Source organism: Bradyrhizobium sp. 26S5, assembly GCF_036923295.1.
Classification (GTDB): domain Bacteria; phylum Pseudomonadota; class Alphaproteobacteria; order Rhizobiales; family Xanthobacteraceae; genus Bradyrhizobium; species Bradyrhizobium septentrionale.
On record NZ_CP145948.1, the window covers coordinates 6,105,653 to 6,217,141 of the forward strand.

At 63.2% G+C, this 111,489-nt stretch carries 113 protein-coding genes, 3 tRNA genes, 3 pseudogenes and 2 riboswitches (2 of these 121 only partly in view); of the genes and pseudogenes, 56 read left to right on the forward strand and 63 right to left on the reverse strand.

The features are described from left to right. Positions 1-805: the 3' end of an ABC transporter substrate-binding protein gene (locus V5279_RS28705; RefSeq protein WP_338690335.1), read on the forward strand. The gene continues 806 nt to the left of window position 1, outside the view; the window shows 805 of its 1,611 coding nt (coding positions 807-1,611); its start codon lies beyond the left edge, outside the window; the stop codon is at positions 803-805. Between the two features lie 192 nt (positions 806-997). On the opposite strand, the gene V5279_RS28710 is transcribed toward V5279_RS28705, so the two are convergent. Beyond that, complete coding sequence (locus V5279_RS28710) at positions 998-3,007, reverse strand: SPFH domain-containing protein (protein WP_338690337.1); 2,010 nt, start codon at positions 3,005-3,007, stop codon at positions 998-1,000. A 487-nt stretch (positions 3,008-3,494) separates the two neighbouring features. Between V5279_RS28710 and V5279_RS28715 the strand changes: the two genes are divergently transcribed. Then, a complete protein-coding gene (locus tag V5279_RS28715) occupies positions 3,495-4,715 on the forward strand; it encodes an ABC transporter substrate-binding protein (protein WP_338690339.1) in 1,221 nt (406 codons plus the stop codon). Here V5279_RS28715 and V5279_RS28720 read toward each other — a convergent pair. From V5279_RS28720 to V5279_RS28750, 7 genes and pseudogenes are all read right to left on the reverse strand, one after another. After that, positions 4,712-4,849, reverse strand: a pseudogene (locus tag V5279_RS28720) (IS5/IS1182 family transposase); the annotation flags it as partial. The gene V5279_RS28715 and the pseudogene V5279_RS28720 sit on opposite strands and share 4 nt — an antisense overlap. Before the next feature lie 28 nt (positions 4,850-4,877). Further along, positions 4,878-5,609, reverse strand: coding sequence for a phosphotransferase enzyme family protein (locus tag V5279_RS28725; RefSeq protein WP_338701423.1), 732 nt, complete (start codon positions 5,607-5,609; stop codon positions 4,878-4,880). Between the two features lie 951 nt (positions 5,610-6,560). Beyond that, positions 6,561-7,016 (reverse strand): annotated as a pseudogene (locus V5279_RS28730) (amidohydrolase family protein); the annotation flags it as partial. After that, positions 7,010-7,858, reverse strand: coding sequence for an SDR family NAD(P)-dependent oxidoreductase (locus tag V5279_RS28735; protein WP_338690341.1), 849 nt, complete (start codon positions 7,856-7,858; stop codon positions 7,010-7,012). The gene V5279_RS28735 and the pseudogene V5279_RS28730, both read right to left, overlap by 7 nt. Positions 7,859-8,069: 211 nt before the next feature. Next, positions 8,070-9,209, reverse strand: coding sequence for an amidohydrolase/deacetylase family metallohydrolase (locus V5279_RS28740; RefSeq protein WP_338690343.1), 1,140 nt, complete (start codon positions 9,207-9,209; stop codon positions 8,070-8,072). Positions 9,210-9,268: 59 nt separating this feature from the next. After that, positions 9,269-11,152 carry a cyclic nucleotide-binding and patatin-like phospholipase domain-containing protein gene (locus V5279_RS28745; RefSeq protein ID WP_338690347.1) on the reverse strand — a complete coding sequence of 628 codons (1,884 nt, stop codon included), beginning with the start codon at positions 11,150-11,152 and terminating at the stop codon, positions 9,269-9,271. A gap of 168 nt (positions 11,153-11,320) precedes the next feature. Beyond that, a complete protein-coding gene (locus V5279_RS28750) occupies positions 11,321-12,472 on the reverse strand; it encodes a zinc-binding dehydrogenase (protein WP_338690349.1) in 1,152 nt (383 codons plus the stop codon). 139 nt (positions 12,473-12,611) lie between these two features. On the opposite strand from V5279_RS28750, the gene V5279_RS28755 reads away from it, so the two are divergent. After that, positions 12,612-13,094, forward strand: coding sequence for a hypothetical protein (locus tag V5279_RS28755; protein ID WP_338690351.1), 483 nt, complete (start codon positions 12,612-12,614; stop codon positions 13,092-13,094). Positions 13,095-13,184: 90 nt separating this feature from the next. Here V5279_RS28755 and V5279_RS28760 read toward each other — a convergent pair whose 3' ends face one another. Next, positions 13,185-14,285: a hypothetical protein gene (locus V5279_RS28760; protein WP_338690353.1), complete on the reverse strand. Its 1,101-nt coding sequence runs from the start codon at positions 14,283-14,285 to the stop codon at positions 13,185-13,187. Positions 14,286-14,362: 77 nt separating this feature from the next. Here V5279_RS28760 and V5279_RS28765 point away from each other — a divergent pair, with 77 nt between their 5' ends. The 5 genes from V5279_RS28765 (at position 14,363) to V5279_RS28785 (ending at position 19,781) form a co-directional block, all read left to right on the forward strand. Then, positions 14,363-15,049, forward strand: coding sequence for an SGNH/GDSL hydrolase family protein (locus V5279_RS28765; RefSeq protein WP_338690355.1), 687 nt, complete (start codon positions 14,363-14,365; stop codon positions 15,047-15,049). A 361-nt stretch (positions 15,050-15,410) separates the two neighbouring features. Then, positions 15,411-16,241, forward strand: a complete 831-nt coding sequence (locus V5279_RS28770) for an acyl-CoA desaturase (protein ID WP_414645959.1) — start codon at positions 15,411-15,413, stop codon at positions 16,239-16,241. A 278-nt stretch (positions 16,242-16,519) separates the two neighbouring features. Then, on the forward strand, positions 16,520-18,082 hold the full coding sequence (locus V5279_RS28775; RefSeq protein WP_338690360.1) for an FAD-dependent monooxygenase: 1,563 nt from the start codon (positions 16,520-16,522) through the stop codon (positions 18,080-18,082). A gap of 133 nt (positions 18,083-18,215) precedes the next feature. Next, the gene (locus V5279_RS28780; RefSeq protein WP_029081516.1) at positions 18,216-18,833 is read left to right on the forward strand and encodes a PilZ domain-containing protein; all 618 of its coding nucleotides are present in this window, start codon (positions 18,216-18,218) and stop codon (positions 18,831-18,833) included. Positions 18,834-19,166: 333 nt separating this feature from the next. Further along, on the forward strand, positions 19,167-19,781 hold the full coding sequence (locus tag V5279_RS28785) for a transglutaminase-like cysteine peptidase (RefSeq protein WP_166297714.1): 615 nt from the start codon (positions 19,167-19,169) through the stop codon (positions 19,779-19,781). Positions 19,782-19,954: 173 nt separating this feature from the next. Here V5279_RS28785 and V5279_RS28790 read toward each other — a convergent pair whose 3' ends face one another. Continuing rightward, positions 19,955-20,341 (reverse strand): hypothetical protein, encoded by a 387-nt coding sequence (locus V5279_RS28790; RefSeq protein ID WP_176422102.1) that lies wholly within the window; start codon positions 20,339-20,341, stop codon positions 19,955-19,957. Between the two features lie 164 nt (positions 20,342-20,505). Next, positions 20,506-20,631: a hypothetical protein gene (locus V5279_RS28795; RefSeq protein WP_283843185.1), complete on the reverse strand. Its 126-nt coding sequence runs from the start codon at positions 20,629-20,631 to the stop codon at positions 20,506-20,508. Between the two features lie 221 nt (positions 20,632-20,852). Between V5279_RS28795 and V5279_RS28800 the strand changes: the two genes are divergently transcribed. The 3 genes from V5279_RS28800 to V5279_RS28810 all read left to right on the forward strand — a co-directional run bounded on the left by V5279_RS28800 (position 20,853) and on the right by V5279_RS28810 (position 22,706). Continuing rightward, positions 20,853-21,494 carry a TetR/AcrR family transcriptional regulator gene (locus V5279_RS28800; protein WP_338690374.1) on the forward strand — a complete coding sequence of 214 codons (642 nt, stop codon included), beginning with the start codon at positions 20,853-20,855 and terminating at the stop codon, positions 21,492-21,494. 11 nt (positions 21,495-21,505) lie between these two features. Then, a complete protein-coding gene (fabA, locus tag V5279_RS28805) occupies positions 21,506-22,045 on the forward strand; it encodes a bifunctional 3-hydroxydecanoyl-ACP dehydratase/trans-2-decenoyl-ACP isomerase (RefSeq protein ID WP_414645628.1) in 540 nt (179 codons plus the stop codon). Positions 22,046-22,214: 169 nt separating this feature from the next. Further along, positions 22,215-22,706 carry a hypothetical protein gene (locus tag V5279_RS28810; RefSeq protein ID WP_338690376.1) on the forward strand — a complete coding sequence of 164 codons (492 nt, stop codon included), beginning with the start codon at positions 22,215-22,217 and terminating at the stop codon, positions 22,704-22,706. A gap of 371 nt (positions 22,707-23,077) precedes the next feature. Here V5279_RS28810 and V5279_RS28815 read toward each other — a convergent pair whose 3' ends face one another. Together V5279_RS28815 and V5279_RS28820 are read right to left on the reverse strand one after the other, a co-directional pair. Beyond that, the gene (locus tag V5279_RS28815) at positions 23,078-23,227 is read right to left on the reverse strand and encodes a hypothetical protein (RefSeq protein ID WP_166206607.1); all 150 of its coding nucleotides are present in this window, start codon (positions 23,225-23,227) and stop codon (positions 23,078-23,080) included. A 211-nt stretch (positions 23,228-23,438) separates the two neighbouring features. Next, entirely contained in the window at positions 23,439-23,954 is a 516-nt protein-coding gene (locus V5279_RS28820) for a hypothetical protein (RefSeq protein WP_338690378.1), read from the reverse strand. Between the two features lie 174 nt (positions 23,955-24,128). Between V5279_RS28820 and V5279_RS28825 the strand changes: the two genes are divergently transcribed. Both V5279_RS28825 and V5279_RS28830 read left to right on the forward strand, forming a co-directional pair. After that, positions 24,129-24,341, forward strand: a complete 213-nt coding sequence (locus V5279_RS28825; protein ID WP_338690380.1) for a hypothetical protein — start codon at positions 24,129-24,131, stop codon at positions 24,339-24,341. Between the two features lie 157 nt (positions 24,342-24,498). Further along, positions 24,499-24,753: a hypothetical protein gene (locus V5279_RS28830; RefSeq protein WP_338690382.1), complete on the forward strand. Its 255-nt coding sequence runs from the start codon at positions 24,499-24,501 to the stop codon at positions 24,751-24,753. Positions 24,754-24,881: 128 nt separating this feature from the next. Here V5279_RS28830 and V5279_RS28835 read toward each other — a convergent pair whose 3' ends face one another. Together V5279_RS28835 and V5279_RS28840 are read right to left on the reverse strand one after the other, a co-directional pair. Continuing rightward, positions 24,882-25,412, reverse strand: coding sequence for a gamma carbonic anhydrase family protein (locus tag V5279_RS28835; RefSeq protein WP_029081524.1), 531 nt, complete (start codon positions 25,410-25,412; stop codon positions 24,882-24,884). A gap of 190 nt (positions 25,413-25,602) precedes the next feature. Further along, a complete protein-coding gene (locus V5279_RS28840) occupies positions 25,603-25,932 on the reverse strand; it encodes a DUF6949 family protein (RefSeq protein WP_338690384.1) in 330 nt (109 codons plus the stop codon). 219 nt (positions 25,933-26,151) lie between these two features. On the opposite strand from V5279_RS28840, the gene V5279_RS28845 reads away from it, so the two are divergent. Continuing rightward, a complete protein-coding gene (locus V5279_RS28845; protein WP_338690386.1) occupies positions 26,152-26,862 on the forward strand; it encodes a hypothetical protein in 711 nt (236 codons plus the stop codon). A gap of 96 nt (positions 26,863-26,958) precedes the next feature. Here the strand turns inward: V5279_RS28845 and V5279_RS28850 are convergent, their stop codons facing one another. The 4 genes from V5279_RS28850 to V5279_RS28870 all read right to left on the reverse strand — a co-directional run bounded on the left by V5279_RS28850 (position 26,959) and on the right by V5279_RS28870 (position 31,720). After that, the gene (locus V5279_RS28850) at positions 26,959-27,171 is read right to left on the reverse strand and encodes a DUF3126 family protein (RefSeq protein WP_024582483.1); all 213 of its coding nucleotides are present in this window, start codon (positions 27,169-27,171) and stop codon (positions 26,959-26,961) included. Positions 27,172-27,357: 186 nt separating this feature from the next. Then, entirely contained in the window at positions 27,358-28,185 is an 828-nt protein-coding gene (cysE, locus tag V5279_RS28855) for a serine O-acetyltransferase (protein ID WP_029081529.1), read from the reverse strand. 1,591 nt (positions 28,186-29,776) lie between these two features. Then, on the reverse strand, positions 29,777-30,529 hold the full coding sequence (locus V5279_RS28865; protein ID WP_338690391.1) for an alpha/beta fold hydrolase: 753 nt from the start codon (positions 30,527-30,529) through the stop codon (positions 29,777-29,779). 57 nt (positions 30,530-30,586) lie between these two features. Next, on the reverse strand, positions 30,587-31,720 hold the full coding sequence (locus V5279_RS28870) for a hypothetical protein (RefSeq protein WP_338690393.1): 1,134 nt from the start codon (positions 31,718-31,720) through the stop codon (positions 30,587-30,589). A 249-nt stretch (positions 31,721-31,969) separates the two neighbouring features. Between V5279_RS28870 and V5279_RS28875 the strand changes: the two genes are divergently transcribed. Continuing rightward, a complete protein-coding gene (locus tag V5279_RS28875) occupies positions 31,970-32,215 on the forward strand; it encodes a zinc-finger domain-containing protein (protein WP_092115185.1) in 246 nt (81 codons plus the stop codon). Positions 32,216-32,222: 7 nt separating this feature from the next. Continuing rightward, positions 32,223-33,425: an FAD-dependent monooxygenase gene (locus tag V5279_RS28880; protein WP_338690395.1), complete on the forward strand. Its 1,203-nt coding sequence runs from the start codon at positions 32,223-32,225 to the stop codon at positions 33,423-33,425. Positions 33,426-33,479: 54 nt separating this feature from the next. Here the strand turns inward: V5279_RS28880 and V5279_RS28885 are convergent, their stop codons facing one another. Then, on the reverse strand, positions 33,480-33,902 hold the full coding sequence (locus V5279_RS28885; protein WP_338690397.1) for a twin-arginine translocation pathway signal: 423 nt from the start codon (positions 33,900-33,902) through the stop codon (positions 33,480-33,482). Positions 33,903-34,126: 224 nt separating this feature from the next. On the opposite strand from V5279_RS28885, the gene V5279_RS28890 reads away from it, so the two are divergent. Then, positions 34,127-34,213: transfer RNA gene (locus V5279_RS28890), tRNA-Leu, on the forward strand. Positions 34,214-34,434: 221 nt separating this feature from the next. On the opposite strand, the gene V5279_RS28895 is transcribed toward V5279_RS28890, so the two are convergent. Further along, positions 34,435-34,950, reverse strand: coding sequence for a twin-arginine translocation signal domain-containing protein (locus V5279_RS28895; RefSeq protein WP_338690399.1), 516 nt, complete (start codon positions 34,948-34,950; stop codon positions 34,435-34,437). A 388-nt stretch (positions 34,951-35,338) separates the two neighbouring features. Between V5279_RS28895 and V5279_RS28900 the strand changes: the two genes are divergently transcribed. After that, complete coding sequence (locus V5279_RS28900) at positions 35,339-36,136, forward strand: type I restriction enzyme HsdR N-terminal domain-containing protein (protein WP_166206313.1); 798 nt, start codon at positions 35,339-35,341, stop codon at positions 36,134-36,136. A gap of 369 nt (positions 36,137-36,505) precedes the next feature. On the opposite strand, the gene V5279_RS28905 is transcribed toward V5279_RS28900, so the two are convergent. Continuing rightward, positions 36,506-37,165 (reverse strand): NYN domain-containing protein, encoded by a 660-nt coding sequence (locus V5279_RS28905; protein WP_338690403.1) that lies wholly within the window; start codon positions 37,163-37,165, stop codon positions 36,506-36,508. A gap of 846 nt (positions 37,166-38,011) precedes the next feature. On the opposite strand from V5279_RS28905, the gene V5279_RS28910 reads away from it, so the two are divergent. Together V5279_RS28910 and V5279_RS28915 are read left to right on the forward strand one after the other, a co-directional pair. Next, a complete protein-coding gene (locus V5279_RS28910) occupies positions 38,012-38,230 on the forward strand; it encodes a hypothetical protein (RefSeq protein WP_176540384.1) in 219 nt (72 codons plus the stop codon). Positions 38,231-38,496: 266 nt separating this feature from the next. After that, positions 38,497-38,763 (forward strand): DUF3892 domain-containing protein, encoded by a 267-nt coding sequence (locus tag V5279_RS28915; RefSeq protein WP_338690408.1) that lies wholly within the window; start codon positions 38,497-38,499, stop codon positions 38,761-38,763. 206 nt (positions 38,764-38,969) lie between these two features. Here the strand turns inward: V5279_RS28915 and V5279_RS28920 are convergent, their stop codons facing one another. Next, positions 38,970-39,206 carry a hypothetical protein gene (locus V5279_RS28920; protein ID WP_338690410.1) on the reverse strand — a complete coding sequence of 79 codons (237 nt, stop codon included), beginning with the start codon at positions 39,204-39,206 and terminating at the stop codon, positions 38,970-38,972. Between V5279_RS28920 and V5279_RS28925 the strand changes: the two genes are divergently transcribed. Continuing rightward, entirely contained in the window at positions 39,205-39,975 is a 771-nt protein-coding gene (locus V5279_RS28925; RefSeq protein ID WP_338690412.1) for a hypothetical protein, read from the forward strand. The genes V5279_RS28920 and V5279_RS28925 overlap by 2 nt on opposite strands. 94 nt (positions 39,976-40,069) lie before the next feature. On the opposite strand, the gene V5279_RS28930 is transcribed toward V5279_RS28925, so the two are convergent. The 13 genes from V5279_RS28930 to V5279_RS28990 form a co-directional block, all read right to left on the reverse strand. After that, positions 40,070-40,450, reverse strand: coding sequence for a hypothetical protein (locus tag V5279_RS28930; protein WP_338690414.1), 381 nt, complete (start codon positions 40,448-40,450; stop codon positions 40,070-40,072). 34 nt (positions 40,451-40,484) lie between these two features. Then, complete coding sequence (locus V5279_RS28935) at positions 40,485-40,775, reverse strand: hypothetical protein (protein WP_338690415.1); 291 nt, start codon at positions 40,773-40,775, stop codon at positions 40,485-40,487. A gap of 208 nt (positions 40,776-40,983) precedes the next feature. Next, on the reverse strand, positions 40,984-41,868 hold the full coding sequence (locus V5279_RS28940) for a head maturation protease, ClpP-related (protein ID WP_338690418.1): 885 nt from the start codon (positions 41,866-41,868) through the stop codon (positions 40,984-40,986). Next, positions 41,869-42,870 carry a hypothetical protein gene (locus V5279_RS28945; protein WP_166206334.1) on the reverse strand — a complete coding sequence of 334 codons (1,002 nt, stop codon included), beginning with the start codon at positions 42,868-42,870 and terminating at the stop codon, positions 41,869-41,871. Positions 42,871-42,926: 56 nt separating this feature from the next. Next, complete coding sequence (locus tag V5279_RS28950; protein ID WP_338690422.1) at positions 42,927-43,295, reverse strand: hypothetical protein; 369 nt, start codon at positions 43,293-43,295, stop codon at positions 42,927-42,929. After that, entirely contained in the window at positions 43,292-44,614 is a 1,323-nt protein-coding gene (locus V5279_RS28955) for a DUF3631 domain-containing protein (protein WP_338690424.1), read from the reverse strand. The genes V5279_RS28950 and V5279_RS28955 overlap by 4 nt, the downstream gene beginning before the upstream one ends. After that, entirely contained in the window at positions 44,614-44,820 is a 207-nt protein-coding gene (locus V5279_RS28960; protein WP_338690426.1) for a hypothetical protein, read from the reverse strand. Before V5279_RS28960 ends, V5279_RS28955 begins: the two co-directional genes overlap by 1 nt. Further along, entirely contained in the window at positions 44,817-45,035 is a 219-nt protein-coding gene (locus V5279_RS28965; protein WP_338690428.1) for a hypothetical protein, read from the reverse strand. Before V5279_RS28965 ends, V5279_RS28960 begins: the two co-directional genes overlap by 4 nt. Next, complete coding sequence (locus tag V5279_RS28970) at positions 45,032-45,220, reverse strand: hypothetical protein (RefSeq protein ID WP_338690430.1); 189 nt, start codon at positions 45,218-45,220, stop codon at positions 45,032-45,034. The genes V5279_RS28965 and V5279_RS28970 overlap by 4 nt, the downstream gene beginning before the upstream one ends. After that, complete coding sequence (locus V5279_RS28975) at positions 45,220-45,441, reverse strand: hypothetical protein (RefSeq protein WP_338690432.1); 222 nt, start codon at positions 45,439-45,441, stop codon at positions 45,220-45,222. Before V5279_RS28975 ends, V5279_RS28970 begins: the two co-directional genes overlap by 1 nt. 147 nt (positions 45,442-45,588) lie before the next feature. Continuing rightward, complete coding sequence (locus V5279_RS28980) at positions 45,589-46,362, reverse strand: hypothetical protein (protein ID WP_338690434.1); 774 nt, start codon at positions 46,360-46,362, stop codon at positions 45,589-45,591. A gap of 53 nt (positions 46,363-46,415) precedes the next feature. Continuing rightward, positions 46,416-47,567, reverse strand: a complete 1,152-nt coding sequence (locus V5279_RS28985) for a tyrosine-type recombinase/integrase (RefSeq protein ID WP_338690436.1) — start codon at positions 47,565-47,567, stop codon at positions 46,416-46,418. A 317-nt stretch (positions 47,568-47,884) separates the two neighbouring features. Continuing rightward, positions 47,885-48,172 carry a PilZ domain-containing protein gene (locus V5279_RS28990; protein WP_338690438.1) on the reverse strand — a complete coding sequence of 96 codons (288 nt, stop codon included), beginning with the start codon at positions 48,170-48,172 and terminating at the stop codon, positions 47,885-47,887. Between V5279_RS28990 and V5279_RS28995 the strand changes: the two genes are divergently transcribed. After that, positions 48,171-48,755, forward strand: coding sequence for a hypothetical protein (locus V5279_RS28995; protein ID WP_338690440.1), 585 nt, complete (start codon positions 48,171-48,173; stop codon positions 48,753-48,755). The two genes, V5279_RS28990 and V5279_RS28995, sit on opposite strands and share 2 nt — an antisense overlap. Before the next feature lie 167 nt (positions 48,756-48,922). Here V5279_RS28995 and V5279_RS29000 read toward each other — a convergent pair whose 3' ends face one another. Beyond that, the gene (locus V5279_RS29000; protein ID WP_338690442.1) at positions 48,923-50,542 is read right to left on the reverse strand and encodes an ABC transporter substrate-binding protein; all 1,620 of its coding nucleotides are present in this window, start codon (positions 50,540-50,542) and stop codon (positions 48,923-48,925) included. Between the two features lie 265 nt (positions 50,543-50,807). Here V5279_RS29000 and V5279_RS29005 point away from each other — a divergent pair, with 265 nt between their 5' ends. The 12 genes from V5279_RS29005 (at position 50,808) to V5279_RS29060 (ending at position 65,247) form a co-directional block, all read left to right on the forward strand. Continuing rightward, positions 50,808-51,938, forward strand: coding sequence for a M20/M25/M40 family metallo-hydrolase (locus V5279_RS29005; protein ID WP_338690444.1), 1,131 nt, complete (start codon positions 50,808-50,810; stop codon positions 51,936-51,938). A gap of 92 nt (positions 51,939-52,030) precedes the next feature. Then, a riboswitch (glycine riboswitch) is annotated at positions 52,031-52,137 on the forward strand. 3 nt (positions 52,138-52,140) lie between these two features. Beyond that, a riboswitch (glycine riboswitch) is annotated at positions 52,141-52,256 on the forward strand. Between the two features lie 65 nt (positions 52,257-52,321). Next, the gene (locus V5279_RS29010) at positions 52,322-53,629 is read left to right on the forward strand and encodes a D-amino acid dehydrogenase (protein ID WP_338690446.1); all 1,308 of its coding nucleotides are present in this window, start codon (positions 52,322-52,324) and stop codon (positions 53,627-53,629) included. Between the two features lie 126 nt (positions 53,630-53,755). After that, the gene (locus tag V5279_RS29015) at positions 53,756-53,953 is read left to right on the forward strand and encodes a hypothetical protein (RefSeq protein WP_338690448.1); all 198 of its coding nucleotides are present in this window, start codon (positions 53,756-53,758) and stop codon (positions 53,951-53,953) included. Further along, complete coding sequence (locus tag V5279_RS29020) at positions 53,950-55,248, forward strand: ArgE/DapE family deacylase (protein ID WP_338690450.1); 1,299 nt, start codon at positions 53,950-53,952, stop codon at positions 55,246-55,248. Before V5279_RS29015 ends, V5279_RS29020 begins: the two co-directional genes overlap by 4 nt. Before the next feature lie 263 nt (positions 55,249-55,511). Beyond that, positions 55,512-56,453, forward strand: coding sequence for an ABC transporter permease (locus tag V5279_RS29025; RefSeq protein WP_029081540.1), 942 nt, complete (start codon positions 55,512-55,514; stop codon positions 56,451-56,453). A 3-nt stretch (positions 56,454-56,456) separates the two neighbouring features. Beyond that, positions 56,457-57,344 carry an ABC transporter permease gene (locus V5279_RS29030; RefSeq protein ID WP_166306336.1) on the forward strand — a complete coding sequence of 296 codons (888 nt, stop codon included), beginning with the start codon at positions 56,457-56,459 and terminating at the stop codon, positions 57,342-57,344. A gap of 156 nt (positions 57,345-57,500) precedes the next feature. After that, positions 57,501-59,150 (forward strand): ABC transporter ATP-binding protein, encoded by a 1,650-nt coding sequence (locus V5279_RS29035; RefSeq protein WP_166306333.1) that lies wholly within the window; start codon positions 57,501-57,503, stop codon positions 59,148-59,150. A gap of 268 nt (positions 59,151-59,418) precedes the next feature. Next, on the forward strand, positions 59,419-60,939 hold the full coding sequence (locus tag V5279_RS29040; protein WP_338690459.1) for a M81 family metallopeptidase: 1,521 nt from the start codon (positions 59,419-59,421) through the stop codon (positions 60,937-60,939). A gap of 5 nt (positions 60,940-60,944) precedes the next feature. Further along, the gene (locus V5279_RS29045) at positions 60,945-62,117 is read left to right on the forward strand and encodes a M20 aminoacylase family protein (protein WP_166306327.1); all 1,173 of its coding nucleotides are present in this window, start codon (positions 60,945-60,947) and stop codon (positions 62,115-62,117) included. Beyond that, positions 62,110-63,528, forward strand: a complete 1,419-nt coding sequence (locus V5279_RS29050; protein ID WP_338690462.1) for an amidase — start codon at positions 62,110-62,112, stop codon at positions 63,526-63,528. The genes V5279_RS29045 and V5279_RS29050 overlap by 8 nt, the downstream gene beginning before the upstream one ends. 139 nt (positions 63,529-63,667) lie before the next feature. Continuing rightward, on the forward strand, positions 63,668-64,558 hold the full coding sequence (locus V5279_RS29055) for a crotonase/enoyl-CoA hydratase family protein (RefSeq protein WP_338690464.1): 891 nt from the start codon (positions 63,668-63,670) through the stop codon (positions 64,556-64,558). Beyond that, complete coding sequence (locus V5279_RS29060) at positions 64,555-65,247, forward strand: esterase/lipase family protein (protein WP_338690466.1); 693 nt, start codon at positions 64,555-64,557, stop codon at positions 65,245-65,247. The genes V5279_RS29055 and V5279_RS29060 overlap by 4 nt, the downstream gene beginning before the upstream one ends. Here the strand turns inward: V5279_RS29060 and V5279_RS29065 are convergent. From V5279_RS29065 to V5279_RS29080, 4 genes are all read right to left on the reverse strand, one after another. Continuing rightward, complete coding sequence (locus V5279_RS29065; RefSeq protein WP_338690468.1) at positions 65,234-67,279, reverse strand: methyl-accepting chemotaxis protein; 2,046 nt, start codon at positions 67,277-67,279, stop codon at positions 65,234-65,236. The genes V5279_RS29060 and V5279_RS29065 overlap by 14 nt on opposite strands. Positions 67,280-67,391: 112 nt before the next feature. Next, the gene (locus V5279_RS29070; protein ID WP_338690470.1) at positions 67,392-68,366 is read right to left on the reverse strand and encodes an NADPH:quinone oxidoreductase family protein; all 975 of its coding nucleotides are present in this window, start codon (positions 68,364-68,366) and stop codon (positions 67,392-67,394) included. Then, positions 68,366-68,977, reverse strand: a complete 612-nt coding sequence (locus V5279_RS29075) for a 2-hydroxychromene-2-carboxylate isomerase (RefSeq protein ID WP_338690472.1) — start codon at positions 68,975-68,977, stop codon at positions 68,366-68,368. The genes V5279_RS29070 and V5279_RS29075 overlap by 1 nt, the downstream gene beginning before the upstream one ends. Before the next feature lie 173 nt (positions 68,978-69,150). Further along, complete coding sequence (locus V5279_RS29080) at positions 69,151-69,855, reverse strand: glutathione binding-like protein (protein WP_338690474.1); 705 nt, start codon at positions 69,853-69,855, stop codon at positions 69,151-69,153. A 99-nt stretch (positions 69,856-69,954) separates the two neighbouring features. On the opposite strand from V5279_RS29080, the gene V5279_RS29085 reads away from it, so the two are divergent. Next, positions 69,955-70,977, forward strand: a complete 1,023-nt coding sequence (locus V5279_RS29085; protein WP_338690476.1) for a methionine synthase — start codon at positions 69,955-69,957, stop codon at positions 70,975-70,977. A 16-nt stretch (positions 70,978-70,993) separates the two neighbouring features. Here the strand turns inward: V5279_RS29085 and V5279_RS29090 are convergent, their stop codons facing one another. Genes V5279_RS29090 through V5279_RS29100 form a run of 3 tightly spaced genes read right to left on the reverse strand, consistent with a single transcriptional unit; the run spans position 70,994 to position 72,951 of the window. After that, the gene (locus V5279_RS29090; RefSeq protein WP_338690479.1) at positions 70,994-71,617 is read right to left on the reverse strand and encodes a hypothetical protein; all 624 of its coding nucleotides are present in this window, start codon (positions 71,615-71,617) and stop codon (positions 70,994-70,996) included. 44 nt (positions 71,618-71,661) lie between these two features. Continuing rightward, entirely contained in the window at positions 71,662-72,189 is a 528-nt protein-coding gene (gpt, locus tag V5279_RS29095) for a xanthine phosphoribosyltransferase (protein WP_338690481.1), read from the reverse strand. 6 nt (positions 72,190-72,195) lie between these two features. Then, positions 72,196-72,951, reverse strand: a complete 756-nt coding sequence (locus V5279_RS29100; protein ID WP_338690483.1) for a competence/damage-inducible protein A — start codon at positions 72,949-72,951, stop codon at positions 72,196-72,198. Between the two features lie 225 nt (positions 72,952-73,176). On the opposite strand from V5279_RS29100, the gene V5279_RS29105 reads away from it, so the two are divergent. From V5279_RS29105 to V5279_RS29130, 6 genes are all read left to right on the forward strand, one after another. Then, positions 73,177-74,595, forward strand: a complete 1,419-nt coding sequence (locus tag V5279_RS29105) for a circularly permuted type 2 ATP-grasp protein (protein WP_338690485.1) — start codon at positions 73,177-73,179, stop codon at positions 74,593-74,595. Between the two features lie 176 nt (positions 74,596-74,771). Beyond that, positions 74,772-75,719: an alpha-E domain-containing protein gene (locus V5279_RS29110; protein ID WP_338690487.1), complete on the forward strand. Its 948-nt coding sequence runs from the start codon at positions 74,772-74,774 to the stop codon at positions 75,717-75,719. 161 nt (positions 75,720-75,880) lie between these two features. After that, positions 75,881-76,723 (forward strand): transglutaminase family protein, encoded by an 843-nt coding sequence (locus V5279_RS29115; RefSeq protein WP_166306288.1) that lies wholly within the window; start codon positions 75,881-75,883, stop codon positions 76,721-76,723. A gap of 189 nt (positions 76,724-76,912) precedes the next feature. Further along, the gene (locus V5279_RS29120; RefSeq protein WP_338690490.1) at positions 76,913-77,323 is read left to right on the forward strand and encodes a carboxymuconolactone decarboxylase family protein; all 411 of its coding nucleotides are present in this window, start codon (positions 76,913-76,915) and stop codon (positions 77,321-77,323) included. 194 nt (positions 77,324-77,517) lie between these two features. Then, positions 77,518-77,736 carry a hypothetical protein gene (locus tag V5279_RS29125; protein ID WP_166306282.1) on the forward strand — a complete coding sequence of 73 codons (219 nt, stop codon included), beginning with the start codon at positions 77,518-77,520 and terminating at the stop codon, positions 77,734-77,736. Between the two features lie 377 nt (positions 77,737-78,113). Next, on the forward strand, positions 78,114-78,407 hold the full coding sequence (locus tag V5279_RS29130; protein WP_338690494.1) for a GYD domain-containing protein: 294 nt from the start codon (positions 78,114-78,116) through the stop codon (positions 78,405-78,407). 127 nt (positions 78,408-78,534) lie between these two features. Here the strand turns inward: V5279_RS29130 and V5279_RS29135 are convergent, their stop codons facing one another. Further along, positions 78,535-80,130, reverse strand: a complete 1,596-nt coding sequence (locus V5279_RS29135) for an ABC transporter substrate-binding protein (protein WP_338690496.1) — start codon at positions 80,128-80,130, stop codon at positions 78,535-78,537. 305 nt (positions 80,131-80,435) lie between these two features. Between V5279_RS29135 and V5279_RS29140 the strand changes: the two genes are divergently transcribed. The 5 genes and pseudogenes from V5279_RS29140 to V5279_RS29160 all read left to right on the forward strand — a co-directional run bounded on the left by V5279_RS29140 (position 80,436) and on the right by V5279_RS29160 (position 84,170). Then, positions 80,436-81,197: a proteasome-type protease gene (locus V5279_RS29140; RefSeq protein WP_166306279.1), complete on the forward strand. Its 762-nt coding sequence runs from the start codon at positions 80,436-80,438 to the stop codon at positions 81,195-81,197. 12 nt (positions 81,198-81,209) lie between these two features. Further along, entirely contained in the window at positions 81,210-81,971 is a 762-nt protein-coding gene (locus tag V5279_RS29145; RefSeq protein ID WP_166306276.1) for an SDR family oxidoreductase, read from the forward strand. 310 nt (positions 81,972-82,281) lie between these two features. Then, positions 82,282-82,410, forward strand: a pseudogene (locus tag V5279_RS29150) (3-oxoacyl-ACP reductase); the annotation flags it as partial. Positions 82,411-82,758: 348 nt separating this feature from the next. Continuing rightward, a complete protein-coding gene (locus V5279_RS29155; protein WP_338690500.1) occupies positions 82,759-83,340 on the forward strand; it encodes a hypothetical protein in 582 nt (193 codons plus the stop codon). Then, entirely contained in the window at positions 83,337-84,170 is an 834-nt protein-coding gene (locus V5279_RS29160) for a hypothetical protein (RefSeq protein WP_338690502.1), read from the forward strand. Before V5279_RS29155 ends, V5279_RS29160 begins: the two co-directional genes overlap by 4 nt. 474 nt (positions 84,171-84,644) lie before the next feature. Here V5279_RS29160 and V5279_RS29165 read toward each other — a convergent pair whose 3' ends face one another. Both V5279_RS29165 and V5279_RS29170 read right to left on the reverse strand, forming a co-directional pair. Beyond that, positions 84,645-85,868, reverse strand: a complete 1,224-nt coding sequence (locus V5279_RS29165; protein WP_338690504.1) for an MFS transporter — start codon at positions 85,866-85,868, stop codon at positions 84,645-84,647. 430 nt (positions 85,869-86,298) lie between these two features. Then, the gene (locus V5279_RS29170; protein ID WP_175619501.1) at positions 86,299-87,138 is read right to left on the reverse strand and encodes a peptidoglycan-binding domain-containing protein; all 840 of its coding nucleotides are present in this window, start codon (positions 87,136-87,138) and stop codon (positions 86,299-86,301) included. A gap of 83 nt (positions 87,139-87,221) precedes the next feature. Here V5279_RS29170 and V5279_RS29175 point away from each other — a divergent pair, with 83 nt between their 5' ends. Then, the gene (locus V5279_RS29175; protein ID WP_338690507.1) at positions 87,222-87,473 is read left to right on the forward strand and encodes a hypothetical protein; all 252 of its coding nucleotides are present in this window, start codon (positions 87,222-87,224) and stop codon (positions 87,471-87,473) included. Then, positions 87,473-88,729: a NupC/NupG family nucleoside CNT transporter gene (locus V5279_RS29180; protein WP_338701430.1), complete on the forward strand. Its 1,257-nt coding sequence runs from the start codon at positions 87,473-87,475 to the stop codon at positions 88,727-88,729. The genes V5279_RS29175 and V5279_RS29180 overlap by 1 nt, the downstream gene beginning before the upstream one ends. Before the next feature lie 245 nt (positions 88,730-88,974). Here the strand turns inward: V5279_RS29180 and V5279_RS29185 are convergent, their stop codons facing one another. After that, positions 88,975-89,550, reverse strand: coding sequence for a cupin domain-containing protein (locus V5279_RS29185; protein WP_338690509.1), 576 nt, complete (start codon positions 89,548-89,550; stop codon positions 88,975-88,977). Positions 89,551-89,662: 112 nt separating this feature from the next. Then, positions 89,663-89,953 (reverse strand): usg protein, encoded by a 291-nt coding sequence (locus V5279_RS29190; protein ID WP_166306264.1) that lies wholly within the window; start codon positions 89,951-89,953, stop codon positions 89,663-89,665. 381 nt (positions 89,954-90,334) lie between these two features. Between V5279_RS29190 and groES the strand changes: the two genes are divergently transcribed. Both groES and groL read left to right on the forward strand, forming a co-directional pair. After that, the gene (gene groES, locus V5279_RS29195) at positions 90,335-90,649 is read left to right on the forward strand and encodes a co-chaperone GroES (RefSeq protein ID WP_029081568.1); all 315 of its coding nucleotides are present in this window, start codon (positions 90,335-90,337) and stop codon (positions 90,647-90,649) included. Between the two features lie 58 nt (positions 90,650-90,707). Next, on the forward strand, positions 90,708-92,348 hold the full coding sequence (groL, locus tag V5279_RS29200) for a chaperonin GroEL (RefSeq protein ID WP_029081569.1): 1,641 nt from the start codon (positions 90,708-90,710) through the stop codon (positions 92,346-92,348). 81 nt (positions 92,349-92,429) lie between these two features. On the opposite strand, the gene V5279_RS29205 is transcribed toward groL, so the two are convergent. The 5 genes from V5279_RS29205 to V5279_RS29225 form a co-directional block, all read right to left on the reverse strand. Beyond that, complete coding sequence (locus V5279_RS29205; RefSeq protein WP_338690514.1) at positions 92,430-95,789, reverse strand: adenylate/guanylate cyclase domain-containing protein; 3,360 nt, start codon at positions 95,787-95,789, stop codon at positions 92,430-92,432. A gap of 247 nt (positions 95,790-96,036) precedes the next feature. Then, the gene (locus V5279_RS29210; RefSeq protein WP_338690516.1) at positions 96,037-97,188 is read right to left on the reverse strand and encodes a slipin family protein; all 1,152 of its coding nucleotides are present in this window, start codon (positions 97,186-97,188) and stop codon (positions 96,037-96,039) included. A 336-nt stretch (positions 97,189-97,524) separates the two neighbouring features. Then, positions 97,525-97,590: transfer RNA gene (locus V5279_RS29215), tRNA-Arg, on the reverse strand. Between the two features lie 2 nt (positions 97,591-97,592). Then, positions 97,593-97,663, reverse strand: a tRNA-Phe gene (locus V5279_RS29220). 315 nt (positions 97,664-97,978) lie between these two features. Further along, positions 97,979-98,818 carry a LysR family transcriptional regulator gene (locus tag V5279_RS29225; protein ID WP_338690518.1) on the reverse strand — a complete coding sequence of 280 codons (840 nt, stop codon included), beginning with the start codon at positions 98,816-98,818 and terminating at the stop codon, positions 97,979-97,981. Positions 98,819-98,946: 128 nt separating this feature from the next. On the opposite strand from V5279_RS29225, the gene V5279_RS29230 reads away from it, so the two are divergent. The 5 genes from V5279_RS29230 (at position 98,947) to V5279_RS29250 (ending at position 101,723) form a co-directional block, all read left to right on the forward strand. Further along, complete coding sequence (locus tag V5279_RS29230; RefSeq protein WP_338690520.1) at positions 98,947-99,540, forward strand: cysteine hydrolase family protein; 594 nt, start codon at positions 98,947-98,949, stop codon at positions 99,538-99,540. A 10-nt stretch (positions 99,541-99,550) separates the two neighbouring features. Next, positions 99,551-100,180, forward strand: coding sequence for a glutathione binding-like protein (locus V5279_RS29235; protein ID WP_338690522.1), 630 nt, complete (start codon positions 99,551-99,553; stop codon positions 100,178-100,180). Between the two features lie 441 nt (positions 100,181-100,621). Next, complete coding sequence (locus V5279_RS29240; RefSeq protein ID WP_338690524.1) at positions 100,622-101,053, forward strand: phasin family protein; 432 nt, start codon at positions 100,622-100,624, stop codon at positions 101,051-101,053. Positions 101,054-101,271: 218 nt separating this feature from the next. After that, positions 101,272-101,484 (forward strand): hypothetical protein, encoded by a 213-nt coding sequence (locus V5279_RS29245; RefSeq protein ID WP_029081577.1) that lies wholly within the window; start codon positions 101,272-101,274, stop codon positions 101,482-101,484. Positions 101,485-101,525: 41 nt separating this feature from the next. Beyond that, on the forward strand, positions 101,526-101,723 hold the full coding sequence (locus V5279_RS29250; protein ID WP_029081578.1) for a hypothetical protein: 198 nt from the start codon (positions 101,526-101,528) through the stop codon (positions 101,721-101,723). A gap of 16 nt (positions 101,724-101,739) precedes the next feature. Here the strand turns inward: V5279_RS29250 and V5279_RS29255 are convergent, their stop codons facing one another. The 9 genes from V5279_RS29255 to V5279_RS29295 all read right to left on the reverse strand — a co-directional run bounded on the left by V5279_RS29255 (position 101,740) and on the right by V5279_RS29295 (position 111,171). Next, a complete protein-coding gene (locus V5279_RS29255) occupies positions 101,740-102,519 on the reverse strand; it encodes a Crp/Fnr family transcriptional regulator (protein WP_338690529.1) in 780 nt (259 codons plus the stop codon). 318 nt (positions 102,520-102,837) lie between these two features. Beyond that, positions 102,838-104,334: an AMP nucleosidase gene (locus V5279_RS29260; protein ID WP_338690531.1), complete on the reverse strand. Its 1,497-nt coding sequence runs from the start codon at positions 104,332-104,334 to the stop codon at positions 102,838-102,840. 145 nt (positions 104,335-104,479) lie between these two features. Then, positions 104,480-105,220 carry a signal peptidase I gene (gene lepB, locus V5279_RS29265; RefSeq protein WP_338690533.1) on the reverse strand — a complete coding sequence of 247 codons (741 nt, stop codon included), beginning with the start codon at positions 105,218-105,220 and terminating at the stop codon, positions 104,480-104,482. A gap of 90 nt (positions 105,221-105,310) precedes the next feature. Then, positions 105,311-106,447 (reverse strand): tlde1 domain-containing protein, encoded by a 1,137-nt coding sequence (locus tag V5279_RS29270; protein WP_414645844.1) that lies wholly within the window; start codon positions 106,445-106,447, stop codon positions 105,311-105,313. 425 nt (positions 106,448-106,872) lie between these two features. After that, on the reverse strand, positions 106,873-107,568 hold the full coding sequence (locus V5279_RS29275) for a DUF899 family protein (protein WP_338690535.1): 696 nt from the start codon (positions 107,566-107,568) through the stop codon (positions 106,873-106,875). Positions 107,569-107,646: 78 nt separating this feature from the next. Further along, on the reverse strand, positions 107,647-109,149 hold the full coding sequence (locus tag V5279_RS29280; RefSeq protein ID WP_338690537.1) for a glycosyltransferase family 39 protein: 1,503 nt from the start codon (positions 109,147-109,149) through the stop codon (positions 107,647-107,649). 7 nt (positions 109,150-109,156) lie between these two features. Beyond that, entirely contained in the window at positions 109,157-110,290 is a 1,134-nt protein-coding gene (locus V5279_RS29285) for a glycosyltransferase (protein ID WP_166306231.1), read from the reverse strand. A 250-nt stretch (positions 110,291-110,540) separates the two neighbouring features. Then, positions 110,541-110,747 carry a hypothetical protein gene (locus tag V5279_RS29290; protein ID WP_338690539.1) on the reverse strand — a complete coding sequence of 69 codons (207 nt, stop codon included), beginning with the start codon at positions 110,745-110,747 and terminating at the stop codon, positions 110,541-110,543. A 67-nt stretch (positions 110,748-110,814) separates the two neighbouring features. Continuing rightward, positions 110,815-111,171, reverse strand: coding sequence for a hypothetical protein (locus V5279_RS29295; RefSeq protein WP_338690541.1), 357 nt, complete (start codon positions 111,169-111,171; stop codon positions 110,815-110,817). A gap of 140 nt (positions 111,172-111,311) precedes the next feature. Here V5279_RS29295 and V5279_RS29300 point away from each other — a divergent pair, with 140 nt between their 5' ends. Continuing rightward, on the forward strand, positions 111,312-111,489 hold the 5' portion of the coding sequence (locus V5279_RS29300) for a DUF72 domain-containing protein (RefSeq protein WP_166306222.1). Its footprint extends 650 nt past the window's final position; only the first 178 of its 828 coding nucleotides appear in the window; its start codon is at positions 111,312-111,314; the stop codon falls past the right edge of the window.

Consider the following 111,489-nt stretch of genomic DNA (forward strand, 5'->3'; position numbering starts at 1 on the left):
GGTGCCGGTGCTCGAGACCAATCCCGATCTGACCGTGGCCGTGCTGAACAAGTTCGGCTTCCAGATCGAAGGCCGGATGAATTTCCTGCACCCGCCGTTCGACAACCCCAAGATCCGCCGCGCCGCGTTCCTGGCGATGAACCAGAAGGACGTGCTCGACGCCACCGTCGGCAATTCCAAATATTACGAGATCTGCGGCGCCTTTTTCGCCTGCGACACGCCGCTCGCCAGCGACGCCGGCGCGGAGACGCTGATCAAGGGCAACGGCATGGCCGAGGCCAAAAAGGCGCTGGCCGCCTCGGGCTATGACGGCACGCCGGTCGTGATCATGATCCCCGGCGACGTGCAGACGTTGAAGGGACCGCCGACCGTCGCGGCGCAGCTGTTGCGCGCGGCCGGCTTCAATGTCGACGCGCAGGTGACGGACTGGCAGACCGTGGTCAGCCGGCGCGCCAGCCAGAAGCCGCCGAAGGAAGGCGGCTGGAACATGTTCTTCACCTTCACGGGCGCCACCGAAACGATGAACCCGATCGTCAACAACCAGATCGCCGCGAACGGCAAGCGTGCCTGGTTCGGCTGGCCGGAGAACGCCAAGATCGAGCAGATGCGCGACGCCTTTGCGCGCGCGACCGCCCCCGACGCGCAGAAGCAGCTCGCAGTCGACATCCAGACGGAGGCCTATGAGCAGGTGATCTATATCCCGCTCGGCCAGTTCCGGATGCCGAGCGCCTGGCGCAAATCGCTGAGCGGCGTGCTGGACGGCCCCGCGCCACCGGTGTTCTGGAACGTCGACAAGACCGAATAGGATCGGTCTGCCCGCAGACTCGCTTCGCCTCTCCCGCTCGCGGGGGAGGCCGGATCGCATCGCAGATGCGATCCGGGTGGGGGCTCTCTCCTCGATAGGACTCGTGGAGAGACCCCCACCCCGGCCCTCCCCCGCAAGCGGGAGAGGGAGCGCACTTCCTTCGCGGCTATCGTTCGCCGTACTGCCGCCGCCCTACTGGCCGTTGATCCGGCGCGCGGCCTTTGGCCCCTCGTCCTTCAGCTTCTCGAGCGCGCCGGGCATCATCTGCCCGAACATCGAGCTCAGCATCGCGGTCGGAATCAACCCCGCATTGCTGTTCTCCTGCGCGGCACCGCCTGACATCAGGAACTGCGGCACCAGGGGCTGGTTGATCCGGGTCAGCGCGTCCGCGAACTTCGCGAAGTTCTGCTCGGCCAACCGGTACTCCGGCCCGCCATAGGCATCGACCGACAGCTTGGTCGCCTGCGCGTTGGCGGTGCCGACCGCGAGCACCCGGTCAGCCTCGCCCTGGCCTTCGAGCCGCGACTGCTCGCCGACCGCGGCCGCCGTGACCTTCCTCGTTTCAGCATCCTTCTGCGCGCGGGCGAGCGCCGCCGCGCCCTCGTTCTCGTTGACCTTGACCTGGATCAGCGACTGCGTCAGCGCCGACTGCGCCGCCGCCGTCGCCTTGGCCTCGTTGAGCGCGCGCTCCTGCACCGCGGCCTTCTCCTGCTCCTGATAGGTCTCGATCTGCTCGCGCGCGATCTGGCGCGAGCGGAGCTGGATCAGGATATTCTCGATGGTGTGGTCGCCGGTCGCAGCCCGCGGCGTGCCGATCAGGACCTCCTGGAGGTCGAGCGAATAGCCCTCGAACTTCGCCTTCATCACCCGCGCCGATTCCTCCTGGATCGCGGCGCGGTTCTGCAAGAGTTCGATCAGCGTCATCTTCTGCGCGATGTTCTTGAAGAACGCGCTGACCATCGGGTCGAGCGTCTGCTCGACCAGCTTCTTCACGTCGCCGAAGCGCTGGATGATCATCGGCGCCTTCTTGTAGTCGATATGCATCACCACCGAGAGCGGCAGCGTCGGCTCGAACGCGTCCTTGGTGATCAGCGAGATCTCCGACAGGTTCTCGTCGAGCTTCATCGAGCCGACCTCACCGCGCACCCATTTCAGGATGAAGTTGACGGTCGGGATGATCTCGATCTTGCCGGCATAGGTGTTGAAGGCGTACTTGCCGGGCAGCAACGGGTCCTTCCAGACGCCGCGGCCGCCATTGAGCACCAGCTCGCCGTGGCGATACTGCTCGCCCGAGACGTCGTCGGTGCGTGGGCCGGTGTAGAAGATCACGACGCCGACATTGCCGACCGGGATCACCGTCTTCGGCACCGCCTCGACGGTCGCGAACAGGCGGTTGATGTACCAGGTGCCCTCGACGATGACCTGCAGCTGCCGGCCGCGATAGCCGCCGCCGCGCAGGAATTTCTCGGGCTCCTGGAAGTTGTTGTGGAACGTCTCACCGTCGCGCAGAACGGTGCCGACCTCGGGCGCGATGATCTCGCCCGGAGGCAGCGACGGGCCGTCATGCACGGTGACGATACCGACCAGATCGTGATCGGCCGCCAGCACGACAGGCGCAAAGCCCCAACGCTCGGTGATCGTGAGCTGCATACCCTCGAGCACGCCGCGTTCACGCTCGCTCAGCGCATGACCATAGACGCGCTCGTCGGTGATAACAGCGAACTGCGTGGTGTTGATCGCATAGGTGCCCTCGCGCAGCACCTTGCGCTGCGGGCCCTTCTGGCCGCCACCAAGCAGGAAGCGGCGCGCGTCCTGGAAGTCCGACTTCTCCTCGGTATCGTTGGCACCGAGCACCTGCGACGACTCCAGCGCCGCGCCGTCGCGCGCGAACACATAGGCGATCTTGCCCTGGCCGACGGTCACGAGATCCGAGCGGTGAATCCGGTACATGAAGGGAAACAGCACATGCAGGCCGCCGCGCAGCACTTCAGGCCCGTAGCCGGCCTCGCCGTTCAGTGCGATGAAGCCGTCATCGATCGAGCCCTTCAGCGACCACAACTTTTCGACGATGCCGACCTGATTGTTGGGAATGTAGCGAAACACGTTTGATACGCGCAGCAGGATCACACATGCGACCGCTGCAGCGATCCAAATGGCAGGCTGGGTTAAACCTGAACCATTAAGAAAACCGAGGAAGTCCATAGTCCATCTCCACAATTCGCAACTGGGCGGTTTGGGAGCCCAAACCTGCACCCAAGAATTGCGGTGCGGAGATGTGGTGCGCGGCTTTATCCGCGCAAGGCGGTGAATATTGTTCTCTCGGCCAATCTTTTTTTGATGACAGGATGAACCGCCGATCGAGTCGCGTGACATCGATTGGCGCGATCAACTTGCTGCGATTGCGCACCATTCGCAGCACCTGGTCAGCCGGGAATATTTCCGCGCCGCTTCGGGCAAAACGCCTGATCACATTGCGAGACCGCATGCGCGCGCCAATGCTATGGAGTCCGTTTGCTGAACCGGCGCGTCGCGAGAACCGGCATGGAAGCACGCAGATTCTACCACGAGGGAATGCTTGCGCGGCAGCAGGCAGCCGAGAGCCGGCGCCTGGTCAACGGTCGTCCACTCCTGCCACAAGCCGATGCGCGGGACGTCCCGTCGACAACATCGACGGCCGTGGAGCCGCGTGATGCGTAAGAGCTCGTACAAACCGGCAGCCGGAGCCGCAATCATCAGCCTCAGTCTGTTCGCTGCGGCCGACCTCTGCGCCGAAGGCCGCAAATGTGATCCCGGCGCCAGCGATGTCGAGATCAAGGTCGGACAGACGATGCCCTATAGCGGCCCGGTGTCGGCCTTGTCCGTCATCGGCAAGGTGCAGGCCGCCTACTTCCGGATGATCGACGACGGCGGCGGCATCAACGGCCGCCGGATCAACCTGATCTCCTATGACGATGCGGCAACGCCGGCCAAGACGGTCGAGCAGGTTCGCAAACTGGTCGAGCGCGACGAGGTCCTGTTCACGTTCCAGGGCGTCGGTAACGCCTCAAACATCGCGGTGCAGAAGTATCTCAACGACCGCCATGTCCCCCAGCTGTTCGCGGGTGGGCGCGCCACGCGGTTCGAGGATCCGGTCGGCTTTCCCTGGACCATGGGATTCGCGCCGAACCTGCGGACCGAGATCCGCGTCTATGCGCGGTTCATTCTCGACAATTATCCGAACGCCAGGATCGGCCTGCTCTACCAAAATGACGAGAGCGGCAAGGAATATCTCGCGGGGCTCAAGGACGCGCTCGGCGCGCGGGCGCCGGACATGCTTGCGTCCGAAGCCCCGTATGATGCGACGGACCCGACCATCGACTCGCAGGTGGTCCGGCTCAAGGCGGCAGCGGTCGACGTGCTGATCGACATGGCCGCGCCGAAATTCGCCGCCCAGGCCATCCGCAAAGCGGCCGAGCTCGGCTGGCAACCGCTGCATTTGCTCGGCGTCGGCTCGTCCTCGATCGACGCGGTGCTGGTGCCGGCGGGAACAGAGAATGCCAAAGGGCTGATCTCGGCGAGCTCGTTCAAGGAGGCCGCCGACCCGACCTGGGCTGACGATGCGGGCATGAAGAAATGGCGCGCGTTTATGGACTCCTATTATCCGGACGGCGACAGGAAGAGCCTGTTCACGGTCTACGGCTATAGCGCCGCCGAGCTATTGGTGCATGTGCTGCAGCAATGCGGCGACGATGTCTCGCGCGACAACATCATGCGCCAGGCCGCCAGTCTGAAGAATGTGAAGCTCGATCTGCTGCTGCCCGGTCTTGCCATCAACACCAGCCGCACCGACTATCGCGTGATCAAGGAGTTCCGGATGATGCGCTTCAGCGGCGAACGATGGGAGCCGTTCGGGCCGATCGTCGCCGACTAGGGCGCGGACTCATTAAGGCGCAGCCATAGCCTAATTGACGCGAGTTGAACGAAGGCTGGATGGTTGGCGGCAAGCCTATCGCAGCGCGTCGCCACCCGACGGCATTGTTTGATCCTGTTGAAGAACCACTCGACATAGCGGTCGTCGAGCCGCTGCCGCTGCTCAGACCGCTCGAACTTGGGCAAGCCGCTTGATTGAGTACGCGTCGTCCCAGCAGACGGCGGCTTCCCATGCGGCCGATGCTTGCGCCGCGATGTCATACGCGCCGCCCTCGAGACCGGCGGCGTTGTGGGGCAGCACCAGGTCGAGATCGGGGACGTCAACATGCGACTCGTCCCAGTCGATCAGCGCGACCCGATCTGCGGTCATGCGGATGTTGCGCGGGTTGGGGTCGCCGTGGACGACGCAGGTCTGACGTCCGACGAGCCGCGCCCACGCGGCTCGGCATCGAGCAACGCCATCAGGCGGCATTGCACCGAGGTCGATCTTCGTCCCGGTCTCGGTGTGCAGGAGGTCGGTCGACGATCGCCAGCCCGGACGCTGCGGCCACCCCGCCGTCACCCGATGCAGCCGGCGGAGCATGTCGGCCACGCGACGCCAGTCGGCCTCCGTCTCTGGCGGTCCGCCCTCCACGTATGTCATCACCACCAGACCGTCCGCGAACAGCCGGCCGTCTGTCGTCGGGATCGGCACCGGCACGGTCAGACCTTCACGGTCGAGGTGTCGGAGGAGCTCGGTCTCCCACCCGAGATCAGCGTCGCTCCTCGCACCGAGACGACCGACCGCGAGGTGCCCTCGGACGCGCACGCTCCACACGTCGTTGGCGACGCCGCCGGCGAGCGGCTCGATGCGAGCTGCGTCTTCACCCCACTGCCCGAGTGCCTCCCATCCCATTGGCGACATCAAGGGCACTCCTCGTCGAGTCGCCTTAAAGCGCGATGAGATTGGGTTGAATCGTCATCGCGCCTTAGCTCTTTGTTTAAGCATGATCTCCGCGCAAACGCGTTCCGCGTTTGTCGCGAGGGAAAGCCGCTTCGCGCTTTTCCGGATCATGCTTTAGCGCGAATGTCTTGGTCGCTTGAGTTCGGCGACTCGAAACTTTCCGGCGGCGTCCAGGCTGCTGCAAACCCAGTAGGCTCTATTTCGGTAGTCGCCCAAGAACACTTTGGTCTCGACGCAGTCTACGTAAGATTTGTAGGTGAGGTTGTCTCTGCACGTTGACGAGAAAGGCCCATGTGCTTGTCCGCCCGCCGACTCGCTACATCCAACCCAAGGGTCTTTGCCGTGTGGGAGGCTTGATTCACAACCACCGTTGCAATTGCTGGCGACTTTCTCCAGCCTGGCAATCCTCCCCAATATTGAATCTGGCGCAGGCGATGGCGTTCGAGCGGTTGACGATGTCCGGCGAGATGCGACTGTGTGTTCCGCCTGCTTCGGCCTATTTGGCCTTGCTGCCTCCTTCGGCGCATCGACCGTGATGCCGGGAAGCGGGTTGGCGGAGCCTGTTGGGGTTTGCGACGCTGCCGGGCCGCACAGCAAGACAGTTGAGAAGAAAGCGACGGCTGAGGGCGCGACAAACCTTGACGACAATCTCATGACCATGTCCTCTCGAGGACGGAGATCCCGTCCCAATTGCGTTACCACGCATACTCAACTAGCCGAAATATCCGAACTTGGCCACTGAGGGTCAAAGGGATTTCTACCGATGGCCGCCATTGACATGGTTGCCGAGGATCATGTGGACACCTCGCCCAGCCGTTGCCATGTCTGATTGTATCTCACAGGCGACCGGCTTCGATGTTGTTTTCTTGAGAGCAAACGGACGCGGGTCTTTGAACAGGCGTCCTACCTTGGATGCCACCAGCGTCCGCCGATCACCACGCCTTCGGATGCGATCTTGCGATCGCCCGTCAGGTGCTCGCCGACGACGTCGACATAGTCGAACTGCCCTTCCCTGATCGAGATCAGCGTGGCGTCGCCGACGCTGCCGGGCTTGAGGCTGCCGAGCTCCGGACGCCGCAATGCCATCGCGGCATTGACGGTGGACGCCGCGATCACGTCCGGCAACGACATTCCCATGCAGAGGAACTTTGACATCGTCGTCACCTGGTCGAACGCCGGGCCGTCGATGCAGAGCTGGTGGATGTCGGAGGAGATGGTGTCGGGGTAAAAGCCGTCGGCGAGCATCGCACGCGCGGTCTTGAAGGCGAACGAGCCCTTGCCGTGGCCGATGTCGAACAGCACGCCGCGCTCGCGCGCCTCCAGCACCACCTTCTTCACCGTGCCTTGCGTGCTCAACGTTTCGGGTTGCGCCCGCGGATGTGGTCAAAGCCTTGCTTGATTGCGGCGAAGCGCGCTTCGATCATCGGCTCAAATTCGAGGTCGGTGAAGATATATGGCCAGTCGTTTTCGACGCCTTCGCGGACGAGTTCACCGACGTACATGGGATCGATGCCCTGAGAGACGCGTTCCCGGATCAGATTGATCTGCTCGGCAAGTGGGCCCGAAGTCGGCAAGGCACGGACCGCCCCCTCGAAGCGCTTGGGGAGGTTGCGCCCTGAGTTCACGATTTGAGTGCGGATGAACCCGGGACACAGCACCGATACGCCAATCCCGCGGGGCGCGAGTTCACGCCGCAGGCCCTCGGACAGCGCGACTACGCCATACTTCGAAACGTTGTATGCAGTGCTCCCCCCTGAAATAAGGCCAGCGAGCGAGGCTGTGGAGACGATGTGTCCACCCTCGCCATGCTGCTCTATCAACGGCCCGAAAATCTCGATCCCCCAAATGGTCGCCATCAGGTTGACGCCCATGGTCCAATTCCACGACGCCTCGGTCCAGGTGCCATAGGGCCCACCGCCGCCGACGCCCGCGTTGTTGACGAGGATATGCACCTTGCCGTAGCGCGCAGTCGTGGCTTCGGCGGCCGCCACGAGTTCGGCTTTGAGCGAGACGTCCGCTTTCACTCCCTCGACATCGACGTTGGTGAGCCTCAGTTGCTTGAGCGCCGCGGACAGAGCCGCTTCCTCAATATCGCAAAGCATGACTTTCGCCCCCGCCTGGGCGAGAGCGGTCGCGATCCCCAATCCAATGCCCGACGCTGCACCGGTGACGAAGGCGGTCTTTCCAGCGAGTTCCTTCACGCGCATTCTCCCCCGTGCAAGCGGACACCCTTGCCCCAAAACGCCAAGTGTCAAACGTCCAAGTGTCACTGGACGCCATATGACCGCACTTTCAAGCGATTGGGAAGTGTGCAGGATGTCCGCTCTTGGCCCTTGGCCGACACTGATTGAGACCGGCTTCCATGTCGCCTTTATGAAGGTAAAGCGGACACGGGTTTTGTGAGTACGCGCCCTATCTCGGATGCCACCAGCGTCCGCCGATCACGACGCCTTCGGATACGATCTTCCGATCGCCCGTCAGGTGCTCGCCGACGACGTCGACATAGTCGAACTGCCCTTCCCTGATCGAGATCAGCGTGGCGTCGCCGACGCTGCCGGGCTTGAGGCTGCCGAGCTCCGGACGCCGCAATGCCATCGCAGCATTGACCGTGGACGCAGCGATCACGTCCGGCAGCGACATGCCCATGCAGAGGAACTTCGACATCGTCGTCACCTGGTCGAACGCCGGGCCGTCGATGCAGAGCTGATGGATGTCGGAGGAGATGGTGTCGGGGTAAAAGCCGTTGGCTAGCATCGCGCGCGCGGTCTTGAAGGCGAACGAGCCCTTGCCATGGCCGATGTCGAACAGCACGCCGCGCTCGCGCGCCTCCAGCACTACCTTCTTCACCGTGCCCTGCGCGGTCGCGGGCGTGTTGGGGAACGGACGGAACGCATGGGTCAGCACGTCACCGGGGCGCAGGCGCGCCAGCACCTCCTCATAGCTCGGCGGCGGATGGTCGATATGCGCCATCAGCGGGATGCCGACCTGTTCCGCAACCTCCAGCGCGATCTCGAGCGGCACCAGCCCCGAAGTGCCCGAGGCGAACAGACCGACCCGCACCTTGATGCCGACGATCAGGTCGCGGTTCTCATCGGCGACGCGGGCGGCGTCGACCGGGTTCATCAGCCGCAGCTCCTCGCTCTCGCCGACCATCACCCGGTCCGAGAAGCCGAAAATGCCGGCATGCGAGACATGCAGATAGGCGAGGATGCGGACCTCGCTCGGCTCGATCACATGCTTGCGGAAGCCGGCAAAGTTGCCAGGGCCGGCGCTGCCGGTATCGACCGAGGTGGTGACGCCGGAGTTGCGGCAGAATTCCTCGGCGTCGATGCCGAGCGAGGTGCCGCCCCAATAGACATGGGTGTGCAGGTCGATGATCCCTGGGCTCACGATCAAGCCGGAGACATCACGCACCTGGGTCGCAGGATCGGCGACAAGCCGCTGACCAACCGCAGCAACCTTGCCGCCCGAGAACGCCACGTCAGTCACGGCATCGAGCTTTTGCGACGGGTCGATCACACGTCCGCCGCGCAGAATCAAATCGAAAGGCATCGTCATCTCCGGATTTCAGTCCGGCACGATGGTCGAGATCGCCTAAGCCTGCAAGCGGCTCAGCCGGCGCGGGCCTCATGGGAAACCGGCGCGGTCACCGTCGCCTCATCCGCGCTGTTGTCGGCCCCCTCATCCGCCGCCTTGGCCGACGCGACGATGGCCGCAATAGCCGGGTTCTGCGCCGCCTCCGAGGCAGCAATGGTCTCGCGGGCCCAATGGTAGGAGGATTGGAAGATCTCCTGATGGCGGTCGAAATCGGTCACGTCGATGCCATCGGGCGTTGGCGGGCGCATCACCATGTCGAGCGGCGTGGTCGGCAACGTATCGTAGCGTTGATGGGCGACGAGGCTCCGCCACAACACGTTGACGGCGCTCGGCGCGGCCGGGAGCGATTTCCTCCGGAACGGCGTCAGCAGGGACGCAAGCAGTTCAAGCCGTCCCGGCAGCTTGGCATAGTCGACGTCGAACATTTCACTGGCCGGCTCGCCGAAATGGACCACCAGATTCGGGCCGCTCTTCAGCTGATGCATTTGCGCCAGCGGAACGTTGTCGACCAGACATCCATCGACCAGCATCAAGCCGTCCCTTGTGTAAAACGGCGGCAGCAGACCGGGGATGGCGCTCGATGCGCGCACCGCCTGCCAGAGCAGGCCGGTCCGGATCAATTCGAGGCTGTGCGTCGAAAGATTGGTCGCAACCGCCGCGAACGGCCGCCAGCAGTCCTCGATCCGGCAGTGATGGCCGTACTGATCGGCAAGCGCGGAATCGAAGGCCTTGTGGTCCAGCAGTGCGTAGCGCGGCCAGGTCGGGCGGCGGAAGCTGCGGCTGGAGACGAAGATCTCATGCGTGCCGCGCTCGAGATGCTCGGCGTCGTAGTTCTTGGCAAAGCCCGCCGCCATCGCCGAACCGACGCTGGTGCCGACAAAGATATCGAACATCACGCCGCGCTCACGAAACGCCTTGTAGATTCCGACATGCGCCGTGCCGAGGCTGCCGCCGCCACCGGCGACAAATCCGACGGCGCGCCCGCAGAGAAAGCGGACCAGGCTGTCGATATCGATCATGTCCTCGAGCGCGACATGGTGGTGCATGAAGCAGGGCAGCCGCATCAGCCAGGCCGCGGTGCCGCTGACCTCGTTGCGCCTGATATCATGAACCCGAACGAGGCGTCGCGTTGACGCCGGATGCACCCCGCAGGCGAACCTTTCGATCTCCGTCAGATCAGGCGCAGGCGCATGGCCACGGCAGGCGAATACGACGAGGTCAGCCTGGCGAATGGTTTTTCGCGCCCACTCCGATGCGTCAGCTCCACCGAAATAGGCCACCAGCGGCGCGTCATACTCGATCCTGTTGAGCCAATCGGCCACTTCGGATGCGTCCAGCGGGCGGCCGGGAAACATGGCCTGAACCCGCGCGAGGTCGACGATCTCGGCACCGGCGGCGGCAAGGCTCTGACGCAAGCGCTGTTCAAAGGCCGCAGGCACCGGCTCCCGTCCGCCGGAGATCAGCGCGACGGTGCGTGCCTTCGGCGACGCCCGGGCGGGCAACAGGCGCGCGGTCTGGATGGCAAACCGCTGGGCAAGAGCGGCAAGCAGCGCCTCGACGATCTCAGGCGTTTCCTGCACGAGCGTCGCATAGGCCGCACGCGTCAACACCAGCACGCTGCTATCGCGGATCGCGATCACATTGGCCGTACGCGGGATATTCGCAAAGAAGCCGATCTCGCCGACCAGTTCGCCGGCGCGGAGCTCCGCAATCGGTTCAGGATGATCGGTCCTGTACACGGCGAGCGCGCCGTGCAGCACCAGAAACAATGCGTCCGAGGGGCCGCCCTGCTCGACCAGCAGCTGGCCACGCACGAGATCTTGCCGGGTCATTGCGCCGACGGCGATCAGCCGCTGCTCCGCGCTGAGCGTTCTGAACAGCGGGAAGTCCTCGGACACGTTTCCCCACGCAGACGTTGCACTCGGCGGCACTCGGTTCGATTGCATGCGCCGATGTTAGCCCCGGGCCGCCGTCCCGGCGAGTGATATCAGGGCCATACCGGCCTCACCCTCGCCACTATTGTTGGGGGCACTGCAACAGGATTTGCAGCACCGCATTCGCCGGGCTCACTCCACCAATTCCGGCCACGGCACGATGGTCGACTTCACCGTCTTCATGGCCATCGCGTCCGCGACCGCCTGTCCGACGCCCTCCTCGGTGAACGGATAGATCGTCTGCATGTCGAGCCAGGGATATTTGTTGCGGGTGCGGTAGAGCATGTCGACGCCGAGCGGCAGGTCGTTGCCGGTGAAGCCCCAGGAGCCGAGCACGTTGAGATCCTTGGTGCAGATGCGGTGCCACGACGTATCGATCGAGCCGGCATCGGTGAACTGGCCCATCTCGACATAGGTGCCGCCGTCGCGCAGCATCTCGATGCCTTCGGGGCCGGCGGTCGGATGGCCCGAGCAATCCATCACGAGGTCGGCGCCGAAACCGCCGACGATGTCGCGCACCGCCTTGATCCTCTCCTCCGGCGTCTTGAGCTGCTCGATATCGACGGTCGCCTCGGCGCCGAACTTGCGCGCCAGCGCCAGCCGCGGCGTCTCCGGCGCACCGATGCAGATCACGCGCCCTGCCCCCATCTCCTGCGCGGCGGCGACCGCAAGGATGCCGATCGGGCCCGAGCCCTGGATCACCACCGTGTCGCCCCAGCTGAAACCGCCGGCGCGGGTAGCGCGGTTGAAGGCGCGGATGCAGGAGGTCAACGGCTCCGAGAGCGCCCCCAGCCGCAGCGACATGTCGTTGGGCAATTTGTAGATCTTGGTGCCGGGCAGCATGTCGAGATCGACATAGACATATTCGGCCCAGCCGCCCCACATGTGCGGCGGCTTGTCGAAGCCGAGGTAGCGGCCGTAATACACCGGCGTCAGGCACTTGTTGGCGCTTTGCGGGTAGTGAATGCAGTAATAGCAGCGGCCGCACGGCATCAAGGGCGGGATCATCACCTTCGATCCCACCTGCAGCGGCTTGCTCATGAAATCCTCTGAAAACTCCGGGCCGCATTCGACGATCACGCCGCCGAGCTCATGGCCGAGCGTGAACGGCCATGGCAGCGGCTTCGGCCAGTGCCCTTTCAGGATATGCAGGTCGGTGCCGCAGACGCCGCAGGCGCCGACCTTGATTAGAGCCGCCTTTTTGCTGACATCAGGCCATGGCACGGTGCGGATCACCGGCTTGGCGCCCGGCCCCTCATGCGTGCAGACGCGAATCTGCTCCATCGGTTCGTCCTCCCTGTCCTTGTCGTTGGGCCGGGTTCGGCCGTGCCGACTTTAGGTCAGGACGATCGGGATGTCATGAAGGCAGCTTAAAGCGGCAGCCCAAAGCGGATAGGCTTGTAGCATCGCGGGGAAAGGCACGATGAATCCAGGTATCGAAGGTATCGTTGGCATGTACGTCAAGTTGGGCGAACTGGACACGCTCGAACGGATGAAGGAGCATCGGCAGGGCTTGCTGGAGCAATGCGTCGATACCGAGCATTTCAGCTTCGATGTGACGCGATCGATCTACAGGAGCGACCTCGATGTGATCGAAGCCGGCATCGAGAGCCTCTCGGGCGAGATCACCGGCCATGTCGACGCCTTCAACGAAAACAGGATCGCCGGTTGGGCCCTTTACGACCAGCACCCCGACAAGCGGGTGAAGATCGATATCTACTTCAACGGCGACCACGTTGCCGAAGTCGTCGCCGATCAGTTCCGCAATGATCTTCTCAAGCTCAACAAGGGTGACGGGCACCATGCCTTTGTGTTCGTGCCGCCAAGCGGGTCGTTTCAGCTGCCCCTGCAGCTCGAGGTCCGCGCAGCGAACCGGAAAGTCCTGAAAGCGGTGACTGTTGAATAGGAAGTGAACGCCGCGATCAATCGGCGCCGAGATCAGATGACGGTGCGGTCCGACAACTGTCGAGCCGCTTTTTCGGACACACCCCAGTCATCATTCCCAAATAACCTGCGCGAGCTTGTTTGCGCTTTTGGGCGTCCAACGGGTCATGTGCCCATTTGCCGGGCGCCTCGACCTGTAAGTGAAGAGGTCATAGCCCCTCTCCACGATGATTTCCGACGCCTCGACGAAGCCCAGATCGTCTTCCGGCGTCTTGACGCTGTGAAAGGTCGTGTCGCTTTCAATTGGGGCGCCATCGGCAACCGTCAACGCAATCGCGCCCTCTCCGTCCCGGAGCGGCTTGCAGATCGGAACCAGTCGCGCCTCAAAATTCGTTGGATGGTAAGCCCGCAGCCGCAGGTTCTTGTAGAATTTCCTGTCGCCCTCGATTTCAAGAACGCCCTTGCACGCCGCGGAATTGAGCAGCATGCCACTTAGTGCACTGATGCTCCCGACCTTCAGCTCATAGGTCTTTCCCCGTTCAAGACGCACCCCTCTGAATTCGATCAGGGACGTCTTGTAATTTGCCGGGGGAGCCGCAAGCCGATCCTGCAGGTTGATCACGTCGAATCGGGCGATCGGGAACATCCTGTCCACCTCGATCATCGGCATCGCGCGAATTGCGCTGATCAGTTCCTTCAGGCTGTCGGCGATGAGTTCCGAAAGTTCCACGCCTGGATGGCTCGGATCCTTGTAGAGGCTTTCCGGACGTCTGGTTCCGTCTTCAAGAAGGTGGGTGATGCAATCGCGCACATCCAGATAGAACCATTCGTTTCGTTCAAACACCGAGATGCAGTTCGAGATCAAATGCTTGGATAGCTCCACGGTGCTGACCGGGATGCAGACGAAGATCGGCTCGCATCCATTCTTCTTGGCGCTGTGCCCGATCCATTCGATCCATTTCACCACGTCGTAAAGCCCGATCGCACCGGCCGACAGCAGCGAGTAATCGATCGCGCACATGTCAATGATGCAAAATTCCGCGTTCCGAAAGAACGAGCGGCCAGCAAAATAGGGGCCAAGCAGCGATGGGCTCGCGCCGACGCGTCCCATCGACACCACTTCAACCGGCTGATGACGATCTAAAAATTTGTTGAAGAAACCTTCCTTGAGAATGCTGTTGGATTGACCCAAAATCGCGATCCTAGTCGTCATTCCCACTCCCCAACGGCTGTCAGCATATGCTCAGACTTCGACTTCGAACCATCCCGCTTGCATTGTCAATCGTTGCAATGGCCACGATCTCATCAGCGCGTGCCGCGCCATTGAGCGGACCCGCATGCGATGAGGCGGACCAGCAGATCGCGTCGACGCCGACGATCCCCGACTCCGCAAATGCGCTTCGGCGCGATCTGAAGAACGTCAGCTCGCTGCCCGCCCAGGCCTCGATCGTGATGCTTGGCGACTCGCTGGTCGAAGCCTGGCCGGAAGACCTCGCTTCCTCGCTCGCTGCGGGACATCCCGTCCTGAATCTCGGGGTCGGTCGAGATCGCATCCAGAATACGCTGTGGCTACTGACCTCATTCGAACAACAGCTCAAGCGCATCCAACCTCAGTCCGTGATCCTGCTGCTTGGCACGAACAACATCTACCTGGACAAGCCGTGCGGCGTCCGGCTTGCCTTTGACCATCTGTTTGACCGCATCAGCCGGATCTGGCCAAAGGCCCATCTGGTCCAGATTCTCATTTTGCCGCGCGGCCCGAATATGACGGGCGCAAAGGAAAATATTTCAGCCGTCAACGCATCGCTCTCGTCGCGAGAGAAGTCGGTGCAGAAGTACCGCGTCCTCGATGCATCGGCGATCGCCTGCCAGAACAGCACGCCCTGCGCCAACTACCGCGAAGACCTGCTTCACCTGACAAGGACGGGATATGAGCAGTTGACGCAGATCGTCAGGACAAACCTCAGCAGCAACTGAGCCGCTTCACGGGGCCCCGGATTTCCAAGGCGAGGCGATCTCGAGCGGGAGTATCGACGCCGGACGGCTGCAAGGAGCGCAAACCAGAGTCTCAGTCGCATGATCGAACGTCTCCGCCCCGTGAGCTGACTAAATCACGACAGGCCAGGTGAAGCCGCCGGACATGCCAATACCGGCTGCGACATGACGGACGTGCGCGGCCAATTGACAGCGACGATCGCTTCACCGCAACCTGCGACACAACCTCAGGTGATGGAATGAAGCTGCAGCCCGGCTCCGAACGAATTCTTGCGGATAGCAGCGCCGACCGCTGGACGGACAGGTGCGATGGGCGCCAGCGAAATCGCTGTGGCTCGGCACCATGACCGCGGTCGCGATCATGTTTGGACCAATGACGTTCTCGTGGAGTGCATTCGCGCTGTTCATCGTGACCAGCGCGATCACCCTGTGCTTCGGGCATTCGGTCGGCATGCACCGCCGCCTGATCCATGCAAGCTTCGACTGCCCGCTGTGGCTCGAACGGCTCTGCGTCTATCTCGGCACGCTGGTCGGCATGGCCGGCCCCTACGGCATGGTACGGCTGCATGATTTCCGCGACTGGGCGCAACGCCAGGCCGCGTGTCACGACTACTCCTGCCACCGCGCCGGCTTCTGGCGCGATGCCTGGTGGCAATTGCATTGCACGCTGGTGTTGAAACACCCGCCGGTCTTCCAGCTCGAACCACGACTCGCCAATGACCGCTTCTACGCCTTGGTCGAGCGAACCTGGATGTGGCAGCAATTGCCCTGGGCGCTGCTGTTCGTTGCGATCGGCTCATGGAGCTGGCTGGTCTGGGGCGTCTGTGTCCGCGTCGCCGTCTGCGTCACCGGTCATTGGCTGATCGGTCATTACTCGCATCGCAAGGGCGGACAGACCTGGATCATCGAGGGAGTCGCGGCCCAGGGCTACAATATCGGCATCGCCGGGCTGATCAGCATGGGCGAAAGCTGGCACAACAACCACCATGCGTATCCGAGCTCCGCGAAGCTCGGGCTGCTGCGGGGTCAGACCGATCTCGGCTGGTGGCTGATCAAAACGTTCGAGGCCGCAGGACTCGCAAGCAACATCAAAACGCCGGACAATCTTGCGCCGCGCCCGGGCGCGCGCCGCGTCGACGACCTGGGCACAGCTGACGCGGTCGCCGGGACATAGCGGCCGTGTATTGGTCCGCACGCCAGTTGCAGATCGATCGCCATCCCTTTATACAGCCCGCGTCGGAAAAGGCAGACTTGGTTTGGTAAGCCCAAGTCCTCTCGAAGACGAAGTCCCTTCGAAAACGAAGTCCCTTCGAAAACGAAAGCTCTGGTCTTCTGCCTCGTGCATGAGATCCCCACGACGAACACCGGACGCCATCGAAGCGTCCAATGTTCGTCCGTGTGGTTCTCAACCCGACGAACCGCTCCGGTCGAACATCGACACAGGAGTAGTTCATGCACAACGGTCACCCCCTTCCCCATGATGTCGTGATCGCCGGCGCCGGCCCCGTCGGCCTGCTGCTTGCCTGTGAGCTGCGGCTCGCGGAGCTCTCGGTGCTGGTGCTGGAGCAGGCCGCGGAGGCGCGCTCGCCGTTGAAGCGGCTGCCGTTCGGCATGCGCGGCCTGTCGGCGCCCAGCATCGAGGCGTTCTACCGCCGCGGGATGCTGGACGACATCGCGCCGCCGCAGCGCGCGAAGGTTGACGCGGACAGCAACGCATCGAATGAAGCGCACCGGGTGCAACAGCCGCGCCGCCCGGCCGGCCATTTCGCGGGCATCCAGTTTTACCACCATGATATCGACACCTCGAAGTGGCGGTTTCGCCTGCCGGGTCCGGCCGGCACCAGCATGGCGATCGATATGGAGTCGCTCGAATCCGCGGTGGCTGCGCGCGCAACCGCGATGGGGGTAGAGATCAGGCGCGCGCTGGCCGTCGAGGATTTCGAACAGTCGGAAGACGGCGTGACCGTTCGCGCCAGTGGCGAGATCTTCGACGGACGCTGGCTGGTCGGTTGTGACGGCGGCCGCAGCGCGGTGCGCAAGGCCGGCGGCTTCGCATTCGCCGGCACCGATCCCGAATTCACCGGCTATTCGGTCGAAGTCGAGATCGCCGATCCGGAAAAACTCCGCCCGGGCCGCCACTACACGCCGACGGGCATGTACACTTACGCACGGCCCGGCACCATCGCGATGGTCGCGTTCGACGGCGGCGCCTTCCACCGCACCCAGGAGATCACGCTTGAGCATGTGGAGGCGGTGTTGCGTCATGTCTCCGGCACCGACGTCACCTTGACTGCGCTCCGGCTTGCCACCACCTGGACCGATCGCGCCTGTCAGGCGACGGCTTACCGAAGCGGGCGCGTGCTGCTCGCCGGCGACGCAGCGCACATCCATTCGCCGCTCGGCGGCCAAGGCCTCAACCTCGGGCTTGGCGATGCGATGAATCTCGGCTGGAAGCTCGCCGCCACGATCCGCGGCGACGCGCCGGCCGATCTGCTCGACAGCTATTTCAATGAGCGGCATCCGGTGGGCGCGCAGATTCTCGACTGGTCGCGCGCCCAGGTCGCGCTGATGCGGCCGAGCCGGAGTTCGCGCGCGCTCGAAGCCATCATCCGCGATCTGATCGAGACGCCCGACGGCACGACCTACTTTGCCGAGCGCGTGTGGGGTGTTTCGCTGCGCTACGATCTTGGCGACAGCCATCCGCTGGTCGGCCGCAGCGCGCCCGACTTCGAGCTCGCCTGCGGGAGCAGGCTCGGCGAGTGGCTCAGGAATGGGCGCGGACTGCTGCTCGACTTTGACGCGTGCGCTTCCCTGCAGGCCGTTGCAGTTCGCTGGAGCAAGCGGATCACCTATGTCGCAAGCGACGCCCGGGATCGACTGGGCTTGCGCGCGGTGCTGGTGCGCCCCGATGGCTTCGTCGCCTGGGCCACCAACGCTGCCGCTGACCTCGAGGACGCCGCTCAAGCCATGGCACGATGGTTCGGCGAAGCTGACGCGGCGCATGAACGCGCCTAAGTCCTCGGGCACGGCGCGCGTGAAACTCTCTCGCTCCGTGTCCGGGTTCCCTGCCACAACCGTAACGCCCCGTTAACCCTATCAGCCTTAGGGTCATCGGGGCTCCGAATGGACGGCGGCCGGGTTTGTTGTGATGTCGTTTGCACAGAAGAAAACTACCGTCGTCCCCGTAGCCGAGGAGCGGCGGCGCTTCCAGCGCGTCAAGGTGCACCTGCTCGGCCGCTACATGCTGCCCGACCGGCGCGAGTTTCCCTGCCAGATTATCAACATGTCCCCGGGTGGCCTCGCGCTGCTGGCGCCGGGCATCGGCAATGTCGGCGACCGCGTGATCGCCTATCTCGACCATATCGGCCGGGTCGAAGGCCGCATCACCCGTATCATCGACAACGGCTTTGCGATGACGATCGGCGCCACCGCGCGCAAGCGCGACAAGCTCGCCGCCCAGCTCACCTGGCTCGCCAACCGCGATATCCTCAATCTGCCCGAGGATCGCCGCCACGACCGTATCGTGCCGCGCAACCCGATCGCCCTGCTCACCCAGGAGGACGGCACGCGGATGACCTGCCGCATCATCGACCTTTCGTTGTCCGGTGCCGCGATTGCCGCGGAGAACCGTCCGCCGCTGAAGTCGCTCGTGATGCTCGGCAAGGTGCAGTCCCGCGTGGTGCGAAATCTCGAGGAAGGCTTCGCGCTCGAGTTCGTCCACGAGCAGTCCGCGGAAACGCTCGAAGAGAGCGTTACCGCGAGGTAAAGCGAAAAGCCGCTCAAGCCCCCCGTTTTCAGCCCGCGAAGGCGGCCTCCGGTGTACCGGTGGCCGCCTTCGCCGCGTTTGGGCTGGTGAAATCGGCGGTTAACGGCCGGCGCGTTTGGCGCAACAAACCGCACAGGCGCAGCGCGCGCCGAGTTAATGCATAAAATTTGAATCAATTGCAGTTGTTTCAAATTTTATGCGAATTCGATTCAAGTATAGATCGAATTAGCGGCGGATTTTACGAGTATTCGCGTCAAATCTACTTTGCGTACTTAGCGGCGGCGAAAAAGCTTTGTGCGAAACGTGGTCCCAACAAGAAGAACGGGGGCCACAATGTTTGGGTTCAGGGGACAGGGGAAAGGTTTGGCAGTTGCCGCCATCCTGTTTGCGACGTGCGTGTCGGCCAAGGCCGGCGACGTGGTCTACGCCAGCCTGGGTGACGTCGCGCGTTCGCCGATCGGCTGGGTCGAATTCTGCGCCGACAATCCGGGCGAATGCCGCGGCAGCGCGACGCAACCACGCGACATCGTGTTGTCGCAGACCGCCTGGCGCGACCTGGTGCGGGTCAACAAGTGGGTCAATGAGTCAATCAAGCCGATGACCGACATGGATCATTGGGGCGTGATCGAGAAATGGTCGTTGCCATCCGACGGTTACGGCGACTGCGAGGACTACGTGCTCCTGAAGCGCAAGATGCTGATGGATGCCGGCTGGCCGCGCGAGGCGCTGTTGATCACGGTTGTCCGCGACAAGAAGGGCGAAGGCCACGCGGTGCTGACGGTGAAGACCGACAAGGGCGAGTTCGTGCTCGATAACCAGAACGAGAGCATCGTCGCCTGGACGGAGACCGGCTACCGCTTCGTCAAGCGGCAATCGCAGAGCGATCCCAATGTGTGGGTCTCGCTCGGCGACAACCGCCCGGCAGTCTCAACGGCAAGCTCGCGCTGAGCAGAACAGGAATTTCGAGTTCGCGACCCGGTCACATCCCCACCCCTCCCCGTCCCAGACCGGTTCGCGCGCGCCCACCCTTCCCCCAAAGGGTGGGCGCAACCTTTTTGGGGGCTGGAAAGCCTTGACGGATGAAGGTGATCGAGGCTTGCAACGCAGGCAGGCGCGCGTCGCTACGCGAATTGCGTAACCAGCCAGGTCACATAGACGAAGTTCAGCGGTGGAAAGAACATCGCGGTGCTCTTCAAAAGCACTCCGCTGCAGGCAACAGCGCCGCCGCAATCGCCCCAACTGCTCGACAGGCAGTGACCGGCAGCGAAAAGCCCCAGCGCAAACGAGATGCTCTTCCTGCCATCCGTCGCCGTCACGGCATTATCGATGGCATCGAGCATCGGCCCGAAACCGTTCGCGACCGGCCACCAGATCGGCCAGATGAGGGTGCAAATGATCTGCTTGACGCCGATCGAGCGCTCGCGATCGCGGTAGAAGGCGCCGATCGTGAAGATGCAGCCCAATGCGTAGACAACGAAAATTGGCAACAGAACCTTGTCGGCGCCCATCGCTTCCCCCAGCGTGCTAACAGAACGTAGCAGAGCCCGCTTTGCAGAAGGCCTGCTTAAAAACCTGATCGAAAAAGGTATTAACTGGCCAATATTCTAACTCCGGGCGGGGCCTCCTGCAATCAGTAGGACCTCGGGTAACGCCCGGTTCCCGACCGCAGGCCTCAGAAGAAGCGATCGAGAAAGGACGCAGCCTCGTCCGTGATGCCGACGATCTTGTTGGTGGCCTGGCGATAGAATTTAAAGTTGAGCTCGCGGCCGACCTCATTCTCGCTGGCAAACAGGACCACGATGTCGTCTGTGGCGACGTGCCCGCCGCTTATGCATGGTTTTCTGGGCGGTGAAGCTGAACGCCTTCGCCCGTGGATCGGGGATCTCGGTCTTGATCGTAAACGCCATCGCAGGCCCTCCACCGGTTCACTGCGCCTTCAGGCATCGGAGGCCTGACATGCTGGCAGCAGCGATATTGAATTGAATTCAATTCAGCGGATGACCAAGCGATGAGCAACCAATGAGCACGACGAGTCCTGGGACACGGGAACGGCTGCTCGCGGCGGCGCAAGAGGAGCTCATCGAGGGCCATGGGCACCTGGAGATGCAGGCCGTCGCCAGGCGGGCGCAGGTGTCGGTGGGGCTCTCCTATCATCACTTCGGCTCCAAGGCCGGCCTGATCGCCGCCGTGGTCGAGGAGTTCTACGACCGGCTGGATCAGGCGGCATTCGCCGGTGCCAGGCTGTCAGCCGAGAGCTGGGCGGACCGGGAAAGGCAGCGGATCGGGGCCTACGTCGCCTTCCACTACGATCATCCGTTTGCGCCGCTGGTCATTGGACCGCTGAGCCGCGCGTCCGAGGTCCTCGATGTCGAGACCGCCTTCACCCGCCGCCAGCTCGCAGCCGGTGCCCGGATGCTTGAAGCCGCCCGGCGCGACGGGATCGTATCCGGCGACATCGACGCTCACCTCACCATCGCGCTGATGATCGGCGGCATCCGCCAGGCGCTGATTGGCGCACTCACCGGCGAACGGCGGCCCGATCCGGCTCAGCTGACCGACGACATCTGGGCCTTCATGGCGGCCGCGCTGCGGCTGCCTGCGGAGGCTCAATCCGGGCCGTCAAACACCATGCGGCGAAGCCGCCCTAACGTTCAACAATAACCGCAATTTCAATGGCCAGCTTGTTCAACCCGCACGATTTTCACACACCGCAATCGTCCTACACAAGGCCGGATCTGCTGCGATCGAGCGAGGGCGGCTATTTCGGCCCCGGCAACGCCCAGCTGCCGGCGCCACCGATGCTGATGATGGACCGCATCACCGAAATCAGCCTCGACGGCGGCGCCTTCGGCAAGGGCCATGTCGCCGCCGAGCTCGACATTGCACCCGGCCACTGGTTCTTCGCCTGTCACTTTGCCGGCGATCCCGTGATGCCGGGATGTCTCGGTCTCGATGCGATGTGGCAGATCATCGGCTTCTGGCTCGGATGGTCGGGCTCGCCGGGCAAAGGCCGGGCGCTTGGGGTCGGCGAGGTCAAGTTCAGGGGCCACATCACGCCGGACGTCCGGCTGGTCCGCTATGAGGTCGACATCCGCCAGGTCAGGCGCGGCCGGCTGGTGCTCGGCATCGCCGATGGCCGCGTGCTTGCCGACGGCGGCTGCGTCTATGTCGCGAAGGACATGCGGGTTGGCCTCGTCGCGCCCGCGACCTGACCTGCGGCGGCAGGCCCGTCGGCCGGTCGGAAGCCGTCCCGTTTTGGGGCAGCGCGTGCAGTTGTCGGCAAATTTCGCTGTCGCCGCATGGGTCTAGCGGACCCCGGGTTTTGCCCGCGCCGCGGTTGTGCTAATCAAAATCTTTCAATTGATGTCCGGTTCTGGTCGCATGGTCGAACTTGCCCCCCGGAATTCACCAGTCGGCAGCCTGATTGGCGTGCAGCCGATCGCGATCGGCGCCGTGGCGCTTGTGCTCGTGCTGTTCGGAATTGGCTCGATCGCGCTGTGGCGCAGCTTCACCGGCAACGTGCCCGAGACCGACCGCATGGTCGCCACCCGTCTGTTGCAGGCTAGGACCGCACAGGTCTCCGAGGCCCTGGTGGAGAAGACCAAGGGAATCGAGGAGACCCAGCAGGAAGCGATCGACCAATTGCAACTGGTCCAGGACGAGCTGCAGACCATGCGCAAGCAGTTCGCGGCGCAGCAGGCCGACGCCAAGAAGCTGTCCGATCAGGTCGCCCAATTGACCGAACAGGTCGAGGGCCTGCGCCAGTCACTGGCGAGCGCACAGGCCAACGAGCCGGCCGCCGAGCCCTCCCCGCGCAAGCGCTCGAAGGCCAGCCGCAGCGCCAGCCGGAAGCGCCACCGATCGCGCGGTTGATCCCTCGCGAGGTCTCCACGGCGCTCCCCAATCGGCCGGCCCGTAAAATTCCGCGAAACCGATCAAGTGCCCGTTAGCGGGAATTAATCCTGACTTTGTGAACTGGTTCACATATCGGACTTCGAATCCGAGTCATCTTCAAATAACCGGATGGCGTGAGCCGATTTCAATATCCGGGGCTGGCAAGGTCGTTGACGGTATACTACGTCGACGGCCTTGTTCTTTTGAGGGCCTTGGAATGCGGCCCACCCTTCCCGACTATCATTGGCGCGCTCGGGACAGCTGCACCCGCGCAGCGATGCGCAAAGAAGAGCGAAACCGCGGCGCGGCGGGCTCGAGCTGATCGAAACCCCGCGTGCAGCGTTGCGGACTTAACCGATGCGTTCGCGGCGGGCGCGATCAACTCGCAGCCTCAGCCGGGCAAGCTTCGGCTCGAGCTGATGGAGCATGTAGATCAACGCAACGGCGAGACTCGACACAACGACCATGAACAGCAATGTCAGATCAGGAATGGTCAGCATCTCTATTGTCCTCTGAGGCCCGGCTCAAATCGCAGCCGGGCCTTTTGTTTTCGCGACGCGTTCACGCATCAACTGCCGAAATGCGAAGCAAGCCGCATACCAGTGCACGACCGCCAACGTAGCCCTCGCATCGCAACATCGAGGCCGCGCCAACCATTCCAAAACCATCACCATGGCAATCGAATGGACTGGCCATGCGTCAGTGGATGGCTCAGTTGCAAACCTGCACGGGGCGGATCTGCCAGCCGTACGGCGTCAGCATGCGACGACGAACGACGTAGCAGCCGCCATCACTGTAGCCATAGCCATAGCCGTAGCCGTCGTCGTAGCCATAGCCCGCGTAATACGGATTGCCATAGTAGCCGTCATAGTAATCGTAAGCGCCGTACCCGAGTCCGAACCCAACCGCTGCAGCAGCGAACGGATAGCCCCAGCCGCGCCGGAATCCGCCACCGTGCCAGCCTCCGCCGTGCCAACCGCGGCCAGCCCAACCGCGGCCAGCCCAACCGCCGCCGCCGATTGCAGCCGAGCGGAAGCCGCCGCCTCCGCCCATCGCGCGGAAAGCGCCGCCATGGAAGCCGCCGAAACCGCCGCCGCCGCGGAAGCCGCCACCACCACCACCGTGGAAACCGCCGCCGCCAAAACCGCCGCGCGCCGACGCGGCGTCGGCCGTGAACAGGCCGACCGATGCCGCAGCCAACAAGGCAATCATCGTTTTACGCAACATCACCCGTTACTCCTTCTTTCCAAGGCTTTTCTTTTCAAGCCTCCTCCGCCGCGTCCTGCGCATGCTAACTCAATGTAGGACCGCAGCTTCCGCCGCGCGCCTTTGTCGCACTCACTTCTACGCGACCGTCGTTCATCGAAGACGCAGCCGTCGAAAAGCTAACAGCCGCGGCAGATGCCGTTCATCCGGCGATCGACCATCCTGTTCTCGTCGGCGATTGCCTTGTCGATGCTTTCGGTCGACGCCGATCCGGTGGTGACGCCTATACCGCTGTTCAGCCGGCCGGAGGATTGCGCCGTGCCGGCGCTGGTGGTGCCGGGCGGCGGCGACGTGACCTGCGGTGGCGTCGGGGTGGCCAACGAGGGGCTGCCGCTCCCGGTGCTTTGAGCGACGGTAACCGCTGGCGCCAGCAGAATGGCGATTGTCGCTAACGCGGCGGTGGCGGATAATTTGCGCACGGAATTCTCCCTTGCGGACATCAACGAGTCCGCGAAACCCCGGTTCCGGCAGGCGTTGGAGCAATACAGTTTGGGAGCAATGCAATTTGCGCAAGCTGATCGAGTTTGACGACGACACGTTCGACAAGCTGAAGCAGCTTGGCCGCGACCGGATGGCGACCCTGCAGGAGCTCGCGGACGAGGCCTTCGCCGACCTCTTCAAGAAGCACGGTATTCCGATCGACCTGAAGGATGCGCTGCGCAAGAGCGCAAGACTTCAGGGGGCAGCAAGACTGCAGGAGACAGCAAAGCCAGGCGGCGCAGCACCGAAGCGCGCACGCAGGCAGGGCCGGAAGCGCTGAGGGCTAAAGCGCGATGAGATTGGGTTGAATCATCATCGCGCTTCTGGTTCTTGCTTAAGCATGATCTCCACGCAAACGCTTCGCGTTTGTCGCAGGGAAAACCGCTTCGCACTTTTCCGGATCATGCCTTAGCCGATCTTCTTCAGCCCGGCTTTGTACTGCGGGCCCCTGATCGCGTAGGACTTCGCCGGCCGCGACAACGCCTCGATCTGGGCAGCGTCGAGCGTGCGCACCACGCGTGCGGGCGCACCGATGATCAGGGAGTATTCCGGAAATTCCTTGCCCTCGGTGATGACGGAGCCGGCGCCGACGACACTGCCGCGCCGGATGCGCGCGCCGTTCATCACGATCGATCCCATCCCGATCAGCACGCCGTCTTCCAGCGTGCAGCCGTGCACGATCGCGTTGTGGCCGATGGTGACGTGGTTGCCGATGGTCAGGGGGAAGCCGGGATCGACATGCAGGGTCGAATTGTCCTGGACGTTGGAGCCCTCGCCGATCTCGATCCACTCGTTGTCGCCGCGCAGCACGGCGCCGAACCAGACGCTCGCCGCGGACTTGAGGCGCACCTTGCCGATCACAACGGCATTGTCGGCGATGAAGTAGCTGCCGTCAGCGGGAAGATCGGGCCCCTGCCCGTCGAGTTCGTAGATCGCCATGAAGGTCTCCCTGGAGCGTTTTCGAGCGAAGTGGACACCGGTTCGCGTGAAGAAAACGCGTCAAAATGACAATCCGGCGCTTTCGGTTCCGATTAATCAGAACCGAAGCTCTGGTGGGGGCGACATTGGCACAGCGACTGATGTGGTTTCAAGCAACCGCAGTCATTGATCCGCGCGGATCGCGACCGGATCAGGCGAGCACGCCGGCGGCGCGCAGCGTCATCATGAAGAAGGTGCCCGACATCAGGCTCCAGAAGCCGGAGATCACGGTTGCCATCATCACGAATTCGAAACGGCGGCGCTCGATGCGGGCGCCGCGCAGCGTGTTGCGCATGATGATGAACGGTGCGGCGAAGACGAGGAACGGGACCGCGGCAAAGGTCCTCGGCGCCACGCCCTCCTGCAGCAGGCCGAAGCCGGCCGGGCGCTCGGCCATGGCCTGATAACCGCTGGCCAATGCGCCGGCGAGCGCGAAGCCAATGAAGAGCGAGAACAGGGAATTCAGGGTATCGGGCGACATCGGCACTTCCGCTACGCAACAGGCCACTCACCCTGCTTCGCAGAATTGGCGGACGGCCGCCACATCATCCTTAAGGAAAGGTTAACCGGACCACTCCGGCGCGGCGTTTGCGCATGGCCAATCAATTTGGGATTCCATTGGAATCGTACGGAAATTCCTCGCCTCGTGGCATATTCGGCAGGTGATTCGGCCACTCCCGGCCTGCTCTCAGCTTCGCCCATGACGCTTCTTTCGACGGCCCAGCATCTCGCCCGCGACACCCGCCGCAACCCGCGCGCGCATCTCGTTCCGGTCATCGCCTCGGCAGTGATCGCAGCCGGCGCGATCACGCTGGTCGCCTATCTGTTGTGGCCGACCTACACCACCGCCCCGCCGAGCGATCCGTCGCGGCTGCCGGTGAGCGTCGGCGGCACGCTGTTCAACGTGCCGCCCATGGCCGTGCGCATGAAGATCCAGCGCCATTCCGGGCCGCAGGAGCGTGTCGATCTGAGCATCCTCTATCCGTCGCTGGAGGCACCTGCCGCGCCGAAGCACTACAGTGCCGACACCGTCGAGGACAAGGTGCAGCCGATCGACCGGATCTTCGTGTCGATCGCGGCGCACCACGATTCACTCGCACCCGAGATGCGGCTACGCACGATCTATCCGCGCTATCTGGACGAGCGCGCGACGACCGATGACGGCTTGACGACGCGCGCATTCCGCGACGGCACGCCCTATGGCGGCGAGGACCTGTTCACCGCGAGCGAGCCGCAGCTGACCGCGCGCTGCACGCGCGATAGCTCGACGCCCGGCATGTGCCTGAGTGAGCAGCGCATCGAGGGCGCCGATCTGACCTTCCGCTTTCCGCGCGGCTGGCTCGCGCAATGGCGCGACATCGCCACCGCGATGAACCGCCTCTCCGCACAGATGCACAGCGCGAAGGGCTAGCCTCCTCGTCATTGCGGGCAGAGAGAAGCCTGATATCGGGCGCGCATTCGCGCGCCCCGTCGTGACAGCGCGACAGGCAGCGAGGCCGTTCGGCCTTTACTCGCTCAGATCTTCTTCCAGGATCGCCATCTGGAACTGGAACGAGCGATCATCGTCCTCGTCGTCGACGAACAGCACGCCGATGAACTCCTCGCCGATATAGACCTCGGCCGAGTCGTCCTTCTTGGGCCGCGGCACCACGCGGATCTTGGGATTGCTGAACACGCGTTTGAGATACGCGTCGAGCTTCCTGACTTCCTGAACGTCCACGGCCGTCTCCAATCGGGTCGATGATTTTCGGGGGAGTTTTAGGACGAGACGGCAAAGATCGCCAGAGCCTTTTCGGGCTTTGGCGACGTGATGTTGCGCACGCAATTCATGTTTTGACGCGTTTTCCTGACGCGAACCGGCGTCCACTTTGCTGAAAAACGCGCCGCGGTCAGAAAACGAGTGAAATCAAAGACCGATCGCGTTGAGCATCTGGTCCATGGTGCGTGACGGCTCCGCACATCCGGCTTCGCCGACGATTTTTGCCGGCACGCCCGCAACCGTGACGTTGTGCGGCACAGGCTTGACCACGACGGAGCCTGCCGCGATGCGCGCGCAATGACCGATCTCGATATTGCCGAGGATCTTGGCGCCGGCACCGATCAGCACGCCGTGGCGGATCTTCGGATGGCGGTCCTCGTTCTCCTTGCCGGTGCCGCCGAGCGTGACGCCATGCAGGATCGAGACATCGTCCTCGATGACGGCCGTCTCACCGCAGACGAAACCGGTGGCGTGATCGAGGAAGATGCCGCGGCCGATCCTGGCGGCCGGGTTGATGTCGGTCTGGAACACCGCCGACGAGCGGCTCTGCAGGTAGAACGCAAAATCCTTGCGGCCCTTCTGATGCAGCCAGTGCGCGAGACGATGGGTCTGCAGCGCGTGAAAGCCCTTGAAGTAGAGCAAGGGATCGATGAAGCGCGAGGTCGCGGGATCGCGATCATAAACGGCGACGAGGTCGGCGCGGAAGGCGTTGCCGATATCGGGCGCATCGCGCAACGCCTCGTCATAGGTCTGGCGGATCAGGTCGCCCGACAGCGCCGCGTGATCGAGCCGCTCGGCGATGCGATGGACCACCGAATCTTCCAGGCGCTCATGATGCAGCACGGTCGCATAGATGAAGGATGCGAGTTCCGGCTCGCGCCGCAGGATGTCTTCCGCCTCGCCGCGGATTCGATCCCAGATCGGATCGAGCGCCGCCAGCTTTCCCCCCTGCGGATTGACCTGATGAACTGCCATGGCTGCTCTCGCAATTCGGTTGTTCTGATGTGCGTTATAGCACGATGGACCCAGCGCGTCCCGGGATGGCTCGGTACGGTAAACCTCAACCGAACACCCCCGGGGCCGGCGTCTAGGGGAGTTGGTCGGGATTTTGCCGAAATCAAGCCGTGCTTCTGCAACTATTGGCGGATTTCGTCGCGAGTGTGGTTTTGGGCATGGTCAGCCCCAATAAAAAGGGGGAAACAACATCAGTACCAGGAGTTTACGCGCCCGCCTGACCGACGCGCGGTCGGTCTGGATCGCCACCATTGCCATCCCCCTGCTCCTGCTCGCCCCTGCCTTCTGGAACGGCTATCCGCTGCTCCAATGGGATACCGGCGGCTATCTGGCGCGCTGGTACGAGGGCTATCTGGTGCCGAGCCGATCCACGGTGTTCGGCATTTACCTCCATGCCGGCGAGGCGTCTGGCTTCTGGCTCAACCTCGGCATCCAGACCCTGGCGACGCTGTGGATCCTGCAGCTGACGTTGCGCGTGCTCGACCTCGCCCGGCCGGTCAGGCTGATCGCGATCAGCCTCGCGCTGGTCGCAACCACCGCCCTGCCCTGGCTCGCCAGCATGCTGCTGACCGACATCTTTGCCGGCCTCGCGGTGCTCGCGCTCTTCATCCTCATCCTGCGCGGCGAACGGATTGCGGCGCTGGAGAAGGCGGTGCTGTTTGGCTTCATCGCATTTTCGGCCTCAACGCACAGCGCGACGCTCGCCGTGCTGCTCGGCCTGTGCTGCGTCGGCTGGATGCTGCGTCCGTGGCTCGGCCGGCGCATCCCGATCGCGGGCCTCGTGCAGGGCAGCCTGACCGCCGTCGCCGGCGCGGCGATGCTGCTGGCGGCGAATTTCGCGCTGTCAGGGCAGCTTGCCTGGACGCCCGGCGGAGTAGGCGTCGCCTTCGGCCGCATGCTGCAGGATGGCATCGTGGCGCAATATCTGCGCGACCATTGCGCGAAAGAGAACCTGAAGCTCTGCCCCTATCGCAACGAACTGCCGCCGACCGCCGACGACTTCCTGTGGGGCCACAGCATGTTCAACACGCTCGGCCGCTTCCAGGGACTGAATGACGAGATGGGCTACATCGTGGAGCGTTCGCTGGCCGAATATCCGGGATGGCAGGCCAAGGCGGCGCTGGAAGCCACCGTCGACCAGCTGATGCATGTCGCAACCGGCGAAGGCTCCTCGGGCTGGATCCCGCACACCTACGGCATCATCGCGCGCTACATTCCCAAACAGGTCGCGCCGATGCGCGCCGCGCGACAGCAGCGCTGGCGCCTCGACTTCACCGCCATCAACCGCATCCATGTGCCGGTCGCACTGGCCTCGATGCTTTTGGTCGTGATCCTGTTCGGCCGCGGGCTGTGGCAGCGGCGGCTCGACGACCTCACGCTGCTGGCGGGCACCGTCATGCTCGCGCTGCTCGGCAATGCCGTGATCTGTGGCGTGATCTCGGGTCCGCACGACCGTTACGGCGCGCGCATGGTATGGGTTGCGACCTTCGTGGTGCTGATCGCGGCGGCGCGCGCCTTCGCCAAGGACGATGCGGAGAACGAAGCCGACGAGCTATTTTCGCCGCGACAGGAAGTCGATGACGCCGCTCTTGTAGACCTTGTCGCCGACCGCCCGCATATGATCGCGGTTCGGGATGTCGAGCACCTCCGAACCCGGAATGATCCTGCCGAGCGCCGCCGCTGAGCCGGCGATCTCGTCCTTGCTGCCGACGGCGATCAGAACCGGCACGCGGATGCAGGCCGCCTCCTCGCGCGTCATCAGCCGGCGCGAGCCGCGCAGGCAGGCGGCGAGTGCGCGGCGGTCGGAGCGGGTCTGATCGGCAAAGGCGCGGAAGGTGCGGCCGACCGGATCGGTGACATCGTCGAGCGACGGTGCCTCCAGCGCGAGGGCTACGGTCTCGCCGGGACCGCCGCCCTCGATCAGCCCGATGCCGATGCCTCCCAGGATCGCCGAGCGCACCCGATCGGAATTTTCGAGCGCAAGGATCGCTGTCATCCGCGAGCCCAGCGAATAGCCCATGATGTCGGCGCGCGCGATCCCAAGATGATCCATCAGCGCGATCACGTCGCTCGCCATGATCGCGATCTCGTACTGCGCGGCATCGTAGAGCTTGGCGGATTCGCCGTGGCCGCGATTGTCGAGCGCGATGACGCGCCGGCCAGCCTTGACGAGATCCGACACCCAGGTCGGATAGATCCAGTTGACGTTCTTGCTCGAGGCGAAGCCGTGCACGAGCACGATCGGCTCGCCCTCGCCTTCGTCGATATAGGCAATTTCAACGTCGCCGTGATGGAAACTCGGCATCATCCATTCCGTTGTTTTTTGGGATTGAGTTTGGCGATCGAAAAGCCGACCGCGAGCTTAGCCCTGGGCGGCAGAACCCGCCAGCGCAACCTGAGCGGACATCTGCCGCTGCAGGCGACGCGCCTTACTCCGCCTGAGCCACCACGCGGTAGCCCGTTCGGTGGTCGCCTTGATCGAGGACAGGAAGCCGAACAGCGCAAGCAGCGCACCGAACAGCCACATGGTGAGATTGAACGTGCCGGCCGCGAGCAGCAGCGCGCCGTGGCCGAGCAGCTTGAGGATCGCGCGGGTCTGGCCGCCCTTCGCCTCCGCGAGCCGAGCCGCGCGCGCGATCTCCTGCGGGTTCTCCGCGACCTTCAGCGTGTCCCGTGCGGCACGAATCCCGGCGGCCTCGCCGACGCGTCCGACGTCCTTGGCGACGCGCACCAGCGCCCCGGCCTTCTCGGCGCGGAACGCCGCGCGGATCGCGGTTGCGGTCTCTGCCGGGCGAAGCACCGAGCCGGAGGCGACCGCCTCGCGCAGCGCCGGCTGGTCGACGACCTCGCGGGTCGAACGCCCGGCCCATTCGATCAGCCCTTCGCTCAGCCGTCCCGCCTTGCGCGTATCTTTGACCAGCGTCAGCCCGGCGCGCAGCGGCCCGGCGCCGCCGACCGACACATAGGTCGCCGCCGTCACCGCGAGCCCGGCGGCCGCAAGCCCAAGCACCAGCTGGTCGGTGTCCTCGCCCATCACGAGATGCTTGCCCTCGCGCACGACGTCCCTGACATCGCCGAACACGAACAGGTCGCCCGCAACCGTGCCGGACAGGCTTGCGACATCGTCGGCGTTGCCGGTCACGAGGCCAGTGGCGAACCCCTTGGCGAAATGCGTGGTGGACGATTGCTCGGCGCGCGCCTCGTCGACCCGCCTTGTGAGCTCATCGCCGAGCGCGATGTCCTTCTCGGCGGCGAGCGCGACAAAGCTCGTCGCAAGGTCGGCATCCCCCGCGGCCAGTGCCGCCTCGATATTGTCCGAAATCAACGCCGGGTTGTTGCGCACCACGGAATTGATCCTGAGGTCGGCGAGCTCGGCGGGATCGTCCCGCGCGGCGAGGATCGTGCCAGCATCATGGGCATGCGGCCAAATGACCGCGCCGATGGCAGCGCTCGTTGCCAGGCCGGCCACCGCAAGACTGAGGCGAACCCCGTTCATTCCGCTTGAAACCTCAAGTTTAATTCGCCTCGTTCAGTTCGCCTTGGAAATAGTGTGCCGTTTTTGCGACACAACGGCTCCGACCAAAGAAGGGCTTCTCTGGGACGACAAGATTGTGTCGAATTTGCATGAGCAAATGAGCCGTCGGGGCTCTAGGAATCAACTGTTCCCGCCAGTATGGTGCGCGGCATTTCGCGATGCCGCATGCTGTCGATTGCGTCTGCCCATCGTTGCCACCAAGGTGAGAATATGTCCGACCACGTCGTCCCGCACTTCCATAACGATGCCGGTGTCTCGGTGATCGAAATCGGATCGCAGGAGTTCATGTGCGTGGGCGCCAACCCGCCGTTCGACCACCCGCACGTGTTCCTCGACCTCGGCAACGACAGCGAGATCATCTGCCCGTACTGCTCGACGCTTTATCGCTTCGCGTCCGACCTCGCTGCCGGCGAAGCGCGGCCGCCGGAATGCGTGCTGAAAGACAAGGTCGCCTGACCGCTCCGTGGCGCTGACGCGAACCGTCATCGTTGCAGGCGCCGGGATCGGAGGACTGACGGCGTCGCTGACACTGGCGGCACAAGGCTTTCGCGTCGTCGTGCTGGAGAAGGCCGAGCGGCTCGAGGAAGCCGGCGCCGGCATCCAGCTCTCTCCCAATGCCAGCCGGATCCTGGTCGGGCTCGGGCTCAAGGAACCGCTTGCGCGGCGCGCGGTCACGCCTGAATCCGTCAACATCCTGAGCGCGCGGGTCGGCGGCGAGATCGCGCGGATGCCGCTCGGCCAGGCGGCCGAGTTCCGCGCCGGCGCCCCCTATTGGGTGATCCACCGCGCCGACCTGCAGGCCGCACTGCAGGCCGCGGTCAGCGACCACCCCGATATCGACCTGCGGCTCGGCTGCCAGTTCGAGGATGTGACAAAGCACGCCAAGGGGCTGACGGTGGTGCAGCGCCGCGGCAACGCACGGCAGGAGGAATTGGCGGTTGCGCTGATCGGCGCCGACGGCATCTGGTCCGCCGTGCGCGGGCATTTGTTTCCGGATGTACAGCCGCAATTCTCCGGCCTGATTGCCTGGCGCGGCACGCTGGAGGCAACTGCCCTGCCGCGTGAATACACCGCGCCGCGCGTCCAGCTCTGGATGGGGCCGGACGCCCATCTCGTGGCCTATCCAATCTCGGGTGGGCGCCAGATCAACGTGGTCGCGATCGTCGCAGGCACCTGGAACCGGCCGGGCTGGAGCGCGCCCGGCGACATCAACGAGATCAAGGGCGCGTTCGCCACGGCGCGCTGGCCAGCGACCGCGCGGATGCTGATCGGCGCCGTCGATGGCTGGCGCAAATGGGCGCTGTTCACCCTGCCCGACATCGGCCGCTGGAGCGAAGGCGCGGTGACGCTGCTCGGCGATGCCGCGCATGCGATGTTGCCGTTCGCCGCACAGGGCGCCGGCATGGCAATCGAGGATGCCGCCGTCCTCGCCAAGGCGCTCGGCGACTGCACCGGGGAAAACACCTCAGGCATTCCCGCCGCGCTGAAGCGCTACGCCGAGATGCGGCGCAGGCGCGTACTGAAGGTCCAGCGCCTGGCCCGGCAGCAGGGCCGCATCTATCACCTGCGCGGGCCGCTCGCGATCGCGCGCGATCTCGCGATCCGCGCCATCGGTCCAGAGCGCATGCTGGCGCGACAGGACTGGATCTACGACTGGCGCGTTTGAACCATCAGCTGAACGCGCGCGAACAGCGATCGGCTTCGCTCGAACGCGCTGAGTTTAGTGGACGACGCCCCGCGGGGCGCGTGCCCCCGGCGCGCCGGGCGCTGCGGCCGCAGCGGTCTCGTCCGGCGGGCTTTCATGGCACTTGTTGCTGCGCCAGGCCTGATCGGCAAGCTTCTGCTGGGCGTGGATCGAGATCAGCTCGTTACGATAGACCATCTCGGAGACCACGGTACCGCCGACGCCGGTCTCCGCCTTGGCCATCAGCTTCTCCTGATCGGTCGCGCGGGTCGCGAGGTTCTTGCGCTCGGTCTCAAGCTGCTTGCAATCATAAAGGTCGTATTTGGCGGGATCGGCGAACGCCGGCGACATGGTGTCGCCGATCTGTGCGCAGCCGGAAACGCCCGCGGCCGAGGCGAGCAGCACAATGACGGCCGCCGCGCGCGACATCTTTGAGCGGCGTGGGAAACGAACAGACATTCGGCTTTCTTAATCAGACAGTGTTGAGATTGCCTAAAGCAGCCGCCGGTGTCCGGATTGAGGCTCAATCGCGGCGGCGCGCTGCTTATCCCAATGCGGGGCGGCCGAAGCAAATGGAATTGCTGGCCACTGTTTAAGTCTTTGAAACCGCACCTGTTAGCACCGGATAATGACAATTCCACTTCGCGCTCAAACGCGCTAGAAATCGGCGCGCCTGGCGCAATGCGGACGTGGCGGAACTGGTAGACGCAAGGGACTTAAAATCCCTCGATGGCAACGTCGTGTGGGTTCGACTCCCACCGCCCGCACCAGCCTTGAAATCAAAGGCTTACGCTATTCTAGCGATGACATCGTGTGATTGCCCGGACATGGCGTGTCCGCACTGTGTCCGCAAAATCGCGAATCCTCGTCTCGAATCCTGCAGTTGCCCCTCACAAATGCGAATGCCCGGGACTGGCCCGGGCATTGGGTGGTGCTCTCTGATTGAGATTGGCGGATAAAACCGAGTCCTCTCAGCCGGTTGACGTGGTGCTCAGTTTACCGTGCCGAGGTGCTCGACCAGCTGGACGTCGCGGGCGTCGGCCTGCTCGAAGCCTGCGGCCCCACTCAGCTTGGCCGCAGCCCGAGCCATGGTTTGCCTCAGCTTGAAGTGCCAGCTCCTAGGACCGGTGCAGTCGTGGACGTTTGGCCACAGTTCGCCGGCGGTCTCGTACCGGTTGACATATTCCAACACGGCGGCGATGCCGGCGGTTGTCGTCGGTGTCGTGCCAGCCAGTTCCCAAGCCATATCAGTCTCATGACTGCAGGCCTCGGTTTGGCGATCTTCCGCGTCGGAACGTGCGTCCGTGTGGGGATCGGTGTTGTCGGTAGCGGTGATCGCCGCCAACAGGTCGGCAAAGGCTTGCCGATGCCGGGCGATGGCGTCCAGAGCCGGATCCACGGGTGGCTCGGCCGAAAGCGCGGGAGCGCCGGCCAGGGCGGCCGCGGCGGCGGTACCGGCGAGAAACCGCCGTCTCGATGTGGTATCTGTGGTCTTAGCCCGTGACATGGATCACGCTCCGTGTTGCTGGTTAGGGCCGGCTCGGAAGTTCCGCTTCCGTCCGGCCTGCTTTTTTGGTACACCGCAATTATGGGAAAGTCAATTACGGTACACCAAAAAAGACGCGGTCGTCCCGCAACGGGTCGAGACCCAGCAGTCACGATCCGCATCCCAAAAGATGTGCTTGAGGCCGTAGAGGCTTGGGCGGGCCGCCAGGACGACACGCCGGCGCGATCACCTGCAATAGTTCGGTTGGTAGAGATCGGGCTGAAGGCGAAGGGCAAGTAGCGAAGCCGGCGCACCGTAGTCGCACGGAAGTACTCTCTAATCCCTTGCGTGAACAACCAGGAGGCGAGATCATGCTCGCTTTCAGAAAGTTGTTTTTAGCGGGGGTACCATGGGAATTCCGGCGAGAGTTTCTGCGCGCATATCCGCACAGCTAAAAAAATATCAGAAAGTGCTGGGGGCCGCGAAGCAACGGGACATCGGCGAGTCAGATACCGTTACCATCATCACCGACTTTCTCTGCGATGCATTGGGCTACGACAAATACAAGGAGGTTTCTAGCGAGCACGCAATCCGCGGAACCTATGTTGACCGCATCGTGACAGTCGACAATAAAAAACGATTCTTGATCGAGGCAAAAGCAATAGGGGTTGAGCTCAAGGACTCTCACGTCAAGCAGGCCATCGACTATGCTGCGAACGAAGGAGTTTCTTGGGTCGTTCTCTCGAATGGAGCAGTATGGCGCCTGTATAATCTGAGATTTGCGAAGCCGATCGATAAGACGCTCGTATTCGAGATCAATATCCTATCCTGCGATAGCAAAGACGAAGATACTATTGGGTGCTTTGGCAGCCTCAGTTCTGAAGGATATTCGAAAGACTCGCTGACGGAGCTGTTGAACGAAAAGCAGACGAGCAGCAAGTATACAGTGGCGGCCGTATTACGAACTGAAAAGATAGTGGAGTCGATCCGTAAGGAAGTTCGTCGGCTCTCCGGCATAAGATTGGATTCGGAATATTTGTCTTCGCTGTTAGAGAATGAAATCGTGAAACGCGAACTCATCGATAGCGAGGAGGCGACTGCTGCAGCGGCATATGTGAAAAAGCTACAGAAGACTGCCGAAAAAGAGAAGGCTGATGCCACAATCACGGTGGCTGCGGTAGCTGCAGACGCGCCGTCCGCTGGGTAGTCGACATCGGGCTGAAGGCCAAGAAGTAGGCGGATATGATCAAGACCGCGACAGGATGGCTGCAATTACCGCACTGGCTCATTCTCGCAGGAGCCGTGCTGGTAGTCGTCGGCCTCATTGGCCTTGTGATCAGCCGCCGACACCAGGCGAAGGGCCAGGACGAACCGGCCACGGAGCCGGGTCTCGAGCCGAGTCCCCAGTTGCCAACTCTGCCGGATCTTCTTGGCTCACCGCCACGAAATCGTCGGCGTGAGATCGGGACCCAATAGGATTGCGGGCCAAAAAGCGGGAATTGCCAGGCTAGCCTTAGAAGCGGCGGCAAGTGGGTGGACTTCACCGGCTATTGGCAGCGGCATATCGAGAATTAGTTCACGCTCGTTTTGGTCTATAGTCGCGAGGATCGAGACAGGCGTCATAAAATGTTTGATCCATACGAAACCAATCAACCTTATCTATGCCGCGCCCTGACGATGCATTACCCCCCGATGGGAAGGCGCAGGCTACACGTATCCACCGATCTTGTTCCTTTGATATGTCGGCTATTTCGTGAACCACTTCTTGAAGGTCTTGGTCTTGGCTAAAGACAAGTGCAATATCGAACTGCTTTTTTCGCGCTAAAGAAACGAGATCGAGTGCGAGGCGAACGTCGATTCCCTTTTCTTGCGGCGTCGTAATGATTTTGGGCTTCCCATCGGGCTCAAGAATAGGGTCCCCATTCCCGTCAAATAGTTGCTCTCTCCGATACCTGGGCTGACGCGTTGTCACTACGACACCGGCCCTCTTGAGAGCCAACACCCTATTTGACCAATATGCCGCCCACATCGGGGACTCTATTGCTGTCGGCACCCCCGTATAAAAGCGAGTGAGAGTCGCCCGCCAGTTATTCGCGGCACAAACGGCCTTGTGTAATTTGGCTGGATCGTAGTTTGGATGGTGGTGGCCAAAGGCTTCTTTGGCATGCTGAAATAAGTTCTGGCCATCAAAGAAGGCCATCACGTTCTTTATTGCTGGCTCGTCTTGTGCCGCCATAAAAGAAAACCCCGCCGGGGACCATTTCTGGCCAAGTCCGACGGGGGGCTATTCCGACCCCAAATATAGGGTCGTCCCTAAAGAACCGTCAACTCCGCTGGCCGTTCCGAAGATTAAACTTTTGCAGGTGTTCCACGAATATCACAACCGGAACAAAGCCGGATTTGTTCAATTTTTCAACCCCTTCGGCAATCTGAACGCTATACAGCGCAGCATATATTGTGTGCAAAAAGTCAACGCCTCACTTTTATTGCCCATCGCGCGGGGCTTGCTTCTCCAACCCGCTCCACGCCTTTCCCGTCATTGTTCTTGAGGCTGTGCTTTCCCAGCGCGGCGTGGCGGGGTCTTTCCTATTTGCCGCGACCATCAAAAAAAACGGCCCCAGAGCGGTACGAAACCGGGGCCGTTGGAGTCTTTGTGTATCTAAACATTTCCAGCTGACATCAGGCTTACGTCATCTCGAAAACTCCTAGGTAAATCATCCGCAATTATGGGACGTCTACAGTCAACGTTCCCAGCCCGAAACTGCCGATCGTTCGTCGGAATATAACGAATGGAACTGTTCCTCCGCCCACGGTCAGTCGGTTATAAGCTCCGAGAACGACCACGTCGTAATCCACGAGGCGCGCGAGGTCGGCCGGATCAGGCTGGCGACCGAGCGAAGCCCGGCGTTTCGGACCTCTGGCTTGAAGGATGGAGGAGCATGTGAGCCTGGTGTCGTCTGACCGCGACGGTCGGCCGGCTGCCCCCCCTAGAGTAGGTAGGAGCCCGATCCAATGTTGATGCTGTACCGTCAAACGTCGTTAGCCTTTCGGGCTGGACTCCGTGGAGCATCAGGATCTGACGATGTCTAAAGAGACTGCCAACTTGCGCGCCGAAGTTAAGAAGCGCATTGCCCAGATCGAAAGTATGACGCTAGTCCAGATTCAACGGGTCATGATGGATTGTATGTCCGAGCGGTCTGCTGGCAGGATGACGGCATGTGAGGGCAATGCGTTGCGCCACGCGCTGAACAAACGGGTCGGCATTCTCGGACGAGACCTTGTCGCGACGCGGGAGAGCTAAAGCGACAGTGAGAGGCCGCAATCCCGAAGCCCGCGACGCCCAAAGAAAGAACTCAGAGGTGCGTGGCATATTCGAACAACCACACTTCCGTTCTTATTCAATCCCGGCTCGCATTTGTATTGGCCTTGCGGTCTTAAGCGCCGTCCTGCTGGTCGGGATAATAGTGACGCACGTCGGGCCGTAAGGCTGCTCGCCGTATCCTCACTTGGTTGATTGGGGATTTGCTGAGATGCCGTTCTGCCGAGGGAGACGAATAGGAGTGAGCCATGACTCGCCGGATTACCTGCATTACCAGGCTGCCTATCCATCAAGACCGCCATCGGCGTATTCAAGCAGTCGGTGGTTCAGGATGGCAAGACTCGGAAGAAACAGCCATTGCAAACGTCAAACACGACAAAAGCGCTTACGATGTCACTGAGCAGGGCAAGACAGTCAAGGTGATCGTCAAAAAACACGATGGTCGCGAGTACCTCAAGACCGAGAACGATCGTTTTCTTCCCGATAATCTTCTGAGTCTTCAGGATTGCTCGTGACCGGCGTGGTCGTAATGTGACTTGAAGTCGTGGTCACACGGGGGCGGCGGTCCCCTGCGCACGACGCCAGCGAAGGCGCTGGGCGTCGCAGACAAGGCTTGGACCATTGCGCAGCTTGTGGACGCCGCGCTCTCTGTGGCCCCGGGCTGCCTACGGAAACCCCTCCGGATCGTCGTCGAAAGTTCACGGTAATTCAGGGAGGGACGTTAGCCCTCGTCCCCGCCAATAACCTCAAACAACCTCAGGGCCGCTTCGAGAGAGGCGGCCTTACCGATTACCTCAATCCCAGCCTCAGGGTGGTCAACGCTTGTCTCGTAGATGAAATAGCCAAATTCACCGCCAAGGCCTTTACCCCCAGCCTCTTTGTACAGCTTAGCGGGGAGAGGTGATATACATATCAACCTTTGATTGTCGATTCGTTTGGTTAGAAAGATATCATCCATGGCACCCACCGAAGATAAACCGAAATTCTCGTATCGAGCGTCGCCGCAGCTCTCGGCCAATCAGATGGCCGAATATTTGAGCCCATCGACTTCTTCGACCCGACGCACTGGCATCATTCGCGATGCGCGCTTTCCTAAAAAATCCATCGTCGCACAGTACGGGATGGGGCGAGAAGGACTCGTTAATTTCCTTGGCGACGGCACGCGAAGTTACGGCCATCTGGCCGACGCGGTTGTCGCTCTGGAAAAGCGGGAAGCGAAGCCGGGTGCATCCACCTGGATGAAGCGCGATAGTCGCGGCTCGATTGAAGCAATCGAAGCATTCCAGCGCCACTACAACAAGCTTGGATTCAGCAAGCTTGATTGTCGTCCGGTGCATGGCCGCCAGCCCCTTCTTGATCTTTGGCCGACAAGAATCAGCGTCTCCCTTGACTTCACCATTCATCGGCAACCCGTCGGGGGCAAGAAGGCCGTTGGCGGGGCCGTTCTCTTGTTCTCCAAGGGCGAGACATCCACAAACGCGCGACTTGAACGGTCGAAGATTATCGCCGGGCTGCTACACACGTATGCTGGCCGCTTCCTCGAATGCATGGGAGATGCCGATCCCACTCTTTGCTTTGCGGTAGACGTGTTCGGCGGAATTGCACATAAGCCGCCGGGAAGCTTCGTGAAGAAGCTCCGGAACGTTGCGGACGCCTGCGACGAGATCGCAGCTCGATGGCGAACCGTGCGGCCACCATCCGGATATGACGGTCCAGAACCAGATTGATGAGAATGGCCTGTTTTGAAATAGCGAGTGGCCTATTTCGGCCAGTATCCAAGCAAGGATGCGCTGGACGATCCGGTCAGCCATGGTCGATCTCCTATTCCTGTTCCCCGGCTTTCTCGCGCCGTTCCTTCAGTTCTGCCGCCAAGGCGAGATACCGGTCGCGTAGGGCGATCGCCTGTTCGATCGGCATCCACTTGCCATCGACCAGGACCTCGTCGTCCCCGTTCGATCGACGTTCTTCCAGCGTTGTTCGAACAGCTGCTGTTCGAACGGGAGCCCGCACCTTGCGACGGTGCGCCATCGTCTGGTCGACCGTTTCGGCAATCGCTCGCTGGACCTCTGCGATGTCGAATTTCCCCAATGCATTCCGTTTGATATGGCCGGACTTCTCCAACCACCAGAGCCCCGATTTTGAGCGACCGAGGATCTTAGCCAGCGCGCTGAGTGAGACTGACGATGCCGTGTTGTTGCTCATGCCGTTCGATCAATTTGGAGGTCTGGCTCTGATTTTATGTTGCGCTCAGCTCCCCCGTATCGCTCCAGGAACTGGGAAGTACCTTTTGCTCTGGGGGGCAGCGCAGCCAAGCCTCGATTGCGTCGAGGTCGGGAAAGCGGCCAACCTCCTTGCCCTTGACCCGCTTGAGCCATTCATGGACCACCCAGGCCTGCCCGTCCTGGCTCGGCTCGGCGGTGAAATACTGGAGGGTCTTTGCTTCATCGTCGCCGCGGCCGCAGATGGCTGCGCCTGGCAAGAGGCCGTCGGTGACATCCGCAGAATAGCAAGAGGCGTAGATTGTCATTGATGGCTCGCTGGTGGTTGCACAGGGTGCGGTGCCACGAGAGCACCGCACCCCTTCGTGGCCCTTGCGCCGTCAGGGGGAAGGAAGTCCCCTGCGATTTGATGGGCACGCCCCGCCAACCCAAAGCAGAGGGCGTGCCCACGTCCGCAACGCGCCTGGTCAGGAGGGGATGGAGCTTCCCCATTCGCGGTACAGACGATCTGCATATTTACCGACCCCCCCGCACAAGGTGGTTGGCGTCGAAGCGGGCATTGATCTCAGCGACGCTCCGGTCAAGCGCGGAAGGCTGGTCAAACTTCGTCGCTGGTCGAGTGTGGATTTCCTCGGCCGATACTCGCTCGGTTTGAAGGATGGCTGTCACGTCGCGCAGCGACTTGCCTTCGGCTATGAAGGCCGTCGCCCTGTCTGACCTGCCTACCATCTGGCACGCCGCGTGGATGTCGGCAGCGCGCTGGCGTTCGGCGGTAACGGCCGCGCCGGATTGCGTCCATCCCCGCGCATCGGCGAGCGCCGCCATGCGGTCCGGGGGCCGCTGATACAATCTGTAGTCAAAGGCACTCGGCTCCTTTGAGCGAGCAGTATCAGTCCTGGTCGCGTACCCTTTTGCTACGGCCTCCTGCGCTGACATCCAGGTTTCGGCCTTCATTTCCGCCCTGATCTCGGCAACGGGCCGGCCGGTCTTCTCCGCGTAGATGTCCGCCATGGAGTTAGCCATGGTCTCGAGCATTTCGACGCTCTTCGCGTGGTCCTGCGAGTTGCCGACTGTCAGGGCGGAGGGATCGTGGATCATCATCATCGAGCCTGCTCTCATGACAATTTTCTGCCCCGCCATGGCGATCACCGAGGCCGCAGACGCGGCGATGGATTCGACGACAACGGTCACGTTGCCCTTGTGGCTATCCAGGGCATTGAAGATTGCGATCCCGTCGGCAGCGCTTCCACCCCCAGAATTGATCCGGACAGTGACGTCTCTGCTTCGGCCGAGGGAGGCGAGAGCTTCGACCACGTCGAGATAGGTGAAGAATTCGCCCGAAAAGCCGTCACCGACAGCGCCGGACAGGAGTATCTCTCCGTTTCGTGCAATGCTCGGCATTTAGACCGCCCCTTCTACTTCGACACCGAGTACCGCCGCAGGGGGCGCGTCCCGGCGACGTTGAATAGCGAGGCCAGCTTCCTCGCTCGTGCGGATGAAGCTTTCCTCGTCATAAGCTGCTGCAAGCAGGTCGCGCTCTGCTTCGGAGATCAGGCGCGCACGGTCGGCATCGTCAAGGGCTGAGCTGTCGTCCGCGTACTTTTCATTGAACAGTTGCTCAAGCCTCGCGATGTATGCGTCCCGATTCCGCCAGATGTCGACCGCGAGGCCGTCGAATGCAGTATGCGGCCCAACAGATCCCTTACCCGATAGCTTGTATCCAACTCCGGCTATGGCTTGAACGGGCCAGTGAATGCCTTCGCCATAGTCGACGAGATTGGTTAGGTCGGGTTCGCCGGCGGCTGCAATCCGGTCAATCTCGGCGCGGATCAGTTCCTTTGCCTTAGCCGATGTGATCGGCGCTGCGCGGTATTTCTGAAGGTCGGCATCCAGTTCACGAGCACGACGCCTGCAACGTTCAACTGCTTGGGGCAGCGTTTCTTTCGCTTTCAAGGTCGGAGCGGGCCCGTTGTAGACAGTCAGCCCGGCGGGTGCGGCGCGCAGCCAATCATCGATAGCGCCGGTCAATCCTGCTATCTCGGCCCACACTGGCTGCAAATTATCATGGCGTTTCTGCAGAGATGGAAGGCGGCGATCGATGGCCGCCATTCTGTTCGCTTCGGTAGCCAGTGCGGGATGTCCATCTTCGATGCCGTGCACCGATTTCCTTTGAATGATGGTCTGCTTCAGCAGCGTCCGCTCCTGACGCAACTCGAAAAGTTCCTCCATCACCAACATATAACTGGCGTGAGCCTCCCTTTTCAGTTGCTGCAATTCCTCGTAGCGGAGCAGCGCTGCGTGGGGCAGCTTGCCTTGCGATCCTCCACCGACGATGGGAGCGACCATCGCAGTTGCTGCCGCGGCGGTGGCATTCGATAAGGCTGTGGCGGGGCCGGTGACCATGAGAATTCCTCGCTTGGTGTCGAGCTAACGATTCGTCGTTTTCTGGGTTAAGTCACTTAACCCACGAGCCGCCGGAGCCGCTCAGCGCCGAGAACGTGTGGATAAATTTTGAGGGCTTGCCAATAAACGTACTCGATCTTGCCGACCCTCCGCGCCGGTGGCTGGTCGAGCAGCCGCTCGTGTAGCCAGGCGCCGGCCTCATATCGCCGCCAACCCGCGCCGAACGCCTCAGCCTGGGCGCGCGCAGACGGCAGGTGACCGCAGAAGCGCGCCATGCCGTCGGCTAGGATCTCGTCCCGGGTCGCATTCCGCGGCCTGCTGATCGCGCGCAACGCCTGCGCGGCAGCGGCGCGTTCCTCCGATGTTAGGTCGGCGCCGGCGGCGATCGCCTCCGCGAGGCGGTGCAGGTCGGTGTGCACGGTCACGCCGAGCCGCCCTCCCCGATCTGCCATCCATGAATACAATCCCGATGGAGATGCACACCGCTTTCGCCCTGGAAGACTTCAACGGTGCTGCCGTTGCCACCGCAGTGAGCACAGCGTCCTGTGTGCGCTACCTGCGCTACCTCGGCTACCGGATTGTTTTGACTGTTCAATTCGGTAGCGCTGGTAGCGCTGGTAGCGCTCATAATGGGCAGGTAGCGTTTCCACGCGTCTGCGAAGCTCTCGGCCTGGTATCCCTTCTTGTTGGTCCCTGAGATTTTGACGTCGCAGGACTTGATCCCGTACCCCTTCAGTCGCTTCGCGAGCCCGCGGTCATCGAGCGGTCGCCCGCCAATGTTCTTCCATGGCGATTCCGGTCGGTCGTGCAGCCGCTGCAACAGGCTATCCGTCCACAGCTTCGCATCGGTGCCGAATGCGTCCCGGACGTGATCCAGGAGTTCAACGCCGTGCGACATGGTCTCGGACTTGCCACCCTGCGTGAAGTGCACTGCGGCCTTTCGCGCCAGCTGCGGCCACTTGCCGCCCGCGGCCTCCGCGACGAGCAAGAGCGGCTCCCAGCACTCGGCCGCCCGATCGGTGACGCCGGCCGGCATCTCCGGCGTGGTACCGCTCAAGTCCGGCAACGAGGCGGCCCAGCTGGCAATCTTGTCATAGATGCCGGTGGCGATCGGCTGGATCATTCGAGTCCGAAACTGTTCCACCTGCTCATCCGGCGCCCTCCGGCGCATTCGAATGATGATCGCGCGAGAGGCGAGTGTGTCAGGAAGATCCTTCAGACCAGCGAGCGCGACCGGAGCGAACGAGTCCAACTCCTCTACCTCAATGCGCTTACCGACGGTGATACAACGATATGCCTTGGCGCCGCGCTTGTATCCCGAATTGAGGATAGATCGAACATCGAGGTTGCCTTCCTCGCGCTTGCTGTTGCCGAAAAGTGCGTCGATCTCATCAAACAAGATGGTGTGCCCGCCCTCGGCCACCTTTCGAACGAGAGCCGCCGGCGACAGATTGAAACTGAGCAAAGCTCCAGGCGTCAGTGGCTCCGTGACTTCTAGCCCTCTGGTCTTGCCGCTCTCCTTCTCCTCCGACATGAACGCAAGCCGTGGCGAGGTGTGCCAATGCTGCATGCAATGCGCGTGACCTATCCACAATGCGTGCGCGATTTGAGCGTGATCGCTAGGGTAACGCACGTAACAGCCAATAAACTCATAGACGTCGCGGAGTACTCGTTCGCCCTGACTAAGATCGACCTGTTCTACAATGCGATCAAGCTCGATGTTGTCGGCGGTGCTGATATCCATCACGCTACCTCCGACAGTTCATTAGACGTGTTGATCACCACTTCGAGACAACCGGGCGCGACGTCGTCGCACCATTCGATGGCAGCCTCCGGAGTGATCATCTCGCCGGCCAGAGCTACGCCAATGACGTTGATCTCTTCGCGGATCAGCTGGACGCGAAGAGCTGTGCAGCGAAGCGCTGCGAGAACAAATTGTTTGTTGCTCATAGTGCGATCCTCGCCCCCAGGAAGTCACCCAGAGCGAGAGCCGCAGCCTGCGCGTGCTCGATTTCCTGAAATCTGTGCTTGCTCTGCCAGAACAGCGCGCGGCTTTCGTAGCAAACCGAGTAGTGCACATCGCCGCTTGCTGGATCGCGGATCAGGGAAACTCCGACCTTGCCGCCGACGGCGCGCGAAATGATCTCCTGTATGTCCTTGCTCATTGCTGGTGCTCCCCGAACAGAATGGGGGCCAAGGTCGCGGCCATCGCAATCGACACCGCGCAACGCTTGGTGATCTTGACTGCTTGAAGATATTGCAGGCTGGGGCTATGGTCCGAACTGATCGAGATGCTGCCGAGCTTCTGATCCGACTTCGGAGCCCCGTCTGAAAAGGCGGGGTTTTCCATTATGCCGCCCTCCGCCCGGGGTTGCGGCGCTTAACGCGATCCTTCAGCCACTGTTTCGAGCCTTCAATCGGGATGAAGATTTGGCCGCCGAACCGGACGTGGGGAAGCCCATCCGGCATATCCCGGTAACGCTGCGACGTGCGCCGGCTGATGCCATTCAGAGCGGCGAATTGGCTTTCTTCGATATAGCCATCAAGGATGTTAGCGGTGAGGTCCGTCACTTTTGCCATCTCCTGTCGTTTGGTGGTGACAGGATTTGCCGTTTCCTGTCGTTATGGGTGACAGGGAGCGAAATATTCAGACGGCAACGACCATTACCATTGATGGGGATGGATCGTTATCTAGTGGGCTGACCAAACCCACTAGTCTTAATTGGAAGGAACGGGCGCCTTATACGACTGTGCGGCAGCGAGCAGTTCTCCCGACAGAGGGGCTGGTACTAATGCGGTCGGGATGATTATGGCGTCATGCGGAATGTCCCAAACTTCGCCTGGGTCTAACAAAGTCGATTCCGTTCGAGCGGGTATGAAAGAAGTACCAAAATTTAGGTACGCATCAGCCTCCCCTAAAAAGCTCATCATATCGTTCAGCGGATCATCATCGGGGGCGTCGGCTCCTGGATCTGCCGCCGATCTGATTACTCTGTCGAAAAGGGCGGCACAAAAATGAGCAACCGGCTTATATGCCTTCCAGGCTTTTTGTAGGTCCCTCTTGTTTCGAATGGTTAGAGGAACCTCTACGGTCTCGACGATATGCAGTGCCTTGCTCACGCTTGCTCCGCCAACGAGGTCCGGATGGTGCTCATCCATTCGCCTCACCAGCGCGAGGATCAAGCCAGTGCTCAACCAGCCCTTCTCGCAACCAGCGATTATAGCTTCGAGATTTTCGAGTCCCCCAGCTCGCGCTACTGACCTAAATCCTCCCACTTCTAGAAACCAGTTTTCGACAAATCCTGAAGTGCTGAAGCACTCTTCATGATCTTCTACAAACTCTATCGTTTCTATCCAGTTGGTCGCAGCATCGGGCAAAGGTTCTTCTAAAGATTGCAAACGAGCCAAGTTCTCTGACATCACCGACGCGGTGAACTGATTCCGCGCGACCTCATCGGAAGGCCAAGCCATAACCGAAAGTAGCTCGATCATGGTTTGATAGCATCCCAGATCGGTTTCGTGATCGCCGCACCTGAGGACCGGCATCAGCGCGCCTTTCCACCGACTACCTCGCCGACGCGCTCAGCGGCTGCGCGCTGCACTTCGTCAAAGATGTGCGAGTAACGGGCAGTGGTGCTTGGCTGCGTGTGCCCCAATAGAGTCCCGATCAGAGGCAAGCTCGCTCCGCCGGTTGCCAGGATTGATGCGAAGGAATGACGCAAGTCGTGAAGGCGCAGGCCGTCAATCTTCGCAGCATTGCAAAGAGCCGACCAACTGTCCTTCACGTCCTTCCTGTGGCCACCGTCACGAGACGGAAACAGATACTCCCCTTTCCCGGTCTCTTTCATCTCCTTCAGCAATTCCATCGCTGGTGCTGACAGTGGGATGACGTGATCGGTCTTTTGCTTGGTGGTCGCGCCCGGCTTGATCCATTCAGAACGCGTGAAATCAAATTGACCCCATCTTGCCGCCAGAACTTCCCCGCGGCGCGCGCCCGTCAACAAAAGCAGGCGTATGATATTTGAGCTTTGCTCGTCTGGCAGACCGTCCAGGGCGGTGACCAGCCGACCGAGTTCATCCGTGGTGAGGTAGCGCTTTCGCTTATGCTCCGGATTGCGCTCCACACCACGGCAAGGATTGTCGGTGCGCCAGTGCCAAAGAATGGCGAGCGAGAACATCTTGGAGAGGAGTGCCAATACCCGGTTCGCATGGTACGGCGCGCGCTCGCTTATGGTGCGGTGCAGGTCATCGACGTCGGAATACGCGACTGCGGCGACCTTGAGCCTTTTCATGGACGGCAGAATATCGGCTGCGATCTGCTGCTTGTAGCTGGCCTGCGTGGAGGGCCGCTTTCGCGACAGGTATTCCTTCTCAAAACGTGTGCACAGATCGGCCACGGTGGGCGCTGAGCGGTCCGTTTGGAGTTGCCCTACCGGATCCGCCCCCCTATCGACCTCGCGCTTCAGGCGCTTCGCCTCCTCGCGCGCCGCCCCAATTGTCCAGTCTGGGAATGAACCGATCGTCCAGCGGCGCTCGAGCCCATCGGCCTTTCGGCGATAGTTCAGGATGAAGGCCTTGGCTCCAGCTTTGGTAACCCGGACTCCGAAGCCCTTCACATCACCGTCGTAGGTGATCCGGTTGCCGCTTGCCGGGGCCGGCAAATTCCGTACATCTCGGTCTGTGATTTTATCGGGCATGGGAACGTCGTGTCCGCACTGTGTCCGCAGCGGTAGCTGCTATCCCTGTCGCAGCATGTCCGGCCATGTCGTTACACGTCAATGCTTGTCCATTGTTTTCCAACAGGTTTTTCGCGTCGCTGCTAAATCGCGAGTCAATCCAATGGCTTGGGAATTTGGGCTAAAACGGACTTAAAATCCCTCGATGGCAACGTCGTGTGGGTTCGACTCCCACCGCCCGCACCAGCCTTCGCTCGCGAAATGATTAGCGTCGGCGCGACAGCCAGCCAGGCGAAGGCGATGCGGTTGCCGCGAGTTACGGCTCGGCAGGCCGAGCCTTACGCAAATCCCAGACCGATCCGCCGCTCCTTCTTCCAGATCACCCGGCAGGTGTGCCGCTGGCCGTCGACGGCGAGGACGAAGCGGTCGGGAAACCACAGCGGCGAATTGACTTCGATGCACGCCCCCTGCGGAGAAAGATTTCGGACCGTGCAGGGTATCGCTTCATTGCCGAACTCGATCGCCCCCGATTTGAGGACGCGGCGACGGGAGCCGCCACGCCGCTCATCGGTCGGCATCGGCTGTTGCCCGCCGGCTGGTGCGGGCCTGCTTTCGTCGTCGGCCATGAACCCGTCGCGGTCGGTACACAAGCTGGCGGTCAGGTTACGACGTGATTCTGACGGGAACCTTAAGACATCGCCAACCGCGTTGGCATGCCACGCGCGCGCCCACGGCCTGAGCGTTCACTCGGTATCACGATGCTCGCATCACCTGATCGTGTTTCCGGGCTGTGGCTCGGTTCACAAGCCGGGATCGCCGCGTCTCGTAATCTTCGCGCATTGGAAAATTCCGGCCGCTTATTTCGCGGCCGTCGCATTTCGAAATCAATTTGGTCGGAGATCGGTGATGGAGATTGCAAACTGCAATCGGATTGCTGGCGACAGGGCGTGCGATCAAGGCGCCTCCATTCTCGAGCATGGCGACGACGCGGCCCATTGCAGCAACGGGCTCAATGCCCAGAAATTCCGCGACGCGACGCCCAACGAGCGCGTGATCTACCGGCGATGGATTCGTGGCGCGATCATGCTGTACGGATTGCTGGCACTCGCCGCAGGAACGGCGGTCTGGATCAACGGCGCGGCGGTCGGGCCGACACAGCTCTCCAGCCTGTCGAGCGCGAGCGCCGCGAAATCGGGTCACTCACATTAGAGCGTTTTCGAGCGAAGTGGGCACCGGTTCGCGTGAAGAAAACGCGTCAAACAAGAAACTAGAGCTTCGGTTCTGATTCAATCAGAACCGAAGCTCTAGAGGCGCGAGCTCAAAACGAAAATGGCCGGGACAACGCCCGGCCATTCGTCGTGAGTAAGACTGCACCCCTACTCGGACTTGTCGATATTCCAGAAGATCGGCGTCGCCGGACCGTCGAGCACGCCGGTCAGCGACTTCCGCCAGGCGCTTGGAACCGTGTACTGACCGAGCGGGATGTAGATCACCTGATCGTAGGCCTCGGTCTGGATGTCAGCGGCGATCTTCTTCTTTTCCTCGGCCGAGCCAGCGCGCGCGAACTTGTCGCGCAGCTCCTCGATCTTCGGATCCTCGGCCCAGCCGAACCAGCCGCCGTTCTTGCCACGGCCGGTGATCGACGCGTTGACGATCGGATCGGCGACGTCGGCTGCGACCCAGTTGGTGAAGAACATGTTCCAGCCGCCTTCCTTCGGCGGCTTCTGGCTGGCGCGGCGGGTCACGACGGTCTGCCAATCGGTGGCCTGGAAATCCACCTTGAAGCCGGCATCGCGCAACTGCTGCGCCACGACGATCGGCTGGGCCTTCAGCGTGGTCACATCGCCCGGCCCCATGATGACGACGGGCGTGCCGTCATAGCCGGACGCGGCAAGCGCCTTCTTGGCTTCCGCCATGCCGTTGCCCTTCACCAGCGTTTCGGCACCGACGTCGGTCTCCAGCGGCGTACCGCAGACGAAGAAGGCGCCGCAAATCTTCTGGTACTTCGCATTGCCGACCAGCGCGTCGAGCACGTCCTTCTGGTTCATCGCCAGGAACGCGGCGCGGCGCACCTTCGGATTGTCGAACGGCGGATAGAGGAAGTTCATGCGACCAAGGGTCTGGAAGCCAAACTTGTTCAGGACGTCGATCTTGAGATCCGGATTGGCTTCGAGCACCGGCAGCATGTCGAACGGAAGGTTCTCCATGAAATCGATGTCGCCGGACTGCAGCGCGTTCACCGCGGTCTGCGCGTCAGCCATCGTGACCCACTCGACGCGGTCGACCTTGACGACCTTGCCGCCTGCGGTCCAGCTCGCCGGCTCCTTGCGCGGCACGTAGTCCTTGTTCTTCTCGTACACCGCCTTCACGCCCGGCTGGAATTCCGCCTGCACGAATTTGAACGGCCCGGAGCCGATCTGTTCCGGGATCGGCTTGTCCGGCGGCGTCTCGGCGAGACGCTTCGGCATCATGAACGGCACGCGCGACGACGGCTTGCCGATCGATTCGAGCACGAGGCCGTAAGGCTCCTTCAGCTTCAGCGTGATGGTCTTGGCGTCGGTCGCCTCCAGGCTCGCGACGAAGTCCATCAGCTTCTGGCCCATGCCGTCGACCTTGCCCCAGCGCTGCAGCGAGGCGACGCAGTCTTCCGCGGTGACCGGCGCACCGTCATGCCATTTCAGGCCGTCGCGCAGCGTGAACGTGTATGTCAGCTTGTCGTCGGAGACCTTCCAGTCCGCCATCTGCGGCTGGATCTTGAAGTTGGAATCCGTCGCCAGCAGCGTGTCATAGATCATGTAGCCATGATCGCGGGTGATGTAGGCGGTGGTCATGATCGGATCGATGACGCGGAGATCCGAGTGCATCACCGCGGTGATGGTCTTGCCCGCAGCCATCGCCTGCGGTGCAAATGACAATTCCTGCGGCGCGAACGACAGTGCAAGCGCCGTCAACGCAGCCGCAAGCGTGCGGTGCTTCCAACGCGAGATAGGGAACATGCAATCTCTCCTGACGTGAAACTGGTCAAAGCCGGCTTATTCGTTATGCATGCGGTTCGTTATTTAGGCGAACTAACATGCTGTATGGCTTGTGAAATCGAGACTTGCACCAAGCGCAATGCGCGTCAATCGGTTTCGGGCGGGATCGGACGTACACAAACGAATGAGGCCGCGCGCCAGATTTTGGCTTTACAAATTCGTCGGCCGAGATTTTCGTAACGCGCGCGCGATGCCGGCGCGATCAAAACAACAAGAGAGAAAAACGATGAACCCAGCCAATCTTCCCTTTGATTCCGAAACAATGCTGCAGGGCCTGCGTAGCTGGGTGGAGTGCGAGAGCCCGACCTGGGATTCGGCGGCAGTCGAACGCATGCTCGACCTTGCCGCACGCGAGATGGCGATCATGGGTGCGACGATCGAGCGCATCGCCGGTCGCCAGGGCTTTGCCGGCTGCGTCCGCGCCCGTTTTCCTCATCCGAAGCAAGGCCAGCCCGGCATCCTGATATCAGGCCATCTGGACACCGTGCACCCGGTCGGCACCATCGAGAAGCTGAAGTGGCGGCGCGAAGGCAACAAGTGTTTCGGGCCCGGCATCTTCGACATGAAGGGCGGCAACTATCTGTCGGTCGAGGCGATCCGGCAATTGGCGCGCGCCTCCTTCACGACACCGCTGCCGATCACGGTGCTGTTCACCCCCGATGAAGAGGTCGGCACGCCGTCGACGCGCGACATCATCGAGGCGGAAGCCGCGCGCAACAAATATGTGCTGGTGCCGGAGCCCGGCCGTCCGAACAACGGCGTCGTCACCGGTCGCTACGCGATCGCGCGCTTCAATCTGGAAGCAACAGGCAAGCCGAGCCACGCCGGCGCGACGCTGTCGTCGGGCCGCTCCGCGATCCGCGAGATGGCCCGGCAGATCATCGCCATCGACGGCATGACCACCGAGGACTGCACGTTCTCGGTCGGCATCGTGCATGGCGGCCAATGGGTCAATTGCGTTGCGACGACCTGCACCGGCGAAGCGCTCAGCATGGCCAAGCGCCAGGCCGATCTCGACCGCGGCGTCGAGCGCATGCTGGCGCTGTCCGGCACCGCCAACGACGTGACATTCAAGGTGACGCGCGGCGTCACCCGCCCGGTGTGGGAGCCGGATGCCGGCACCATGGCGCTCTATGAAAAGGCAAAGGGCCTCGCGGCGGCGATGGGCCTCGATCTGCCGCATGGCAGCGCCGGCGGCGGCTCGGACGGCAACTTCACCGGTGCGATGGGCATCCCCACGCTCGACGGCCTCGGCGTTCGCGGCGCAGACGCGCATACGCTCAACGAACATATCGAGGTCGACAGCCTCGCCGAACGCGGCCGCCTGATGGCGGCACTGCTGGCGACGCTGGACTGACATCGATTTGCACTGCACAACACGTTGGCACTGCCGGATCGAAATTTAGCCTTGTCCAATTTTCAGGCTTCGCCTACGGTCCGGCCGTCCAACACGACGATGCGGGAGAGATCGGAGCAACAACATGCGTGTTGTTGGCTTCGGCGCCGACGGAGCAACCGCCCCGGAAACTCTCAGGCAAAAGGACTGTATCGTCAGGACGATCTGGAGAGAGACGAATATGGCCGCACATCAAGGGCCATGACGTCCACCGAAGGGGATAGTTCGCTATTGGGCTGCGGCCCGATGCGGATCAAGCTCTCAGGTACCGTGACAGATGGGGCGCCGATGCCGGTTTCACCGGTGGTTCGGCGACTCTAACCCACGGGAGCCTGAAGACTATCATGCCTCACGTTGCGATCATTGGCGCCGGCATCACCGGCGTGACGACGGCCTATGCCCTGCTCGAACGCGGCTACCGGGTGACTGTCCTCGACAGGCATCGCTACGCCGCGATGGAAACCTCGTTCGCCAATGGCGGACAGCTCTCCGCCAGCAACGCGGAAGTCTGGAACAACGCCGCGACCATTCTCAAGGGGCTGCGCTGGATGCTCAGAAGCGACGCGCCGCTCTTGATGAACCCGAAGCCGAGCTGGCACAAATATTCCTGGATCGGCGAGTTCGTCGGCCACATCGGCCGCTATCGCAGCAACACCATCGAGACCACGCGGCTCGCCATCGAAGCGCGCAAACATCTTTTCTCGATCGCACAGCGCGAGAGCATCGCCTTCGATCTCGAACGCCGCGGCATCCTGCACGTCTATCACGACAAGGCCGGCTTCGAAGCGGGCCTGCGGGTCAACACGCTGCTGCAGCAAGGCGGGCTCGACCGCCGGCCGGTGACCCCTGACGAAATCCGCACAATCGAACCTGCGCTGCAGACGGCCTGCTATGGCGGCTTCTTCACGCCGTCGGACGCGACCGGCGATATCCACAAGTTCACCCGCGGACTTGCCGACGCCTGCATCCGCCGCGGCGCGAGCTTCATCCACGAAGCCGATGTCGATGCGATCGCGCGAGGCGACGACGGCTTCCGCGTCAGTTGGAACGAAGCCGCTTCGCATGATGCTGACGTCGCGACGCGGCATGAGTTGCAGGCCGATGGCATCGTCATCTGCGCCGGGGTGGCGAGCCGTCACTTCGCTGGCATGCTGAACGACCGCGTCAATGTCTATCCGGTGAAGGGTTATTCGATCACCGTGCAGCTCGATGCGCCGCAAAGCCGCGACGCTGCGCCGACCGTCAGCCTGCTCGATGAAGCTGCGAAAATCGTCACCAGCCGGCTCGGCGCCGACCGCTTCCGCGTCGCCGGCACCGCCGAGTTCAACGGCTTCAACCGCGACATTCGCGCCGACCGGATCCAGCCGCTGGTGGACTGGGTGCGACAGCATTTCCCCGGGATCGACACCTCGAAGATCGTGCCATGGGCGGGCCTGCGCCCGATGATGCCGAACATGATGCCGGTGGTTCGCGCCGGACGGATTCCGGGCGTGTTCTACAATACGGGCCACGGTCATCTCGGCTGGACGCTCTCGGCCGCGACGGCGCAGATGGTAGCAGGGGCGATCGATGATTGGAGCGACCTCGACACGCCTTCAATGGTGCCGTCGCAGGTCGATACGACCGAGACCACCCGCGCAGCTTTCCCCTAATTACCCGGCCGAAGAGGAAGAATATGAGCGTATTTGCGTATGGCCAAGTCGGAATTCGCTGAGAAACGCCGCGTGATAGGAACTAGCGTCACAATGGGAAAAAGCGCTTCATCGCGGGAGGGGACAATGCGCATTGGGGTGGTGAGCACGCATGACATTGCGGTCCGGCGCGGGATCCTGAACGACATGGATGCCGGCAGCGATCTCTTCGGCGGACCGATGCGTAACCGCGCCACCGGCACGCGCACCGACTGCGTGCGCCGCCTTTCCAAAACAGTCAACGCTCAGCCTTCTGCACAGGGCTCCACGAAAGGCACGACATGACAACTGAGACGTTGACCAAGCCGGATCAGATTGCCGCAGAGCTGTGCGCGGCCGTCGACCGAAACTTCGACGATCAGATCGCGTTCCTGTCGCGCATGGTGCAGTTCCGCAGCTTGCGCGGACAGGAAGCGCCGCAACAACTTTGGCTGGCCGAGCAGTTCGCAAAGCGCCGCTACGACGTCGATGTGTTCAGCCTTGCGGACGTCAATCTGATGAGCCATCCGAAGGCTGCGCCAATGGACGGCATCGATCTTGCCGGATCGCAGCAGGTTGTTGCGACGAAGAACAGCAAAGGCAGCGGGCGTAGCCTGATCTTGCAAGGTCATATCGACGTGGTGCCGGAGGGGCCCGCTGACCTCTGGGACCAGCCGCCGTTCGCAGGCGCCGTGCGCGACGGCTGGATGTTCGGGCGTGGCGCGCAAGACATGAAGGCCGGTGTCTCGGCAATGATCTTCGCGCTCGATGCTATCAGAGACGCCGGCTATGCCCCGGGCGGGCGCGTCCATCTGCAGACCGTGACCGAGGAAGAGAGCACCGGCAACGGCGCATTGTCCACTCTGATGCGCGGCTATCGCGCCGACGCCTGTCTCATTCCCGAACCGACCGGACACACGCTGACGCGCGCCCAGGTCGGCGCCATCTGGTTTCGCCTGCGCGTGCGCGGCACGCCGGTGCATGTCGCCTATTCCGAGGCGGGTACGAGCGCCATCCTGTCGGCGATGCATCTGGTGCGCGCGTTCCAGGATTACACCAAAACGCTCAATGCCCGGGCGCTCGACAACAGCTGGTTCCGCACCGTCAAGAATCCGATCAAGTTCAATGTCGGGATCATCAAAGGCGGCGATTGGGCCAGTTCGACCGCGGCGTGGTGCGAGCTGGATTGCCGGCTCGGTCTGCTGCCGGGCGAGACACCGCGAGAGGCGATGCGTGGCATCGAGGAATGCCTGGCCGAGGCGCACAAGGCCGACGACTTCCTGTCCGACAATCCGGCTGAGCTCGTGTGGAGTGGTTTTCAGGCGGACCCGGCGGTGTGCGAGCCTGGCAGCGAAGCGGAAGCAGCTCTGTCGGCCGCCCATCATTCCGTCTTCCAGGCTCCAATGCAGGAGCGCCTGTCTACCGCCGTCAACGACACCCGCTACTATTGCGTCGACTATGGCATCCCTGCCCTTTGCTATGGTCCTTACGGCATCGGCCCGCATGCGTTCAACGAACGCGTCGAGCTCGACAGCCTTCGCAAGACAACGCAGAGCATCGCATTGTTCGTCGCCAACTGGTGCGGCGCGATGAGAGCGTGAATCGACTTGTGGTTTCAGGTCGGTGGCGCGTGACGAAATGTGCAATTCGAAATAGCAGCTTCAGACCAAGGGAGGCTTCCAACAGCCCGAACCGCGCCTTGATATAGCGTCGCCATTGGCACAGTATTTGCCTGCAAATTCATCACTTTCGCGCTAGCTTTGAGAGAAGACGCAGAAGCGCATGAGACACATCACGGGGACACCATGAGTATGATGCGGCCCAGCCTTCGCTTCACACCGCCTGACGACAGGAGATAGCAGCGATGATCGGCTATCTCATCCGCCGCATCCTCGCCGCCGTTCCCGTGATGGGCGTGGTGGCCCTGTTCGTGTTCCTGTTGCTGCGGCTAACGCCGGGCGACCCCGCCGCAATTCTCGCCGGCGACAATGCGACGCCGGAACAGCTCGAACGCATCAGGACCTCGCTTGGTCTCAACGAGCCGATCTACATCCAGTTCTACACCTGGGTCGCCAGACTGCTGCACGGCGACCTCGGTGTCTCCCTGATCTCGAACAAGCCGATCCTCGAGATGATCGGCCCGCGCCTCGAACCCTCGATTTCGGTTGCGCTCGCCACCATCATCCTCTCGATCCTGGTCGCGGTGCCGCTCGGCGTGATCGCGGCGTGGAAGCACGGCACCTGGATCGATCGCTTCGTGATGGGGCTCTCGGTGCTTGGCTTCTCGGTGCCGGTGTTCGTGATCGGCTATGTGCTGATCCAGATCTTTGCGATCGATCTGCGCTGGGTGCCGGTGCAGGGCTTCAAGAGCATCTCGGCCGGCTTCGGTCCGTTCTTCGAGCGCATCATCCTGCCAACCTGTACGCTCTCCTTCATCTATGTCGCGCTGATCGCGCGCATGACACGGGCCTCGATGCTCGATGTGCTGGGTGAGGATTACGTGCGCACGGCACGCGCCAAGGGCATCGGCGAGACCGGCGTGCTGCTGCGCCATGCGCTGCGCAACGCCGCGGTTCCGGTCATCACCGTGATCGGTTCCGGCTTCGCGCTCCTGATCTCCGGCGTCGTGGTCACCGAGAGCGTGTTCAACCTGCCCGGCATCGGCCGCCTCACCGTCGATGCGGTGCTGGCGCGCGATTATCCGGTGATCCAGGCGATGATCCTTCTGACGTCGGGTATCTATGTCGCGGTCAATCTGTTGATCGACCTCGCCTACACCCTGCTCGATCCTCGTATCCGGTACTGAGCAATGGCGATCGAAACCCTTCCCGAATCCTCTATTCCCGTCACGCGGCCGCTCCGCGTCAAGCTCGGCTTCCTCACCTCGACGCCGATCATCGCGGTTGCGACGATCTGCCTCGCGCTCATCATCCTGATGGCGATCTTCGCGCCGCTGCTCGCGCCGCACGATCCGCTGCTGCTGACGCCGTCGCAGCGGCTGAAGCCGTCGAGCGCGCAATACCTGCTCGGCACCGACGCCTATGGACGCGACCTGTTGTCGCGCGTCATCTATGGCGCGCGGATCTCGCTGGTGATCGGGCTCGGCGCCGCCGTCTGCTCGATCGCCGTCGGGCTGCTGATCGGCCTCGTCGCCGGCTTCTTCCGCTGGGTCGATGCGGTGATGATGCGTGTGATGGACGGCTTGATGGCGATCCCCGCCATCCTGCTCGCGATCGCCGTGGTGTCGCTGTCGGGCGCCAGCATCTGGACCGTGATGATCGCGATCACCATCCCCGAGATCCCGCGCGTGGCGCGGCTGGTGCGCGCGGTGGTGCTGACCGCACGCGAAGAGCCCTATGTCGAGGCCGCGATCTCGCTCGGCTCCAGCCTGCCCAAGATCATGTGGCGGCATTTGATGCCGAACACGATCGCGCCGCTGATCGTGCAAGGCACCTATGTCTGTGCATCCGCGATCCTGACCGAGGCGATCCTGTCGTTCCTCGGCGCCGGCATCTCGCCGGAAACGCCGACCTGGGGCAATATCATGGCCGAGGGCCGCGCCTATTTTCAGGTCAAGCCCTCGCTGATCTTCTGGCCGGGGCTCCTGCTCTCGATCGCCATTCTCAGCATCAACCTGATCGGCGACGCCGCCCGCGACGCGCTCGATCCCCGCATGAAGCAGCGTGAGGGCAAGTGACGGCTTCAGCCCTTCTGAAGCCGTCATTCCGGGGCGATGCAAAGCATCGAGCCCGGAATCTCGAGATTCCGGGTCTGGTGCTAGCGCACCATCCCGGAATGACAGCCGATAATTGCCGTCGTTTCGCTCCCCGCAATAGCGTCAAGAGAGCCTGACATGACCAACGTCGTCCTCGACATCAACAATCTCGTCGTCGGCCTCGGCCGCAAGCAGGATGCGCACCGCATCATCGACGACCTCTCGCTGCAAGTGCGCGAAGGCGAGACGCTCTGCCTGGTCGGCGAAAGCGGCTCCGGCAAGTCGGTGACCTCCTTGACCGTGATGGGCCTGCTGCAGAAGGGTACGCTGGTGCCCTCGGGCGGCAGCGTCAAACTGGTCGGCGAGGAACTGCTCACCGCCAGCGACCGGCGGCTGCGGCAATTGCGCGCCACGCGGATGGCGATGATCTTCCAGGAGCCGATGACCGCGCTCAACCCGGTCGTGCCGGTCGGGCGCCAGATCGACGAGGTGCTGCGCGCCCATACCGATCTCGACGCCCGCGCGCGGCGCCAGAAGATCCTGGCCATGATGGAGCATGTGCGGCTGCCGGACGTGGAGCGCATCTTCTCGTCCTACCCGCACCGCCTGTCGGGCGGACAGCGCCAGCGCATCATGATCGCGATGGCGCTGGTGCTGGAACCAAAGCTCCTGATCGCCGACGAGCCGACCACCGCGCTCGACGTCACCACCCAGAAGCAGATCCTCACCCTGATCCGCGACCTGCAGCGCGATCACGGCACCGCGGTGCTGTTCATCACCCACGACATGGGCGTGGTGGCCGAGATCGCCGATCGCGTGTCGGTGATGCGGCACGGCCGGCTGGTCGAGACCGGCCCGCTCGAGGGCGTGCTGCGCAATCCGACGATGGAGTACACCCGCAACCTGCTGTCCGCCGTGCCGAGCCTGGTGCCGCGGGCGCCCCGCCCGGAGACCAAGGAGCCGGTGGTGCTGGAGGCCAACGAGCTCAGCAAGGTCTACCGGGAGCGGTCGCTGTACGGCAAAGCCCGTGAAGTCGCGGCCGCCAGCAACGTCACGCTCACACTGCGCAAGGGCCGCACGCTCGGCATCGTCGGCGAGAGCGGCTCCGGCAAGTCGACGGTCGCGCGCTGCATCGTCCGCCTGATCGATCCGACCTCTGGCGGCGTGCGCCTCGCCGGCCGCGAGATCTCGGATCTGTCGCGGCGGCTGTTGCAGCCGCATCGCCAGAAGATCCAGATCATCTTCCAGGACCCCTACCGCTCGCTCAATCCGCGCGTCACCGTCGGCGAGAGCATTGCGGAGGGCCCGATCAATTACGGCATGCCGCGCAAGGACGCGCTGGCGCGAGCCCGCGAACTGCTGGAGCTGGTCCATTTGCCGCCCGACGCGATCTCACGCTACCCGCACCAGTTCTCCGGCGGCCAGCGCCAGCGCATCGCGATCGCGCGCGCACTGGCGCTCGACCCCGACGTTCTGGTGGCGGATGAAGCCGTGTCCGCACTCGACGTCTCGGTGCAGGCGCAGGTTTTGAACCTGCTTGACGAAATCCAGCAGCGTCTGGGCATCGCACTGTTGTTCATCACGCATGATCTGCGCGTCGCCGCGCAAATCTGCGACGACGTCGCCGTGATGCAGCGCGGCCGCGTCGTGGAACAGGGACCAGCGGCCGAGGTGTTGACCAATCCGCAGCAGGCCTATACCCGCGCGCTACTTGATGCCGCACCCGGCCGCGGCTGGGATTTTGCGAATTTCCGCCCGGTTTCGGAAGGCATTGTGGCGACGGCCTAGGTCTTTAGCCGCAGCCTTACGACCTAGCCTTGATGACCTGGCCTTATGACCTGGCCTTGGGCCTTTACGCCCATAGGGCATGCAAATCCGGTAGTGCTCCCCGGCTTGCGCTTGGCGCGACGACACGCTTAACGTCGCGCGCTAGAGCGTGAGCCGGAAGGTGGATACCGGCTTCTCCGAAAGATCGCGCTCCAACCAACGAGACGAGATCGTGGCGCGGGCCGTTCCATTCGCATCATGATCGAAGAAACGTATCGAGACCAACTTGATGACCCGCATTGCCGTTGGCGGCTTCCTGCACGAGACCAACACCTTCGCGCCGACGAAGGCAACTTATGATGACTTCGTGCACGGCGGCGGCTGGCCGTCGATGACGCATGGCGCCGATGTGCTCAAGGTCATGCGCAAGATCAATGTAGGCCTCGCCGGTTTTGTCGAGGCGGCGGAAGCCAATGGCTGGGAGCTGGTGCCGACGATTTTCGCGGCGGCAAGCCCGTCGGCGCATGTGAGCAAGGATGCGTATGAGCGGATCGTGACCGAAATGGTCGACGGCATTACCGCGGCCGGGCCGATCGATGCGGTCTATCTCGACCTGCACGGCGCCATGGTCGCCGAGCACGATGACGACGGTGAAGGCGAGGTCCTCGCCCGCGTGCGCAAGGTGATCGGCAACGACCTCCCCTTGGTCGTGAGCCTCGATCTGCATGCGAACGTCTCGCCCAAGATGATCGAGCATGCCGATGCGTTGATCGCCTACCGCACCTACCCGCATGTCGATATGGCCGACACCGGCCAAGCCTGCGCCAGGCATCTGGCGCTGCTGCTGAAAACAAAGCAACGCTTCGCAAAGGCGTTCCGGCAATTGCCGTTCCTGATCCCGATCAGCTGGCAATGCACCAACGACCAGCCGACCAAGGGCATCTATCAACAGCTCGCGGCCCTCGAGAGCGACGCGGTGCCGACGCTGTCATTTGCGCCGGGCTTCCCGGCGGCCGATTTCAGGGATTGCGGGCCGAGCGTGTTCGCCTATGGCCGGACCCAAGCCGATGCGGATGCCGCCGCCGACAAGATCGTCGCGCTTGTCGAGAGCCATGAGGACGATTTCGACGGCCGGATCTATTCGCCCGACGAAGGCGTCCAGCTGGCGATGGAACTGGCGAAGTCGGCGAGCAAGCCGATCATCATCGCCGACACCCAGGACAATCCCGGCGCCGGCGGCGATTCCGACACGACAGGCATGCTGCGCGCGCTGGTGCGCAACAGAGCGAGTGCCGCGACCGGCGTGATCTACGACCCGCAATCGGCCAAGGCCGCGCACACCGCCGGGATCGGCGCGACCGTCACGCTCGAACTCGGCGGCAAGTCCGGCATTCCCGGTGACGCGCCATACCGGGAGAGTTTCGTGGTCGAAAAGCTCTCGGACGGCAAATTCGTCGCACCGGGCCCCTATTTCGGTGGCCGCGACATGGACATGGGACCTTCCGCCTGCCTGCGCATCGGCGACGTCCGCGTCGTGGTCGGCTCCTACAAGGCCCAGCTTGCCGACCAGTCGATGTACCGCTATGTCGGCATCGAGCCGACGGCGCAGAAGATCCTGGTCAACAAGAGCTCGGTGCATTTCCGCGCCGATTTCGAGCCGATCGCCGAAAAGCTGCTGATCTGCGCCGCGCCGGGCGCGATGCCCGCCGATACCGCCACGCTGCCGTGGAAACACTTGCGTCCCGGCATCCGTATCAAGCCAAACGGCCCGACTTTCACACCCACCTCCCCTTCACGCATAAACGGATAGAAACCATGCCGACCATTGAGCGCATCGACAGTTTTGCCGACGAACTCACTGCCATCAGACGGGATCTGCATGCGCATCCCGAGATCGGCTTCGAAGAGGTCCGCACCTCCGGCATCGTCGCCGACAAGCTGACGAGCTGGGGCATCGAGGTGCATCGCGGCCTCGGTGGCACCGGCGTGGTCGGTGTGCTCAAGGGCAAGGGCGGCGGCACCAAAAAGATCGGCCTGCGCGCCGATATGGACGCGCTGCCGATGGAGGAGAACACCAATCTGAAGTGGCGTTCGACCATTCCCGGCCGCTTCCATGGCTGCGGCCATGACGGCCACACCACGATGCTGCTCGGCTCGGCGCGCTATCTCGCCGAAACCCGCAATTTCGACGGCACCGTGCATTTCATCTTCCAGCCGGCCGAGGAAGGCCTCGGCGGCGCCCGCGCCATGATCAAGGACGGCCTGTTCAAGCAGTTCCCCTGCGACGAGGTCTACGGCCTGCACAATGCGCCCGACCTGAACCATGGCGAGATCGCGATCCTGCCCGGCCCGGCGATGGCCGGCGCCGACTTCTTCGACATCAAGATCCACGGCTACGGCGCCCATGGCGCGATGCCGGAGCGCTCCAAGGATGCGGTGGTGATCGCGATGACGCTCGGACAGGCGATCCAGTCGATCGTCAGCCGCAATGTCGATCCGCTGCAGCCGGCGGTGGTCTCGATCACCCAGATTCACTCCGGCTCCGCCTACAACGTCATTCCGGGCGAAGCCTGGCTGTGCGGCACCGTGCGCGCCTTCGACGACGACACCCGCGCCCTGATCCGCAAGCGCATGCGCGCGATCTGCGCCGGCATGGCCGCGGCCTATGACGTCGAGATCGAGGCTGACATCCGCGACACGTTCAGCGTGCTGGTGAATCAGGAAGAGCAGTCCCGCGTGGTCGAGGAAGTTGCGCGCACCGTCGTCGATCCGGCCAAGGTGCTCACTCGCTCGACACCCAAGATGGGCAGCGAAGATTTCGCCGACATGATGCAGGCCATTCCCGGCGCGTATTTCTGGGTCGGTCATGACGGTTCAGTGCCCGTGCACAATCCCGGTTACGTTCTCGACGACAAGATCCTGCCGATCGGCGCCAGCATGTTTGCCCGCATCATCGAGAAACGCATGCCGGCAGGTGCCCATGCATAAGCCGAAACCGGACACCATCACCTCGCTGCACGATCTCACGGCCGTCGACCTGCTCGCCGGCTACCGTGCCAAGCAGTTCTCGCCCACCGAGGTGCTCGAGGAGATCATCTCCCAAGTCGCGACCTGGGAGCCGCACATCAAGGCGCTGTATCTGTACGACCCTGACGGGGCGCGAAAGGTCGCCAAGACCGCAACCGAGCGCTGGCAACAAGGCGAGCCGGTCGGCACGCTCGATGGCGTGCCCGTCACCATCAAGGACAACGTCGCGACCAAGGGCCAGCCGGTGCCGCTGGGTGCCGCGAGCGTCAAGCTCGCGCCGGCGGAAAAGGATGCGCCGCCTGCCGCGCGGCTGCGCGAAGCCGGCTGCGTGATCTTCTCCAAGACCACGATGCCGGATTACGGCATGCTGTCGTCGGGACTGTCGTCGTTCCATCCCCTCACCCGCAATCCCTGGGATGTCAGCAAGAACCCGGGCGGCTCGAGCGCCGGCGCCGGCGCGGCCGGTGCCGCAGGCTATGGTCCCTTGCATCTCGGCACCGATATCGGCGGCTCGGTGCGGCTGCCGGCCTCCTGGTGCGGCCTCGTCGCCCTGAAGCCGAGCCTCGGCCGCGTGCCGATCGATCCGCCCTATGTCGGCCGCGTTGCCGGTCCGATGACCCGCACCGTCGACGACGCCGCGCTGATGATGAGCGTGCTCTCGCGTCCCGACCGCCGCGACGGCATGAGCCTGCCGGCGCTGGAAGTGAACTGGAAGGCGATCGAGAAGTCGCCGCGCAAGCTGCGCATCGGGCTGATGCTCGACGCCGGATCCGGCCAGAAGGTCGAGAAGGAGGTGCGCGAAATCGTCGTCAAGGCGGCGAAGGCGTTCGAATCCGCCGGCGCCGTCATCACCGAGATCGACGGCATCCTGACCCCGGAGATGCTCGAGGGCCTCGACAATTTCTGGCGGGCGCGGACCTGGGACGAGCTGTCGAAATTGCCGCAGGCCGACCGCGGCAAGACCCTGCCCTATATCCTCAGCTGGGCCGAGGCCGGCGCAAAGCTCTCCGGTGTCGATGTGATGCGCGGCTTCAACATGACGATGGCGATCCGCGCGGCCGCCGCAAAACTGTTCTGCGAGTTCGACTATGTGATCTCGCCGGTGTCGCCAGTGGTGAACTTCCCGGCGGAGTTCGCAGCACCGCTCAACGACCCCGCAAAGCCGTTCGAGCACATCTGCTTTACCGTGCCGTGGAATATGTCGGAGAACCCGGCGCTGTCGATCAACGGCGGCTACGACAAGAAGGGCTTTCCGATCGGCATCCAGATCATCGGCCGCCGCTTCGACGACATCGGCGTGCTCGGCATGGGCAAGGCTTTCGAAGGCCTGCGCGGCCCGCAGAAGCCGTGGCCGACGCCGCCGAAGAAGTAGCGCCTCAACGCAAGTCGCGATGCGCGGCGCGGGGCCACGCCGCGCATCCGACTTCTTCACAAGGGATGATTGCCGGGTTAACTGGATGGAGACGCGCGTAGCGCCGCCTATTCAAGAAAACCGAGAGGAAATCATCCCCATGGCGTATGAGACGATCAAGTACGAGGTCGCCGAGCAGATCCTGACCATCACGCTGAACCGGCCCGACAAGCTCAACGCCTTCAACGCGACGATGCAGCAGGAGCTGATCGACGCGTTCGACAAAGCCGACAAGGACGACGATGTCAGGGCCATCATCGTGACCGGTGCCGGCCGCGGCTTCTGTGCCGGCGCCGACCTGTCCTCCGGTGCCAACACGTTCGACCGCGACGCGCGGCGCGGTCCGGTCAAGCGGCATGCCGACGGCAGCGTCGACTACAGCGATCCGCAGGTGCGCGACGGCGGCGGCCAGGTGACGCTGCGCGTCTTCAAGTGCCTGAAGCCGGTGATCGCCGCGGTGAACGGTCCCGCCGTCGGCATCGGCGTCACCATGCAGCTGGCGATGGATATCCGCATCGCGTCGGACGCGGCGCGTTTCGGCTTCGTGTTCTCCCAGCGCGGCATCGTGCCGGAGGCCGCCTCGAGCTGGTTCCTGCCGCGCATCGTCGGCATCTCGCAGGCGCTGGAATGGTGCTATTCCGGCCGCGTCTTCCCGGCGCAGGAAGCGCTCGCCGGCCGGCTCGTCAGCAAGGTGGTGCCGCCGGACGATCTGTTGCCGACCGCGCGCGCGCTCGCCAAGGAGTTCGCGGCCAAGACCGCGCCGGTGTCGGTGGCGCTGATCCGCCAGATGATGTGGCGCATGATGGGCGCCGATGATCCGATGGAGGCGCACAAGGTCGACAGTCGCGGCATCTATGCCCGCGGCCGCTCCGACGACGTCAAGGAAGGCGTGGTGTCGTTCTTGGAAAAGCGCCCTGCGCAGTTCAAGAACAAGGTGTCGTCTGACATGCCCGACTATTTCCCGTGGTGGCAAGAGCGCGACTATAAGTGAGCGAGCGGCGTCCCGCGGCGTCTCCATCTGACGGCGTCGTCCTGCTGCACGGCATCAGCAGGACGGCGCGCTCGTTTCGCAGGATGGAGCTGGCGCTTGATGATGCCGGCTTTGCCACTCTCAATCTCGACTATGACAGCCGGCGCAAGCCGCTCGATGCGCTGGCCGAGGACATCCATCCGGCGCTCGATCGGTTCGCGCGCAGCCTCGAAGGCGCTGTGCATTTCGTCTGCCATTCGATGGGCGGGCTTCTGGCACGCGTCTATCTGGCACAACATCGCCCGGCGCGACTTGGCCGCGTCGTGATGCTGGGCACGCCGAATGGCGGCAGCGAGATCGCCGACCGCCTGAAAAACCTTGCTGCCTATCGCGCCTTCTTCGGCCCGGCCGGCCAGCAGCTCGTCACCCGCCGCGATGCCGCGACCAGCGCGCTGCTGCCGGCGATCGATTACCCGACCGGCATCATCGCCGGCAACCGCTCGGTCTATCCGATCACGTCCATCGGCCTGCCGCGACCGCATGACGGACGGGTGTCGGTCGCCAACACCAGGCTCGACGGCATGGCCGATCACATCGTGATCCGTACCTCGCACCCCTGGCTGGTGCGCAACGCGGACGCGATCGCGCAGACGATTGCGTTCCTCCAAACCGGGCAGTTCGCAAGAGACGCAGTGATCAGGCAGCCTTGATTCTGCCGATGAAGCTCTCGACCTGATTGCGCATCCGGGCCGACTGCCGCGACAGTTCTTCCGAAGCGCCGAGCACCTGACTCGCCGCTGCCCCGGACTCCTCGGCAGCACCGGTAACCGCACCGATATTGGCCGAGATATCGCCGGTTCCTTTTGCCGCGTGCTGGACGTTGCGCGCGATCTCCTGGGTCGCTGCGCCCTGCTCCTCGACCGCGCTGGCGATCGACGAGGCGATCTCGTTGATCTCGTCGATCGTGACGGTCATGCACCGGATCGCGGTCACAACATCGCCTGACGTAGCCTGGATCGCCCCAATCTGCGCCCGGATATCGTCGGTCGCCTTGGCGGTCTGTTCCGCAAGCGTCTTCACCTCGGCGGCGACCACGGCAAAGCCGCGGCCGGCATCGCCCGCGCGCGCTGCCTCGATGGTCGCATTGAGCGCCAGCAAATTGGTCTGGCTCGCGATCTCGCTGATCAGCTTGACGACGTCGCCGATCTTCTCCGCGGCGGCGGAGAGACCCTGCACCGTCTCATTGGTGCGCCGACCGTCGGCCGCCGCACGCTGCGCGATTTGCGCCGATTGCGTCACCTGACGCCCGATCTCGCCGACCGAGCCTGACAGTTCCTCGGTCGCAGCCGCGACAGTCTGCATGTTGCTGGACGCCGCCTGCGTCGCTTCGGCGACGTTCGCTGCCTGTTCGCTGGTCTTGCCGGCGCTCCTGTTCATCAGTGCAGCCGTTGCCTCGAGCTGTGATGACGCAGATATCACGGCGTCGATGACCGCGCCGATGTCGTCATGAAATTGATTGGTGAGTTCGCCGACGCGTGCGGCGCGGGCCGCACGCTGGTTGACGGCTTCGCTATCCTTCGCGGCAAGCTCGGCCGAGCGGATCATGCTCTCCTTGAAGAACCGGACTGCCCGCGCCATTACGCCGATCTCGTCGCCGTGATCGGTGGAGTCGACCTTGAGATCGAGATTCCCTTCGGCCAGCCTCGTCATATTGGACGCCAGCGTGTTGATCGGCCCGGTGATGCTGCTCGCCATCGCCAGCACCGCGAGCGATCCCACCAGTAGCGCCAGCAGCATCAGGCCGGCGATGATACCGAGGCTCATGGTCGCCTCTTCCTTCTTGTCGGCCATAAGGCGCGACAATTCAGCGGCGAGACCGTCCGCGACCATCTTGAGCATGTCGATCCGGACTGTGGCGGCATCGAACCATGATTTGCCGTCGAGCAACTTGAAGTCGCCCGCGAGCCCGCCCTGCTCCACCGTCTTGCGCATGGCGTTGAAGGTGTCGATGGCGCCGCCCGACATCGTCCGGCTGAACAGCTCGCGCGCCTCGCGCGACGCGGCTGCACGGAACGCGCTGAAGAAGCTCTCCTGGGCCGCTGCAAGTCCCACCGCGCGCACATAGAGCTGAGGTTCTAACCGGCCCGCCGCGATGCCGCCGGCGACGGTCGCGCGCTCCTGCCCTGCGCGCTCCTTGCCCTCGATCAAATTGGCGTAGGCGGCGATGGATTTCGAGATGTCGTCGTCGCTGCTGAGCTTGGCGATACCGGTGATCACGGTGATCAGACGGCCGATCGTATCGGTGAGATAGCCAATGGCGGCCGGCGGCGCGATCGCAAGCCCATCGATGTCGGTGCGACGCGGGTCAAGCTGGCCAAGGCCGTCCTGGGCAGCCTGCGCGGCCGCGGCAAGTTCCGCTGCTCCTGATTGCTTCAGGCCGGCGAGCACTGACGTGGCGACCGTCCGGTCTGCGTCGGTTCGCTTGCGCTGCTCGCCGAGCTCGCTTCGCATCTGGACGCCCTTGCTGCCGAGATAGGCCGACGACAAGCCGCGCTCGCGCTGCAGTTCGTGCACCAGCCGGCTGAGCTTGCCGACGCCTTCGGCAATCGGCTGGATGCGTGCGATATCTGTTCGAACCGACCACTTCGCCGAGATGTCGTAGATTGCCAGTGCTGCAAATGCGAACAGCGGCAGCAAGGCGGAGAAAGCAATGCGATAAAGTATCTTGGTGTTCTTGAACATGACTCAACCCCCGGTTGGATCATGCCTACATTCGATTGGTAAAAAAGCCCTGCCGCAGCGCCGCTAAAGTTTTGAGCAGGCGCTGCGCAGAACGTGTGCAAGGCACGTAGTTCTACCGGATGATCAACGCCACACGCCCGATGGCCTTACGTTCGACCAGCAGCCGCATCGCCTTCGCATAATCCTCCAGCGGCAGCCGGTGCGAGATTTTCGGTCGCACCCGGCCCGCCTCGGCCCACTCGCTCAGCGCCTTGATCCTGACCTCGCCGAGCGCGGGGTTCTTCCGCACCGCTTCGCCGGCGCGGACGCCGAGCACGCTCGCGCCCTTGATCATCAACAGATTGGTGCGGGCGAGACCGATGCCGCCGGTGAAGCCGACGACGAGAATCCGCGCACCCCAGTTGATGCAGCGCATCGAGTTCTCGAACACCTCGCCGCCGACCGGATCGAACACCACATCGGCGCCACGGCCGTCGGTGAGACGCTTGACCGCGTCGCGGAACGGCTCGCGCGCATAGAGCACGAGATGATCCGCGCCGCGCGCCTTCGCGATCGCAAGCTTCTCCTCGCTGGAGGCCGCCGCGATCACGGTGGCGCCGAGCAGCTTGCCGATCTCGACCGCGGCAAGCCCGACGCCGCCGCCGGCACCGTGCACCAGCAGCACCTCGCCGGGCTGGATCTGCCCGCGATCGATCAGCGCGTGATACGCCGTGCCGTGCGCGGCAAGGAAGGTCGCGCCTTCGGCATAGTCGAAGGTCGACGGCACCGGCACGAGCTGCGACGGCACAGCAACCGTCTCATCGCAATAGGCGCCGAAGCGCATCTTGACGATCACCTTGTCGCCGACCGCGACGCCAGCGGCATCGTTGACCTCGACGACATCGCCGGCGGCTTCCGAGCCCGGCGTGAACGGCAGCGGCGGCTTGAGCTGGTACTCGCCGGCGGCCATCAGGATGTCGGGGAAATTGATCCCGGCGGCGCGGATCGCAACGCGGACCTCGCCCGGCTTCAGCGGCACCGAGGCGAAGTTTTCCAGCTGCAGGCGCTCGGGCGGCCCGAGCTCGCGGCAAACAACGGCTTTCGGCATCAGGCAGCTCGCGCCTTGAGACGTGCCAGCGCCTCGCGGATCAGCGGCAGGCGGTCGTTGCCGAAATACATGTCGGTCTTGTCGAGATAGATCGTGGGCGAGCCGAAGCCGCCGCGCGCCATCACCTCCTCGGTGTTGGCCTTGAGCTGGTCCTTGATCGCCTGATCGCCGATGCCGGCAAGGAACTTTGCGGGATCGATCCCGACCTTGGTGCAGATCTCGGCCAGCACCGCATCCTGCGAGATGTCCTTGTCATCGCCCCAATAGGCCTCGAACACGGCGCGCGCGAACGGCACCATCTTCTCGTTGCCGAGAAGGATGCAGCCGCGCATCGCCTTCACGCTGTTCACCGGGAACACGGTCGGCGGCATCTTGATCGCAAGGCCGGCCGAGCGCGCCCAGTCGGCGAGATCCTTCTTCATGTAGCGCGCTTTCAGCGGCACCGGCGTCTCGCGCTGCGCGTAGACCGACGGATTGACGGTGTTGAAGATGCCGCCGACCAGGATCGGCCGCCACGTAATTTCGGCACCGAACTCCTTCGCGAGCGGCTGGATGTTGTGCCAGGCCAGATAGGTCCACGGGCTGGAACAGTCGAAGAAGAATTCGATCATGGCGTTTCCTTTTTATCATGCTTGTAGCGCTGTCTTTTCCCGTCATCCCCGCGCAAAGGCTTCGCCTTTGTCGCTGGAGGTGGCCGCTTCTTCAGCGGCCCTCGAAGGATGGAGGGCCTCCGGCTTCGCATCCTTCGAGGCTCGCAAGAGCTCGCACCTCAGGATGACGATACCTACTTCCTCTCGACTAGCTCCTTCGCACGTTGCCCGAACATATTCTTGCGTGATTCCTCGTCAAACGGCTCCTTGACGAATTTTCCGATCGCCAGCCCGGCCTGCACCTGCGGCCGGGCACGCACGGCCGCGTACCAGCGCTTGATGTTCGGGTATTCGTCGAGGGTAAAGCCCTGCGCCTTGTGGGTCATGGTCCAGGGGAAGCAGGCGATGTCGGCGATCGAATAGTCGTCGCCGGCGATATAGGCACCGGTCTTGCCGAGCTGGCGGTCGAGCACGCCGTAGAGCCGCGCCGTCTCGTCTCGGTAGCGCTCGATCGCATAAGGAATCTTCTCGGCCGCATAGAGCGCGAAATGGCCATGCTGGCCGAGCATGGGCCCGAGGCCGCCCATCTGCCACATCACCCATTGGATGACGTTCGACCGCGCACGCAACTCCCGGGACAGGAAACGGCCGGTCTTGTCGGCGAGATAGATCAGGATCGCGCCGGTCTCGAACACCGGGAACGGCCCGCCACCGTCGGCAGGCGCATGGTCGACGATCGCGGGGATGCGGTTGTTCGGGCTGATCGCCAGGAATTCGGGCCGAAACTGCTCGCCGGCGCGGATGTTGACCGGGATCACCGTGTAGGACAGCCCGAGTTCCTCCAGCATGATCGAGATCTTCCAGCCGTTCGGCGTCGGCGCGTAGTGCAGGTCGATCATCGGCGTCCTATTCCCCATCACAAAGACTTTTGTTGTTCTGTACGTCCACCTTAGGACATGGCACACAGGCGCTCAATCAGAACCCACCGGGAGGCACCCATGCTGTTTCCAACCACGATCGCAGGCTCGCTGCCGAAGCCGGAATGGCTCGCCGAACCCAACATGCTGTGGGCGCCCTGGAAATCGGAAGGCGCCGAGCTCGCCCGCGCCAAGCGCGACGCCACGGTGCTTGCGGTCAAGCTGCAGGAGGATGCCGGCGTCGACATCGTCACCGAGGGTGAGCAGGCGCGCCAGCACTTCGTGCACGGTTTTCTGGAGCGGATCGAGGGCATCGATTTTGCCCACAAGGTCGAGATGGGCATCCGCAAGGACCGCTACAAAGCGATGGTGCCGCAGGTGGTCGCGCCGCTGCAGCTCAAGGGCCGCGTCCATGAAAGCGAGGCGCGCGCGGCGCGCGCCCACACCAAAAACAGGCTGAAGTTCACCCTGCCCGGCCCGATGACGATCATCGATACCATCGCCGACCAATATTATGGCGACCGCGTGAAGATGGCTTTCGCCTTCGCCGAGCTGCTGAACCAGGAAGCCAGGGCGTTGCAGGCCGACGGCGTCGACATGATCCAGTTCGATGAGCCCGCGTTCAACGTCTACATGGACGAGGTCCGCGACTGGGGCATCAAGGCGCTGGAGCGTGCCGCCGAGGGCCTGACCTGCGCCACCGCGGTACACATCTGCTACGGCTACGGCATCAAGGCCAACACCGACTGGAAGCAGACGCTCGGCGGCGAGTGGCGGCAATATGAAGAGACTTTCCCGGTGATCGACAAGAGCACGATCCAGCAGGTCGCGATCGAATGCCGTAACTCGAAGGTGCCGATCGAGCTGCTCGCGGCGCTGCCCGGCAAGATCGTGCAGGCCGGCGTGATCGACGTCGCCAGCGACGAGGTCGAGACCGCCGAGGACGTCGTCAAGGTGATCGAGGCGGTCGCGAAATTCGTGCCGAAGGGCAACATCATCGCGACCACCAATTGCGGCATGGCCCCGATGCGGCGGGACATCGCCGAAGCCAAGCTGATTGCGCTCGGTGCCGGTGCAAAACTGGCGCGACAGCGGCTGGCGTGAGGGTCGCGCCTGCGGCTCAGCCCAAAGCATCCGCCGCGCTCGGATGCAACACCGGCCGGTAGCCGGCCTCAAAAGCGCGGACGGTCGACGGCGGCGTCAGCAGCATCGCGGGACCGGTCAGGTCAGCCCGGTCGTAACCGGCGAATGACCAGCGCAACGTCTTGCCATTGGCGACGAGATAGGTTTCCCCGTTCGCCTGCACCATCGTGCCGTCGGGCAGCCCGGCTATCGGCAGCAGCAGCAGATGCAGCCGCTTCTTGCCGCGATCAAGCCGCTCGGCGTGCAGCACCGCATCCATCGCCTTGGCACTGAGATCGCTGACGCCGTTGCCGCTCTCCCAGGCCGCGCGAAACCGCTTGGCGTCATCGCGGCGGCAATAGAAGCACGGCCGGTGCCCGGCTGCGAAGGCGGTCGCTTCATCGAGGAAGAACAGCTCGGTCCAGCTCTGCCGGCTCATCACCTTGCGCCGCCGTCCCCTGAACTCGCAGACACAGGTGAGCCACGCCGGCGACGACCAGCGCTTGTTCAAGAGCGTCCGCGTCGCCGGATCGTGGATGATGCCGCGATTGCCGGTGAAGGTGCCGCGATGCTCTGACGCGACGATGTCTCCGGTCGGGGTGACGCGGTTCTGCAGGGGCATGCTCTTCCTTCTCCCTCGCCCCGAGTGCGGGGCGAGGTGGAAATCTACGCCGCCCCGTCGCGGATCGGCGGCTGGAACGACAGCGCGGTATCCCAGGGAAAGAAGATCCAGGTGTCCTGCGACACCTCGGTGATGTAGGTGTCGACCAGCGGCCGTCCCTTCGGCTTGGCGTAGACGGTTGCGAAATGCGCGTCGGGCAGCATCTCACGCACCAGCTTGCCGGTCTTGCCGGTATCGACGAGGTCATCGACGATCAGCAGCCCCTTGCCGGTGCCGCCGCCGAGCTTGGCGGTCTGCTCGGAAATGCCCTTGAGCACTTTCAGGTCGCCCTGCTTGTCATGGTCGTAGCTGGCGACGCAGACGGTATCGATGATCCGCAGCCCGAGTTCGCGCGCCACGATCGCCGCCGGCACCAGCCCGCCGCGGGTGATGGCGATCACCGCGTGGAACGGGCCGACCTCGTTGAGGCGCCAGGTCAGCGCCCGGCAATCCCGGTGGAATTGATCCCACGAGACCGGGAACGGTCTGCCGGCCCGCTCCTGCGCACTCGGTTCAGAACTTCTCTCAACCATGTCGTCTCAACCCGCTGCCGGCTTCTTCTGCGCGGCCTGCACCTGCTTCAGCATCTCCTTCACCGCGGCCATCGCAGCCGCGAGCTTCTCCGAATCGCGCGAGCGCACCACCAGATTGGTGTTCGGCTTCTGGTTCTCATCCTGGAACGGATAGCTGCCGATGATGGTGTCGGGATGGGCCTCCGCGATCGCCCGCAGCGGACCACCGATATCGCCTTCCCGCGCGTCGGCGCGGACCGAATCCGACAGCATCCGCTGGCCGGATTTCAAGGTCGGCGCCACGATGTCCATCATCGCCTGCATGATGGTCGGGATGCCGGCCATCACGATGACATTGCCGAGCTTGAAGCCCGGCGCCAGGATGGTCGCGCTCTGGATCAGCTCGGCGCCGTCGGGCACCCGGGCCATCCGGAGCCGCGCCTCGTTGAGGTCCTGCTCACTCCAGCGCTCCCTGAACCGCGCCACCACGTCAGGATGATGGTGGATCTCGACCCCGAACGCCTTCGCCACGCTGTCGGCGGTGATGTCGTCATGGGTCGGCCCGATGCCGCCGGTGGTGAACACGTAAGCGTATCTATGCCGCAGCGCATCAAGGGCTGCGATGATGTCGGCCTCGTCGTCGGCGACGACGCGGACCTCCTTGAGGTCGATGCCGATATTGGTCAGGTATTCGGCGATGAAGCCGATGTTCTTGTCCTTGGTCCGGCCGGACAGGATCTCGTCGCCGATCACCAATATCCCCGCCGTGACGATCTCGCTCATGGTCTCATTCCCTAACTTGATCCCCTGACATTGCCGACCCAATGCCTTGATGTCACGAGGTTTTGCCGCCGAATTAAGCAGACCTCAGCCGGTTTTTCGGGCAGGCCTTCCGTCTCTCCCTTAGTAAATGCCATAAGCCAATGCATATCGCGCTGGCCCGCCCCTTGCTACCATCCCATCAAGTCATGCACTGTGTCACATGGCTTTGGAGGGCAGTCGGGATATATGGCAGTCGCGTTCGATGAGATGAACGGCCTTGGCGAGGACCTTCGCCCGGCCTACCAGGAGCTTTCCCGCTGGCTCAAAGAGACGCCGCCGGATGCGCTCGAATATCGACGCCAGGAAGCGGAGCTGCTGTTCCGCCGGATCGGCATCACCTTCGCGGTCTATGGCGATACCGAAGCCCAGGAGCGGCTGATCCCGTTCGACGTCATTCCGCGCATCATGTCCGCGAACGAATGGACGCTGCTGGAGAGAGGCCTCAAGCAGCGCGTGCTCGCGCTCAACATGTTCCTCAAGGACATCTATCACGGCCGCGACATTCTGCGCGCCAACGTCATCCCCGAGGATTTAATCTTCCAGAACCCGGTGTTCCGTCCGGAGATGAACGGCCAGGACGTGCCGCACGACATCTACGTGCACATCGCCGGCATCGACATCATCCGCACCGATCCCGACAACTTCATCGTGCTGGAGGACAATGCACGCACGCCGTCCGGCGTCTCCTACATGCTGGAAAACCGCGAGATCATGATGCGGCTGTTTCCGGACCTGTTTGCGCGGCACCGCGTCGCGCCAGTGGAGCGCTATCCGGATGAGCTGCTGTCGGCACTGCGCTCGGTGGCGCCGCACAGCGCGTCCGCCGAGCCGACGGTGGCGCTGATGACGCCCGGCGTCTACAACTCCGCCTATTACGAGCACTCGTTCCTCGCCGACAAGCTCGGCATCGAGCTGGTCGAGGGGCGCGACCTCATCGTCAAGAACGACGAGGTGTTCATGCGCACCACCGAGGGGCTGAAGCGGGTCGACGTGATCTACCGCCGCGTCGACGACGATTTCCTCGACCCCCTCACCTTCCGTCCGGATTCCGCGCTCGGCGTTCCCGGGCTGATGTCGGCCTATGCGGCCGGCAACATCACGCTCGCCAACGCGGTCGGCACCGGCATCGCCGACGACAAGGCGATCTATTCCTACATGCCCGACATCGTGAAGTTCTACCTCAGCGAGGAGCCGATCCTGAAGAACGTGCAGACCTGGCGCTGCCGCGAGGCGCAGGATCTGTCCTATGTGCTCGACAACCTCGCCGACCTCGTCGTCAAGGAGGTGCACGGCTCCGGCGGCTACGGCATGCTGATCGGCCCGGCCGCCACCAAGGCCACGATCGAGGCGTTCCGCGACAAGCTCAAGCGCGAGCCCGAAGGCTTCATCGCCCAGCCGACGCTGGCGCTGTCGACCTGCCCGACCTGCACCGACAAGGGCCTGGCGCCGCGCCATGTCGACCTCCGCCCGTTCGTGCTGACCGGCAGCAGCCAGACCACCATCGTGCCCGGCGGGCTGACCCGCGTCGCGCTGAAGGAAGGCTCGCTCGTGGTCAATTCGAGCCAGGGCGGCGGCACCAAGGACACCTGGATTCTGAGTGAGTGATTTGAAGCCCAACGCGCTGCGCAAGCCCTCCCTCCCCCTGCAAGGGGGAGGGTCGGGGTGGGGGTCGGCCACTTGCGCCGAACGGAGAGAAGACCCCCACCCGCCGCTGCGCGCCGACCTTCCCCTTTTAGGGGGAGGTGAATTCAGAACATTTTTCGTCTTGTAGGGACTATCGCATGCTGTCGCGCACCGCCGAAAATCTGTTCTGGCTCGCCCGTTACGTCGAACGTGCCGAATATCTGGCGCGCACGATCGACGCCACGCTACGCGTCACCGCGCTGCCCGCGGCCTATGTCGGCAAGACCAATGAATGGGATTCCGCGCTGCTCACCGCCGGCGTCGGCGCGAGCTTCTACGATCACTACCCGGAAGCCAACCAGCAGAACGTCGTCGAATATCTCTCCTTCTCGTCGGAGAACCCCTCCTCGATCAAGAACTGCATCGAGGCGGCGCGGCTGAATTCACGCTCGGTGCGCACCGCCCTGACCTCGGAAATGTGGGACACCATCAATTCGGCCTGGATCGAGTTGCAGGCGGTGTGGGGCAAGGGCGGGACCGGCAGCCGCGAGGAACTGGCCAAATTCCTGCGCTTTGTGCAGGAGACCTCGCTGCGCTTCGACGGCTCGGCCTACCGCACCATGCTGCGCAACGACGCCTATTGGTTCTCGCGGCTCGGGGTGCATCTCGAGCGCGCCGACAACACCGCGCGCATTCTCGACGTGAAGTATCACATGCTGCTGCCCGAAGAGGAGCATGTCGGCGGCCCGCTGGATTACTACCAGTGGACCTCGATCCTGCGCTCGGTGTCGGCAACGACCGCCTATCACTGGGTCTACCGGGAAACCCTGAAACCCTGGCTGATCGCCGACCTTTTGATCCTCAACGACACGCTGCCGCGGTCGCTCGCCAGCTGCTACAGCAACCTCGTGCGCAATCTGGACCAGATCGGCGTCGCCTATGGCCGCCAGGGCGCCGCCCAGCGCCACGCCCGCGGCATCAGGAACCGGCTCGAGCACAGCCATATGGACGACATCTTCCAGCACGGCGTGCACGAGTTCATCCAGGAATTCATCGCGGACAACTCACGGCTCGGTGAGATCGTCACCAAGCAGTACCTGATTTGACCGGTTTTGACGCAAAATCCCGTCATGACCGGGCTTGACCCGGCCATCCCCGTCTTGCTTTGAAGGACGATAAGGGCGAAAGACGGACGCCCGGGACATCTGGCGAGGACGCGCTTCGCGCTTTTGCCCTGATATAACGATCCCAACTGTGTTGGTCGACCATGCGCCTGCGGATAGCCCACACCACCACCTATCGCTACGAGCCGGCGGCCTCGGGCGTGATCCAGATCCTGCGCATGACGCCGGGCAGCCATGACGGCCAATATGTCGCGGATTGGCAGATCGACGTCTCGACCGATTCCCGGCTCGACACCCATGAGGACGCTTTCGGCAACGTCACTCACGTGCTGACCCACGGCTCGATCAGCGACCTCACCATCCATTGCGAAGGCCTGGTCGAGACCCAGGACACCGGCGGCGTGCTGCGCGGCAGCGACGAGCGGTTTCCGCCGAGCCTGTTCCTGCGGCCCACGCCGCTGACCGACCTCAACCCGGCCATGACCGCCTCCGTGCGCGAGCTGCGCGCCGAGGCCGGCGCCGACGTGCTCGGCTTCCTGCACGCGCTGATGGTGCAGATCTACGAGCACATGACGTTTGACGAGGATCCGACCAACAGCGCCACCTCGGCCTCCGAGGCGTTCGCGCTGAAGCGCGGCGTCTGCCAGGATTACGCGCATATCCTGATCGCGTGCGCACGCGCCGGCGGCGTGCCGGCGCGGTTCGTCTCCGGCCACTTCCTGCGCTCCGACGGCATGGTCAACCAGCAGGCCGGTCATGCCTGGGCCGAGGCGTTCGTGCCCAATCTCGGCTGGGTCGGCTTCGACGCCGCCAACGGCATCTGCACCACCGACGCCCATGCCCGCGTCGCGATCGGCCTCGACTATCTCGGCGCCGCCCCGGTCCGCGGCACCCGCTATGGCGGCGGCAGCGAGACGCTGACAGTCGCGGTCAAGGTCGATCAGGCCGGGCGCCCCGGACAGTGGCAGAGCCAGACGCAGTCGTAGACTGCCTCCTCGCCATCGTCATTCCGGGGCTCGCGAAGCGAGAGACCGGAATCCATCGCGCCCCCGGCTGTGCGGAGAAATGGATTCCGGGCTCGCGCCAAGAGGCGCGCCCTCAGGTGCGCAATTGCGCACCGGGGAATGACGATGGTGATATGATCGCGGCTCCAATCCGAACCAGCGAGACAAGCCATGGCAACCGTAAAACTGCTTTCCGATGACGAACTCTCGCCGGAAGCACGCGCTGTGTTCGAGGATATCCGCACGACGCGGAAGTCGGACTTCGTCAACAATTTCTGGCGCGCGCTCGCGCATGATCCCAAGACGCTGCGGCGGACCTGGGAGAGCATCAAGGAGGTGATGGCACCGGGCGCGCTCGATCCAAAGGTCAAGGAGATGCTTTACGTTGCAGTCTCGGTGGCCCATGGCTGCAGCTACTGCATTCACTCGCACACCGCGAGCGCCCGTGCCAAGGGCATGACCGAGGCAGAATATCTGGAAATGCTCGCGATCGTCGGCATGGCCGCCGAGACCAACCGGCTGGTCACGGCGCTCGGCGTGCCGGTGGACGAGGCGTTCCTCGTCGATGCGCGGGATGCGTAGGGTGAGCAGGGCGCACAGCGCCGCCTGCTCGCTCCTGGAGCGGTTCTGCGTCCCAGGTTCTGCTATTTGGTGTTCGAGCCGCGACGATGCAATACTAGGCCAGCTCGCTTTTGGCGCCTGCGTCGGCGGCCGGATCGCTGGGATCGATCGAAGGGATCCGTGGAAACAGCGCCGCGATAGCGGTATAAGAGAGCATGGCAAATGGTCAGGTTGTCCTCGTAACAACTGAGCCGTTGGACGGCGGCCCGCCTATTCGCTCGGTCTTCTTCGTGGCTGAAGGAGATGCGGCAAAGGCCACGGCAATTATTGCGGAAATGATGGCCCCGAATGAAAGGGTCGAAGCGTGGGGCCAGCTTCCCGAAGCAGCTGTCAAAGCGCTCGGATTGAAACCGGGTGATTACACCCACACCTGACTTACACCAGATGGCAGCCGGCACGCGAAGGCTTTCTGCGGCTCTTATCCGTGCGCAGAGGTGTGACCTCGACGCAGCGTCTCTCCTACGCGAATTCTGGGTGATCGCCGAACCCCGTCACGGCGTTTGCGATCACAACGCGGGGAGCCCTCTTTCTCCAGCAAATGACATGGCGTAATCTGCAGCGAGCTGCCCTTTGAGACGGGACGGGCCGACGTCGCCGTCGGATGGAACAGGCAGCGGTCAGGCCGTCGGCAGGCATCGCAGTCTGAAAGCAGCGCCTGCCTTATGGGGCGCTCCCTCAACTTCAACATGAAGCACGTTGGCCTGCCGCGCGCGCGGCAGACAAGGGCAGTGCGTAACCCTTGGAGGACGACATGGCGACATTCTTAGTGAGGATCGACTGGACCGACCAGGGAATTCGTAATGTCAAGGAAGCGCCCAAGCGCAGCCGAGCAGCGAAAGAACTCGCCAAGACTCTCGGTGTCGAGATCAAGGAGGTCTATCTCACCTCCGGCGAGCATGACATCCTTCTCCTCGCCGAAGCGCCTCTCGGCGACAACATCACGAAACTCGCGCTCGCACTCAGTTCTCAGGGAAACATACGGACCTGCACCTCACGGGCCTGGCCCGAGGCCGAGTGGACCAAGCTGATATCCGAGCTTCCGTAGCGGCTTCGGATGTCCGGTCGAGCTCTGCGCGGCCTGGGTGCCGTCACTATGTGACACCCGGCGATCGGCGCGAGCACTCAGCGTCTGCGCAGGGCGACTCACGTCGTCGCCAGCGGGGCAGCACGCATTATTTGTCCAGCCAGACGTCCTCGAAGCGCAGATTGTTGTACTGGCTGTTGTCGTGCGGGCGAAAGTTCCTAACGTAGGGCTGCCAGCAATTGCCGGCCGATGAGTGCAGGATGACCGGCCGCGCGGCGTCTTCGACCAGCACGCGCTCGATGTCGAACACGATCTTGCGGCGCTTGTCCTTGTCGACCTCGCGCGATTGCGCGGCCAGCAACTTGTCGACCTCGGCATTGCAATACTGGGTGTAGTTGCGCTCCGAGTTGCAGGAGTAGTTTTCGACGAGGTTGCTATCGGGATCGTCGACGCTGACGCCGGTGACATTGAGGCCGATCGTGTAATCCTTGCGCTGCAGCCGCGAGTACCAGCGCGGCGTATCCAGGATGTCGAGCTCGGCGACGATATAGATATTCTTGAGCTGGTCGGCGAGGATCACGGCCGGGTCGCGATAGGTCGGCAGATTGCGGGTCTGGATCTTGATCGAGAGCGGCTTGGCGTCGCTATAGCCGAGCTTCTGCATGATCGCCTGCGCGTCCGCGAGGTTCTTCTCGGTATCGGGGCCGTAGCCCATCATGGTCGACAGCACGTCTGCCGGCATGCCCCACTCGCCTTCGGGCTTGGCCTGCATCGCGCCGCCGAGCCGACCGGTGCCCTCGAACAGGATGCTGTTGAACGCGTTGCGGTCGAGCGCCAGCGACATCGCCTTGCGGATCTCGGGATTGTCGAACGGCGGATTGACGCGGTTGACCAAGAGATTGATCTGCAGATTGGTCGACGTCATCTCGCAGATCGCGTTCGGCGTCCGCGCCTTGACGTCCTTCATCAGGGGAATGCTGACGTCGGACGGAAAGGTGATGTCATAGTCGCCGGTCGCAAACGCCAGCATCCGCGTGGCCCGGCTGTCGATCGAGCGCACCGTGATCTCGTCGAGATACGGCCGGTCCTTCTTGAAGTAATCGGGGTTGCGGACGAGACGGATTGAATCTCCGCGCCGGAATTCGACGAACTTGAACGGCCCGGTGCCGACCGGCTTGGTGCGCATCACCTGTTGCGGCACATGACAGGGATAGACCACCGAGAAGGCGCTGGCGAGCAGCGCGAGCAGGCCGGGCTGCGGCTCGGTCAGCTCGAAGGTCGCTTCATCGTCGCCATTGACGCTGACATCCCTGAGCTTCGTGTACCAGACCTTGCGCGGATTGCGCTTGAAGTCCTGGGTCTCCGCCTTGCCGATCAGCATCCGCCAGGTGCATTGCACGTCCTTGGCGGTGAAAGGCTGGCCGTCGTGCCACTTCACACCGTGATGCAGCTTGAAAGTGAGTTTCGTGTTGGTCTGGTCCCACGACCAGCTGTCGGCGAGATCCGGGATCACGGTGTCGATCGATTCGTGCACCTTGGCGGCATCGAACACCACGAGGTTGTTGAAGACCACCGCGAACGGCATCACCGAGGCGATGGTCGACTCTTCAAGCAGCGAGGTCGAGGGCGGATTGTCGTTGTGATAGAGCCGCAGCGTGCCGCCCCTCTTCTGCGCCGATGCCGGGCTCGCGGCCGTTGCCACGATACTCAAGGCCACGATGCATGCGGCCAGTTTGAACGACATTCTCGTCTCCCGGAATTTCTTGTTGTTGTCGGTTGCGGGCAGTCGAGCACAAGGGAAAGCCTCTCGCAATCGCGAGAACATCGGATCATTGCCCGATGCGCGCGGCGCAGAATGAGGTTGGCGCCCGGGCATCTCCGAACGGCCTGCGGGCGGAACAGTCCCATACGGGCCATTCGCCGCGGCAGGCCACCCGCCCCTTTTTGACCGGTCGCCGCATGTCCCGCGACGGGGAATTGGGGTTGGATGCGACCTCGAAATTGGCTACTAGTTCTGCGCCGAGAAATTCGGATCGTTGGGGACTGGAAATGACCTATTGCTGCGGAATTCTGGTGCGAGACGGCCTCGTCATGATCGCCGATACCCGCACCAATGCCGGCCTCGACAATGTCTCGACCTTCCGCAAGCTGCACATCTTCTCAAAACCCGGCGAGCGCATCATGGCGATCGCCAGCGCCGGCAATCTGGCGATCAGCCAGTCGGTGCTGTCGACCCTGACCGAGGGCATGGAAGATCCGCACACCGGCGAGCTCGAGACGCTGATGAACGCGCCGACCATGTTCCAGGCTGCGCAGCGGATCGGCCGCGCCATCCGCTCGGTGCACGCCACCGAGGGCGACGCGCTGCGCTCCGAGGATATCTCCTTCGACGTCTCGTTCCTGTTCGGCGGCCAGATCAAGGGCTCGCGGATGCGCCTGTTCATGGTCTACACCGCCGGCAACTTCATCGAGTGCACCACCGACACGCCCTATTTGCAGATCGGCGAGCACAAATACGGCAAGCCGGTGCTCGACCGCGCCATGCATTACGATGTCGAGCTCTACGAGGCGCTGAAGACCGGGCTGATCTCGATGGATTCGACGATGCGCTCCAACCTCGGCGTCGGCCTGCCGATCGACGTGCTGGTGGTGCGCACCGACGCCTGCGAGGCCGACCTCAACCACCGCATCGAGGCCGGCGAGCCCTATTTCCACGACCTGCGTTCGCGCTGGTCGGCGGCGCTGCGCGCGGCGCACCAGAACATTCCACGCCCACCCTACAAGAACGAAACCGAAGCAAAAACCAAATAAGAGGAAACTCGGATGACTGAGGCAACCAGCAAGATCGCACTCGTCACCGGCGCCGGCACCGGCGTTGGACGCGCGGCATCGCTCGCCTTGATGAACGCGGGCTACACCGTGGTGCTCGCCGGGCGCCGCATCGAGATGCTGGAAGAGACCAGCAAGCTCGGCCCCGCCGGCAAGAGCCTGTGCGTGTCGGCCGACATGGCCAATCCGGCCGCGATCGCCGCGCTGTTCGACAAGGTGAAGGCGACCTATGGCCGGCTCGACGTGCTGTTCAACAATGCCGGCATGGGCGCGCCGCCGGTGAATTTCGAGGATCTGCCGCTCGAGCAGTGGCAGGCGGTGGTCAACACCAACCTCACCGCGCCGTTCCTGTGCACCCAGCACGCCTTCCGCATCATGAAGGACCAGAAGCCGCGCGGCGGCCGGATCATCAACAACGGCTCGATCTCGGCGCATGCGCCGCGGCCGTTCTCGGCGGCCTACACCTCGACCAAGCACGCCATCACCGGCCTCACCAAGGCTTCCAATCTCGACGGCCGGATGTATGACATCGCGGTCGGCCAGGTCGACATCGGCAATGCCGCGACCCCGATGACCGACCGCATGGTCAACGGCCCCGGCGTGCTGCAGCCGGACGGCACCACCAAGCACGAGCCGCGCATGGACGCCAAGGCAGTCGGCGACGCCGTGGCCTACATGGCCGGCCTGCCGCTCGACGCCAACGTGCTGTTCATGACGGTGATGGCGACCAAGATGCCGTTCGTGGGCCGGGGCTGATCTTCTCCTTCTCCCTGCTTGCGGCAGGACTATCACGTCGTCATGGCCGGGCTTGTCCCGGCCATGACGAACTGTGCAACGTGGGCTGATCGCCATAGGCGATAGCCTGCCGTCGCAGGGGCGCACTGCCAAAATATCGAAAACAACCCCATGCAAAGTAGCCCGCGGCTGCCGGCGTTCGACACGGCAGCTTGACACGTCGGGCAATTCAGCGATATTTTTCCATTATTCCGAAATCGTGCGAGCATCCCTCGCCCGGGGCTACCGCCCGCATTTGCGGACTTCTGCAACTGACGTGCTACGGCACGATCGAGAACGAACCCGTATGGACGCCAAAGGGGTCGGCGATGCCATCGCCTAAATGGCGGGCCTACCGCTCGACGCCAACGTGTTGTCCATGACGGTCATGGCGACCAAGATGCCGTTCGTGGGACGGGGCGCCCTCTCTTCTCCCTCGTCCCGCTCTTGCGGGGTCGAGACGAGCGAAGCTCGCTCTTCGAGAGTTGGGATGAGGGGCTGCCTCAGGGAAGTCGGGCTCCAGCTTCAGGAATCGCGCAGCACTGCTCACCTTGACGCCGCGGATCGGCAATGAGGAGCGGTATGGACAACTGATTCCTGTCGTCCCGAATAGCCGGAACGACGTCTCGGCCAACGGTATATTGTCCCTCCGGCCGTACCGGCGAGGGCGCGCCGCCTGACCGCCATAGGACGTTCCGTTAGTGATGGTGCAAAAACGCAGATTTTTGCCCTGTCAATCGGCCTTTCTCCTACTTCCAGGTGTCGCCTGATGCTAGCTAAGGTCGATAAATTCGACGAGATGCCGGGGGAGACGGGCGAGATGCTGAGCATCAACCGCTGCTTTATGCGCTTCAGCGATCGTGCTGAAAGAGTGGATTCTCAGCAAATTGCAGAAACGTTTGTCTCGGTCGGACCGTTATTGGACACGCTGGAGTCGACTAACAATCAGATATTGTACGGGCGTCGTGGCACTGGCAAAACGCATGCTCTCCGATATTTTATGGGTCGGCAGAATACACAGGGCGATGTAGCTGTTTATGTCGATTGCCAAAACATCGGATCGAATCAATCGATCTACGATGATAAGACCTTACCGTTGGCCGAGCGAGCTACTAGGCTATTGATTGACGTTTGCGCGGCGGTTCAAGCCGGCTTGCTTGAGGTCTTCACCGATCCAAAATCAAAATGGGACGTATCTGCAGCGGCGCCATTGCTGGATAGTTTTGTTCAAGCTTTCTCTGAAGTCAGGGTGATTGGCACAGTCGAGAGAGAGAGACAGGCCATCAAGACACGGCTGGTGGCAAGCGATCGTCAGGGTTGGAGGTCTTGCTCTCAAACGCGCCATCGATGAAATTATCGGCCGGTTCTGAGCAGAGCCGGTCCAAATCTACGAGCGGACGGGCAGCAGAAAAGGGTTCGGAAGTTGCATGGATCGACTTTAATTATCTGAACCAGCGAGTCAGAGCTCTGTCGGACTTCGTGCGGCCAAAGCGGATTTGGATACTTGTTGATGAGTGGAGCACTATCCCGGCCGATTTGCAGCCATATCTAGCTGACCTTCTTCGCCGAACGTTCTTCACATCTCAAAACATAACAGTGAAAATTGCCGCGATCGAGCACCGGTCATCGGTGAAATTGGATCGAGACGGCACAACCTATATTGGGTTTGAGCTTGGCGCAGATATTGTCCCGGCCATCAATCTCGATGACTATCTGGTCTTTGACAACAATGAAAATCGATCCGTCCAGTTCTTTAGGCGCTTGATCGAAAAACATACCGCAACCGTCGCGAATGCGCTCGAGATTGATTTAACAGGGCAAGACGTCATCGGTGCGGCCTTCACTCAGCATAATGTTTTCACGGAGTTCGTGAGGGCATGTGAAGGTGTCCCGCGAGATGCGATGCACGTCTTGGCATTGGCGGCCCAGAAGGCGAATGAATCTCCAATCTCGATGCCAACGTTGCGAAATGCCGCACTCACATTCTTTCAGCAGGACAAATACTCCGCGATCCAATCGAATCCAGCTAATAGCAAGTTGCTCGATTGGATTCGCGACGAAGTGATTGGTAATCGGCGAACTAGGGCGTTTCTTCTGCCGGTAAACGTAAAGGACGAAACGATTGACCGTCTATTCGATCGTCGTGCTCTTCACATCGTCTTCAGCGCACAGAGCCGGTGAAAGGTTCGTCGTATATAAGTTGGACTATGGCTGCTATGCAGATCTGGTCAACACAAACAAATCTACACTTGGAACTCTTCTTGCGGGTGTTGATGAGGTTCAAGCTGACTTTGACGTACCGGATGATGACGCCCGTTCATACAGACGAGCAGTCCTCGACCTTGATGCTTATTACGGCCGCAGTTCGGTTGAAGCGCAGGCTGGTCCGAGTCAGGACACAGTGCTCGGTTAGATTACTTTCCGCCTCTCCCAATCTTCGTTTCTGTGCTGAGACGGTTCGAAAAAGTGATTCCCCGTGCTGTGTGTGCTGAGCCTGTACGTCGTCCGCAGTATCCTGCTGTAGCGGGCCGCCTCGAAGCGTCGTCTCGGAGTTTAACGATTTTCGCCAGAAATTCTTGAAGTGTCCGGGGAATCCCCCTCACCCGACGCTTCGCGTCGACCTCTCCCCGCAGGCGGGGTGAGGTAAAAATCCGGCTACTCCAGCTTCTCCACATCCCGCAGCGTCGGAAACAGCTTCATCCAGAGCAGCGCGACCGCAACGGTGGCGACGCCGCCGAGCACGGCGGACGACACCGCGCCGAGCAGTGCCGCGGTGACGCCGCTCTCGAACTGGCCGAGCTGGTTCGACGCATTGATGAACAGGAAATTGACCGCGCCGACGCGGCCGCGCATCTCGTCGGGGGTGGCAAGCTGCACCAGCGAGAAGCGGATCACGACGCTGATCGTATCGGCGGCGCCGAGCACCGCGAGCGACAGCGCCGACAGCCACATCCAGTGCGACAGCGCGAACACCACCGTCGCCACGCCGAACACGATCACCGCCTGGAACATGCGCATGCCGACGCGGCGGTTGATGGTGTGCCGCGCCAGCACAATCGTCATCAATAGCGCACCGACCGCCGGTGCGGCGCGCAGGATGCCGAGGCCGAGCGGGCCGGTCTGCAGGATGTCGCGCGCATAGATCGGCAGCAGCGCAGTGACGCCGCCGAACAGCACCGCGAACAGGTCGAGCGAGATGGTGCCGAGGATCGCCGGATTGCTGCGCACGAAGGTGACGCCGGCAAACAGATCATCCGACACCTGCCCGTTCTTCGGCGCCGCCTGCTGCAGCCGGCCGATGCCGCCGGTCAAGAGCGCGCCGAACAGCCAGAACACCATCATGACAGCATAGGGCGCACTCGGCATCAGCGCATAGGCGAAGCCGCCGAGCGCCGGTCCGGTGATGGTCGCGACCTGGGCCGCGCCGCTCGAGATCGCGGTCGCCCGCTGCAGCGAGCCCTGCGGCGCGATCAGCGGCAGCAACGCGGCGGTCGCCGGGCTCTCGAACGCGCCGGCAATGCCGAGCACGAAGGTCGCAGCGAAGATCTGGATCTCGGAGATGGTGCCGGCGAACGTGCTTCCGGCGAGAAACAATGCGGTCAACGCTTCCGCGATCTGGCAGGCCTGCACCACGCGCTTGCGTTCGAAGCGGTCGGCGGCGTGGCCGGCGACGAACACGAGCAGTGCCGTCGGCAGGAACTGCACCAGTCCGACCATGCCGAGGTCGAACGCGCTGCCGGTCAGCTCATAGATTTGCCAGCCGATCGCGACCGCGCCGATCTGGCTGGAGAATCGCGACAGGCTGCGCGACGACAAAAAGAACAGGAACGGTCTGTGGCCGAGCAGATCGCGGGCGCCGGCCGGCGTGGCGGTGAGCATGGATGATTGCGTGACTGAGCCCCTGCAACTTGTCAATGGAGACGAGGTAAGAGCTGTTCCGCTCCGATAAGATCGGAACGGGCTCTAGATTCTTCTTTTGACGCGTTTTCCTCATGCGAACCGGTGTCCACTTCGCTTGAAAACGCTCTTAGAGCGCCGAGCGCGATGGGCCGTAGCGAGGTCAGATCCTCTCCGCTGGCGGCCCTTCACGTCTCAAAAGAACGCGCGGGAAAGTACCCAAGATCATTTGAATGCGAGCGGCGGCCGCACGTGTGGCTGATGTCTCTTCTAGCCGGAGCGATAGAGCGCGTCCCGGGTTAGTAGGTCATGTTTAGCACAGCGGACACGTGAACATCACCCGCGACGCTCCGCTCACAGCCGAGGGCGCGGCGCAGGCGCGGGGATAGGTGGGCCGGCGCGTCGCGGACCGCTAAAACGCCAACCGCTGTAGCACGGAAGCCACGAAAAGGATGCCACCTTCGTTCGGCTGTCCCTGAGCGGCGCCGTTGACGGGCGCCAAGGAATTGATGTTTTTGTCCGCGTCGGAGACGGCCAGTGTGCCGGTGAGAACTTCAGCGCGGTCGCCAGGCTTGAGCGCCACACCGGCGAGGCAGCCGAGAATATCGTCGAGGGAAACCTCGTTCGAGAACTTCAGGGCTCCGACCTGGATGCAGTTGACTGGCGTACCCAAGGTATTCGTAAACTTCACAGGTTTAGAAGTGAGAAAGTTTTCGCTGTTGCCGTCGGGATCGGTCAGCTCCAGCCTGAAGCTAAATATGCTATCCGCATTCGTCTGTAGTTTGAGGCTGAACTTCCAGACGCGGTCCGTCGGTTTGGGCGCGGGCGGCGGAGGCGTCGGACGGGGAGGCGTCGGAGGCGGAGGCGTCGGAGGCGGAGGCGTCGGACCGGGAGGCGTCGGACCGGGATTCGGGCCTTTTCCGGCCATTGCCTTGTCGAGTGCAGCGATGGTCTGGATGCCGACGACACGGTCCGGAACTGTCTGGCCAGGGCCGAGGATCGGCTTGGGACGATGAGCGCTCTTGAAAGCGAACACCGCCTTCGCCGTCGACTCTCCGTAAACGCCGGCCGCATCGGAGATGGTGAAACCCAGCGACCGCAGCGCGGTCTGGATTCGCCCGACCGCGTCCTCCGTGCCGGGAAAATTCGGCGTCTTGTCCTTGAAGATATTAAACTGATGATTGACGGCGCAGTCGGCTAGACGCTTTTTGCCCGGACCTTCCTTTGTGAACAGTTCGGATGAGAGCGGCATGATGCTGTCCTCCGGCGTCGCGAGCGGATGCAAGGTCGCCGATCGTCGCCTGTAACACACGTCTGGCTTCCTGTCCTTGCGGTATGGTTGCGCACAGCGCCGCCATCGAGTTCGGCTGGCAGGGAAACGACGAAATGGAGCCAGCCGAAGGTGACGGTTGGGCCGAACTAAAGGATGACGGCTCACTCGAACGGGAGATCTGCCTCCTCAACGGCGACGACATCGCACTCATCGCACGTCGAGCAAAGACTTCTTCACCAGCCTGCCAAGCGCGCAACAGCATTGCGCTGCGCGAGGCCCCTGCCATAATCCCGCGCGGGTTCCTGGGGGCATGATGCTGCAGTTGCAATCGGCGTTCGGCGTGGTGGCGTTGCTCGTGATCGCCTGGGCGTTGAGCGAGAATCGGAGCGTCGTGTCGCTGCGGCAGGCGGCGATCGGGCTCATCGTCACGGTCGCGACCGCACTGGTGCTGATCAAGGTGCCGCTGGTGACGCAAGCCTTCGGCGCGATCAACGATGCCGTCGGCACCATCGCGGCGGCGACGCGCGCCGGCACCGCCTTCGTGTTCGGTTATGTCGGCGGCGGTCCGGCGCCGTTCGATCTCAAGGTGCCGGGTTCGGATTTCATCCTCGCCTTCCAGGCGCTGCCGATCGTGCTGGTCATGAGCGTGCTCACGACGCTGTTGTTCTATTGGCGCGTGCTGCCGCCGGTGGTGCGCGGCATGGCCTGGCTGCTGGGGCGTACGCTCGGCGTCGGCGGCGCGGTCGGGCTCTCGACCGCCGCCAATATCTTCCTCGGCATGGTGGAAGCGCCGCTCTTCATCCGCCCCTATCTGGCGCAACTCAGCCGCAGCGAATTGTTTCTGGTGATGACCGGCGGCATGGCCGGGATCGCCGGCACCGTGCTGGTGCTGTATGCGACGCTGCTCGCACCGCTGATCCCGGATGCGGCCGCGCACTTCGTCATCGCTTCGGTGCTGGGCGCGCCGGCCGCAATTTTAGTCAGCCTGATCATGGTGCCGGAAACGTCTAACAGACACACCGGCGGATCGCTCGATGATCCCGATGTTCAGGTGTCATCGACGATGGACGCCATCGTGAAGGGCACCGCCGCCGGTCTCGAGCTCCTGATGAACATCATCGCGATGCTGCTGGTGCTGGTCGCGCTGGTCTATCTCGCGAACGCGATCATCGGCCTGCTGCCCGAGATCGGCGGCGCGAAGATTTCGCTGCAACGCTTGCTCGGTTACGTCATGGCGCCGGTGTGCTGGCTGATGGGCCTGCCGTGGCCGCAGGCGATCACGGCAGGAAGCCTGATGGGCACCAAGACCGTGCTGAACGAGCTGATCGCCTATGTCGACCTGTCGAAGCTCGGTCCCGACGCGCTCGATCCGCGCTCGCGGCTGATCATGCTCTACGCGATGTGCGGTTTCGCCAACTTCGCGAGCCTCGGCATCATGATCGGCGGCCTCGGCATCATGGCACCCGAGCGGCGCGACGAGATCAACGCGCTCGGGCTGAAGTCGATCGTCTCGGGCACGCTGACGACGTGCCTGATGGGGGCGATTGTCGGGATGATGACACAGCCGTAGCCCGGATGAAGCGAAGCGCAATCCGGGGCCATGCTGATCGTTTGCGCGAATCCCGGATTTCGCTTCGCTCCATCCGGGCTACAAGACCGATGGCCGCCACTTACAAAATCGTCATGCCCGGGCACAGCCGTCCGAAGGACGGCGTCGCTTCCGCTCGCCTATGACCCGGGCATCCATCGCTCGTGAAAGACTCTTGCGAAGCAGGATGGATGGCCGGGTCAAGCCCGGCCATGACAGCGCGAGGCCTACGCCTTCAACTCCACCGTCTTGAATTCGGCCGGCAGGATCACCTCCAGCAGTTCGACGTCGTCTGAGTAATCCAGGATCATGTGCCGGATGCGCGGCGGCTGGGTCCAGGCGCTGCCCTGCTGCATCAGCGTCTCGCCCTCGCCTTCCATGTAGGTTTTCACCCAGCCCTTGAGCACATAGACCATCTGGAAGTCGACGTCGTGGAAGTGCAGCTTCGACACCTCGTCGGGATTGCACGGCCCCTGCAGCCGGATGACGTGCGCCTGGGCGAGGCCATGCGAGGCGGCGGCGATGCCGAGGTCGCGGTACTTGGCGTAGGTGCGCAGCCCATCGGCCTTGAAGTCCTCTTCGCGGTGATGGCTGATGGCGACGCGCTGCTTCGGCCGTGCCTTGCTCGCCGCCTTTGTTGCAGTCTTTGTCGCGGTCTTGGGCGCGCTCTTCTTCGCCGCCGGGACGCGGCCCTTGGACTTGATGGTCTTGCGTGCGGACGACTTGGTGCCGGCTCCGAGCCCCGTCCATTTCTTCTTTACCGCGGTCTTGGCTGCGGATCGTGATGCCGTCTTCTTGGCCATTGTTCGCCTCCCGTCTTTTTCTGACGGTGAGAGGCTAACACAAGTCGCGCGGCGCTGGTGGGCAAAGGCGCAAGCTGCGCCCTGCCCGCAAGCTCCAAGTCCAAGGCCTATGTCAATGCAGCCGGAACACGCCGTCGACGGCGCGCAATTCGGCCGGCTTGACCAGCTTGGAATGCGCCACCGTCACCGAGAACAGCGGGCCCTCGAGCTTCGCCTGCCAGAAGGCGAGGAAATCCTGCAGCACCGGAAATCTCGGAAACAGGTCGTAGTTCTGCCAGACATAGGTTTGCAGCAACGAGCGATGATCCGGCATCCGATAGAGGATTTGCGCCGTCGTCAGCCCGTACCCCAGCAACTGCTTCCGGAAATCGTCGGAAGCAACCCCACCAACTCGCGAGACCATGCCAACCTCCTGTGACGGAGCGCATTCACCTGGCGGCCGGATCCCAGCCGGACCACCGGCAATGGATGCGCTCACATGAGAGAAATGTGACGCACGCGACTAACCAATCTCAAGCCCAAATGTTTAATAGGTTGTTGAAATTTCTTGCGTTGGCAGCAGCTTACCGCATCTGCTAATAGCCTCGGCGACCCCGCGGGCCGGCATTAAGGATGCCGAAATGATCGTGGCAGCCGTCATTCGCGAGTGCCAATTTTTCTGCTAGAGGCACTTGCCCGCCGCCCAGGCTTGGCCTATCTCCTGCGAAGCTGGCTTGGCACTCGCCGGGCTGGACTGCTAACACTCCAAAAATCTACAGCATCCACAAAAGTTTAGGAGGACTGCATGAAATTCCGTCCGCTTCACGACCGCGTCGTGGTCAAGCGTATCGACGCCGAAGAGAAGACTGCTGGCGGCATCATCATTCCGGACAGTGCCAAGGAAAAGCCCTCCCAGGGCGAAATCATCGCCGTTGGCCCGGGTGGCCGCGACGAGGCTGGCAAGCTGATCCCGATCGACATCAAGGTCGGCGACCGCGTCCTGTTCGGCAAGTGGTCCGGCACCGAGGTCAAGATCGACGGTGAAGACCTGCTGATCATGAAGGAAAGCGACATCATGGGCGTCCTCGACGTCCCCGCTTCCAAGAAGAAGGCGGCCTAAGCGCCTCCTCTCTCCCCAAGATTCCTCCAGGGTAAAACCATTCCAAGGAAAAATTCAGATGGCAGCTAAAGAAGTCAAATTCGGCGTTGATGCGCGTGACAAGATGCTTCGCGGCGTCGACATCCTCGCCAACGCCGTCAAGGTGACGCTCGGCCCCAAGGGCCGCAACGTCGTGCTCGAGAAGTCGTTCGGCGCTCCCCGCATCACCAAGGACGGCGTCACCGTCGCCAAGGAGATCGAGCTCGAGGACAAGTTCGAGAACATGGGCGCCCAGATGGTGCGCGAAGTCGCCTCCAAGTCCGCTGACGCGGCCGGCGACGGCACCACCACCGCAACCGTGCTCGCGGCTGCGATCGTTCGTGAAGGCGCCAAGTCGGTTGCCGCCGGCATGAACCCGATGGACCTGAAGCGCGGCATCGACCTGGCTGTGGAAGCCGTTGTCGCCGACCTCGTCAAGAACTCCAAGAAGGTCACCTCCAACGAGGAGATCGCTCAGGTCGGCACCATCTCGGCCAACGGCGATGCCGAAATCGGCAAGTTCCTCTCCGACGCCATGAAGAAGGTCGGCAACGAGGGCGTGATCACGGTCGAGGAAGCCAAGTCGCTCGAGACCGAGCTCGACGTCGTCGAGGGCATGCAGTTCGATCGCGGCTACATCTCGCCCTACTTCGTCACCAACGCCGACAAGATGCGCGTTGAGATGGACGACGCCTACATCCTCATCAACGAGAAGAAGCTCTCCTCGCTGAACGAGCTGCTGCCGCTGCTCGAGGCCGTGGTGCAGACCGGCAAGCCGCTGATCATCGTCGCTGAAGACGTCGAAGGCGAAGCCCTCGCCACCCTCGTCGTCAACCGCCTGCGCGGCGGCCTGAAGGTCGCGGCCGTCAAGGCTCCGGGCTTCGGCGATCGCCGTAAGGCCATGCTGCAGGACATCGCGATCCTGACCGGCGGCCAGGCCATCTCGGAAGACCTCGGCATCAAGCTCGAGAACGTCACGCTCGCCATGCTCGGTCGCGCCAAGAAGGTGATGATCGACAAGGAGAACACCACGATCGTCAACGGCGCCGGCAAGAAGGCTGACATCGACGCCCGCGTTGCCCAGATCAAGGCGCAGATCGAGGAGACCACCTCGGACTACGACCGTGAGAAGCTGCAGGAGCGTCTCGCCAAGCTCGCAGGCGGCGTCGCGGTGATCCGCGTCGGCGGCGCGACCGAGGTCGAGGTGAAGGAGCGCAAGGATCGCGTTGATGACGCGATGCATGCGACCCGCGCGGCTGTCGAGGAAGGCATCGTCCCGGGCGGCGGCGTCGCCCTGCTCCGTGCTTCCGAGCAGCTCAAGGGCCTGCGCACCAAGAACGACGACCAGAAGACCGGCGTCGAGATCGTGCGCAAGGCGCTGTCGGCTCCGGCTCGCCAGATCGCGATCAACGCCGGTGAAGACGGTTCGGTCATCGTCGGCAAGATCCTGGAGAACAAGGCCTACAATTACGGCTTCGACTCCCAGACTGGCGACTATGCCGACCTCGTCAAGAAGGGCATCATCGACCCGACCAAGGTCGTCCGCACCGCGATCCAGAACGCTGCCTCGGTTGCCGCGCTGCTGATCACCACGGAAGCGATGGTTGCCGAGCTGCCGAAGAAGAACGCCGGCGGCCCCGCGATGCCTCCGGGCGGCGGCATGGGCGGCATGGACTTCTAAGTCCAGCCTCTCAGGGCACTGCAAGACATGCGAAACCCCGGCAGCGATGCCGGGGTTTTGTTTTATCTCCACCGACGTCCGTCAGGATGCACGAGGACGACGGACCAGCCAATCCATCTGACTGAGCAGTTCGTCGGCCTCCTTGATCTCGGCGAGATCCTGCCCCGCATCGAAGCGGGCGCGCGCCGGGGCAAGCACCTCCGGCACCGCATCCACCCGGCCATTGCCGGCGCATAGACGTGCAAGTCCCAGCGCGCTGCGCAGCTCGAAGGTCTTGGTCTGTTGCCCTCGGGCAATCTCGAGGGCGCGGTGGAACGCATCCTCGGCGCCGGAAATGTCAGGGGTGTCGCGACGCGACAGCAGCTCACCCCGCACGCGGTATAGCTCGGCATCCAGCCAGTGCTGCCCGGACTGCTCCGTCGCGTCGATCAGCTCATTGATGATGTCGAACCCCGCCTCGACATGCCCGGCCTTTGCACTCGCCACGGCAATCTGCAATCCCCAGAACGGCTCACAGAGGTAGCAGTCGTTCTCGTGAAGCAACGTCCAGCCACGCTGCATCTCCGCGAGACCTGCCGCCCGGTCGCCAGCGCGCCACTTCGCCAGACCATTGAGATAGGTGCCGGCGGCAACATACAGCGGCATCGTGTGGTCTTGCGCCAGACCCAGGGCAAGGATCGTCTCGGTCTGCCGCAACCTGCTGCCGCACAGCCCGTCGAAAACCGCCTTGTGAACCAGCGCATTGGCACGGGCGAGCGCGCGCTGCTCCCCGGCGACGCTCACCGCTGCGCCCGCGAGCTGCCGGGCTCGATCGATCTCGCCAAGCGGCCAAAGCACCAAGGCCAGAAATCTCATGATGACGAACGGCAGGTCGAGCGTCGACGCCTTGAAGGTTGCCGGATCCGGCTCGGTCGTATAGGCCGCAAACGCCTGCTCGAGATGGATGCGGGCGTTGAGGTAATCGCCCGCGAACCAGGAGGTCACCCCGCTGCTCCAGCACGCGACAATCGTCGCCACCGGCGATTCCGGATGCCGTTCCGCCGCGCCCATGATCGCCTCCTCCAACTCCCGCATCGGCGCGAGCTCGCCGTGGGTCAAGCAGGCGTTGAAAAGGCCCGACTGGATCGGCGCCAGTTCGATTGGATCATCGATACCAGAGGCGAACTGCCGGGCGCGTGTCCAAGCGGCCACCGTCTCGGGGGCGCTGTGCCCAAGACTGCCTCGCAGCGCGCGGCCGTACGCGATTTGCAGATGGAGCCGGCCGATCATCCGACCCGGCTCGTCGGGCAGTTCATCGGCGATTGCGACCGCCTTGCCGAGATGTGCGATCGCCTCGCAATAGGCCGAGCGCTTCAGCGCCTGCTGACCCGCCTTGCGCCACCACGCCAGCGCGGTGTTGCCGAGCCCTGCTTCGGTGAAATGGTACGCAACGACTTCCGGCTCGATCTCGGCGATCTCGGCAAACTTGTCGCGCAGCACGTCGCCAATATGCTTGTGGAGCAATTGCCGGCGGCTCTTGAGCAAGCTCTCGTAAGCCGCTTCCTGAACCAACGCATGCTTGAAGCTGTAGCTTGCATCCGGCGGCGTGCCCCGGCGCAACAGCAACTCGGCCTCTTCGAGCTGGGCAAGCGCCGCACCAAGGGTCAGATCATCGCGCCCGGCCACGCTGCGCAGCAGCGCATATGAGAACTCGCGGCCGATCGCTGCACCGATCTGCGCCACCTCCTTGACCGGCGCCAGCCGGTCGAGCCGGGCCATCAGCGAGTCCTGCAGCGTCGCCGGGATCGCAAGCGGCGGCAGTGGATTATCGAGGCGATAGCGCCCGGCATTCTCGACGAGCAACCCCGACTCCATGATCATCTTGGTCAGTTCCTCGACGAACAGCGGGACGCCATCCGTCCGCTCGATGATCTGCGTCATCATTTCGCCGGGCAGCAACCGACCGACTGTCACCTGCTCGATCAGCGCGCGCGTGTCCTGCCGGTCGAGCCGATCGAGCCGCAGCAGGCTGACATTTGCGAGCCCAGCCCACGGCGGCTCGAACTCGGGCCTGAACGTCATGAGCATGAGGATCGGCAGCCCTCTGATCCGGTCGACCGCGAGGTCGAGCAGTTCGAGCGATGTGGCGTCCGCCCAATGCACGTCTTCGCAGACGACAAGCACCGGCTGCTGCCTGGCGAGGCCCTCGAGCTGGTCGAGCAGCGCTGCGAATGTCTGCCGCCGCTGCTGCGCCGGGATGAGGCCGAGCGGCGGATAGCGGTCGCCGGTTGGGATCGACAGCAGCGCCGCGATCAGCGGCGTCACGCTGGCCACCTGCTGCGTCCCGAGCGCCAGCATGGCTTCGAGCTTGTCCAGCTTCTGCTCCGGCAGATCTTCCGACCTGATGCCGGCGGCGCGCTCGAGCTGGGCGGCGAAGGGATGCAGCGCGCTGTTGGTGTGATAGGGCGAGCATTGATACCGCACACGGCGATGCGTCCCGGGCGGGAGGCTGTCGGAGAGCATCGCCACGATGCGCGACTTGCCGATGCCCGCTTCGCCCGATATCAGCACGGCCTGGCCTTGGCCCTGCCACGCCAGTTGCTGGCGCGACAGCGCAAATTCGATCTCCGCCTTGCGGCCGACGAAGCCGATCGAGCGCGCGGTGCGCACCGCCTCGAAACGGCTTTCCGATGCCAGCTCGCCTTCGACAGCCCACACCGCGATCGGCTCGGCGATGCCCTTGACCTCGCGGCGACCGAGGTTGCGAAGCGTGAACAGATTGCCGAGCAGCCGGCGTGTCGAGGCAGCCACGACGACCACACCAGGCTCCGCCAAGCCCTGCAGCCGTGCGGCGATGTTCGGCGCATCGCCGACCAACGCCTGCTCCTCCGACGCGCCGCCGGAGACGAGGTCGCCGACCACGACGAGCCCGCTCGCGATCGCGACCCGTACCGCGACTCCCTCGTTCGCTCGGATCTCGAGCCCGCCGATTGCGGTGATGACGTCGAGGCCGGCGCGCACCGCGCGCTCCGCGTCATCCTCGTGGGCACGGGGATAGCCGAAATAAGCGAGGATTCCATCGCCGATAAATCTGGCAACGACGCCATCGTATGTCGCGATCACCCGCGCACAGGCCGCGCGATAGGCGCGGATCACTTCCCACATGTCCTCGGGATCGAGACGCGCCGACAAGGCCGTCGAGCCGACCAGGTCGCAGAACATCACGGTAAGATGGCGGCGCTCGGCATCGTGCGGTGAAACCGGCGCGGCGATCAGTTCGGCTTGAGTAAAATCGGCGATCGCACGCAGCATCTTGCGGCGATGGCCAAGCAGGACCCCGAGCCTGTCGAAGTCTTCATCCGTCAACTCGGGAAGAACATCGACGTCGATCCCGTTCTCGGCAAAACGCAGCGCGTATTGCCCAAGCCCCAGCTTCTCGAGCCATTCCGCAATCTGTTGCATTGGCACCACCGACGGGTTGACGGCTGGCCGAATTCCGGACCACGGAGAGCGCACGTTATCGCAATCTGTCCGGAGTGGCACCTTCTGTTTGCGGAAGTTCGCACGGAGCAGGACATGCGAATTGTGCCATGTTGTGCCTTGGCGGTGCCCCGTTACAGCGGGCCTGCACGCTAACAAACATTCGCAAGAATGCCGGCGGTCCGTTCCGGCGGAAAAACGAAGGGCCGCCCGTGGGCGGCCCCTCTTCTTACGCGCTCTCGGGCGCCTTGAGGCGGACCAGCTTGGTCAGCAGGGCATCGAGGCCCTCGCCGTCGCCGGCATGCAGGTCGATGCGGCCGACCTTCTCGACCAGACGCTCGAGCGACTCCAGCTCCTTGAGCCGCAGCAGCAGAGGGTTCTCCTCCATCAGCTTGGCAGTGTTCAGGAGCGAACGCGTCGCCGCGGTCTCCTCCTGGCGGCGGATCAGGTTGGCCTTCGCCACCCGCTCCGCCTCCACCACCTTGTTGACGAGCTCGCGGATCTCGCCGGGCAGGATCACGTCCTTCACGCCGAGCTCGGTGACCTCGACACCGGACTCCGCGACACGGCCGCGGACATAGTCGCGAAGCTCATCGTCGAGCGCCGCCTTCGCAGACAGCACCTCGTCCAGCGTGCGGCCGGCCACCGCCTCGCGGATCGCGAACTGCACCAAACGATACAGCCACGCATCCACGTCGGGCACTGTGGCCACGACCCGCGCGGGATCGACGATCCGGCGGAACGCGGTCAGCGTCACGCGCAGCGCGATGCGATCCTTGGTCAGCATCTCCTGCGCCGTGATCTCGACCGCCTGGGGACGCAGGTCGAGGCGCTTGACCTCGATCTTGCGGCCCGCGATCCAGAACGCGTGCCGGCCGGGCGCGAGCCGCTCGACCAGCTTGCCCTCAACCGTGAGCAGGCCGGCCTCGTGGTTCTCGACCACAGCCTCGGTGATGACGCCGGCCCGGTTGGGCTGGATCATCGCCAGATGCCGCGCGGTCACGCTGATATCGTGAGCCACGTCGATGCGCTCGACATCGACCGAGGTCGCGACCTTCCAGTAGACGCGCGTCTGCCAGGGCGTCATCAGCTGCACGGGACGGCCGTCGAGGCTGACGATCGCGACCTCGTTCGCCTTGGTCTCGACCGCCTCGAACAGCGCTTCGGCGAGATCAGGGCGCGCGGCCTTGATCACCGCGAAGCGATCCGCGGGGAATTCGGTCCGCACGACACTGAACAGCTCGGCCTTGAGCTGATGCAGGGGATCGAACAGGCGGTGACGTCCGGGCGCGAGCACCTGCTCGAGCCGGCCGTCGCGCGTCAGCAACGCACGCTCGCCATCCTTCACCGTCAACTTGGTCGTCAGGAAATGCCAGGTCATGGCACGCCTCCATTGTTGCCATCGGGCCCATGGGCCGGAGAGCGGGTTTCGTTTTGCAAAGGACGTGAGGACGCGAACGCGGCTTCCTGTCAGCCAGGCGGGCCGTGGCTTGAGCTCGCGCGATGACGGGCGCACGCGCGCGTTCGCGCGACTAAAGCCGCGCGGCCGAGCGGAGCCACCCGGCATCAGCGCAAGCGGTATCCACCGCGGCGCAAAGCCGGTCTCACAGTGTCTAGGTTCGGGCGAAGAGCCTTGCGGCAAGACGGCCGGACTGCGACTGAAGCGCGCGTCCGGTCCCCTTCAGAGGAATCAGCTTTTCAGGCTGAAACGGAGCGCTGGAGCGGGATTTGAACCCGCGACAAGATGATTCGTAGTCACCTGCTCTACCTCACTGAGCTATCCTTTGGTGAGAGACCGGAATCGAACCGATACCTTCGGGATTTCATCCCCGACGCTCACCCATGAGCTTCATCTCGTTGCCTTCATCTCAGCGGAACACGACACCGCAGAGCGGCACGCGCCAGTCGGGATCTGAGAGAGCCCGAACCCATGGCCGAAGCGAAGGAGCGGGCTAATAGACGAAGCACGTCCGGGTTGCAAGGGGGCTGGACGAGATTTTTTCGTGACGAGACGACGTCGTGGCGCCACCGTGACAACCCTCTCCTCGTCATTCCGGGGCTCGCGAAGCGAGAGCCCGGAATCCATCGCGCCGCAGAATTTGCCAGAAGATGGATTCCGGGCTCGGCGCTACGCGCCGCCCCGGAATGACGGAGATGCTCCGCCTCCACCTTTACCCGCTGTGCGCGACGTCCTGAAAGCAGCCGCGCAGCCAGTCGATGGTGACGCGCGTCGCCGCATCGCGCTTGAGATGGCTCTGCACCAGCAGCCAGACATCGCGCCGCTTCGGCAGCAGCGTGGCGCGCAGCCGGCGGTCGGTCAGCAAGTCCACACAACTATGTTCCGGCAACACGCCGACCGCTTGATGCGACTGGATCAGCTTGTGGATGATCCGGACATTGTCGGTCACGCAGCGCGCGCGAAGTCGCTTTGCGCGCAGGAACTGCATTTCCGGAATTGCTCCGAGCTCATCGGGATAGGCGCACGACACCGCTTCTCCCGCTGTTGTCGCGACTGGCTCGAAGAAATACAGCCTGACCTCCGCGAGCTTCGAGATCGCAAAATCGCCCTTGTCCGGCTTGCGCAGCCGGATCGCGAGGTCGGCTTCCCAGCGCGAAAACTTGACGTTGTCACTCGAGGTCAGGAATTGCAGCGTGAGGCCTGGATTGGCGCGCAGCAATTTGCTGGTGCGCGGCGCCAGCACCTCCTCGGCGATCGCATTGGTGGAGGCGATGCGCAGCCGGCCGACCGGGCCAGGCAGGCTTTCGCCGATCCGGCCGATCTCCTCGGCATGCGCCGCCATCGCCTGGACATGGGCGAGCACCATGTCGCACTGCCGGGTCGGCCTGCGGACGCCGTCGGCGGCCTCGAACAGGCGAACGCCAAGCGCACGCTCGATCCGCGTCAGCCTGCGGCCGACCGTGGTCTCGTCGATGCGCAGCCGCGCGCTGGCGCCGGCATAGGTGCCCTCGTCCCTGACGGCTGCGATGATGCGAAGATCGTCCCAGTTCATCGCATCAGGCTACAGCGTGAGCCGGCCGCCTGCAATAACGCAGCCACCGGCTGCAATATCCCTGCATTACGGCAGGCAGCGCCACCGCTATATTTTCGAGGAACACATCTCATGGAGATCTGAAGACCATGACAGCGGCCAAAACCCTGATGCAGCTTGCCGGCATCGACCTCACCCCGCCCCGCCTAGCGGACAGCTGCCTGGTGCTGATCGATATCCAGAACGAATATCTCGCCGGTCCGCTGGCCCTGCCGGGTGCCAACCCGGCGATTGCGCACGCAACGGCACTACTTGCCCGCGCCCGGGAAAGCGGCGCCGCGATCTTCCACATCGCGCACAAGGGACAACCCGGAAGCCTGTTCGACCGCAGCGCGGAGCGCGGCGCCATCGTCGCGCCGCTGGCACCGCGGCCCGGCGAGGCCGTGATCGAGAAGCAATTGCCGAACGCGTTCGCCGGCACCGACCTCAACGCGCAGCTTGCTGCGACCGGCCGCAAGGAGCTCGTGCTCGCCGGCTTCATGACGCATATGTGCGTGAGCTCGACGGCCCGCGCCGCGCTCGATCTCGGCTTCCGCACCACCATCGATGCCGACAGCTGCGCCACCCGCGACCTGCCTGACGGCGTCGGCGGCACCATTGCGGCAAAGCTCATTCACGACGTCGCGCTCGCCGAACTGTCCGACCGCTTCGCGATCATCGCCCGCGGCAACGCCCTCGCCTGAGACATCAGCCATGCTGCAGCTCTATTTCTGGCCGATGGCCTGCTCACTCGCCAGCCGGATCGCGCTGATGGAGGCCGGCATCGAGGCGCGCTATCACCTGGTGCATCTCTGGACCAAGAAGGTGCTGGAGGACGACGGCGACTTCCGCGCCGTCTCGCCGAAGGGCGCGGTGCCCGTGCTGGTGCTGGAGAACGGCGAGCGGCTCACCGAGAGCGCAGCGGTGCTGCAATATGTCGCAGACCTCAAGCCCGAACTCGGCCTGGCGCCGCCGCCGGGCGACCCGGACCGCTATCGCCTGCAGGAATGGCTGAGCTTCATCGGCACCGAGCTCCACAAGGGATTTTTGTTCCCGACCTTCTGGTACAAGGACGACGCGGCCTTGGCCAAACCGCGCGAACGGATCGGACAGAACGTCGCAATCGTAGCCGCGCATCTCGCCGGCCGTGAATACCTTGTCGGCGAACGCTTCACGGTCGCGGACGCGCATCTGGCCTGGGCATTGACGCTGCTCCGCCCCGCCGGCGTCGATGTCGCGCAATGGCCTGAACTCGCGGGTTATCTCGCACGAATGCAGGCGCGGCCGCAGGTCAAGGCCGCGATCGGCATCGAGACGCAATTGTGGAAGACAGTCACGGCGTGATCGCAGCGGGCACGAACCTCCAGACCCTCCGCTGGAGGGGGTAGAGGCGCTGCCGTGAGAAACGCGAAGGCCGCAACGCCCGGCGATGCCGGCGTTTTTGTATTGGGGCAAACCACCTGGGATCCTTCCACAGCGCGCTCATGGGGATGCTTTGCGCAACCTCACGCTGAAGCAGGTGTCTTCTGCCGCTCACGATATCCACATTATGCACAGCACCCGTAAACATACGTTGGTGTGAGTTGACAATCTTAAAAAAATTCTTCGCGAGAGTCGCAAACCGAACCGACAGTCGCGCTTTCGTTCCGCACAGTAGCGTCGGGACGCGATCGAAGCTCACCCAAAATCTGAATTGAACACGGAGCGTCAGCTCTCGTGACGCGAGCGAGCGTTGCGAGCAACGCTTTCGCTTGAGAAGGGGACTGCATCTTGAGTGAAGGTGAAATGAAAGTCACAGTGAACGATACGAATGTCTTCGGAATGCCGTTGTTGAGCTTTCCGAAGATCGGCTTGCCCGGCGTGATCGGCGATCTTGCCGACCAGGGCTTCTCCCACGCGCGGGCCGCCTCCGGACGGATGACCGAGGTGCTGGGCGAAACGTATTCGTGCAATGCGCGAGGCGCGGCCGACTACGCGCTCAAGGTGATCGAAATCTCCCACGCCAATGCCGCCTCCGCGCTCGATTTCTTCGCCCATCTCCTCGGCAGCAAGTCAGCGGCCGACGTCCTGACCTTGTCCACTGAGCAGGCCCGCAAGGCCTTCGACACGGCATCGGACCAGAACAGGGAATTGTGGGCGCTTGGCCAGAAGCTTGCCACGGAAACAAGTGAGCCGGTCAGGAAGCACTTCGCCAAGGTTCTTCGCCACGCCGGCTAAAAGAGCGGCACTCAATTCACGTCGAGGATTCGTTTGAGGAGGGATCCGGCCGGTTGGAATAAGCCCAGCGACGAGCATGCAGCCCCCACTGCCCGATGCTCTGTCAAACGCAGCAGGTGCGCGATGCCCCCCAAAGTAGTCGCACCGGCAAACGGGCGCAATCCAACCGGCCGGTACTTTTCTGCAAAGAGCAAGAAGCAATATCGAGGGAGGCTCACATGGGCATGCTCATGGTCAAATGTCCGCAAACCGGAGACGCGATTTCCACCGGCATCCGGACTGATCGCGAGAGCTTTAGACGCAGCGCAGTGTTCTTCTCGCGCACCAATTGCCCGTTCTGCCGCACCGATCACGCCTGGTTCGCGCGGGACGCCTGGGTCGATGAGCCGAGCATCCGCGTCCGGCGCCGCGGCGCCGGCTCACCGGCCTGAACGACGACACAGACCATTGATGATCGCGATGGAGGGACGCCATGGCGCGCATGCAGATCGCAACGGAAACATCCACCTGGCTGGTGCAGGCCAAGGACTTTCTCAACGAAGCTCGACGGCTGAAGCCGGGACCGGAGCGCAATGAATTGCGCCAGACGGCGAAGGTGCTGCGCGAGATTGCGAAGCTCGAGACGGCATCCGCCCCCGCACAGAAGCTTGATCGGCGGCGGAGAAGCTGATCGCGCCGCACCGCGCTCACAGCGCGTCGTCCGTTTCGATTTCGGAGATCCGCGGATTGTCGGTTAGGGCTGCCGCGCGAGATCGGGCCTTATTGTCCGAGAAGATCTCCTCGGCTTCGAGACGCATGACGCGATGGCACTCGCACGCCGCCGCCGAGAGCCGCGACCTGTCGATCTCGATCCGGCCTCGTTGATCGGACCTGATCGCGCCGCGCGTGCGCAGATTGCGCATCAAGAGGGTCACGGTCGTTCGTCGCACGCCGAGGATTTGCGACAGCGCCTGCTGGGTCAGCGGCAGGACGTCGCTGTCGACGCGATCGCGGAGCTGGAGCAGCCAGCGCGCCATCCGGGCCTCGACCGGGTGCAGCGCATTGCAGGCGGAGCCGAGCTGGAACTGGATCAGCATCGACCTGATGTGCTTTTGCATCGCCTGCCGGATCGCAGCACTGCGTCCGAAAGCGGCATGAAAGCGCGGCGCGGAAATCCGCGAGGCGGTGCCCACCGCACGAACGACTGCGGTAATACCCGACGGGGACGACCCGAGCACCGAAAGACTGCCCACTGCCCCTTCGCGCCCGACCACGCCGGTCGCAACCGTGCTCCCGTCTGCCATGTCGATCATCAGCGTGATCGCCCCGCTATGAGGGAAGAAGACGTAGTCGATCTCGTCACCGGCTCGCGCCAGAACCGCATCCTGATCGAGCGCGACCGTTTCGAGCTCGAGACCCAGCAGATCCAGGTCCGCTGCCGGCAGTGTTGCGAGAAGGCGATTACCATTTCCGCCGGAAGCACTCACTGGCGGGGCCCCAAAGTGAAGCGACACCCAACCAACTCACTCAGACAGGCTCTCAAAAATAAACTCCAAACGCTTGACCGCAAGGCGGAATTTTCTGCAGACAGTACACCGAGAAGTTAGATGCAAATGCGCCGCCGGACGCAACAGCAAAATGCGCACGGTCGAACCGTAGAACTGCGGAACCCAAAGTTCCAATTTCCGGGCGCGGAAAATGCTACCTTCGCTTCCGCGGCGTCAGGCAGCCAGCTGGCGAAATACGTGCAGGAGCCGCGATCTGAAGGCCGAGATAGAGCGTCGTCTGCGGCTTGGCGAACGGAGCTATTGAAACGCGACTTCGGCAAAGCTGCGCAGCTTGCGCGAATGCAGCCGCTCGGATTCCTGGTCCTTCAACCTTTCGAGCGCCTTGAGGCCGATCTGAAGATGCTGGCCGACACGCTGGCGATAGAACTCGCTGGCCATGCCGGCGAGCTTGATCTCGCCATGCAGCGGCTTGTCGGACACGCACAGCAGCGTGCCGTAAGGTACGCGGAAACGATAGCCATTGGCGGCGATCGTCGCCGATTCCATATCAAGCGCGATGGAGCGCGATTGCGACATCCGCCGGATCACCTGCGGTCCGCTGATCTCCCAATTGCGATTGTCGACGCTCGCGACCGTGCCGGTGCGCATCAGCCGCTTGAGCTCGAAGCCAGTGAGCCCAGTCACCTCGCCGACCGCCTCCTCGAGCGCCACCTGCATCTCCGCAAGCGCGGGGATCGGCACCCACAGCGGCAGCTCGTGATCGAGCACGTGGTCCTCGCGGACATAGCCGTGGGCCAGCACGTAGTCGCCGAGCCGCTGCGTGTTCCGCAGCCCCGCGCAATGCCCGATCATCAGCCAGGCATGCGGCCGCAGCACCGCGACATGATCGGTGATGTTGCGCGCATTGGACGGCCCGATCCCGATATTGATCAGGGTGATGCCGCGATAGCCGGGTTCGACCAGATGAAATGCCGGCATCTGCGGCACGCGCTCCGATGCCGTCCCACTCACACCGCCGCCTGCCAGCGCGTTGCGCGTGATCACATTGCCGGGCGCGACAAAGGCCTCGAGGCCTGCCTCGCCCGCGGCGAGACGCTGCAGGCTCGATTGCGCGAAGGCGTCGACATAGAACTGGTAGTTGGTGAAGATCACGAAGTTCTGGAAATGCTCGGGGTCGGTGCCGGTGTAGTGATAGAGCCGCCGCAGCGAATAATCGACCCGTGCCGCGCGGAACAGCGCCAGCGGCTCCGGCGTGCCCGGCGTCAGATCGAACGTCCCGTCGGCGATCGCATCGTCCATCGCGGCGAGATCGGGCGTATCGAACACGTCGCGCAGCGATCGCGTGAACGCCGAGCTGTCGGCGATGCTCAGCGCCGCCTCGATATTGATGTCGCGCCGGTAGGCGAAATGGATCGGGATCGGCTCGCTGGACTCACCGATCTCGACCGCTACGCCGTGGTTCTTGATCAGGAGCCCGATCTGCTCGGTGAGATAGGTCCGGAAAATATCCGGCCGCGTGATGCTGGTCTCGTGAACGCCGGGCCCCGCGACGAAACCGTAGGCGAGCCGGGAATCCAGCCGCGCATGCGACGAGGTCGTGATGCGGACGAAGGGGTAATGCGCGCGCACCCGCGTCGTGAACGGCACGCCGTTGACATAGGCCTCGAAGCGGCTGCGCAGGAACGCGGTGTTGCGCTCGTAGATCTCTTCGAGGCGGGCAACCGCCGCGCCGGCCTCGACGAACGCTTCGGTCGTGATGGACGGCGGGGTTTCGATGGGAGGTGTGGGAGACATGTCGCCTCTGGCCAGTTACGTTGCCGATCCGAGACTCGCTACGCGGCTGCCGGGAACATTACCACATTCGATATCTGTTCAGGAAACACCACAAGCCGGGTCCGACATGCGACGTCCCCTGTTCAGCACCTCACGTCCGAGCCGCTCAACGCACGACCGTGCCGATGCGCTCCGTCCGCATCGCTCCGTCAGGTGATCGCGAGAAATAGATCAGCCCTGCCCGGCCGATGATGTTCTCGAGCGGAATTGTGCCCATCGACCGCATGCGGCTATCCGTGGAATTGTCGCGATTGTCACCGAGCATGAAGAACTGACCGGCGGGCACGGTGAAGACGTTCGTGTTGTCGAGAAGCGAGTTGTCGATGCAATCGAGCGTTTCGTAGCTCGCGCCGTTCGGCAAGGTCTCGCGCCAGCGCCGTGCGCCGGCCTCGCCGCTCGATCCGCAGGGGTCGTCGCCGACGAAATCCGGCGTCCGCTCGCGCGCTACCGCCGTGTCGTTGATGATGAGCTGCCCGTTGCGCATCTGGATACGATCGCCGGGCAGCCCGACGACGCGCTTGATGTAATCGACGCGATCGTCCTTCGGCAGCCGGAACACCACCACGTCGCCGCGCGCCGGGGATGATCCGAAGATGCGCCCCTCGAACAGTTTTGGCGAGAACGGAAAGGAATAGTGGGTGTAGCCGTAAGCGAATTTCGAGACGAAGACATAATCGCCGACCAGCACCGTCGGCATCATCGATCTGGCCGGGATATTGAAGGGCTGAAACAGCAAGGTGCGGAACAGCGGCAGCGACACGAACGGAAGCGCGACGATCACGACCAGCGCGATCAGCAGGATCTTGCCCCAGGGTCGCCGCCGGCCGGTTTCCTGCACGAGTGTCATGCGCCTGCCCTGCGCGAGGATTCACGTCGCCCAGGATAGCCGACGACGGCGGGACAGGCCAAGGGGGCAGCGCCCCGCAGTGAACCGCGCCTACTGAACCCTCGCGAGCACTGCGAGGCGGCGGATGCCCTTGTTGCGATAGGCGTCGAGGAACGCGTAATAGTCCTTGAACGAGACGCAGCCGTTGGAGTCACCGTTCGGGCCGAGCATGAAGGTGTGCGCGAGCAGGCCGTCGCGGTTGAAGATCTTGCCCTCGCCGCCGATCGGATTGAGCCGCAGCGCCGGCACGCCGTGGAAGAGCGCCTCGCGCGGCTTGAGCTCGTAAATGTGCGGCGGCGTCACGCCGACCATCTTCAGATGCGAGGATCTGGGATCGTCGAGCCTGGAGCCGAGGCCCGAATGCGCCTCGAGGCGCGTGCCGTCCGGCAGATACACGGTCCTGGCCGAGATGTCGTACACCGCGGTCTGGCGGTCATAGGGCGGCGAGCCGCCGAGCATCGGATTCTGGTCCAGCGTCGAGGGGATGCTGCCGGTGACGTTGGCGTCGGCGGAGGCGAAGGAGAGCAGCCCGCCGCTCGCCTCGCGCTTGCCCCACAGCTTCTCGACCATGGTCTGCCGCTCGCTCGATGCGATCGACAGCACCGCGGCCTTGGCCCGCGCGGCCATGTCGCGGACGCCGCCGGATTTCGCAGCCTGCCTGGCTTCGGCGGGCTTCGCTTCCTTGGGCTGAACCGTTGCGGAGGGATCGTTGAGCGCCACCTGCAGATTGGCGGCGGCTTCCTTCTTGGCGGTCTCGACCGACTTCGGCGCCGGCAGCGGCTTCGATGTCTCGGCGAGCTTGGCCGAGGCAACGGCCCTCGCAGCTTCGGCCACCTTGGGCGCGGCCGCCTGCTTGATCGGGTCGATCTGCGGCGCGGCGTCGGCCAAGGCGCTGGACGGCACGCTGGAGGCCACGCCCTCGGGCGATGCCGCCGCAAACCGGTCGTTAAACATAAGCGAAGGTGCCGGGCCTTCCGACTTCGCGACCTCGGTCTTGGCGGGAGCCGCCGGTGCCGGCGTCAGGGACGCGAACACCTCGTTGAACGCCGGCGCCGGCCGTGCGGCGACCGCCGCGGGCCGCTTCACCACCGGCGCATCGAACGCTGCATTGCCCACTGACGGGTAGACGCCCGCCGCGAAGATGTTGGCGTAGACGGTCCAGGCGCAGCCAAGCACCAGCCCCGCCACCGCGGCGCTGCCGAGGAAATGCTGTGGGAGGATTTTTCGGGAAGCTTTCTTGCGGCTTGGCGCCCCAAGAACATACGCACTCGCACTCGTACCCATACGCCCGACGCTCAAAACAGGTCCACCTTTGTCCCTCACTCGACGACAGGTCGAACGGATGTTCGGCTCAACGTCGCGCGGGGGCACAGACGGCCATTAAGGCGACTTTTAGTTAAATGCGACTTAACCGGATGCGATCCCCTGCAACGCGGGAAGTGCCTGTGGCATCGGGCTTTTTTAAGATGGCAATGGACCGCCAAAGCGGCTTTTCTGTCCCATCATGGGACATTCCGGCACGCAGTTCCACCCGCTGCATGCCGCCATGAATGAGGGGAGAATTTCCTTGCCGATCACCCCGGATTCGCGCGGGGATTGAGCAAGAATCTCCCTCAGTAGCTGAGCTTCGGATACCAGTCCTTGCCGCGCCCTTCGGGCGTGGTGTCGAGCACGGCCCACAGCGGATCCAGGTCCGGCGCGCCGCGCGGATCCTGGCCGGGATCGACGGTGCCGGCCCCCATTTCGCCGGCCCAGAAATGACGGATCGTGCCGTTTTGGCGCGTGAAGACATTGTAGCCGGGCACGTCGCCGTCATCCCTGCTGACATAGTCGCGCGTGTAGTCACCCGACGCGTCGGAATAGACCCTGTGGCGCGTCCAGCCGCGCGCCCGCTTCGCCTCGATCAGCCGCGCGATCGGCGAGCGCGCCACGAACACGAACGCCACGCGCTGCTCGATATCGGGCAGCTTCTCTTCCCACGTGGCCATGAACGACGTGCACATCGGACACGGCTTCTCGCGCTGCGGGCCGAACATGTAGCTGTAGATGATCAGCGTCTGCTTGCTGCCGAACAGATCGGCAAGCGACGCCACGCCGGCCTCGCCGGTGAACTCATAGGCCCTGGTCACCTCGCCGCCCGGCGGCAATGCGCGGCGCAGTTCGGCCACCCGCTCGATATGCCGGCGCAGCTCGATCTCTTCGACGAGCAACGCCTGGCGCGCGCGACGATATTCGGCGCTCTCATTGGGAAAGCGCCTGGCATTGGTCTTGGCGAGTTCGGCAGCGGGCTTCAGGACGGAACTGGTCATGTCGGGACCTCGTGTGGTTGACGGGTACCTGGAAGACGAGCCGGAACCGGCCGGTCCGACATTCGACTTCGATGATTTCTACTGCAGTTCCGGCGGCGGCGAGCGGTCGAGGACCTCGCCCTTTGGACCTTCCAGCAGATCGAGCGCATAGGTCTCGACAACCAGCGGCCCACGCATGCGTTTGGCCTCGGCGATGGTTTCGACACGGGCGAAATTGTCGCGCAGCGAAGCCGGCATCGTCTGTTCGAGCTCATGCACATACAGCAGCTTGCCGGACAACTGGGCCGGGCTCGGCTCAGGCATGTTGACCCAACGAATGCGCTGGCCCTGCTGGGCAACGCAGCTGCCCTTGGGGAGATAGAAGGCAAGCCAGCCGACGGTGCCGTAGTCCGGCGCCAGCACGCAGGTTGCACCGCTACGCACGCGCGCCGCCTCGATCTCGTCGGCGAGCTCCTGCCAGCCGACACCGACGCTGCGCACGGTGGCGTCCCGACGATAGCCGGAAAGCATGCCGGTATTCGCCTGCACGATCAGCAGCGCGAACAGCACGACGCCGACCGGCGCGGCCCAGCGGCGGCAAAAATCGATCGTGCGCTGCTCGCGCGGCGCCCACTGCACCTGGATCGCGGCGACCGCGGCCGCCACTGCAAAGGCGGGATAAACCGGTGCGAACCAGTTGGCCTCGACCCGCGCATGCAGCGCGTGCCAGGTGAAGTAGACGACGATGGTCCAGAACATCGTGTTGATCAGCACGCGCGCCCCCATCGCGCCGGCGCGGCGCCGAGAGAGCGCGTAGAGGCCCATCACCCCGAGAATGAAGACCAGCGGCGTCGCGAAGGCGAACTGCGTTGGGATCAGCTCGGCGATATAGGTCGGCCGGAAATCCTCGATCCGGGCGCGGCCCATCTGCTTGATGAAGGACACCCATTGGTGATCGGCATTCCAGCGGATGACCGGCGCAAACAGACCGGCTGCGACCAGGCCGCCGAGATAGAGCCAGGGCGAGAGGAACCAGCGCCGCAGCTTCGGCACCGTCGCAAGCCAGATCAGGATCGCGGGACCAAAGAACAGCGCGGTGTATTTCGACAGCAGCGCCAGACCTGCGCTGGCGCCGACCGCAAGCCACCAGGCGCCGCGCCCGGTCTCCAGCACCTTGGCGAGCGAAAACAGCAACAGGCTTGCAGCAACCAGCAGCGGCGCATCCGGCGTCACGATCAGCGTGCCGACGGCCGCCATCAGCGTGACGTTGAGCAGGATCGTCGCGCTCGCGGCGATGCGCTGGCCGCCGAATAGGAGCTCGGCCGCCTGGTAGATCGCCCAGCTCATCGGCAGCGCGAGCAGGATCGACACCAGCCGCACCCCGAACGGCGTATCGCCCGCGATCATGGTGCCGAGCCGGATCACGATCGCCACCATCGGCGGATGGTCGTAATAGCCGCCGGCGAGCGACTTCGACCACATCCAGTAATAGGCTTCGTCGAAGGTCAGCGGCGTCCATGCGGCGGCGGCCAGCCGCAGCGCCACGAGCGCGCACACCGCAAGGGCGGTGTTCCGGGCGAGCCGCGCCTCGTTCGCGCTCATGCCACCGTCATCGCTTGCGCCAGACGAACAGCCCGGACATCGCGTAGTTCCACACCACGCCCATCAGCGCGCCGGCCGCGCCCGCAAGCCACCAGATCGGCTCCTGGTCGTAGACCGAGAACGCGACGCCGACATTGGCGAGCAGGCCGACACTGCAGACCAGATAGAACAGCAACAGGCCGCGCAGGATGCCGAACCCCTTCAGCCGCTGGTCGCGGTAGGTCAGGAAGTTGTTGAGGATGAAGTTGCTGGTCATCGCGACGATCGCGCCGGCAGCCTGGGCCTCCGGGAATGGCGCCTTGAACAGCTCCAGCGAGATGAACAGCACGCTGAGATGCACCAGCAGGCCGAGCCCGCCGACGGCTGCGAACAGAATGAAGCGCAGCGAGATCAGATCATTGGTCAGCTTCGCCAGCACCAGGCCAAGGAAGTCGAGCGCGACCATCGAGTCAAGCTTGCTCTCGCCATGCTGGCGGGCGCCGAACGTGAAGGGAATTTCGACCGTACGCAGCTTGCCCTCCGCGGTCGCCACCACGTCGAGCAGGATCTTGAAGCCCTGGATCGACAGCTGCGGCGCAATCTGCTCGAAACGGTCGCGGCGGATCATGAAGAAGCCGCTCATGGGGTCGGCGATCTCGACCTTCAACGTGCGGCGCGCGATCTCGGTGGCGAAGGCGCTGGCGCCGGCGCGCTGCTTGTTGAAGCCGTCGGCCTTGTAGCCCTCGATATAGCGGCTGCCGACCACGAGCTCGGCCTCGCCGCTCTGCAGCAGCGCCACCATCTTCGGCAGCTGGGTCTCGTCATGCTGCAGATCGGCGTCCATGACGGCGGCGTAGGGCGCGCTCGATGCCAGGATGCCCTCGATGCAGGCACCGGACAGGCCACGCCGGCCGATTCGGCGGATGCAGCGCACGCGGGAATCCTTCCGCGCCAGCTCGCGCACCACGTCCCAGGTTCCATCGGGCGAATTGTCATCGACGAAGATGACTTCCCACGACACGTCCTTCAGGATCGCATCAAGCCGGCGGTACAGCACCGTGACATTGGCGCGTTCGTTGAAGGTCGGGACGACCACCGAAAGCTGCGGCAGACGTGCTGCCTGCGACAGGGTTTCGGGGCCCGGCTTGATGGCTTCATTCATGAGCGCCAGCGTATAGCGGCAGCCTCTCCCGCTGCCAAGGCGGGCCGAACCGAACGCTGTCTCGGGAAGCGGGAAAACGGGGCCAAAATACCCCTGAAAATACCAACGACCACGAACAAGGGGGCGCGCGTACATCCGGCGCAGCCGACATTGTCGTGGTCGTCCCAGCGCCGGAGCCCTTACAAGCTGCAACGTCGCCGTTCCAGGCTAAATGGGAAGCCCCCGGGCGGTCCGCAAGAGGCGCAGGGCGCTAGTTGTTCGGGACGTCCCGGATGACGGGGCCGCGGGGCGCCGGGGCCGCCGGCGCAGCTTCCGCGGCAGGAGCGGCCCGCGCCGCCGCCGCGGGCTGGGCGGGATTGCGGATCTGGCTCGGCGACGGCCCATAGATGAACGCCGCCGCCAACACGATGACCGCGACCACCGCGCCCAAAAAGCCTGCCGTCGATTGTGAGTTCATGCCGCCGATCCCCTCGCCTGCGCGGATTGATATCAAAAATCGACCGCCCGCAACAGGATTTGGGAACCTATTTCGCCGCGGCCTTGCGCCGGACGAAGGCGGTCACGATGTCCTTCTGCGCAAGCTCGATCGCGCGGTTGGCGGTCGTTAGCTGCGTATCGGCGTCCTGCTTCGGAAATTGCAGCGACAGGAAGTCGATCAGCGACACCCGGAAGTTCTGCCGCTCCGAGGGACAGACACTGGCGATCAGCGAGGTGAATTCCTGGTCGGACATCGTCTTGTTGCTGTCGCGGGGATATTCGCGGGCGAGACAATTCCAGTAGGCGTCGCGGCCGGTGATCGCGAGCTTGTGCGCATCGTCGACCTCGTCGGCCATTGCAGCTGATGACGTGATCAAGAGGACGGCCGCAACCAGCATGCGCATTGTTGTTCTCCCGTTTTTTTACATCCTAGCCGACACCAGCAAGCACGATAAGCACCGCCGCGCAAACCTGGCAAACTGGCCAATCACGATTATTTTGACTACTCTTGCCCCCCGTTCCCTCCTTCACGATGAGTGCAGTCGTGGCCAAAGCTCCCACCAAGGCGACCAAGACAGACGCAGGCAACATCTATATCGGCATCGGCGGCTGGACCTTCGAGCCGTGGCGCGGGGTGTTCTATCCGGAGAAGCTCACGCAGGCGAAGGAGCTGTCCTACGCCGCCTCGAAGCTGACCTCGATCGAGATCAACGGCACCTATT

Bases quoted from the DNA above. Each gene is read 5' to 3' on its own strand.
- V5279_RS28710 (WP_338690337.1), bottom strand. From the start codon at position 3,007: ATGGACTTCCTCGGTTTTCTTAATGGTTCAGGTTTAACCCAGCCTGCC.
- V5279_RS28715 (WP_338690339.1), top strand. From the start codon at position 3,495: ATGCGTAAGAGCTCGTACAAACCGGCAGCCGGAGCCGCAATCATCAGC.
- V5279_RS28725 (WP_338701423.1), bottom strand. From the start codon at position 5,609: ATGGGATGGGAGGCACTCGGGCAGTGGGGTGAAGACGCAGCTCGCATC.
- V5279_RS28740 (WP_338690343.1), bottom strand. From the start codon at position 9,209: ATGCCTTTCGATTTGATTCTGCGCGGCGGACGTGTGATCGACCCGTCG.
- V5279_RS28750 (WP_338690349.1), bottom strand. From the start codon at position 12,472: ATGGAGCAGATTCGCGTCTGCACGCATGAGGGGCCGGGCGCCAAGCCG.
- V5279_RS28755 (WP_338690351.1), top strand. From the start codon at position 12,612: ATGAATCCAGGTATCGAAGGTATCGTTGGCATGTACGTCAAGTTGGGC.
- V5279_RS28760 (WP_338690353.1), bottom strand. From the start codon at position 14,285: ATGACGACTAGGATCGCGATTTTGGGTCAATCCAACAGCATTCTCAAG.
- V5279_RS28765 (WP_338690355.1), top strand. From the start codon at position 14,363: ATGGCCACGATCTCATCAGCGCGTGCCGCGCCATTGAGCGGACCCGCA.
- V5279_RS28770 (WP_414645959.1), top strand. From the start codon at position 15,411: ATGACCGCGGTCGCGATCATGTTTGGACCAATGACGTTCTCGTGGAGT.
- V5279_RS28775 (WP_338690360.1), top strand. From the start codon at position 16,520: ATGCACAACGGTCACCCCCTTCCCCATGATGTCGTGATCGCCGGCGCC.
- V5279_RS28780 (WP_029081516.1), top strand. From the start codon at position 18,216: ATGTCGTTTGCACAGAAGAAAACTACCGTCGTCCCCGTAGCCGAGGAG.
- V5279_RS28785 (WP_166297714.1), top strand. From the start codon at position 19,167: ATGTTTGGGTTCAGGGGACAGGGGAAAGGTTTGGCAGTTGCCGCCATC.
- V5279_RS28790 (WP_176422102.1), bottom strand. From the start codon at position 20,341: ATGGGCGCCGACAAGGTTCTGTTGCCAATTTTCGTTGTCTACGCATTG.
- V5279_RS28800 (WP_338690374.1), top strand. From the start codon at position 20,853: ATGAGCACGACGAGTCCTGGGACACGGGAACGGCTGCTCGCGGCGGCG.
- fabA (WP_414645628.1), top strand. From the start codon at position 21,506: ATGGCCAGCTTGTTCAACCCGCACGATTTTCACACACCGCAATCGTCC.
- V5279_RS28810 (WP_338690376.1), top strand. From the start codon at position 22,215: ATGGTCGAACTTGCCCCCCGGAATTCACCAGTCGGCAGCCTGATTGGC.
- V5279_RS28815 (WP_166206607.1), bottom strand. From the start codon at position 23,227: ATGCTGACCATTCCTGATCTGACATTGCTGTTCATGGTCGTTGTGTCG.
- V5279_RS28820 (WP_338690378.1), bottom strand. From the start codon at position 23,954: ATGTTGCGTAAAACGATGATTGCCTTGTTGGCTGCGGCATCGGTCGGC.
- V5279_RS28825 (WP_338690380.1), top strand. From the start codon at position 24,129: ATGCCGTTCATCCGGCGATCGACCATCCTGTTCTCGTCGGCGATTGCC.
- V5279_RS28835 (WP_029081524.1), bottom strand. From the start codon at position 25,412: ATGGCGATCTACGAACTCGACGGGCAGGGGCCCGATCTTCCCGCTGAC.
- V5279_RS28840 (WP_338690384.1), bottom strand. From the start codon at position 25,932: ATGTCGCCCGATACCCTGAATTCCCTGTTCTCGCTCTTCATTGGCTTC.
- V5279_RS28845 (WP_338690386.1), top strand. From the start codon at position 26,152: ATGACGCTTCTTTCGACGGCCCAGCATCTCGCCCGCGACACCCGCCGC.
- cysE (WP_029081529.1), bottom strand. From the start codon at position 28,185: ATGGCAGTTCATCAGGTCAATCCGCAGGGGGGAAAGCTGGCGGCGCTC.
- V5279_RS28865 (WP_338690391.1), bottom strand. From the start codon at position 30,529: ATGCCGAGTTTCCATCACGGCGACGTTGAAATTGCCTATATCGACGAA.
- V5279_RS28870 (WP_338690393.1), bottom strand. From the start codon at position 31,720: ATGAACGGGGTTCGCCTCAGTCTTGCGGTGGCCGGCCTGGCAACGAGC.
- V5279_RS28875 (WP_092115185.1), top strand. From the start codon at position 31,970: ATGTCCGACCACGTCGTCCCGCACTTCCATAACGATGCCGGTGTCTCG.
- V5279_RS28885 (WP_338690397.1), bottom strand. From the start codon at position 33,902: ATGTCTGTTCGTTTCCCACGCCGCTCAAAGATGTCGCGCGCGGCGGCC.
- V5279_RS28895 (WP_338690399.1), bottom strand. From the start codon at position 34,950: ATGTCACGGGCTAAGACCACAGATACCACATCGAGACGGCGGTTTCTC.
- V5279_RS28900 (WP_166206313.1), top strand. From the start codon at position 35,339: ATGGGAATTCCGGCGAGAGTTTCTGCGCGCATATCCGCACAGCTAAAA.
- V5279_RS28905 (WP_338690403.1), bottom strand. From the start codon at position 37,165: ATGGCGGCACAAGACGAGCCAGCAATAAAGAACGTGATGGCCTTCTTT.
- V5279_RS28910 (WP_176540384.1), top strand. From the start codon at position 38,012: ATGTCTAAAGAGACTGCCAACTTGCGCGCCGAAGTTAAGAAGCGCATT.
- V5279_RS28915 (WP_338690408.1), top strand. From the start codon at position 38,497: ATGACTCGCCGGATTACCTGCATTACCAGGCTGCCTATCCATCAAGAC.
- V5279_RS28925 (WP_338690412.1), top strand. From the start codon at position 39,205: ATGGCACCCACCGAAGATAAACCGAAATTCTCGTATCGAGCGTCGCCG.
- V5279_RS28920 (WP_338690410.1), bottom strand. From the start codon at position 39,206: ATGGATGATATCTTTCTAACCAAACGAATCGACAATCAAAGGTTGATA.
- V5279_RS28930 (WP_338690414.1), bottom strand. From the start codon at position 40,450: ATGAGCAACAACACGGCATCGTCAGTCTCACTCAGCGCGCTGGCTAAG.
- V5279_RS28935 (WP_338690415.1), bottom strand. From the start codon at position 40,775: ATGACAATCTACGCCTCTTGCTATTCTGCGGATGTCACCGACGGCCTC.
- V5279_RS28940 (WP_338690418.1), bottom strand. From the start codon at position 41,868: ATGCCGAGCATTGCACGAAACGGAGAGATACTCCTGTCCGGCGCTGTC.
- V5279_RS28945 (WP_166206334.1), bottom strand. From the start codon at position 42,870: ATGGTCACCGGCCCCGCCACAGCCTTATCGAATGCCACCGCCGCGGCA.
- V5279_RS28955 (WP_338690424.1), bottom strand. From the start codon at position 44,614: ATGGATATCAGCACCGCCGACAACATCGAGCTTGATCGCATTGTAGAA.
- V5279_RS28960 (WP_338690426.1), bottom strand. From the start codon at position 44,820: ATGAGCAACAAACAATTTGTTCTCGCAGCGCTTCGCTGCACAGCTCTT.
- V5279_RS28965 (WP_338690428.1), bottom strand. From the start codon at position 45,035: ATGAGCAAGGACATACAGGAGATCATTTCGCGCGCCGTCGGCGGCAAG.
- V5279_RS28970 (WP_338690430.1), bottom strand. From the start codon at position 45,220: ATGGAAAACCCCGCCTTTTCAGACGGGGCTCCGAAGTCGGATCAGAAG.
- V5279_RS28980 (WP_338690434.1), bottom strand. From the start codon at position 46,362: ATGATCGAGCTACTTTCGGTTATGGCTTGGCCTTCCGATGAGGTCGCG.
- V5279_RS28985 (WP_338690436.1), bottom strand. From the start codon at position 47,567: ATGCCCGATAAAATCACAGACCGAGATGTACGGAATTTGCCGGCCCCG.
- V5279_RS28995 (WP_338690440.1), top strand. From the start codon at position 48,171: ATGAACCCGTCGCGGTCGGTACACAAGCTGGCGGTCAGGTTACGACGT.
- V5279_RS28990 (WP_338690438.1), bottom strand. From the start codon at position 48,172: ATGGCCGACGACGAAAGCAGGCCCGCACCAGCCGGCGGGCAACAGCCG.
- V5279_RS29000 (WP_338690442.1), bottom strand. From the start codon at position 50,542: ATGTTCCCTATCTCGCGTTGGAAGCACCGCACGCTTGCGGCTGCGTTG.
- V5279_RS29005 (WP_338690444.1), top strand. From the start codon at position 50,808: ATGAACCCAGCCAATCTTCCCTTTGATTCCGAAACAATGCTGCAGGGC.
- V5279_RS29010 (WP_338690446.1), top strand. From the start codon at position 52,322: ATGCCTCACGTTGCGATCATTGGCGCCGGCATCACCGGCGTGACGACG.
- V5279_RS29015 (WP_338690448.1), top strand. From the start codon at position 53,756: ATGCGCATTGGGGTGGTGAGCACGCATGACATTGCGGTCCGGCGCGGG.
- V5279_RS29020 (WP_338690450.1), top strand. From the start codon at position 53,950: ATGACAACTGAGACGTTGACCAAGCCGGATCAGATTGCCGCAGAGCTG.
- V5279_RS29025 (WP_029081540.1), top strand. From the start codon at position 55,512: ATGATCGGCTATCTCATCCGCCGCATCCTCGCCGCCGTTCCCGTGATG.
- V5279_RS29030 (WP_166306336.1), top strand. From the start codon at position 56,457: ATGGCGATCGAAACCCTTCCCGAATCCTCTATTCCCGTCACGCGGCCG.
- V5279_RS29035 (WP_166306333.1), top strand. From the start codon at position 57,501: ATGACCAACGTCGTCCTCGACATCAACAATCTCGTCGTCGGCCTCGGC.
- V5279_RS29040 (WP_338690459.1), top strand. From the start codon at position 59,419: ATGACCCGCATTGCCGTTGGCGGCTTCCTGCACGAGACCAACACCTTC.
- V5279_RS29045 (WP_166306327.1), top strand. From the start codon at position 60,945: ATGCCGACCATTGAGCGCATCGACAGTTTTGCCGACGAACTCACTGCC.
- V5279_RS29050 (WP_338690462.1), top strand. From the start codon at position 62,110: ATGCATAAGCCGAAACCGGACACCATCACCTCGCTGCACGATCTCACG.
- V5279_RS29055 (WP_338690464.1), top strand. From the start codon at position 63,668: ATGGCGTATGAGACGATCAAGTACGAGGTCGCCGAGCAGATCCTGACC.
- V5279_RS29065 (WP_338690468.1), bottom strand. From the start codon at position 67,279: ATGTTCAAGAACACCAAGATACTTTATCGCATTGCTTTCTCCGCCTTG.
- V5279_RS29070 (WP_338690470.1), bottom strand. From the start codon at position 68,366: ATGCCGAAAGCCGTTGTTTGCCGCGAGCTCGGGCCGCCCGAGCGCCTG.
- V5279_RS29075 (WP_338690472.1), bottom strand. From the start codon at position 68,977: ATGATCGAATTCTTCTTCGACTGTTCCAGCCCGTGGACCTATCTGGCC.
- V5279_RS29080 (WP_338690474.1), bottom strand. From the start codon at position 69,855: ATGATCGACCTGCACTACGCGCCGACGCCGAACGGCTGGAAGATCTCG.
- V5279_RS29085 (WP_338690476.1), top strand. From the start codon at position 69,955: ATGCTGTTTCCAACCACGATCGCAGGCTCGCTGCCGAAGCCGGAATGG.
- V5279_RS29090 (WP_338690479.1), bottom strand. From the start codon at position 71,617: ATGCCCCTGCAGAACCGCGTCACCCCGACCGGAGACATCGTCGCGTCA.
- gpt (WP_338690481.1), bottom strand. From the start codon at position 72,189: ATGGTTGAGAGAAGTTCTGAACCGAGTGCGCAGGAGCGGGCCGGCAGA.
- V5279_RS29100 (WP_338690483.1), bottom strand. From the start codon at position 72,951: ATGAGCGAGATCGTCACGGCGGGGATATTGGTGATCGGCGACGAGATC.
- V5279_RS29105 (WP_338690485.1), top strand. From the start codon at position 73,177: ATGGCAGTCGCGTTCGATGAGATGAACGGCCTTGGCGAGGACCTTCGC.
- V5279_RS29110 (WP_338690487.1), top strand. From the start codon at position 74,772: ATGCTGTCGCGCACCGCCGAAAATCTGTTCTGGCTCGCCCGTTACGTC.
- V5279_RS29115 (WP_166306288.1), top strand. From the start codon at position 75,881: ATGCGCCTGCGGATAGCCCACACCACCACCTATCGCTACGAGCCGGCG.
- V5279_RS29120 (WP_338690490.1), top strand. From the start codon at position 76,913: ATGGCAACCGTAAAACTGCTTTCCGATGACGAACTCTCGCCGGAAGCA.
- V5279_RS29125 (WP_166306282.1), top strand. From the start codon at position 77,518: ATGGCAAATGGTCAGGTTGTCCTCGTAACAACTGAGCCGTTGGACGGC.
- V5279_RS29130 (WP_338690494.1), top strand. From the start codon at position 78,114: ATGGCGACATTCTTAGTGAGGATCGACTGGACCGACCAGGGAATTCGT.
- V5279_RS29135 (WP_338690496.1), bottom strand. From the start codon at position 80,130: ATGTCGTTCAAACTGGCCGCATGCATCGTGGCCTTGAGTATCGTGGCA.
- V5279_RS29140 (WP_166306279.1), top strand. From the start codon at position 80,436: ATGACCTATTGCTGCGGAATTCTGGTGCGAGACGGCCTCGTCATGATC.
- V5279_RS29145 (WP_166306276.1), top strand. From the start codon at position 81,210: ATGACTGAGGCAACCAGCAAGATCGCACTCGTCACCGGCGCCGGCACC.
- V5279_RS29155 (WP_338690500.1), top strand. From the start codon at position 82,759: ATGCTAGCTAAGGTCGATAAATTCGACGAGATGCCGGGGGAGACGGGC.
- V5279_RS29160 (WP_338690502.1), top strand. From the start codon at position 83,337: ATGAAATTATCGGCCGGTTCTGAGCAGAGCCGGTCCAAATCTACGAGC.
- V5279_RS29165 (WP_338690504.1), bottom strand. From the start codon at position 85,868: ATGCTCACCGCCACGCCGGCCGGCGCCCGCGATCTGCTCGGCCACAGA.
- V5279_RS29170 (WP_175619501.1), bottom strand. From the start codon at position 87,138: ATGCCGCTCTCATCCGAACTGTTCACAAAGGAAGGTCCGGGCAAAAAG.
- V5279_RS29175 (WP_338690507.1), top strand. From the start codon at position 87,222: ATGGTTGCGCACAGCGCCGCCATCGAGTTCGGCTGGCAGGGAAACGAC.
- V5279_RS29180 (WP_338701430.1), top strand. From the start codon at position 87,473: ATGCTGCAGTTGCAATCGGCGTTCGGCGTGGTGGCGTTGCTCGTGATC.
- V5279_RS29185 (WP_338690509.1), bottom strand. From the start codon at position 89,550: ATGGCCAAGAAGACGGCATCACGATCCGCAGCCAAGACCGCGGTAAAG.
- V5279_RS29190 (WP_166306264.1), bottom strand. From the start codon at position 89,953: ATGGTCTCGCGAGTTGGTGGGGTTGCTTCCGACGATTTCCGGAAGCAG.
- groES (WP_029081568.1), top strand. From the start codon at position 90,335: ATGAAATTCCGTCCGCTTCACGACCGCGTCGTGGTCAAGCGTATCGAC.
- groL (WP_029081569.1), top strand. From the start codon at position 90,708: ATGGCAGCTAAAGAAGTCAAATTCGGCGTTGATGCGCGTGACAAGATG.
- V5279_RS29205 (WP_338690514.1), bottom strand. From the start codon at position 95,789: ATGCAACAGATTGCGGAATGGCTCGAGAAGCTGGGGCTTGGGCAATAC.
- V5279_RS29210 (WP_338690516.1), bottom strand. From the start codon at position 97,188: ATGACCTGGCATTTCCTGACGACCAAGTTGACGGTGAAGGATGGCGAG.
- V5279_RS29225 (WP_338690518.1), bottom strand. From the start codon at position 98,818: ATGAACTGGGACGATCTTCGCATCATCGCAGCCGTCAGGGACGAGGGC.
- V5279_RS29230 (WP_338690520.1), top strand. From the start codon at position 98,947: ATGACAGCGGCCAAAACCCTGATGCAGCTTGCCGGCATCGACCTCACC.
- V5279_RS29235 (WP_338690522.1), top strand. From the start codon at position 99,551: ATGCTGCAGCTCTATTTCTGGCCGATGGCCTGCTCACTCGCCAGCCGG.
- V5279_RS29240 (WP_338690524.1), top strand. From the start codon at position 100,622: ATGAAAGTCACAGTGAACGATACGAATGTCTTCGGAATGCCGTTGTTG.
- V5279_RS29245 (WP_029081577.1), top strand. From the start codon at position 101,272: ATGGGCATGCTCATGGTCAAATGTCCGCAAACCGGAGACGCGATTTCC.
- V5279_RS29250 (WP_029081578.1), top strand. From the start codon at position 101,526: ATGGCGCGCATGCAGATCGCAACGGAAACATCCACCTGGCTGGTGCAG.
- V5279_RS29260 (WP_338690531.1), bottom strand. From the start codon at position 104,334: ATGTCTCCCACACCTCCCATCGAAACCCCGCCGTCCATCACGACCGAA.
- lepB (WP_338690533.1), bottom strand. From the start codon at position 105,220: ATGACACTCGTGCAGGAAACCGGCCGGCGGCGACCCTGGGGCAAGATC.
- V5279_RS29275 (WP_338690535.1), bottom strand. From the start codon at position 107,568: ATGACCAGTTCCGTCCTGAAGCCCGCTGCCGAACTCGCCAAGACCAAT.
- V5279_RS29280 (WP_338690537.1), bottom strand. From the start codon at position 109,149: ATGAGCGCGAACGAGGCGCGGCTCGCCCGGAACACCGCCCTTGCGGTG.
- V5279_RS29285 (WP_166306231.1), bottom strand. From the start codon at position 110,290: ATGAATGAAGCCATCAAGCCGGGCCCCGAAACCCTGTCGCAGGCAGCA.
- V5279_RS29290 (WP_338690539.1), bottom strand. From the start codon at position 110,747: ATGAACTCACAATCGACGGCAGGCTTTTTGGGCGCGGTGGTCGCGGTC.
- V5279_RS29295 (WP_338690541.1), bottom strand. From the start codon at position 111,171: ATGCGCATGCTGGTTGCGGCCGTCCTCTTGATCACGTCATCAGCTGCA.